General features: G+C 40.6%; 93 protein-coding genes (2 of these 93 running past the window's edge). 46 read left to right on the forward strand and 47 right to left on the reverse strand.

Going from position 1 to position 115,343, the window contains the following annotated elements:
* Both NSMS1_RS10585 and NSMS1_RS10590 read right to left on the reverse strand, forming a co-directional pair.
* Nucleotides 1–72 carry the 5' portion of an LPS biosynthesis glycosyltransferase gene (locus NSMS1_RS10585; RefSeq protein ID WP_224093021.1) on the reverse strand. It extends 777 nt beyond the left edge of the window, so only the first 72 of its 849 coding nucleotides appear in the window; its start codon is at nt 70–72; its stop codon lies off the left edge, out of view.
* 146 nt (nt 73–218) lie between these two features.
* Nucleotides 219–1,724, reverse strand: coding sequence for a hypothetical protein (locus tag NSMS1_RS10590; RefSeq protein ID WP_224093023.1), 1,506 nt, complete (start codon nt 1,722–1,724; stop codon nt 219–221).
* 122 nt (nt 1,725–1,846) lie between these two features.
* Here NSMS1_RS10590 and NSMS1_RS10595 point away from each other — a divergent pair, with 122 nt between their 5' ends.
* Nucleotides 1,847–3,055, forward strand: a complete 1,209-nt coding sequence (locus NSMS1_RS10595) for a histidine kinase (protein WP_224093025.1) — start codon at nt 1,847–1,849, stop codon at nt 3,053–3,055.
* Between the two features lie 103 nt (nt 3,056–3,158).
* Here the strand turns inward: NSMS1_RS10595 and NSMS1_RS10600 are convergent, their stop codons facing one another.
* Nucleotides 3,159–4,193, reverse strand: coding sequence for a PleD family two-component system response regulator (locus NSMS1_RS10600; protein WP_224093028.1), 1,035 nt, complete (start codon nt 4,191–4,193; stop codon nt 3,159–3,161).
* Nucleotides 4,194–4,248: 55 nt separating this feature from the next.
* Nucleotides 4,249–4,461: a hypothetical protein gene (locus NSMS1_RS10605; protein WP_224093030.1), complete on the reverse strand. Its 213-nt coding sequence runs from the start codon at nt 4,459–4,461 to the stop codon at nt 4,249–4,251.
* A 776-nt stretch (nt 4,462–5,237) separates the two neighbouring features.
* Here NSMS1_RS10605 and NSMS1_RS10610 point away from each other — a divergent pair.
* Nucleotides 5,238–6,239: an isopenicillin N synthase family dioxygenase gene (locus NSMS1_RS10610; RefSeq protein WP_224095193.1), complete on the forward strand. Its 1,002-nt coding sequence runs from the start codon at nt 5,238–5,240 to the stop codon at nt 6,237–6,239.
* Nucleotides 6,240–7,349 (forward strand): NAD(P)/FAD-dependent oxidoreductase, encoded by a 1,110-nt coding sequence (locus NSMS1_RS10615; protein WP_224093033.1) that lies wholly within the window; start codon nt 6,240–6,242, stop codon nt 7,347–7,349. It begins immediately after the preceding gene.
* Nucleotides 7,350–7,407: 58 nt separating this feature from the next.
* On the opposite strand, the gene NSMS1_RS10620 is transcribed toward NSMS1_RS10615, so the two are convergent.
* Both NSMS1_RS10620 and ilvD read right to left on the reverse strand, forming a co-directional pair.
* Nucleotides 7,408–8,100, reverse strand: a complete 693-nt coding sequence (locus tag NSMS1_RS10620) for a hypothetical protein (protein WP_224093035.1) — start codon at nt 8,098–8,100, stop codon at nt 7,408–7,410.
* Nucleotides 8,101–8,269: 169 nt separating this feature from the next.
* Nucleotides 8,270–9,961, reverse strand: coding sequence for a dihydroxy-acid dehydratase (gene ilvD / locus NSMS1_RS10625; protein ID WP_224093037.1), 1,692 nt, complete (start codon nt 9,959–9,961; stop codon nt 8,270–8,272).
* Nucleotides 9,962–10,401: 440 nt separating this feature from the next.
* Between ilvD and NSMS1_RS10630 the strand changes: the two genes are divergently transcribed.
* Nucleotides 10,402–11,640 carry a glycosyltransferase gene (locus tag NSMS1_RS10630; protein WP_224093038.1) on the forward strand — a complete coding sequence of 413 codons (1,239 nt, stop codon included), beginning with the start codon at nt 10,402–10,404 and terminating at the stop codon, nt 11,638–11,640.
* On the opposite strand, the gene NSMS1_RS10635 is transcribed toward NSMS1_RS10630, so the two are convergent.
* The 4 genes from NSMS1_RS10635 to dtd form a co-directional block, all read right to left on the reverse strand.
* On the reverse strand, nt 11,628–12,248 hold the full coding sequence (locus NSMS1_RS10635) for a TenA family protein (RefSeq protein ID WP_224093039.1): 621 nt from the start codon (nt 12,246–12,248) through the stop codon (nt 11,628–11,630). The two genes, NSMS1_RS10630 and NSMS1_RS10635, sit on opposite strands and share 13 nt — an antisense overlap.
* Nucleotides 12,249–12,300: 52 nt before the next feature.
* Entirely contained in the window at nt 12,301–13,071 is a 771-nt protein-coding gene (locus NSMS1_RS10640) for a pentapeptide repeat-containing protein (RefSeq protein ID WP_224093040.1), read from the reverse strand.
* A gap of 188 nt (nt 13,072–13,259) precedes the next feature.
* Nucleotides 13,260–13,412: a hypothetical protein gene (locus tag NSMS1_RS10645; protein ID WP_224093041.1), complete on the reverse strand. Its 153-nt coding sequence runs from the start codon at nt 13,410–13,412 to the stop codon at nt 13,260–13,262.
* Nucleotides 13,413–13,839: 427 nt separating this feature from the next.
* Nucleotides 13,840–14,292: a D-aminoacyl-tRNA deacylase gene (gene dtd, locus NSMS1_RS10650; RefSeq protein WP_224093042.1), complete on the reverse strand. Its 453-nt coding sequence runs from the start codon at nt 14,290–14,292 to the stop codon at nt 13,840–13,842.
* Nucleotides 14,293–14,538: 246 nt separating this feature from the next.
* On the opposite strand from dtd, the gene NSMS1_RS10655 reads away from it, so the two are divergent.
* The 3 genes from NSMS1_RS10655 (at nt 14,539) to NSMS1_RS10665 (ending at nt 17,160) form a co-directional block, all read left to right on the forward strand.
* The gene (locus NSMS1_RS10655; RefSeq protein WP_224093043.1) at nt 14,539–15,558 is read left to right on the forward strand and encodes an ATP-binding cassette domain-containing protein; all 1,020 of its coding nucleotides are present in this window, start codon (nt 14,539–14,541) and stop codon (nt 15,556–15,558) included.
* A 103-nt stretch (nt 15,559–15,661) separates the two neighbouring features.
* A complete protein-coding gene (locus NSMS1_RS10660; RefSeq protein ID WP_224093044.1) occupies nt 15,662–16,546 on the forward strand; it encodes an ABC transporter permease in 885 nt (294 codons plus the stop codon).
* A 230-nt stretch (nt 16,547–16,776) separates the two neighbouring features.
* The gene (locus tag NSMS1_RS10665; RefSeq protein WP_224093046.1) at nt 16,777–17,160 is read left to right on the forward strand and encodes a hypothetical protein; all 384 of its coding nucleotides are present in this window, start codon (nt 16,777–16,779) and stop codon (nt 17,158–17,160) included.
* Nucleotides 17,161–17,229: 69 nt separating this feature from the next.
* On the opposite strand, the gene NSMS1_RS10670 is transcribed toward NSMS1_RS10665, so the two are convergent.
* Entirely contained in the window at nt 17,230–17,667 is a 438-nt protein-coding gene (locus NSMS1_RS10670) for a peroxiredoxin (RefSeq protein WP_224093047.1), read from the reverse strand.
* Between the two features lie 128 nt (nt 17,668–17,795).
* Between NSMS1_RS10670 and NSMS1_RS10675 the strand changes: the two genes are divergently transcribed.
* From NSMS1_RS10675 to NSMS1_RS10690, 4 genes are all read left to right on the forward strand, one after another.
* On the forward strand, nt 17,796–18,200 hold the full coding sequence (locus tag NSMS1_RS10675) for an Npun_F0494 family protein (RefSeq protein ID WP_224093049.1): 405 nt from the start codon (nt 17,796–17,798) through the stop codon (nt 18,198–18,200).
* Between the two features lie 379 nt (nt 18,201–18,579).
* The gene (cobQ, locus tag NSMS1_RS10680; protein ID WP_224093051.1) at nt 18,580–20,055 is read left to right on the forward strand and encodes a cobyric acid synthase CobQ; all 1,476 of its coding nucleotides are present in this window, start codon (nt 18,580–18,582) and stop codon (nt 20,053–20,055) included.
* Nucleotides 20,056–20,070: 15 nt separating this feature from the next.
* Nucleotides 20,071–20,310, forward strand: coding sequence for a 2Fe-2S iron-sulfur cluster-binding protein (locus NSMS1_RS10685; protein WP_224093053.1), 240 nt, complete (start codon nt 20,071–20,073; stop codon nt 20,308–20,310).
* A 71-nt stretch (nt 20,311–20,381) separates the two neighbouring features.
* Nucleotides 20,382–20,600, forward strand: a complete 219-nt coding sequence (locus NSMS1_RS10690; protein WP_224093055.1) for a type II toxin-antitoxin system HicB family antitoxin — start codon at nt 20,382–20,384, stop codon at nt 20,598–20,600.
* Nucleotides 20,601–20,680: 80 nt separating this feature from the next.
* On the opposite strand, the gene NSMS1_RS10695 is transcribed toward NSMS1_RS10690, so the two are convergent.
* Complete coding sequence (locus NSMS1_RS10695; protein ID WP_224093056.1) at nt 20,681–22,255, reverse strand: hypothetical protein; 1,575 nt, start codon at nt 22,253–22,255, stop codon at nt 20,681–20,683.
* Nucleotides 22,256–22,752: 497 nt separating this feature from the next.
* Entirely contained in the window at nt 22,753–25,056 is a 2,304-nt protein-coding gene (locus tag NSMS1_RS10700; RefSeq protein WP_224093057.1) for a putative PEP-binding protein, read from the reverse strand.
* Between the two features lie 1,054 nt (nt 25,057–26,110).
* On the opposite strand from NSMS1_RS10700, the gene NSMS1_RS10705 reads away from it, so the two are divergent.
* Nucleotides 26,111–26,530, forward strand: a complete 420-nt coding sequence (locus tag NSMS1_RS10705; protein WP_224093058.1) for an MgtC/SapB family protein — start codon at nt 26,111–26,113, stop codon at nt 26,528–26,530.
* A gap of 68 nt (nt 26,531–26,598) precedes the next feature.
* Here the strand turns inward: NSMS1_RS10705 and NSMS1_RS10710 are convergent, their stop codons facing one another.
* The 3 genes from NSMS1_RS10710 to NSMS1_RS10720 all read right to left on the reverse strand — a co-directional run bounded on the left by NSMS1_RS10710 (nt 26,599) and on the right by NSMS1_RS10720 (nt 31,313).
* The gene (locus NSMS1_RS10710) at nt 26,599–27,012 is read right to left on the reverse strand and encodes a hypothetical protein (protein ID WP_224093059.1); all 414 of its coding nucleotides are present in this window, start codon (nt 27,010–27,012) and stop codon (nt 26,599–26,601) included.
* A 145-nt stretch (nt 27,013–27,157) separates the two neighbouring features.
* A complete protein-coding gene (gene recF / locus NSMS1_RS10715) occupies nt 27,158–28,282 on the reverse strand; it encodes a DNA replication/repair protein RecF (protein WP_224093060.1) in 1,125 nt (374 codons plus the stop codon).
* A gap of 169 nt (nt 28,283–28,451) precedes the next feature.
* Nucleotides 28,452–31,313 carry a cation-translocating P-type ATPase gene (locus NSMS1_RS10720; RefSeq protein ID WP_224093061.1) on the reverse strand — a complete coding sequence of 954 codons (2,862 nt, stop codon included), beginning with the start codon at nt 31,311–31,313 and terminating at the stop codon, nt 28,452–28,454.
* A gap of 355 nt (nt 31,314–31,668) precedes the next feature.
* Here NSMS1_RS10720 and NSMS1_RS10725 point away from each other — a divergent pair, with 355 nt between their 5' ends.
* The 3 genes from NSMS1_RS10725 to NSMS1_RS10735 all read left to right on the forward strand — a co-directional run bounded on the left by NSMS1_RS10725 (nt 31,669) and on the right by NSMS1_RS10735 (nt 34,298).
* A complete protein-coding gene (locus NSMS1_RS10725) occupies nt 31,669–33,348 on the forward strand; it encodes a transglutaminase domain-containing protein (protein WP_411908674.1) in 1,680 nt (559 codons plus the stop codon).
* Between the two features lie 102 nt (nt 33,349–33,450).
* Nucleotides 33,451–33,747, forward strand: coding sequence for a transposase (locus NSMS1_RS10730; protein ID WP_224086211.1), 297 nt, complete (start codon nt 33,451–33,453; stop codon nt 33,745–33,747).
* Between the two features lie 2 nt (nt 33,748–33,749).
* Nucleotides 33,750–34,298, forward strand: coding sequence for a transposase (locus NSMS1_RS10735; protein ID WP_224086212.1), 549 nt, complete (start codon nt 33,750–33,752; stop codon nt 34,296–34,298).
* A 341-nt stretch (nt 34,299–34,639) separates the two neighbouring features.
* On the opposite strand, the gene NSMS1_RS10740 is transcribed toward NSMS1_RS10735, so the two are convergent.
* Nucleotides 34,640–35,869, reverse strand: a complete 1,230-nt coding sequence (locus NSMS1_RS10740) for an FAD-dependent oxidoreductase (protein ID WP_224093071.1) — start codon at nt 35,867–35,869, stop codon at nt 34,640–34,642.
* Between the two features lie 234 nt (nt 35,870–36,103).
* On the opposite strand from NSMS1_RS10740, the gene NSMS1_RS10745 reads away from it, so the two are divergent.
* The gene (locus NSMS1_RS10745; RefSeq protein WP_224095194.1) at nt 36,104–37,384 is read left to right on the forward strand and encodes an ABC transporter ATP-binding protein; all 1,281 of its coding nucleotides are present in this window, start codon (nt 36,104–36,106) and stop codon (nt 37,382–37,384) included.
* Nucleotides 37,385–37,521: 137 nt separating this feature from the next.
* Here NSMS1_RS10745 and NSMS1_RS10750 read toward each other — a convergent pair whose 3' ends face one another.
* From NSMS1_RS10750 to NSMS1_RS10760, 3 genes are all read right to left on the reverse strand, one after another.
* Complete coding sequence (locus NSMS1_RS10750; protein WP_224093073.1) at nt 37,522–37,770, reverse strand: hypothetical protein; 249 nt, start codon at nt 37,768–37,770, stop codon at nt 37,522–37,524.
* Between the two features lie 30 nt (nt 37,771–37,800).
* Nucleotides 37,801–38,733, reverse strand: coding sequence for a hypothetical protein (locus NSMS1_RS10755; RefSeq protein ID WP_224093075.1), 933 nt, complete (start codon nt 38,731–38,733; stop codon nt 37,801–37,803).
* Between the two features lie 117 nt (nt 38,734–38,850).
* Entirely contained in the window at nt 38,851–40,491 is a 1,641-nt protein-coding gene (locus NSMS1_RS10760; protein WP_224093077.1) for an adenylate/guanylate cyclase domain-containing protein, read from the reverse strand.
* Nucleotides 40,492–40,941: 450 nt separating this feature from the next.
* Between NSMS1_RS10760 and NSMS1_RS10765 the strand changes: the two genes are divergently transcribed.
* Nucleotides 40,942–42,438, forward strand: coding sequence for a VanZ family protein (locus NSMS1_RS10765; RefSeq protein ID WP_224093079.1), 1,497 nt, complete (start codon nt 40,942–40,944; stop codon nt 42,436–42,438).
* A 151-nt stretch (nt 42,439–42,589) separates the two neighbouring features.
* On the opposite strand, the gene NSMS1_RS10770 is transcribed toward NSMS1_RS10765, so the two are convergent.
* Entirely contained in the window at nt 42,590–45,706 is a 3,117-nt protein-coding gene (locus NSMS1_RS10770; RefSeq protein WP_224093081.1) for an ABC transporter transmembrane domain-containing protein, read from the reverse strand.
* A gap of 446 nt (nt 45,707–46,152) precedes the next feature.
* Between NSMS1_RS10770 and NSMS1_RS10775 the strand changes: the two genes are divergently transcribed.
* Both NSMS1_RS10775 and NSMS1_RS10780 read left to right on the forward strand, forming a co-directional pair.
* On the forward strand, nt 46,153–46,482 hold the full coding sequence (locus NSMS1_RS10775) for a hypothetical protein (protein ID WP_224093084.1): 330 nt from the start codon (nt 46,153–46,155) through the stop codon (nt 46,480–46,482).
* Between the two features lie 492 nt (nt 46,483–46,974).
* Nucleotides 46,975–47,781 (forward strand): hypothetical protein, encoded by an 807-nt coding sequence (locus NSMS1_RS10780; protein ID WP_224093086.1) that lies wholly within the window; start codon nt 46,975–46,977, stop codon nt 47,779–47,781.
* A gap of 71 nt (nt 47,782–47,852) precedes the next feature.
* Here the strand turns inward: NSMS1_RS10780 and NSMS1_RS10785 are convergent, their stop codons facing one another.
* Nucleotides 47,853–48,584 carry a peptidylprolyl isomerase gene (locus NSMS1_RS10785; protein WP_224093088.1) on the reverse strand — a complete coding sequence of 244 codons (732 nt, stop codon included), beginning with the start codon at nt 48,582–48,584 and terminating at the stop codon, nt 47,853–47,855.
* A gap of 144 nt (nt 48,585–48,728) precedes the next feature.
* Nucleotides 48,729–50,294 carry an HlyD family efflux transporter periplasmic adaptor subunit gene (locus NSMS1_RS10790; protein ID WP_224093089.1) on the reverse strand — a complete coding sequence of 522 codons (1,566 nt, stop codon included), beginning with the start codon at nt 50,292–50,294 and terminating at the stop codon, nt 48,729–48,731.
* Between the two features lie 569 nt (nt 50,295–50,863).
* Between NSMS1_RS10790 and tadA the strand changes: the two genes are divergently transcribed.
* Nucleotides 50,864–51,349: a tRNA adenosine(34) deaminase TadA gene (gene tadA, locus NSMS1_RS10795; RefSeq protein ID WP_224093090.1), complete on the forward strand. Its 486-nt coding sequence runs from the start codon at nt 50,864–50,866 to the stop codon at nt 51,347–51,349.
* 113 nt (nt 51,350–51,462) lie between these two features.
* Nucleotides 51,463–52,230, forward strand: a complete 768-nt coding sequence (locus NSMS1_RS10800; protein WP_224093091.1) for a lysophospholipid acyltransferase family protein — start codon at nt 51,463–51,465, stop codon at nt 52,228–52,230.
* Nucleotides 52,231–52,421: 191 nt separating this feature from the next.
* Here NSMS1_RS10800 and NSMS1_RS10805 read toward each other — a convergent pair whose 3' ends face one another.
* On the reverse strand, nt 52,422–54,524 hold the full coding sequence (locus tag NSMS1_RS10805; protein ID WP_224093092.1) for a S8 family serine peptidase: 2,103 nt from the start codon (nt 54,522–54,524) through the stop codon (nt 52,422–52,424).
* Between the two features lie 176 nt (nt 54,525–54,700).
* Between NSMS1_RS10805 and NSMS1_RS10810 the strand changes: the two genes are divergently transcribed.
* Nucleotides 54,701–55,273 carry a hypothetical protein gene (locus NSMS1_RS10810; RefSeq protein ID WP_224093093.1) on the forward strand — a complete coding sequence of 191 codons (573 nt, stop codon included), beginning with the start codon at nt 54,701–54,703 and terminating at the stop codon, nt 55,271–55,273.
* A 594-nt stretch (nt 55,274–55,867) separates the two neighbouring features.
* Here NSMS1_RS10810 and NSMS1_RS10815 read toward each other — a convergent pair.
* The 4 genes from NSMS1_RS10815 to NSMS1_RS10830 all read right to left on the reverse strand — a co-directional run bounded on the left by NSMS1_RS10815 (nt 55,868) and on the right by NSMS1_RS10830 (nt 62,051).
* The gene (locus NSMS1_RS10815; protein WP_224093094.1) at nt 55,868–57,196 is read right to left on the reverse strand and encodes a sensor histidine kinase; all 1,329 of its coding nucleotides are present in this window, start codon (nt 57,194–57,196) and stop codon (nt 55,868–55,870) included.
* A gap of 11 nt (nt 57,197–57,207) precedes the next feature.
* Nucleotides 57,208–59,439, reverse strand: coding sequence for an ATP-binding protein (locus NSMS1_RS10820; RefSeq protein ID WP_224093097.1), 2,232 nt, complete (start codon nt 59,437–59,439; stop codon nt 57,208–57,210).
* Nucleotides 59,436–60,395 carry a phosphate/phosphite/phosphonate ABC transporter substrate-binding protein gene (gene phnD, locus NSMS1_RS10825; RefSeq protein WP_224093100.1) on the reverse strand — a complete coding sequence of 320 codons (960 nt, stop codon included), beginning with the start codon at nt 60,393–60,395 and terminating at the stop codon, nt 59,436–59,438. The genes NSMS1_RS10820 and phnD overlap by 4 nt, the downstream gene beginning before the upstream one ends.
* Nucleotides 60,396–60,752: 357 nt before the next feature.
* On the reverse strand, nt 60,753–62,051 hold the full coding sequence (locus NSMS1_RS10830) for an ABC transporter substrate-binding protein (protein WP_224095195.1): 1,299 nt from the start codon (nt 62,049–62,051) through the stop codon (nt 60,753–60,755).
* Nucleotides 62,052–62,280: 229 nt separating this feature from the next.
* Between NSMS1_RS10830 and pilM the strand changes: the two genes are divergently transcribed.
* The 4 genes from pilM to NSMS1_RS10850 all read left to right on the forward strand — a co-directional run bounded on the left by pilM (nt 62,281) and on the right by NSMS1_RS10850 (nt 67,633).
* Entirely contained in the window at nt 62,281–63,387 is a 1,107-nt protein-coding gene (gene pilM, locus NSMS1_RS10835; protein ID WP_224093101.1) for a type IV pilus assembly protein PilM, read from the forward strand.
* A 109-nt stretch (nt 63,388–63,496) separates the two neighbouring features.
* A complete protein-coding gene (locus NSMS1_RS10840) occupies nt 63,497–64,264 on the forward strand; it encodes a PilN domain-containing protein (RefSeq protein WP_224093102.1) in 768 nt (255 codons plus the stop codon).
* Nucleotides 64,261–65,025 carry a pilus assembly protein PilO gene (locus tag NSMS1_RS10845; protein ID WP_224093103.1) on the forward strand — a complete coding sequence of 255 codons (765 nt, stop codon included), beginning with the start codon at nt 64,261–64,263 and terminating at the stop codon, nt 65,023–65,025. The genes NSMS1_RS10840 and NSMS1_RS10845 overlap by 4 nt, the downstream gene beginning before the upstream one ends.
* 223 nt (nt 65,026–65,248) lie before the next feature.
* Nucleotides 65,249–67,633 carry a type IV pilus secretin family protein gene (locus tag NSMS1_RS10850; protein ID WP_224093104.1) on the forward strand — a complete coding sequence of 795 codons (2,385 nt, stop codon included), beginning with the start codon at nt 65,249–65,251 and terminating at the stop codon, nt 67,631–67,633.
* A 143-nt stretch (nt 67,634–67,776) separates the two neighbouring features.
* Here NSMS1_RS10850 and NSMS1_RS10855 read toward each other — a convergent pair whose 3' ends face one another.
* Nucleotides 67,777–68,220: a cyclic nucleotide-binding domain-containing protein gene (locus NSMS1_RS10855; RefSeq protein ID WP_224093107.1), complete on the reverse strand. Its 444-nt coding sequence runs from the start codon at nt 68,218–68,220 to the stop codon at nt 67,777–67,779.
* Nucleotides 68,221–68,392: 172 nt separating this feature from the next.
* Between NSMS1_RS10855 and NSMS1_RS10860 the strand changes: the two genes are divergently transcribed.
* From NSMS1_RS10860 to NSMS1_RS10880, 5 genes are all read left to right on the forward strand, one after another.
* Nucleotides 68,393–71,416, forward strand: coding sequence for a UPF0182 family protein (locus NSMS1_RS10860; RefSeq protein ID WP_224093109.1), 3,024 nt, complete (start codon nt 68,393–68,395; stop codon nt 71,414–71,416).
* 188 nt (nt 71,417–71,604) lie between these two features.
* Entirely contained in the window at nt 71,605–71,847 is a 243-nt protein-coding gene (locus tag NSMS1_RS10865; protein WP_224093111.1) for a hypothetical protein, read from the forward strand.
* Nucleotides 71,848–72,048: 201 nt separating this feature from the next.
* Nucleotides 72,049–74,844: a CHAT domain-containing tetratricopeptide repeat protein gene (locus NSMS1_RS10870; protein ID WP_224093114.1), complete on the forward strand. Its 2,796-nt coding sequence runs from the start codon at nt 72,049–72,051 to the stop codon at nt 74,842–74,844.
* A 110-nt stretch (nt 74,845–74,954) separates the two neighbouring features.
* The gene (locus NSMS1_RS10875; protein ID WP_224093115.1) at nt 74,955–75,281 is read left to right on the forward strand and encodes a hypothetical protein; all 327 of its coding nucleotides are present in this window, start codon (nt 74,955–74,957) and stop codon (nt 75,279–75,281) included.
* A 165-nt stretch (nt 75,282–75,446) separates the two neighbouring features.
* Nucleotides 75,447–79,262 carry a tetratricopeptide repeat protein gene (locus NSMS1_RS10880; protein ID WP_224093116.1) on the forward strand — a complete coding sequence of 1,272 codons (3,816 nt, stop codon included), beginning with the start codon at nt 75,447–75,449 and terminating at the stop codon, nt 79,260–79,262.
* Between the two features lie 652 nt (nt 79,263–79,914).
* Here NSMS1_RS10880 and NSMS1_RS10885 read toward each other — a convergent pair.
* The gene (locus NSMS1_RS10885) at nt 79,915–80,214 is read right to left on the reverse strand and encodes a DUF3288 family protein (RefSeq protein WP_224093117.1); all 300 of its coding nucleotides are present in this window, start codon (nt 80,212–80,214) and stop codon (nt 79,915–79,917) included.
* A 234-nt stretch (nt 80,215–80,448) separates the two neighbouring features.
* On the opposite strand from NSMS1_RS10885, the gene NSMS1_RS10890 reads away from it, so the two are divergent.
* Nucleotides 80,449–82,899, forward strand: coding sequence for an ATP-dependent Clp protease ATP-binding subunit (locus NSMS1_RS10890; protein ID WP_224095196.1), 2,451 nt, complete (start codon nt 80,449–80,451; stop codon nt 82,897–82,899).
* A gap of 143 nt (nt 82,900–83,042) precedes the next feature.
* Here NSMS1_RS10890 and NSMS1_RS10895 read toward each other — a convergent pair whose 3' ends face one another.
* Nucleotides 83,043–83,666, reverse strand: a complete 624-nt coding sequence (locus NSMS1_RS10895; protein WP_224093118.1) for a Uma2 family endonuclease — start codon at nt 83,664–83,666, stop codon at nt 83,043–83,045.
* A 246-nt stretch (nt 83,667–83,912) separates the two neighbouring features.
* Here NSMS1_RS10895 and NSMS1_RS10900 point away from each other — a divergent pair, with 246 nt between their 5' ends.
* From NSMS1_RS10900 to NSMS1_RS10910, 3 genes are all read left to right on the forward strand, one after another.
* Nucleotides 83,913–85,697, forward strand: a complete 1,785-nt coding sequence (locus NSMS1_RS10900; protein WP_224093119.1) for a peptidoglycan-binding protein — start codon at nt 83,913–83,915, stop codon at nt 85,695–85,697.
* A 369-nt stretch (nt 85,698–86,066) separates the two neighbouring features.
* A complete protein-coding gene (egtC, locus tag NSMS1_RS10905) occupies nt 86,067–86,864 on the forward strand; it encodes an ergothioneine biosynthesis protein EgtC (RefSeq protein ID WP_224093120.1) in 798 nt (265 codons plus the stop codon).
* A 299-nt stretch (nt 86,865–87,163) separates the two neighbouring features.
* Nucleotides 87,164–87,715 carry an alternative oxidase gene (locus NSMS1_RS10910; RefSeq protein WP_224093122.1) on the forward strand — a complete coding sequence of 184 codons (552 nt, stop codon included), beginning with the start codon at nt 87,164–87,166 and terminating at the stop codon, nt 87,713–87,715.
* 82 nt (nt 87,716–87,797) lie between these two features.
* On the opposite strand, the gene NSMS1_RS10915 is transcribed toward NSMS1_RS10910, so the two are convergent.
* From NSMS1_RS10915 to NSMS1_RS10925, 3 genes are all read right to left on the reverse strand, one after another.
* Nucleotides 87,798–90,011 carry a dynamin family protein gene (locus NSMS1_RS10915; protein WP_224093123.1) on the reverse strand — a complete coding sequence of 738 codons (2,214 nt, stop codon included), beginning with the start codon at nt 90,009–90,011 and terminating at the stop codon, nt 87,798–87,800.
* A gap of 113 nt (nt 90,012–90,124) precedes the next feature.
* Complete coding sequence (locus NSMS1_RS10920; RefSeq protein WP_224093124.1) at nt 90,125–92,206, reverse strand: dynamin family protein; 2,082 nt, start codon at nt 92,204–92,206, stop codon at nt 90,125–90,127.
* Nucleotides 92,207–92,223: 17 nt separating this feature from the next.
* Nucleotides 92,224–92,541 (reverse strand): DUF3040 domain-containing protein, encoded by a 318-nt coding sequence (locus NSMS1_RS10925; protein ID WP_224093125.1) that lies wholly within the window; start codon nt 92,539–92,541, stop codon nt 92,224–92,226.
* A gap of 524 nt (nt 92,542–93,065) precedes the next feature.
* Between NSMS1_RS10925 and NSMS1_RS10930 the strand changes: the two genes are divergently transcribed.
* Nucleotides 93,066–94,040, forward strand: coding sequence for a cysteine synthase A (locus tag NSMS1_RS10930; protein WP_224093128.1), 975 nt, complete (start codon nt 93,066–93,068; stop codon nt 94,038–94,040).
* 39 nt (nt 94,041–94,079) lie between these two features.
* Here the strand turns inward: NSMS1_RS10930 and NSMS1_RS10935 are convergent, their stop codons facing one another.
* Complete coding sequence (locus NSMS1_RS10935) at nt 94,080–95,912, reverse strand: hypothetical protein (RefSeq protein WP_224093130.1); 1,833 nt, start codon at nt 95,910–95,912, stop codon at nt 94,080–94,082.
* An 861-nt stretch (nt 95,913–96,773) separates the two neighbouring features.
* Between NSMS1_RS10935 and NSMS1_RS10940 the strand changes: the two genes are divergently transcribed.
* From NSMS1_RS10940 to NSMS1_RS10970, 7 genes are all read left to right on the forward strand, one after another.
* Complete coding sequence (locus NSMS1_RS10940; RefSeq protein WP_224093131.1) at nt 96,774–97,103, forward strand: (2Fe-2S) ferredoxin domain-containing protein; 330 nt, start codon at nt 96,774–96,776, stop codon at nt 97,101–97,103.
* A gap of 133 nt (nt 97,104–97,236) precedes the next feature.
* Nucleotides 97,237–98,058: a DUF5331 domain-containing protein gene (locus NSMS1_RS10945; protein ID WP_224093132.1), complete on the forward strand. Its 822-nt coding sequence runs from the start codon at nt 97,237–97,239 to the stop codon at nt 98,056–98,058.
* A gap of 155 nt (nt 98,059–98,213) precedes the next feature.
* On the forward strand, nt 98,214–98,555 hold the full coding sequence (locus NSMS1_RS10950; protein WP_224093133.1) for a hypothetical protein: 342 nt from the start codon (nt 98,214–98,216) through the stop codon (nt 98,553–98,555).
* A 122-nt stretch (nt 98,556–98,677) separates the two neighbouring features.
* Complete coding sequence (locus NSMS1_RS10955) at nt 98,678–99,028, forward strand: YtxH domain-containing protein (protein ID WP_224093134.1); 351 nt, start codon at nt 98,678–98,680, stop codon at nt 99,026–99,028.
* Between the two features lie 105 nt (nt 99,029–99,133).
* Entirely contained in the window at nt 99,134–99,664 is a 531-nt protein-coding gene (locus NSMS1_RS10960) for a DUF948 domain-containing protein (RefSeq protein WP_224093135.1), read from the forward strand.
* Between the two features lie 203 nt (nt 99,665–99,867).
* A complete protein-coding gene (locus NSMS1_RS10965; protein ID WP_224093136.1) occupies nt 99,868–100,677 on the forward strand; it encodes a TPM domain-containing protein in 810 nt (269 codons plus the stop codon).
* A 167-nt stretch (nt 100,678–100,844) separates the two neighbouring features.
* Nucleotides 100,845–101,462 (forward strand): precorrin-8X methylmutase, encoded by a 618-nt coding sequence (locus NSMS1_RS10970; protein WP_224093137.1) that lies wholly within the window; start codon nt 100,845–100,847, stop codon nt 101,460–101,462.
* Between the two features lie 84 nt (nt 101,463–101,546).
* On the opposite strand, the gene NSMS1_RS10975 is transcribed toward NSMS1_RS10970, so the two are convergent.
* Both NSMS1_RS10975 and dapB read right to left on the reverse strand, forming a co-directional pair.
* Entirely contained in the window at nt 101,547–102,233 is a 687-nt protein-coding gene (locus NSMS1_RS10975) for a phosphate ABC transporter permease (RefSeq protein ID WP_224093139.1), read from the reverse strand.
* A gap of 18 nt (nt 102,234–102,251) precedes the next feature.
* Nucleotides 102,252–103,088, reverse strand: coding sequence for a 4-hydroxy-tetrahydrodipicolinate reductase (dapB, locus tag NSMS1_RS10980; protein WP_224093140.1), 837 nt, complete (start codon nt 103,086–103,088; stop codon nt 102,252–102,254).
* Nucleotides 103,089–103,238: 150 nt separating this feature from the next.
* Here dapB and NSMS1_RS10985 point away from each other — a divergent pair, with 150 nt between their 5' ends.
* On the forward strand, nt 103,239–103,481 hold the full coding sequence (locus NSMS1_RS10985) for a prevent-host-death protein (protein WP_224093141.1): 243 nt from the start codon (nt 103,239–103,241) through the stop codon (nt 103,479–103,481).
* Between the two features lie 119 nt (nt 103,482–103,600).
* Here the strand turns inward: NSMS1_RS10985 and NSMS1_RS10990 are convergent, their stop codons facing one another.
* A complete protein-coding gene (locus NSMS1_RS10990) occupies nt 103,601–105,199 on the reverse strand; it encodes an Hsp70 family protein (protein WP_224093142.1) in 1,599 nt (532 codons plus the stop codon).
* Nucleotides 105,200–105,249: 50 nt separating this feature from the next.
* Nucleotides 105,250–106,197, reverse strand: coding sequence for a UV DNA damage repair endonuclease UvsE (uvsE, locus tag NSMS1_RS10995; RefSeq protein WP_224093143.1), 948 nt, complete (start codon nt 106,195–106,197; stop codon nt 105,250–105,252).
* 424 nt (nt 106,198–106,621) lie between these two features.
* Here uvsE and NSMS1_RS11000 point away from each other — a divergent pair, with 424 nt between their 5' ends.
* The gene (locus NSMS1_RS11000; RefSeq protein ID WP_224093144.1) at nt 106,622–106,840 is read left to right on the forward strand and encodes a hypothetical protein; all 219 of its coding nucleotides are present in this window, start codon (nt 106,622–106,624) and stop codon (nt 106,838–106,840) included.
* 337 nt (nt 106,841–107,177) lie between these two features.
* Here the strand turns inward: NSMS1_RS11000 and NSMS1_RS11005 are convergent, their stop codons facing one another.
* From NSMS1_RS11005 to NSMS1_RS11030, 6 genes are all read right to left on the reverse strand, one after another.
* Complete coding sequence (locus tag NSMS1_RS11005; protein ID WP_224093145.1) at nt 107,178–107,474, reverse strand: hypothetical protein; 297 nt, start codon at nt 107,472–107,474, stop codon at nt 107,178–107,180.
* Nucleotides 107,475–107,573: 99 nt separating this feature from the next.
* Nucleotides 107,574–107,972: a DUF2358 domain-containing protein gene (locus NSMS1_RS11010; RefSeq protein WP_224093146.1), complete on the reverse strand. Its 399-nt coding sequence runs from the start codon at nt 107,970–107,972 to the stop codon at nt 107,574–107,576.
* 55 nt (nt 107,973–108,027) lie between these two features.
* Complete coding sequence (locus NSMS1_RS11015) at nt 108,028–108,597, reverse strand: YbjN domain-containing protein (protein ID WP_224095197.1); 570 nt, start codon at nt 108,595–108,597, stop codon at nt 108,028–108,030.
* A 59-nt stretch (nt 108,598–108,656) separates the two neighbouring features.
* Entirely contained in the window at nt 108,657–109,493 is an 837-nt protein-coding gene (locus NSMS1_RS11020; protein WP_224093147.1) for an Rpn family recombination-promoting nuclease/putative transposase, read from the reverse strand.
* Nucleotides 109,494–109,509: 16 nt separating this feature from the next.
* Complete coding sequence (locus NSMS1_RS11025; RefSeq protein ID WP_224093149.1) at nt 109,510–110,439, reverse strand: phosphodiester glycosidase family protein; 930 nt, start codon at nt 110,437–110,439, stop codon at nt 109,510–109,512.
* Between the two features lie 63 nt (nt 110,440–110,502).
* The gene (locus tag NSMS1_RS11030; RefSeq protein ID WP_224093151.1) at nt 110,503–111,753 is read right to left on the reverse strand and encodes a DUF4912 domain-containing protein; all 1,251 of its coding nucleotides are present in this window, start codon (nt 111,751–111,753) and stop codon (nt 110,503–110,505) included.
* A gap of 52 nt (nt 111,754–111,805) precedes the next feature.
* On the opposite strand from NSMS1_RS11030, the gene NSMS1_RS11035 reads away from it, so the two are divergent.
* Nucleotides 111,806–112,081, forward strand: a complete 276-nt coding sequence (locus tag NSMS1_RS11035; protein WP_224093153.1) for a hypothetical protein — start codon at nt 111,806–111,808, stop codon at nt 112,079–112,081.
* A gap of 156 nt (nt 112,082–112,237) precedes the next feature.
* Here NSMS1_RS11035 and NSMS1_RS11040 read toward each other — a convergent pair whose 3' ends face one another.
* Nucleotides 112,238–113,227 carry an AEC family transporter gene (locus tag NSMS1_RS11040; protein WP_224093155.1) on the reverse strand — a complete coding sequence of 330 codons (990 nt, stop codon included), beginning with the start codon at nt 113,225–113,227 and terminating at the stop codon, nt 112,238–112,240.
* Between the two features lie 443 nt (nt 113,228–113,670).
* Nucleotides 113,671–115,343, reverse strand: the 3' portion of a protein-coding gene (uvrB, locus tag NSMS1_RS11045; protein ID WP_224093156.1) for an excinuclease ABC subunit UvrB. Its footprint extends 325 nt past the window's final position; the window shows 1,673 of its 1,998 coding nt (coding positions 326–1,998); its start codon lies off the right edge, out of view; its stop codon occupies nt 113,671–113,673.

The following is a 115,343-nucleotide window of genomic DNA, read 5'->3' on the forward strand; positions in this document are numbered from 1 at the left end:
TTTATGAGCAATAATTAGTACTTTATCAATATAGTTAATTAAATAATTATTCACCGTTTCTTGCTTGCTCATACCTTTTATTAAAATTATTTGTTGGCATTTACTAGTAGTTTTTCCAGGCTGATGTTGTGTATGAATACTGTGGTATGGGATCTTGCCTATGTTAAAAAGGTAGACATTCAACCTACCAGCAGAATTTTAACTTGATAATTAATTTTTCACTCTTTGATTTGTGGTGCTGGTAGCTCCTTGAGGATTCGCCAAATTACGGTGTAACTACCATCAGACCTTTTGCGGACTGGTCGAAAAGCAATAATCATATCGCTACTACGCACTTGTTTTAATTGGTCTAGGTAGCTGCTCTTTTCTATATTGGCGATCTGACCATTGAGAATAATCTCTGGTAGTTGGAATTGCAGCGATCGCACTAAATAAGTATGATTCAATTGGGCGGTGGTACTAGCCCAAATTACCTGATTTTGCTGCCAATTCTGGTCTTTACCTGTAATAAAGCGTCTTCTATCTACTTGTAAAGCTGCCAACTGTTGAGGGGGTTGGTAGTTCAGGAAGAACTCTCTGGTTGATGAGGGTACAGCTTTCAACCTATCATCTAATTTCTCTAATGGCACATCCCCCAGGTTTACCATAAAGCTATAATCTACCCCCTGATGTCGTAGCTGGAATTTCTCATCTACTATCTCAAGTGTTAAACTAGGATTAAGTCCTGCTTGGGTATTACCCAACCTCGGAAAAGCATAGCGTTCACTTACACTAGCCTGTAATCGGTTACTTACAGTATTGAGCAGACGCTGGTAAGCTGATGCAGGCAAAGCCCGAAAAATACCAGTACGTGGTAATCGCAAAAACTTAGCGTAAGTTTCCGCCTCTTGCGGGTCAAGTCCATAAGTAAAGCGGTCAAGAGCTATATTAGTTTTTTGTGCATCTCGAAATTTTGTTTCTGGGGGAAATGCTATCTGCGCTGCTGTCAATGACTGCTTGGCATTGGCTAATATATTTAGTGTTGCATCTGGTGGAGCGATCGCAGGTTGCATCGGTGGCTGATAATTAGCTATCGCTGTTTTACCAATTACACCGATAATTGGTAATGCAGATGGGGAAGTGACTGTGGTAGACTGTGGCAGTGATAAATTTGGTTCTCTAGTTGATAGAGGCGTTGCTGGCTTTCCCAAGTTGGGCAGTTGTGTTGGTGCAATAGTCAGTATTGGGTCTGACTTACGTTCCCCACTTACCAAGGGTAACGGTCTAACTAAACCGACTTCACCCCGGCGAGACAAGAGTTGATCTAGTACGGGCGAAAGTTTAAATAACTCCTGGCTAGAAGCAGACAAAGCACAATAAATTTTTGTTTGTGATTGACTCCACTGGCTAGATAAGGGAAAAGTTGCTTGCTGCTGGCACAAATTCTGACTGCTAGGGTAATGGCGCTTGAGAAAAGCTTCTACTGTTTTATTTTGGATAATTAACTGTCCACGCACAGCACGCATCTGATTTGCATCTGGAGAAACTAGAGCTTGTTCGATGCGTACAATCAAATCTAGCTGTTGCTGAATTAAATAACTGGCATCAGTATAAAAATTTTCATTAGTTGACGCAACAGCCAGAGTATGATTATGAGGTGAAGACTGATATTGTAGAGCAAGGGCGTTTCCTGCCAAGCTAGTGACCCAAAAAGGCAATAAAAGGCTAAAAACTATGGTTCTCATCTCCAAAACCTTGTGTGAATAGGTGTAGTAAAAATCTAAAATAGAGATTAAATTGAGAAAAAACGACCACGACAATTGTCAGTTTATTCTAATTTTTGCAAAGCGTCGCCGGGTTGTTACCAGTGCTGAAACACGATTCCATGCAAGTTTCCCAGGATCAGCCTATTTATTCTGAGGCTTCACTCCAGCTGTTGTTGTTCGTTGATGGACGACCTCAGTCCAAACAGCAGGTGCAGCGTATCCGTGCTTACTTAAAAGAATTACAGGCTGAGTATAACTTTGAACTTCAAATTATTGATGTCGGACAACAACCATACTTAGCAGAACATTTTAAGTTAGTCGCTACACCAGCGTTAATTAAGATTCATCCCGAACCCAGGCAGACTTTAGCCGGCAGCAACATCATCACCCAACTCAAGAACTGGTGGCCGCGATGGCAAGCCTCCGCAGAGGCTTATGTAAAATTGCAGGAAGAGTTACAACAAGAGCGTATAGATGACAATGGTCTAGTGGTGCAACCTCAATCAACTATTAGTTCTATTGCCGTTTCTTCTGAATTGTTGCGCCTTTCAGATGAAATTTTTAATCTCAAACAAGAAAAAGAGAAATTAATAGAGCAGTTACAGTTTAAAGACCGAGTGATTGCCATGTTAGTTCATGACCTACGTAACCCACTAACAGCAGCTGCGATCGCCATCGAAACCCTACAGTCTAACTACAACCCAGACATCGGTACATTTCAACGCCTAAAACCTGCTTTAGTCGTCAATCTCCTCAGACAAGCCCGTACTCAAACCAAATCAATAGATAAAATGATTGCGGAGCTATTACAAGTTGGTAGAGGTTCTGATACAGAGTTCATAATTATACCACAAAAAACTGAAATTGGCTCACTGTGTTTAGAAATACTAGCGCAATTGCGCGATCGCTACACAACCAAAGCGCAGAAAGTTGAAACAGACATTCCCCAAGACTTACCCTGTGTTTACGCCGACCCCGAACGCATTCGCCAAGTACTGATAAACTTGCTAGACAACGCCATTAAATACACACCAGAAGGTGGCACAATTAGCATTGCTGGATTACATCGTACTACACAAAAAATACAATTTAGTATTGGTGACACAGGCCCTGGTATTCCCATAGAGAATCGAGAGCGCATATTTGAAAATCACTATCGTCTAGAGCGAGATGAAGCTAAAGATGGTTACGGCATCGGCTTATCTTTATGTCAAAGAATCATCCGCGCCCACTACGGACAAATCTGGGTAGACTCTAACCCCCACGGCGGAGCGTGGTTTCACTTTACACTTCCCGTATATCCTGCGTAGGGAGCGGGGGAGTAATCAATTCAAAATTCAAAATTCAAAATTCAAACAGTTCTACCTCCTGCCTTTTGACTATGGACTATGGACTATGGACTAATGACAACTGTCAACTGTTAACTGTCAACTGACAAATCCGATTACGTCCTGCTTCTTTTGCCTGATAAAGAGCTTTATCCGCAGTTGCAATTAACTCGGATGGCGAAGACTCCCAAGTAGGAATGACAGTTGCTACACCCATACTCAGGGTAATATGGTCACTGATAATTGATTTGCGGTGGGGAATTTGCAAATTTCTAACGCTGTACTGGATGTTTTTGGCGACATAAGTTGCTCCGTCTGCATGAGTATACGGCATGATTACGGCAAATTCTTCACCGCCATAACGAGCTACTAAATCTCGATGTTTCTGTACCTTGTAGCTTAAAACAGCACCTACTCTTTGTAAACAGATGTCTCCGGCTGGGTGTCCATATTGGTCATTATAAAATTTAAAAAAGTCAATATCACATAAAATCAGTGACAGAGGAGCGCCCTCTTGTACCAAGTTAATCCATTGTGTATTCAAGTAATTATCAAAGCGACGGCGATTTGCTAATCCAGTTAAGCCGTCTACATTGGCTAAATGCTGTAAAGCCAAGTTAGCCGCCTCTAGCTGTTTATAAACTTGTGCTTGCTGTAGCAATCTTCTCAGACGTTGACGCAATACAGGCCAGTGGATGGGCTTAGTAATATAATCAGTCGCTCCCGCCTCAAAAGCACGATCTACGGATTCTGCATCGTTTAAACTTGTAATCATGATGATAGGAGTACGTTCCCATAATCTGGAAATCATTGTGCTACCTAATTCAGCATCATTATCTAAATTTGCTAAAGCGGAAATTAAGTTATTTCTGGCAATTTGCAATAATTCCTTACAGCAAATAAAACCATCCATTACAGGCATCATTGCATCCAGTAAAACTATATCTGGTTTTACTGTCTCATAAGCATCCAGACACTGTTTACCATCTGTTACCTCTACCACTCGATAGCCTTCTCTTTCCATAGCTTCACGCAATAGCATACGGATGATTTTGTCATCATCTGCGACTAAAATAAGGGGTGGTTTTTTAGAAAGAGAATATGGGCTTATGCCTGACATGAGTTGCATTCCATAGAAAATCAGAGTTCTGAGGACTGAAAAACTACTTAAAGCTTCACCTTGGGGCTAAATTACCAATTAGCGATGGCGTTCCGCCCAGCGTAGCTGATCGCTTTTTTAGACTATTGATAATTTCAGCCATTTCTCGACGAGTTTGTAGGTAAACGCCTACATAACAATCATCAATGCTGAAATGTAGTTGTCCTATCCATCCCTCTTTTCTCCTTGACTTGTTCGATGACTTGCGGCTCAGAATATTTACTGACATTGGTTTGGTTACACATGGCATAGAAATAACAAAAGTAATAAACAATTACCTTACTCCCTATAGTGACAATAAGAAATATTACTTTTATGATTCCCCTTTAATAAAACGTAATCACGCTCTTAAAATAAAATTCACATCGCAAATCTTATTTTTCGCTCTAAAGTAGCTTTTTTATCTAAACTTTAAAATTTAACAGAATGAGAAAATCACTTAATTACATTGAGAAAATATCATAAACTGAACACTACATTACCTATAGATCGGGAATCAACGAAATTTTCATAGAGTTAAGAATGAGTATCTGATAGGTGAACTAAAGTTTTTACGTCTGTTATCAAGCTAGTAACACTATTTGTTTTATATGCTATTTCTGTTTTACTTAATTCAGTAAAATTGCTGATAACAATCAAATAACATCTTATTTATTTATTCATCTAATTTTTTAGCTGCATCCTAGAGAATAAAATTTTAGACTACTTGATAATTTGTGTTGAATCTGAATCGCTAAAATGGCGTTTTTATTGAAGATACACAACTAAGAATAAAGATTATAATATTATTTCACGCAATGTCTTATACAAATATATGGGTAGGGCGTATGTGTTGCCAAGATTTTTGATAAAAGTAGAACATTGCGAGTAAATACTCTCAAAGTGTGAAGAAAAATGTTTATTTTTTCATTGTTGAAAATAAGTATCTTGTTAAAAGAAATAGAGATACTTAATAAATGTATAAAATAAGTGTGACTTACTTTTCAAACATTCTCTAAGGTCGAGATAACGATGATTCCATTAATCAACTTAGCTGGGTTTAAAAATGGTGACATCCAAACTCACCAGAATGTAGTAAAACAAATATATCAAGCTTGCCATGAAGTTGGCTTTATGTATTTACAAACAGGAATATCGCCAGAAATACTTGAGCAAGTATTTAGTTTCAGTAAAAAATTCTTCGATTTACCTATAGAGGTGAAACAGCAACTAGCTTGGAGTGATGAATTTAGTAATTTAGGCTATGTGGCAATAGAGAGAGAAAGCCTTAACCCTAAACAACCAGGTGATTTAAAAGAGGCTTTTAATATTAACATACAGGTTGATAGTGAAAATAGTAACCCCTCTCCTCACTCCTTAACGCTACTTGCTACAACGAGGGGAACCGACGCAACGCACCGGCTACTTCCTACACCTCTTTCTCCAGACAAAGAACCACTAATTATTGCTTTTTATCAAGCTTGTACAGAACTGGCTAATACTGTACTAGAAGCTTTGGCTTTAGCTCTAGAATTACCAGTTGACTTTTTGACAATTAGACATAATCAACATCATCATACTTTACGCCTGCTACACTATCCTCCCGTGCAGACATTACCCAAGCAGGGACAAGTACGTGCAGGGGAACATTGCGACTATGGCAGTATTACATTACTGTTTCAAGATGAGGTAGGTGGGTTAGAAGTTCAGACAAAAAATGGCCAGTGGATTGCCGCACCAAAAATTCCTGATACAGTCATAGTTAATACTGGTGATTTAATGCAACGGTGGACAAATGATGTATTTTGCTCAACTAAACATCGCGTGATCATTCCCAATGATCATAGAGTAGAGCGATCGCCTATGGCGGGTGGATCATTGTCGCGCTATTCTATTGCTTTTTTCTGCCATCCCAACAATGATACAGAAATTGCTTGCCTGAAAAGTTGTCAACAAGGAAAAGCACCTATCTATCCGCCCGTGCTTGCGGGAGAATATCTTATAAGTCGTCTACAAGCAACCTATTAGATGAAAACTTACGACTGGACTGTGGTGGGTGGGGGAATTACGGGTGCTGCACTCGCCTACGAATTAGTGAAAGTGGGTTTTAGTGTACTTCTACTAGAAAAAGACGCTGTAGTGCAAAATGCTACCCGTTATAGTTATGGTGGTTTAGCTTATTGGTCTGGTAGTACAGAACTTACTCGGCAATTATGCCAGGAAGCGATCGCCCGATACAATATCTTATCTCAAGAGTTAGATACTGATATTGAGTTACGGGAATTAGATTTATTACTGACAATACCTGCCGATAGTGATCCAGAAGCTACTGCTAGGTTATACGCTCAGTGTGTAGTACCGCCACGCTTACTCAGTGTATCAGAAGCTTGTGAATTAGAACCACTCATAAATAAAGGAGCGATCGCAGGTGCTTTAACTGTCAAACATGGTCATATCCATCCCCAGAAAACAGCGCAAGCATACATTCAAGCTTTTTTACGTGCTGGTGGTGAGTTACAAATTAGTGAGTGGGATGGAACAACTACTCACAGTGATAACGTAGTCATTTGTGCAGGTGGACTCAGCCGACAGTTATTAAAATCGCTAGGTATTTTTCTCAAAGTCTATTTTACCCATGCAGAAATTATCGAAATTTCTCCTGTTGATTGGCGACTAAATACTTTAGTTATGCCAGCTAATTTGCAACGATTTCAACTAGAAACTGCCTCTACTAAAGTTGATGAATTATGGGATGAACCGGGTAATCAACCTGTACTACCAATATTAGATGCGGGTGCAGTTCAGTTTTTAGATGGCAGTTTGCGCGTAGGACAAATTAGCCGCGTGATAACAGATCCTTATGCTGTAATTAATCCTGAAGAAAGTGAAAATTGGTTACGACAAAGCATCAGTCAAGTTTTACCTACATTGGGTAATTTGCCAGGAAGTTGGCATCATTGTTTAGTTGCATTTAGTAGCAATAGCTTACCTATAATTGGTGCTATTCCCGAATTAGCAGGCGTGTATATTTTCTCTGGTTTTAGTAATCCTCTAGTTTTTGTACCACCTTTAGCAAAACGATTTGCTCAATTCTTAGCAGGTAAAGAAGATGAAATCATTCCTCAATTATCACCATAAATTGCCCTTGTGCCTATGTGGTAATAACTGTGAACCATAGAGACACAGAGTTTTTATTTCAAGTATTCATAATATTAGTGTCTTCTGCCATCAGAATTGACGCTTCTTGCAATAACTCTTGTTGTTCTTGTTGAATTGCTTGCAGACGCGCAGCTATTTCTGTTAATCTATGTTTCTTATCTAGATAAATAACAGAAGCTTCTATTTTTTTATCTAAAATCTGATTTTTATTTAACCTTTGTACTGCTAAGTTACCCACTTGATTAAAAGAGAAAACACTAAATTTGATTAAACCTTGAAGTAGTTTTAATGGTACTTGTAGAATTGACAAACTGGCTGTTTCAATCAAGCGGATGATAGCTTTGATAATGCTCCAAATAAGAGCGATCGCAAATAGTAAAATAATTAAACTGATAATTGGGTGATTGCTTGCCCAACTGAGTATTTGTACTAACCGTAAAAATATGGGGTGCTGTACTAACCAATCATTTACAGAAGAATTTATCGCTGTTTGTACAGCCCCAGATGTTGTATTTTTGATCTGTTCTGCCGTTTGCCAACTTTGTCCTATTGTCGTTGTGACGGCATCAACAGCTTTGTCTGTGGCTGTAGTAGTTGTTTGCTGTAAAGATTGCTCAAGTTGCTGTGCTGAGTTAGTCAAGGAGTTAACACCTTGATTTACATAATCCTTGGCTACTTGCCAGCGTTGTAAAAATCCTTCACTTAAGCTTACATTTACTGGGTATACCATAAAACATTTTACTGTCCATCCTACTAAATTTAAGTAGCTTGGAGTGATGAAGATAAGTTTGTAGTCAAGGTTTTGAGTCTTTTGCAGGACTAAAGTCCTTACCCTCCGGGTTAGTTAGTCGCTCATGAGGGTTTCCCCATGAACGCGCTAACTCACTACAAACTTTCAATTATTGATTAAACAAATCTAAATCAGTAACAGCACCAACACTACTAGAAGCAACCAACTTGGCATATTTAGCCAGAATGCCTTTAGTATAACGAGGTGGACGGGGTTGCCATTTAGCACGGCGGCTTGCTAGTTCTTCTTCAGTGATATTTAACTGTAGCAAACGAGAATTAGCATCGATGGTGATACTATCATCTTCTTCGACCAGAGCAATGTTACCCCCAACCGCCGCCTCCGGCGCAACGTGTCCGACTACCATCCCGTAAGTACCACCAGAAAAACGGCCATCAGTAATTAACCCGACTGCATCCCCTAAACCTGCACCAATAATTGCTGAAGTCGGTGCAAGCATTTCTCGCATACCGGGGCCACCTTTAGGGCCTTCGTAACGGATAACAATCACATCACCAGCCTTGATTTTACCTGCCAGAATCGCATCTAAGCAGGATTCTTCCGATTCAAACACTCGCGCCGGGCCAGTAATTACAGGCTTTTTCACCCCAGTAATTTTGGCAACAGCACCCTCAGTAGCTAAATTACCCTTGAGTATCGCCAAGTGACCTTGAGCATACATCGGGTGATTCCAAGGACGAATGACATCTTGGCTAGGTGATGGTTCATCGGGGACATCTGCTAAAACTTCAGCAATGGTTTTACCTGTGATGGTGATACAGTCGCCGTGGAGTAAACCATGTACCAATAACATCTTCATCACTTGGGGGATACCGCCTGCTTGATGCAGGTCTGTGGCGACGTATCTACCACTGGGTTTGAGATCACATAAAACGGGTACACGACCACGGATAGTTTCAAAGTCATCTAAATTTAGTTCTACACCAGCCGCACGAGCGATCGCCAGAAAATGTAACACGGCGTTAGTTGAACCACCCACCGCCATAATCACAGAGATGGCATTTTCTATGGATTTACGGGTGATAATCTGTTTGGGTAATAGTTGATGGCGTATTGCTTCTACTAATACTTTGGCTGATTCTTCTGTACTGTCTGCTTTTTCATCATCTTCGGCTGACATTGTGGAGGAATAAGGTAAGCTCATACCCATCGCTTCAAAGGCGCTTGACATAGTATTTGCTGTATACATTCCACCACAGGAACCTGCACCTGGACAAGCACGGCGTTCGACTGCTAATAGTTCATCGTCGTTAATTTTGCCAGCGCTGTATTCACCCACAGCTTCAAAAGAGCTAACGACGGTTAAATCTCTACCGTTGTAGTGTCCTGGCTTAATAGTACCACCGTAAACAAAGATAGCCGGGATATTCAGCCGGGCGATCGCAATCATTGCTCCTGGCATATTTTTATCACAACCACCGATAGCAATTACCCCATCCATCGTTTGACCGTTACAAACGGTTTCAATGGAGTCGGCAATTACCTCTCTGGAAACTAGGGAATATTTCATCCCTTCCGTTCCCATAGAAATGCCATCACTAATGGTAATTGTACCGAATATTTGCGGCATTGCTCCAGCTAGTTTTACACCTGCTTCGGCTCTTTCGGCTAGTCTATTAATCCCCATGTTACAAGGGGTAATTGTACTGTAGCCATTGGCAACACCTACAATAGCTTTGGTAAAATCTGCATCCTGAAAACCAACCGCCCGGAGCATAGCTCTATTAGGCGATCGCTGCACCCCTTGTGTGACAACCTTGCTTCTAAAATTCTCCGACATCTTTTTTCCTTCCGTGCCTTCATCGCTTGTGTTGCGATCGTGTTATCTGTATTTTTTCAGGCAGATGATGCCTTGATTTGTATCCATCTTTCGGAAGTTTATCTATATTTGATCATCAGCAGTTCAGATGCGAAAATTTTACATATAAAGGTTTGTTCTTCTTCACATTTATACAAATTTGTCAATGAGTTGAGTCATAAATTGTATAAGAATTTAAAGAGTAACATTACACTTACTGTTCTTTAGCTTTATGGATGAGCTTAATTTTCATCAATATCTGAGCGATTAATATTCAAATATTGCCCAATAAAAAATGCCCTATCTAGTATTTAATAGCACTCAAAAAGTATGAAGATTTCATAAAGAAGGCTCATTTATTTAGGTATACTCAGTCAGATACAGTTAACCTCATAGAAGAATCTTCTACCACCTGGACTCTAATGAGTATCAATAAAACTCAGTCATTATTGCCCGTACCCGTAGGTAATTTACAAGTTCCTGAGTTTCCACCTAGTTATTCAGGTGCGACTGATCAGCCTATCCAGTTTTCACTCATCATTCCTACCTACAAAGAGAGTGGAAATATTAGAAATGTTGTTGAGAAGTTAACTCAAATACTTGATGAGTTTATCCCAGGCGATTATGAACTAATCGTGGTAGATGATGATAGCCCGGATGGCACATGGGAAGTGGCGTTGTCTTTGACATCAGAGTATCCACAATTACAAGTAATGCGACGGCAGCAAGAAAGAGGACTGTCAACAGCTGTAATTCGTGGTTGGCAAGCAGCAAGAGGTAATATCTTAGGTGTAATTGATGGAGACTTGCAACATCCGCCTCATGTATTGCAAGAACTCTTGACTAAAATCCATAGAGGAGCAGATTTAGCAGTAGCCAGCCGTCACGTAGATGGGGGTGGCGTAAGTAGCTGGAGTTTTATTAGACGCTTTTTATCTCGCGGGGCGCAATTGTTAGGACTGATGATTCTACCTAGAGTTTTGGGTAGAGTTTCCGACCCCATGAGTGGTTATTTTATGGTGCGTCGTGAATGTATTACCAATGCCACTTTTAACCCGGTAGGGTACAAGATTTTATTAGAGGTAATTGGGCGTGGTCAAGTAGATGAAATTGCGGAAGCAGGCTATGTATTTCGTGAACGCCAAGAAGGCGAGAGCAAAGTTACATGGAAGCAGTATGTAGACTACATCCGCCATTTAATTCGTTTACGAATTTCTACAGGTAGACTACAAAGAATTAATGAAAGCTTCCCCTTGGGTAGATTTGTCCGTTTTGGCTTGGTAGGGTTAAGTGGAGTATTTATAGATATGGCACTGCTGTACCTACTCAGTGACCCATCAACACTAGGCTGGCCTTTAACCCGCAGTAAAATTATCGCCTCGGAAATAGCAATTTTTAATAACTTCCTGTGGAATGATGCCTGGACATTTGCCGATGTGTCTATGCAGCAACAAGGTTGGTCGCAACGGATCAAGCGGTTTGTAAAATTTAATATTGTCTGCCTTGCCGGCTTAGTGCTGAATGTCTTGATATTAAATATTGTGTTTAACTATCTCATTCCCAACCGCTATATTGCTAACCTCATTGCGATCGCCATAGCTACCGTTTGGAACTTCTGGGTTAACTTGCGTCTGAGTTGGCGTGTCACTCAAGTCAAATAAGCAGCTTGAAAAAACTCCTGTTCACAAAACATAGCGTAGCGATAAGTTGAATGGGTTATGGCATTAGCACTAGCGTAATTTTCTACCAAACTTTCTAATTGTTGCGCCAAGGGTAAAAAATCCGCGCTACTGTAAGTACGAATCCAGTCAGCATACCGATGATGAGGAATACCATTCTTAGCTAACTCCTCACCCAAAAAAGCATACAACCGCATACAGGGAGACATAGCCGCAGCCGTTAAACCTACATCCCCACTCCAAGCAGTAGCTAACAAAAAATCAGTATAGCGACGAGTGGCTCCTCCAGGTTGGACAGAACGCAAATCTACACCCCATTTTGCTGCATAGCCTTCGTGTAGCCGCAGTTCCTCAAGTACACCACCAGCTAATGAGTGAAACGTGGTAAAACCAACCCAGTCTGGTGACTTAGCGGCCGCAATACTATAAGCACGGGCAAAAGCCTCTAAGAAAAAAGCATCCTGCCCCACATAGTAAGCAAATTTCCGCTCCTCAAGACTACCATCACCAATACCTTGAACAAAAGGATGTTCTAAGCAAGCTTGGGCTAAATCTTGGTTTGCTGTCCAAAGTTCGTTTGAGAGAGTCATTAGTCATTAGTCCATAGTCATTAGTCCATAGTCAACAGTCAACACTCAACACTCAAAATGGGAAAAACTGTAGCAAGACTGAACCTAAACTACCTACAAAGTCGAAGAAACTGGGTTTACCAGTGCTGAGTTTTTCTGTATATGGTGTTTGTAGTTCTTTGATGAAAGCTTGAGAGGTTTGTATTCCTCTGGCGTTATTTTGTGTTGTAAATAGTTTTTCGGCGATTTGTGCGTCTTGCGCTGCGCCTTGACGGTCAAAAATTTGGTATTTAGAAATACCCCGCGCTAAGTATGCTCCTGCATATTCTGGTTGCGCAGCGATCGCTTGATTAAAATAATAGATGGCTTGTTGTTGATTGCCTTTTTGCGCTTCAGCTACACCTAAAGCATAAAATTCATCTGGTGTTGCAACTTGTAATGGTATACCTACTGCACCCTGAAAGTTGGTTCCTTGCAAATATGCACCTGTAAATTGGGCATTACTTAAGAACGCGCCTCTTAAATCTGCACCAGCTAAATTTGCGCCACTGAGTTTGGCTTCACTTAAATTCACCCCGGCTAAACCTGCACCACTTAAGTTTGCACCCCGTAAATCAGCACCACTTAAGTTTGCCCGGCTTAAATTTGCACCTGCTAAGTTAGCACCACTTAAATTCGCTCCAGACAAGTCAGCCATAACTAAGCCAGCACCACTTAAGTTACAGTTTTGACATTGTTTTGTTGCCAATAGCTGTCTAACATGTTCTTGATTTGCCGCTTGGGCAATATTGATAAAACTAATAGATGTTATAACGGTAGTTGCGATAAAAATTAGATTTTTCATAGTCAATTTTGGAGTGTTTCTGCCTAGTACCCAAATCAGCGTGATGGTGTATCAGTTGTAATTTTTTCTTTATACCTTTATGAGTAGCTAGAAAATATTTACAAGCACTGATTACTGACAAAATTCCATCTGCAAGCTTATGATATGAGCCACTTGAGCAATTTGCCCTCCGTATAGACCGACCTAAATCACTGCTCAACAATACTTATAGGTTGAGTAAAACTGGTAACTTCTGGAGTTTTAAATTCAAAGCCCATTTTTTGAGGAACAGGCGCACTCAATCGCGTAAATATACTGAGTGTAAAGGTTATGATAGCAGCTAATAAGAGTTTTTCTAGCATAATTTTGACTCTGCCGATACCGCAATATAACTTCAAGTTATAGAGGTGCTAAGTAAAATTTATTTTGATTTAACCTAGATGATTAATAGCGGTTAGTCAGTGATTTATATCTTTTATAAACGTGATTTGTATCACTAATACCTCTGTGTCTCCCTCCGGCTACTCCCAATACGGTTCGGATAAGCATTTTGAACTAATAATTGGTTTAGGGAAAAGGTTAAAGGGCAAGGGTTAAAGGTTTTTTCTTCCCTTTTCCCCTTCGCCTTTCCCCTTTAACCGAACCGTATTGCGGCTACTCCCACAAAGAAGCAAGCTAAAAGCCGCCTACGGTTTGCGGAGCGTCTTGGAGAGAGGGAAGCCCTCCTACAGCGCTGGTTCACTGCATCTCTGTAGTAAAAATTTTTCAAACCACAAACGCACCGAGAACTTATTCTGCTTCTCGCTCTAATATCAAAGTTACAGGGCCATCATTCTCAATCATCACCTGCATCATAGCGCCAAATTTGCCTGTTTCTACTTGTAAATTACTACTGCGTAACTTCAAAACAAAGCGGTTGTATAATTCCTCTGCTAGTGAGGGAGTAGCTGAACGGTCAAAAGAAGGACGGCGACCTTTGCGACAATCTCCATACAAAGTAAACTGACTCACTACTAACAACCCACCACCAATTTCCTGCACAGATTTCTGCCATCTGTCTCCACCTGCTTCATCAGGAAACAGACGCAACTCCAAACATTTGCGCACCATCCAATCAAGTTCGTTATCTGTATCTGTATCAGCAATACCTACAAGTAAGTTTAATCCTCGACCAATTTTGCCAACAATTTCACCATTGACAGTAACTTGAGACGATTTAACTCGCTGGACAATAACGCGCATTGTAATTTTGGCTTAATTCTCATCCCTAAATTTTAGAGCGATCGCAAGATATCGGGAATAGGAGATGAGGGGGATGAGGGAGATGAGGCAGAGGGGGAAGACAGAGAATGATTATGGACTGTGGACTAATGACTAATGACTAATGACTAATAACCAGATATGTATCTACGCGATCGCTCGACCTATCACCGCTCAACTACAATATATGTATATTGTTGCGAATTGTATATTTAGGGTTTAGCTGTCATGGCTCCCGCCGTTTTAATTCAAAATCTCCAAAAGCGTTACGGTACTGTTGAAGCCGTCAAAGATGTTTCCTTTCAGGTAGAACCAGGAGAAATCTTTGGCTTACTCGGCCCCAATGGTGCAGGTAAAACTACTACTCTGAGAGCTTTGTGTACCCTCACTACACCAGATGCTGGCAAAATCGAGGTATCTGGAGTTTCTGTGTTGGATAACCCCAGAGTAGCTAGACAACGGCTAGGCTATGTTGCTCAAGAAGTTGCCTTAGATAAGGTACTGACAGGACAAGAACTACTGCAACTACAAGCAGCACTGTATCACCTGCCTGGCGCAGTAGCCAAACAGCGAATTGAGACAGTTTTAGATTTACTTGGTTTACAAGAGTACGCCAATAAAAAAACAGGAACCTATTCTGGCGGTTTACGCAAACGCTTAGACTTGGCCGCCGGGTTGCTTCATGCGCCGGATGTGTTGGTGTTGGATGAACCAACCGTAGGGCTTGACATAGAAAGCCGTTTTGTGGTGTGGGAATTTTTGCGTAAGTTACGCGCATCGGGGACAACGGTTGTTATTACCAGCCACTACTTAGAAGAAATTGACGCACTAGCCGATCGCGTGGCAATCATTGACCGTGGCGTAGTCATTGCCGTTGGTACACCCTCAGAATTAAAAGATAGAGTAGGGGGCGATCGCATCACCCTACGCATCCGTGAGTTTTCCCCTACAGAAGAAGCAGAAAAAGCTAAAAACCTACTGCAAGAATTACCTTTCGTCAAAGAAGTCATCATTAATAATGCTCAAGGTAATTCCCTCAACTTAGTAGTAACACCTCAAAATGATGCCCTCAGCACAATTCAGCAAGCATTAAATAACGCCAGCTTGCCAATTTTCGGCATCGCCCAATCCCGCCCCAGCCTTGATGATGTCTACCTCGCCGCCACCGGACGCACCCTATTGGATGCGGAATTAGCAGCAGTAGCCAATCGCGATCCCAAGGCGGAGAAGAAGCAGAATATGAGATGAGGGAGAGGGGGGAGATGAGGGGGAAATTAATTATTAACTCCTGCCTTTTGACTAATAACTAATGACTAATAACTAATGACTAATAACTAATGACTAATGACTAATGACTAACATCAAAACTGACATTAATTGGCAACCAGCGACATCACCACAAGCCTACGCCGATGCTGCACCTAATTTTTTTGGTGAACTAGCACAAGAGACGCTGGCTTTAACTCGTCGCTTATTTATTCAATTACAACGTCGTCCCTCTACCTTGTTAGCAGGTATTGTTCAGCCTGTAATGTGGTTGGTATTATTCGGCGCTTTATTTCAAAATGCCCCTAAAGGTTTATTTGGAAGTACAACAAATTACGGGCAATTTCTCGCTGCGGGTGTGATTGTATTTACCGCTTTTGCGGGAGCCTTAAATGCTGGTTTACCAGTCATGTTTGACCGTGAGTTTGGCTTTTTGAATCGTTTATTAGTCGCCCCTTTGGCATCACGGTTTTCTATTGTCTTCGCTTCCGCAATCTTTATTGTCAGCCAAAGCTTACTGCAAGCAGCCGTAATTGTTGGCGCGGCGGCGTTTCTAGGTGCTGGATTACCAGATGCGGCTGGATTAGGTGCGATCGCTCTCATTGTCTTTCTACTGGCTTTAGGTGTTACAGCCATTTCTTTAGGATTGGCTTTTGCCCTGCCTGGACACATTGAGTTAATTGCTGTAATCTTTGTTACTAACTTACCATTACTCTTTGCTAGTACCGCTCTTGCTCCCTTATCCTTCATGCCCAAGTGGTTACAGGTTGTAGCTACTCTTAATCCTCTTAGCTACGCTATCGAACCCATTCGTTATCTCTATCTTCATAATCACTGGGGTTTAGGCGATGTAGTCATGCAAGCACCTTGGGGTGATGTCACTTTTGGTGGAGCATTGTTAATATTGTTTAGCTTCGCTTTGATCGCTTTGTTGAGTATTCAGCCGCAACTAAGACGGACTCTCGCTTAAAACAGTGAACAGTCAACGGTAAACAGTTATCAGGTGTATGGTGGGGGATTTAAAAGAGTCACCAGCACCTATTAATAATTAGTGGGTAATTTAAACCCTCTTATTTAACTGATAACTGTGAAAAAACGACTGAGGGCTAAATTTTTACTTAGTACGGGCTGAACGCCCTGTTACTGCTAACAGCAGTTTTAACTCAAAATAGTGTTAGAGAAATTTTAGAGTCAAAAACCATGAAAAAACTATTTTTACCAGTTACCAGACTTTTATTAGGTTTTGTCGGAATGAGCGCCGCTTCCTTGCTGACAGTACAGCCAAGCTTGGCTCAACTGGGAACGGTGGATGCAGGCGGTAATAATGATACCCAAAATAATAATATTGATTTCAATTCTGGCAATTTCAATATGTTTGACCTCATTCATCGGGCAAACTTTGGTAATGCGACATTTGACGTGAATCAGCAGAACGAAGCATTAGATGATGCGGCTAAAGCATTTAGAGAAAGACAAAATCGCGCAACTGGTAATCAACAACAAAGACAAATACTGCTTGTGCCTCAAACTACAACTCAACCAGCCACTAATCCATCAACATCGACTGTTCCGGGAAATAATTGAGACAAGAGAGATAAGGGAGATGAGGGAGAACTTGTTACTCAGCACTCCCTACCCCCTACCTTGATTACCCTACAGCCCTAAAGCTGATAAAACATCGCCAGCATGGGTTGCAGTGTTGACAGTAGAATCAACATGAATGATTTTACCTTCCGGGTTAATTACGTAGGTAACACGCTTGGCATAACCGCCGCCATCAACGTCATAAGCTTTGATTAAGCTGTGGTCGGTGTCAGCTAGTAGAGGAAAATTCAAATTATATTTTTGAGTGAAGGCTTGATGAGAAGATTCATCATCAGCACTCACACCTAAAACGACTACATCCTTGTTTTTGTAATCAGATTGAGCATCACGGAAGCTACAAGCTTGTTTAGTGCAGCCTGGTGTGTCATCTTTGGGGTAAAAATACAAAACTACAGTCTTCCCAGCAAAATCAGATAACGAAACGGTGTTACCGTTGGTATCTTTGACGGTAAATGCAGGTGCATCCGTACCAACTGCTAGAGGCATAATGAACCTTTCCTGTTTCAGATTTTTGATGACTCTGAAATTTTACAATAATTTACAATAATTTCATGACAAATTTAGAAACGGTTGACTGTTGACTGTTGATTAATGACTAATGTGAATTACAAATTATGCCTACAAAGGATTCTCCAACACCCAAAGCCTTTTCTTACCCACAAACTACTGTAGAACGAGCCAAGCGATCGCTTATCTGTTCTCCTTTCAATTTGGGACTATTTGAAACCATGCGTAGTCAGAGTGTTTCCGTGAATGCGATCGCTAATGAAACTGGTATTAAGCATGGTTATACTAAAAAGTCCTTGTCTGAGTTGACTTGTGATGATGAGTTAGGATGGCTGATTCAGGTTGGAGTATTGCGGCGTGAAGTAGACGGACAAGGTATTACAGATAGTTTTCGCCTCACTCCCTTGGGACATCAGCTTATAGAACAATACCAAGGAAAAACCTTGCCTTTACCATCGTGGCGCAATCGCCTATACGACGCTGTAATTCGTTGGTTTAGACTTCCCTTTTAGAATCAAGAACCAAAAAGTTAGGATTTGGGATTTCTAGGGAACAATATATACGGAGAAACATCAACCCATTTATAAAGTCTTCACCATTTTCCCTAACTGAATTGGTGAGATTGTGAATTTGGGTTGAAGCATATACAGTGGCGCTGGCATATCCTTCAACTCAAGGATAAATACCTGCGCTCAATTTCTATTAGTAGCTGCCCAATTTTCTGACATTTGAGCAGCAAATTGCTATATTAGCCCTCAAATAACTCACACCATCCATAAGCAAGCTATAAATGTACAACTATTAAAAATTACGAATTACGTAGGCGCAAGCCTTTGCTACGCAACGCTACCGCGAACCCGTAGGGTATTACAAATTAATCAAGAAGTGGCTATGAAATCAATAATGGTAGTGGGAACAACATCCCATGCAGGTAAATCACTGATAAGTACGGCTATTTGTCGCATTTTGTCACGGCGTGGGTGGCGAGTAGCTCCCTTTAAGGGTCAAAATATGGCATTAAATGCTTATGTCACCTCAAATGGTGGGGAAATTGGCTACGCGCAAGCAGTACAAGCTTGGGCAGCAGGGGTGATACCTTGGGTAGAAATGAACCCGATTTTACTCAAGCCTCAAGGCGATATGACATCTCAGGTAATTATCCGAGGCAGACCTGTAGGTAAAGTCAGCGCCGCCGACTATTATGAGCAGTATTTTGACATTGGTTGGCGAGCCATTGAAGAATCTCTACAGCATTTGGGAACTGAATTTGATTTAATCGTTTGTGAAGGTGCGGGTAGTCCAGCAGAAATTAACCTCAAGCACCGCGACTTAACCAATATGCGGGTAGCCAAATACTTAAACGCTCCCACTTTATTAGTAGTTGATATTGACCGTGGGGGTGCTTTTGCTCACGTAGTCGGCACATTAGAGTTATTAGAACCAGAAGAGCGCCAACTAATTAAAGGCGTAGTAATTAACAAATTCCGAGGACAGCGATCGCTCCTAGACTCAGGAATCAAATGGTTAGAAGAACGGACGGGTATTCCTGTAGTTGGTGTCATTCCTTACATTCATGAAATTTTCCCTGCCGAAGATTCCCTGGACTTACTAGAACGCAAAACATACAAAGCCCACGCAGACCTAAATATTACAGTTGTTCGTCTACCCCGAATCGCTAACTTTACCGACTTTGACCCCTTAGAATCAGAACCCACAGTTGCAGTCAAATACATCAGTCCAAAACAAGATTTAGGACACCCTGATGCAGTAATTCTCCCAGGTACGAAAACCACAATTGCCGACTTGATACTTCTGCAAAAAACAGGCATGGCAGAAGCCATCCAAAACTATGCCGCATCTGGTGGTACAGTGTTGGGGATTTGCGGTGGCTACCAAATGTTAGGACAAATTATCGCCGATCCAGAGGGGCTAGAAGGACAAGCTGGCAGATATCAAGGCTTAAATCTCCTGCCAATTAGAACCGTCATTACAGGACAAAAAATTGCCCGTCAGCGCCAAGTTAGCTCAAACTTCCCCCAGATGGGCTTACCAGTCAACGGCTTCGAGATTCATCAAGGGCGATCGCGTGTGGAACCCCAAGGCGATAGTAAAGCCTTCCAACCCTTATTTGATGATGTTAACTTAGGGTTAGTTGATAGTTGCCAATCTGTTTGGGGTAGTTATCTACACGGATTATTTGATAATGGGCCTTGGAGACGCGCTTGGTTAAATCGTCTGCGTCAACAGCGTGGTTTAAAATCTCTACCTACAGGTGTGGCTAACTACAGAGAACAACGAGAGCAGATGTTAGATAATATAGCTACTGAGATAGAAAGCCATTTAGATTTAACACCCTTCCTGCCCTAGCGAGGCTAGTTTTTCATGAGTGTTCGCGTCCGATTTTTGCCAGATGATGTCACTATTAACGCTGAAGTGGGAGAAGCCCTGTTAGATGTAGCAGATCGGGCGGGAGTCTTTATCCCCACTGGTTGTCTTATGGGTTCATGTCATGCTTGCACAGTGGAACTCGAAGATGGCGACATCATCCGTGCTTGTCTTACCGCCATACCATCAGGACGCGAAGAATTAATTATTCATCTATTTAGCGATCCCACTTGGTAGTTTACTTGAGCCTAGCGGCGTGCATCTACGGTTTAATATTGATTTCTCCTAACTTCTGGCAAAAACCTAAAATGAGCAAACTCAAGTACCAAATGGTGATTCAATGGTCTGAGGAAGATAATTGCTTTTTGGTAGGATTACCAGATTTTCCTGGGCAACGCTGGCGCACTCATGGGGATACTTACGAATTAGCAGTTAAAAATGGCATTGAAGCCTTAGAGTCCTTAATTATTGCTTATGAAGCTGCGGGTGATCCGCTTCCAGAACCGACAGTTTGTCAGGCTGCGTAATATAAACTCAATAACAAAGAGTTTTAATGTCTCTCTTGATAATGGTATAAAAGCAGCGTTGCCAAAACCTATTAAAATACTTAACTCTCTGACAGAAGATAAACATCATATAAATGAGTTTCGGCAACTAGTTGAGAAGTATTTTGATATTTTGCCAACTCTTGAGGAAACTTCTCAGTTTTTTTAAGTTTATAGTTTCCTAGTGATTCGTACTTAGGATGGATAATGTAAAAACCAGCCTGACAATTCGGAACAAATTTCAAATCTCTTTTAGTCACGTAACGGTCAATATACTCCTTATTTTTGAGATTAAGGTAATTTCCGTTAGGTTGGCATAAGGTAGACTTTTCAGGTAACTTTCTCAGACTATCTGCTATATCATGTGTACTTAGAACTCTGGAAATACCAGACCTACTATTTATATAGTTGTGATGGAAATTTAGATTAATCACGATGGAAATAGTTATACAGGCTATGATAAAACCTGACAACATCTGATTAACTGTTTTAGGAAAATTGAGATAAGCTAAACTGCAAACAGTAAAAATAATAGGAGCCAAATAAATTAGTAGTTTATAAAATGTGGGATTGTATGTTTTTTCTATGTCTGTAGAAGAATAAGCCAGCAGGAAAATTGACCAAATTATAAAAAACAAATTTAAAAGTATTCTGTTTCCCCGAAATTTAAGAATACCTAAAACTAATACTAAACCAAGAAATATTACAGAAATAACTAAACTTTTCCAAGATTCCCCAGCAAAATATACTTCTTGTCCTAAGCTAAAATAACCGTTGAATATAGCTTTAAATCTTGATAAGATTGAAGCTCCGTACTCTTTTCCACCACTAGATTTTGTCACCACTGCGATAATTCTAGCTGTGTTTATCCAATTTCTGCTAATTTCTCCTATCCAATAGGGTGTCATGGCAAGTAACGCGGTGATAACAGCCACACCAGATAACTGCCATCTTCTCTTTTCTCGGTAGTTTCTAGAAATATAAATAATTAAAGTAATTATAAAAACTACTGGCATTACATAGAGACTAGAAAAGTGTAAATTTGATAATATCGCTAACACTAATCCATAAGCCATCCAAGAAAATACTTCTAAATTTGCAGATAGCTTACCTTCCATTTGATAAGTGTAGAGTAACACAAAACAAAGCAGAAAAAAGGTAATTGAGACAGGATTTCCAGCTATGCTATTACCTGTACTCATCACAATATTTTCAAATAAACAAATATACCAAAATCCTGCTAATGACGATAGAAAGAGTCTTTGATTACGCTCAACATTATCTAAAAGTTTATAGCTAGTTAAAATAAGTAATGGAATTGATAGGAATGTTAGTATTGCATTTGGCATTGCTTGAGCAGACAAATCAGCAGTTAATGCAGTAAACGGCAACACTAAATAGTAATATAAAGGTGGTAAATAAAAATCTCCCACTAACCCTGACCAAGCGGTAGGCCCTGACCCTAATGTAGGCCATTTGCCATTCCATGTTGCCATGATTCTATAAGCATCGTTAATTTGATCGCCACTATAGTCAGCGAAATTTATCACAACAAAGCTAAGAATATATATTCCAAAAGCTAACGATAAAAATATCAGAACATAGCTGACTTTTCTCAAACTTAGCTGTTTTAACATTGCTTTGGCAATTATTTTATTTTCAGTATACTGACCAGTATTATATTAATCTAAAGACTGCTTTCAGGGAATTTGACTAGTGAAAGCTATATCAAGTCTTTACAAAGCCTTAAGCACTTCTAGATAAAAAATATCCAACATTTAGGGTGCGTCAGTACGATAAACTCTAGCCACACAAAAAAATATTCATACTGACGCATTCTACTAACAGTCAATTTGGATAATTTATTTTTTGGTATTCTCTTAATATAAGTACAAAGTTTGTTGTTAATTTATTTTCTTATTTGCGTCAAGTTTGATCCATGATATCGTGGGCATTGCCCACCCAGCCCTTTCAAAGCGAACAGATGAACTAGTTTATTCAAAATAAAATATTGTTCTTTTGCGTCTTTGTGCCTACCCTGCGGGTTCCGCTTAAGCGGTATGCGTGAGCTTAATAAGCCAGGGTATTAAGTGCAGCTTTATGGAGAAATGGTATGAGTAGAAAAATTCAACTTTTAGCCACTTCCCCCAATCTGTCGTCTGGCTGCTGCGAGAATTATACGCTGTTCGGCACGCGCGATCGCCTGATAAGTCCTTTCCACTGCTTCTGGTTCTACAGAAATTGATGTAATTCCCCACTGCACTAATTCATCTATGATTTCTGGATGAATTGCTGGTGCTTGTCCGCAAATAGAACAAGGTATCCCAGCCGTTTTCGACATTTGAATTAGTTGGGAAATTGCCGCCATCACCGCCGGATGGCGTTCGTTTAAAACCTTAGTAATATCCCCTTGTTCTCTGTCTACTCCTAGTAGCAATTGTGTCAGGTCGTTTGTGCCGATAGATATACCTGCTACGCCTGCTTTAACGTATTCTGGTAGTAGAAATAACACGCTGGGAACTTCAGCCATGATCCACAGTTGAAACTGGGGTACTTGAGTGAGTCCGAATTGCTCGGCTTTTTGGCGACAGAAACTAAACTCAGGGACGCTACGGACAAAGGGTAACAATAGGTGTAGGTTATCATAGCCAGCTTTTTGGGCATTAGCGATCGCGCTTAGTTCTAATTCAAATACAGAGGAGTTGCGTACATAACTGAATGTACCGCGATCGCCTAAAGCTGACTGAGGCGCAGATTGAGAACTATTTGCCGATAATTCATGCGATCGCCAATCCAAGGTGCGATAGAAAACTGGGCGGGGCGTAAAGGCACGGGCAAACTGTATAATCAACTGAGTCCATTGTTCTAATAGTTCAGATTGCCTTCCCTCTAGTAACCAAAAGTTTGGATGTTGCCCCTGAAGTAAAGGTAGTAACATCAGTTCTGAACGCAATAAACCTATGCCATCCACAGGCAAGTTCTGCACTTGTTCGATGAGATTAGGTTGACTGAGGTTAACTAGCAATTGGGTAGCAATTATCGGCATTTGCTTGTTAACAATAGGTGGAAATGATGCGGTAATAGCTGGTTGACTTTGACTTTCTGTAGGTAATTCGTCTCTTAATAAATACACTTCACCGCGATCGCCATCTATCAACAATCGCTCACCATGAGGAATTAATAGTGTGGCATCTGCTACATTCACTACAGCAGGAATGCCTAATTCTCTCGCTAAAATGGCAGCGTGGCTGGTTACTCCTCCCTGGACTGTAACAATACCTACGGCTTTTTGTAGTAATGGCAACCAATCTGGAGTGATGGCTGGTACTACTAAAATTAGCCCTTCTGGTAGGTTTTCTGGTTTTTGGGAGTTGTTTACTACATAAGCATTTGCTGTAACACGTCCCCTACCTGCCCCGACACCTTTGATAAACTGTAAATTGGGAATGGCAGATTGGGGAGTACTCACTTGAGTAATGTCGAGATGGGTTGTTTCATTTTCTTGGGCAATTACCCACTCAAGAGTAAAACTTTTACCTAGTTCACTTTCTAATTGATGCCCTAAGTTAATTATCTGTTGGAGTGATTCTTCGGCTAAAGCGTATTGTTGCTGGTGTGCTTCTTCTACTAAGTACGCACCTACACAGGTGTTTTCCAGCAGAGATGCTTCAGAATGTGGCAATACCGAACTATCAAGACGATAAGCCACCATTTTATGTCCTAGATGCCGTTCTAAGACAATACCCGTTTCCTGCTGAATGTGGTAAGTATCAGGTACAACTTCACCTTGAGTTAGTGCTAGTCCTAACCCCCAAGTAGCTTCGATTTTCCAGCCAGAGGAGTTAGCACTGAGTAAACCACTAGCGATCGCATTTTGCACCGGCTGGACTAGAATTGCTAGGTTAACTTCTTGCAAGTTAACTCCCATACGCTGCCAATATAATAAGCTTCTGGCACGAAATAGCTGACCCCAGGTATGCTTGAGAGTATGGGCGATCGCAGTTTCATCACAAGGGCAAAAAGTCGCATCCAACAGTCCGCTAGTGTTCCTGACTCTGTTGGTTGTATTTCCTAGTGCCAAACTAGGACGAAAAATTAAATAATTAGTTTGCCATTCCCTAGCAGCAAGAAGAATTTTCTCCACCCATTGCGGTGGAACAATTGCATGAGTAATTTCCTGGCGTAGACAACCAGCCATTTGCTGGAGTTGTCGCCAATTGGCTACGTCCAAGTGTAAGGAAGAATTAGGTAAGTTGGCAACTAGAGATTCGGAACTGTTGAGAGTCTCTAGGAATAATCGTAAAACTTCTTCTGGAACCACAAAACCAGGAACAACCGGGTAGCCACGCTGCCTAATTCTGCTTAAATAGAACGCTTTTTCACCAACTTTAGGGCGGTCTTGTAGTTTAATTTGGTCAAGCCAGTAGAGTTTGTCCACTCAATTTCTTTGGTTTGTCAGTTGTTAGTTGTCAGTTATTAGCCTCCTAGTAGCGATATGCTACTAGCACATATGAAAGAAACTGGTAGGTTGTTAATTGTCCATAGTCAATAGTCCATAATCAATAGTCATTCTCCCCCGCTCCGTGGTATTTAATTGCTTGCTGCCAATAACTAATAACAAAGCCAAGATAGATTTACTTTGCGATCAAGATGTTTAAACTTAAAGTTATTTCCACTTTTGTATATAGTGAATTTTAAGTATAGGATGTATAGCCTCATTTTGTCTTAAAAGACTGTCCTTCTAGGATTGCCAGTGATAAACAGAAACAGACATTGATTAACTTTACTTCATCAGGCAGTATTTGCTGTATATATCGATATGATGTGCTAACTGTTTGCTTAGGAAGGTTTTTATATAAGACTCATATTTGATTTCTGTATCCCTTACGGGAGCGTAGCTATAAAAACTTAGTACACACTAAATCCCTTCTACCTGTTCCCCGTTGCCTGTTAATAGTTCCCTCTCTACGCAAATATGCTAATTAATCAAATCGGATTCCTATATGCGTAGTTAGTAATTATAGGTGGGATTTTGTAGAACTCAGTTATTTTTCCTTAATTAGTAAGTTAGTAAGTAACTACTCTACCGTAGCAGCAATGATTAATATTTTTATAAATTATTAGTCAGATTATAGCTATAGATAAAAGTAAAATTTAGATATCAATAGTAGCAAAATAAATTTTTAATTATTAATAAAAATGTATTTAGTAGTTAATTAATGTAGAAATATAAAGTTTATCATCAAAACACTACAATAAAATTTTTCTCCACTGCTTCGGATATAAGTTATACATTACCTATAGAACTCTATTTGATTTTTGAAAAACTTAAGCACAGCTCGAAGAGGCGGATTATTTATCTATGATCTATGCTACTGAGTATTGTTATATCAAGCTATGTGAACAAAAATTAAATTGAATGTTATAATTTATAGCTTTTTATCTTAAGAATAAAATTGTTAGACAATCGCTACTTAGAACATAATGACCTTTTGCAGCTGATATTTCGGCTTTTCCTAGCTTTGCTGATTGGGGCTATTATTGGCTTAGAACGTCAACTCAGGCATAAGCCAGCTGGGTTAAGAACTCATATGCTGGTTAGTTTTGGTTCTGCTGTATTTGTTCTCATACCTTTACAATTAGCCACAATACAATCACATCCAGACATGATTAGCCGAGTTATTCAAGGTATTGCAGCTGGAGTGGGATTTCTTGGTGCTGGGGAAATCGTCCGCGAATCTTCCCAAGAATCACAACGTTTAGAAATTCATGGACTCACCTCAGCCGCAGCAATTTGGGTTTCGGCTAGTTTGGGAATTGCTGCTGGTTGTGGTTTGTGGCAGTTGGGTTTAGTGGGAGCTATTATGACTTTTGCAATTTTGAATCTTTTTAAGAGGTTAGAAAGGCATTAGTCAACAGTCAATAGTCAATAGTCAATAGTCAATAGTCAATAGTCAACAGTTAGCAGGACTGTAAACTATTAACCAAATAGTGCTAATGCCTTGGCGAACATTGGTTCTTCTGTTTTAGTCTGAATGATTGATTTAACTAAGTTTATAAAATTATCATCTGCTTGATTGTCAGTTTCAATAGTTTTAGTAGCAGCATAAAAACTAGCATCATTAACGCATAGTTCATTTGTTGTGCCTGTTTGTAGGCCTGGTTGTTTTCTATCCCATGACAATGATTTTCCTCGCCAAGTAAATTGAAACCAGGAAAGTTCATCATAATAAAATTCAAAGAAAACATCAAAATCAGGTTCTTCTCCTTGGAACCAAATTTTAGTTATTCCTTCTTCTTGGCTTGGCTTAAGTATATTTTGCTCAATTTTTCTTAATGATCTACTTAATGATAAAATCTCACCTGCATCCAATTTATAATCCGTATTGTTCATATTATTAATTATCAAGTGATTAATGTGGCCAATTACTTACGATATACTTGGTTTAGTTGGTAATCGGTAATTGTTTTGTTTCATTATCGATTATCCACTACCTATTACCAACCCTCACGATATGATAAGCATTTAAGCGGACAATCTAAAAATCAGAGGTAGAGATTTCTCCTTTATGAACATACAAAATTTGGGAGGAATTTAGCCACTGAGAATCAAAAGAACTGAGGTGAGTAGTAGTAATTAAGGTCTGAAATCGGTCTTGAATAGTGTCTAATAATTGATTTTGACGATACGGATCTAATTCTGCTAAAACATCGTCCAGTAAAAGTAAAGGTGATTCTTTAACAACTTCTTCAATTAACTGTAATTCTGCTAATTTTAGGGCTAATACTAATGTGCGTTGCTGACCTTGAGAACCGTATTGACGAGCGGGTGTTTGATTGATAGTTAATTCTACTTCGTCTCGATGGGGGCCGACAAGGGTAGTACCTCGATACATTTCCGCAACAGTTCTTTGTTGCAATTTGCTTAAAAAAGCTTGTTGGATTTCTTCTTGTTGATTTTGCTGCAATGGTACATTAGGGGTGTAGGTAATTTGTAAAACTTCTGTGCTGCCGCTAATACTGGCGTGCCAAGCAGCAGCTAGGGGTGCAAGTCGAGCTAAAGCGCGATCGCGTCTTCTAATTACCCTAGTCCCAGTTGTAGCTAATTGTGCATCCCAGATAGCCAGTTGTGATTCCTGAGCGTTGGGTGCTGAGTCTTGAATCTTTTTTAAATAGGCGTTGCGTTGACGTAAAACCTGATTATATTGATGCAAAATATGAGCGTAAACAGGTTCCAGCTGAACTAAAAGTGTATCTAACCAGTTACGTCTAATTTCGGGACTACCGCGCACTAATTCTAAATCTAAACTGGAGAACTGCACCGCATTCAACACCCCCAAAAAATCCATTTGTCGCCGCAGCGATTCGCCATTAAAGGCGACGCTACGGCGACCATTACGGCGTAAGGTGACGCTGAGGTCACTAACCCCTGAATCTCTCTCCAGAGAAGCATTAATTTGGGCGGCTGGTTCTTCTTCTTGGATTAAATCACGATCGCGTGCCATCCGGTGCGATCGCAATGTCGCTAATAACTCCACCGCCTCCAACAAATTCGACTTTCCCTGAGCATTATTACCCACCAGAATAGTTTTCGCAGCCGTAAAATCGACCCTTTGGTCGTAGTAGTTGCGGAAGTGTCTTAGGTGTATCGTTTTGAGGTACATAGCGGGGGGAGTGGGAAGTGGGGAGTGGGGAATGGGGAGTGGGAGAGATGAGGAAGTTGGGGAGTGGGGGAAGAAATATATATGAGTTTAGTAACCAATAAATATTATTTTTCCCTCCTCATCTCCCTCATGTCCCTCATCCCCCTCATCCCCCTTATCCCCCTCATCCTCATACAGCTTTCTTACCTGTAAAGCGGAAGAATAGCTTCTCCATTTCAATCCAGACGAACATTAAAGCACTGAAGCCGATGCAAATGGCCAATTCTGAAGGTGGTAGCCAGTGAGTACCGAAGAAATCGCGTAGGGGTGGGACGTAGATAAGCATCAACTGCAAAGCCGTTGTGACAACTACTGCTCCTAATACGAAAGGATTGGAGAGTGGATTCATCTCGATTGTAAGTTGGTTGTTGGAACGAATGGCGATCGCATGACCCATTTGGGCAATACATAGAGTAGTGAACACCATTGTTTTCCATCGGTCATCATCAAGTCCTGGCCCTGTGACTGCATGGGAATGGGTGTATGCCCATTCCATCAGGATGATGGTGATGATGGCAAAAACAATGCCGATGCGGATCATGTATGAACCCAAGCCTCTGGCAAAAATGCTTTCGCGGGGGCTGAAGGGTGGGCGTTGCATTACATCGGGTTCTGGTGGTTCTACGGCTAAAGCTAAGGCTGGTAAACCATCTGTTACCAAGTTCATCCAGAGGATTTGTAGGGGTGTTAAGGGTACACCGCCTAATCCTAGAAGGGGCGCAGCCGCGATGGTTAAGACTTCACCGATGTTACTACCCAAGATGTACTTAATAAAGCGGCGGATATTGGTGTAAACAACTCTACCTTCCTTTGTAGCGGCGACGATAGTAGCGAAGTTATCATCTAATAACACCATATCACTGGCTTCTTTACTTACGTCTGTGCCAGTGATACCCATAGCAATACCAATATCTGCTTGTTTGAGGGCTGGCGCATCATTAACACCATCCCCTGTCATTGCCACAAATCTGCCGCGACGTTGCAATGCTTGGACTATTCGTAGTTTGTGTTCTGGGGCTACCCTTGCATAGATACTTACTAGGTCTACTTGCTGTTCTAATTCCTGGTCGCTCATTCTTTGCAATTCTTGACCAGTCAGAACCCTGTCACCTTCTTGAGCAATACCTAAGTCAACAGCGATCGCTCGTGCTGTTAGTTGATGGTCGCCTGTAATCATGACTGGGCGAATACCAGCTTGTCGGCATTCTTGGACGGCTGAACGCACTTCTGGGCGTGGTGCATCCAACATTCCCACTAAGCCCAGCCATACCAGCCCTTGCTCTGATGTTTCGTCAGACCCTTCTGGCGGTATTTCTGTCAAAGCTTTATAGGAGAAACCCAGTACCCGTAAACCTTTACTTGCCATTTGGTCATTTTCTGCCAAAATTTGCTGGCGTTGTGCTTCATTTAAAGGGGCAGAGTTTGCACCTAAATGAATGGATGTGCAACGGGCTAAAATCAACTCTGGCGAACCTTTAGTAAACATGATGTAAGGTTCGTTGTTGATTAAGCCTGTTAAGGCGGGGTCAATATCTGCGAAGGACTGATCACCAGTATCTATTTTCTCTAGCTGAGAAATTACGCTCATGCGTTTACGTTCTGAGGAGAAGGGGAACTCGCTCACACGGGGTAATTTATAGCTCCACTGGTCTTTTTCAATCCCTGCCTTACCTGCTAATGTTAGCAATGCGCCTTCTGTGGGGTCGCCTAAAATCGCCCATTCACCTTTTTCTTTTTGCAGTACGGAATCATTACATACTGCACAGGCGAGTAATAAGGCGGAGACTTCAGGATACTCTTCAACCTCTACCTTTTCTCCATCGAACTGGAAATCACCCGCAGGCGCATAACCTTCGCCTGTAACCCGAAAAGTTTTCTGGTTGGTGTAAACCGACTGCACAACCATTTTATTTTGGGTGAGTGTGCCGGTTTTATCTGAACAAATGGTAGTTACAGAACCCAAGGTTTCCACGGCTGGGAGTTTGCGAATGAGGGCGTTACGCTTGACCATGCGCTGGGTTCCCAATGCCAAAGTCACAGTAATTACGGCTGGTAAACCTTCGGGAACCACAGCTACCGCCATACTCAAGGAAACTTCTAACAATTCTCTGAGGGGGCTAAAGTTTCCTGCCTGAACTACACCACCAACGACAACGATCGCCACTAAAATCAAAGAACCTGTCACTAGAACATTGCCTAGTTGAGTCATGCGCTGCTGTAATGGTGTGGGTTCACTTTCCACCGACTGCAACATAGCGGCGATTTTACCCAGTTCTGTAGTCATGCCAGTATTAGTTACTAGCACCTTACCGCGTCCTTGAACTACTTCTGTACCTTGAAAAACTAAATTAATGCGATCGCCTAAAGATGTGTCTTCGGGTAGATGTATAGTAGCTTGTTTATTTACTGCTTCTGCTTCGCCTGTAAGTGCTGACTCGCGTATTTGTAAATTAGATTGTTCAATCAACCGCCCATCGGCAGATATCTGTACTCCCGCCTCTAATAGCATGACATCGCCTGGGACTATATCTTTGGCTGCTATGTCTATCAATTTGTTGCCACGAATAACTCGCACCGAGGGGGATGCGAGTTTTTTCAGGGCGGCTAGGGCTTGTTCAGCACGGCTTTCTTGCACATAACCCAAAATACCGTTAAGAATGACAATTGCTAAGATAGCGATCGTATCCTTAAAGGGAATTTCCCCAGGCTTAAGTTCTCCAGCCCGCCAAGAGTAAAAATCGAGAAATCCAGAAATAAACGCCACTGCTATCAGCATCAATAACATAATGTTTTTGAACTGATCCAGCAAAATTTCCCAGGTGCTACGCCCCCCATGTTCTTCTAATTCGTTGGGGCCGTATTTTTGCAACCGTTGTTCAACTTCTTGGGTTGTTAAGCCACCGTCTGCATTACTATTCAGCAGTCCTAGTGCTTGATCAACTTCCAAACTATGCCAAGCAGCGGCCGTTTCAGGTAGAGAATTAGCAGACATCGTGTAAGTTACAGAAAATGGTTACAAAACTTGATCATAATTCAGTGGTGGTCACAAAACCATCCACCAAAGTTACATTACAGTCAGTTGACAATTGACAATTGACGATTGACAGTTGACAGTTGTTATTAGTCCATAGTCAACAGTCCATAGTTATTATCCTACTCCCCTACTTCCTTATCTCCCCCCACTTCCTCAGCACTCATAACTCATAACTCAGCACTTCTCATGTTATTTCCTCGGTAAGAGTTTTTCAGGGGTCGTTGTACTGATAATGTAATTAACATCAAGTCTAAATCTGGATTATTGCAGTTATGCCACAATTTGTTTTAGGCGTGCTAAACCGTTAAATATTATGCTGAATATGAGTTTTGCGCCCACCAATGTGACCGTTAGCCAAATGTTAGCGCCAAGAACAATTAGACCGTTGACGGCTGCTACTTTATGTGGCATGGCTTTTATCCAAGATAGACTGATTGCCATTGACACAATCAAGGGGCATTTACTAGAAATTGACCCAAAAACTGATAACAGTAAAATCGTTAATCCACATCAGGTTCAGGAATTTACAGATGTTACAGGTTTAGCAGTTTGGGAAGATACCCTTTGGGTAACTCGCGGTAACAGTGTCTATCGATGCAAGGTTGATTCTTTAGGTTTGGAACATTTTGTCACCTTACCTTACAGTGCAGATGGTGTTGCTGTTTGGGAATCAACAGTTTACGTTAGTTGCTATCGGTTAGGCTACATTTTAATTTTTGACCGGGACACCCGTAAAGAAATTACCAGATTTTATGCACCAGGTGTTGGGGTAGAGAATTTAGCAGTTTATGGTGATACCCTATGGGTGTGCGATCGCACTGAACAAACGGTCTATTCTCTAGATCGGGCAACGGGTGAAATCAAGTTTAGTGTGTTGACTCCGTTTGAATCACCTACGGGTATCGGTGTACATTTAGATGCCGAGACAGGTAAGCAAAATCTCTACATTGCCTACGCCTCAGAGGAGCCATACATCAGGGATAATCCTAACGCTGATCCTAACCATGAATTAACGTACCGCGATCGCACCTTTATCCATCCCCTCTACTACTATCACGACCCAGAAAAACACTACGCCTTATCTAATGGTTATTTAATCGAAATGTCCTACGCTGAGGAAATTGCTCCTTTAGATGAGGTGTATTTACAAGAAGTAGAATGGCGTATTGCCCTCCCCTCAGAAACAGAACGCCAAAAAATTCAACAAATCGAACCCATCGGTATTCCTTTTACAGAAGAAGTCATTGATGGACAACGTGTAGCTGTATTTAAGTTTGATACCTTAGCCCCCGGTGAACGGCACATATTTGGCTGGAAAGCAGTGCTAGAAGTGCGGAGTATTAAGTATCGCATCACACCCAAAGATGTGGAAAATTTACCCGAAATTCCCCCAGAATTTCAGGAACGGTACTTGGTAGACGATGATGAATTAGCAATGGATACTAGCATCGTCCGCCGTGCTGCCCGTGACGCTGTTGGTTCGGAAACAAATTTGTTGCGGAAAATGTATAACATTCGCAATTACGTTTATGATGAATTATCTTATGGTATTAAACCTTACATAGATACACCAGATATTGTTTTAGAACGGGGCGTTGGTTCCTGTGGTGAGTATGTAGGCGTATTACTGGCGCTGTGCCGTTTGAATGGTATTCCTTGCCGCACCGTTGGTAGATACAAATGCCCCCCACAAAGCGAACATCAAAACGTTCCTTTACAACCAGATTTTAATCATGTGTGGCTAGAATTTTACATGCCTGGATTTGGCTGGTTGCCAATGGAATCTAATCCTGATGATGTGGGCAATGATGGTCGATATCCTACCCGCTTTTTCATGGGTTTGAGTTGGTATCACATCGAAATTGGTAAAGGCATACCTTTTGAAACTCTCAGTAGTCAAGGTGCTAGGTTAACTAAGGAAGATATCCCCATAGGCGATTTAGCGATTAACCACATCCGGTTTACCATTCTCAAAGAGTTGTCTGATTTTTAAGTCCGTGTAATACCAAATTTGTATAGAACCCATTTGATATCTTTTTGGTGATTGAGTAGAATCAACAGAAATTAGGTGCATGGAAGCAGATCAGGATTGAAAATGGGTTATTCAAGCGATTTGACAGACAAAGAGTGGGAAATAATTGAGCCATTATTGCCGACGAAGAAGAAAACCAGACCCCCTGTGTGGACAAAGCGGCAAATCCTTAACGGTATACTTTATCAACTGAAGAATGGTTGTAATTGGGCTGACTTACCTAGAGATATGCCGCCATATTCAACAGTATTCTGGTATTACCAGCAGTGGTGTGAAGGGGACATCCTGACGAAAATCATGACTGAGTTGCATCAGCAGGTGCGGGAACAAGTAAAAAAAAACCGCAGTGGACGACTCTAATCATGATTGACTCACAAGCGGTGAAAAATACTTGTAATGCCAGTGTTGAGTCGAAAGGGTTTTGCTTTTACAAATGCACTAATGGCATCAAAAGACATTTGGCAGTGGATATCTTAGGCTTCCCTTTCTTTACCCACTGCACCAAAGCTAATGTATCTGATGACCAAGGGTTAATTGAAATGCTCTCGAAAAACATTGATTACTTCAAATCTAAACCTGTGGAGCAACCCATGACGACTATTCTGGTAGATAACGGCTATCATCCTGATCAATTGACACAAGCCTTGGAACAGATTTACCCAGAGATTATGACTAAAATTCAATTTGAACTTTCAGCCAAACCATCAAAAGCACAGAAACAGACGAAAGGACTATCTGGATTTGTGCCTGTTGCTGCCAGATGGGTCATTGAAAGATCGAATGCTTGGGTGGAGAGATGTAAAAGTTTAGTCAAAAATTTCGACCGCACACTCGAACGTTCCAATGCCAAGCTCAAGCTATGTTTTATTCGGCTAATGCTCAAACGGCTAGCTGTCGCAGATACCGCCTGAAAAGATATCAAATGGGTTCTATAGGTTGTCTTGATTCAAACTGCTGAAATAATCTGTGAATCAATGTTTTCAATCCAAAATCCAAAATCTAAAATCCAAAATTGGTATAACGGAAGTAAAAATAGGCATTTGCTACATTCAAGTCTGTTAAGGCGGCTTTGTAGCCCAATATTAGGGTGCGTCTATGGAACATTCCTTGAGTCTAACGCACCCTACTGGGTTATAGATTGAAAAAAATTGAACGCAGCGAAAAGTTCTGTAGGAGGGTTTCCCTCCGTAGGAAACTTTTCAAGACAGATAAACGCGGATAAACGCAGATGATTAAGATGTTAGATTATTGACTAATGCACATGGACGGGAAAAACGCCTAAAGCAATCAATCTGGCTGGGAGGTCGCGTAAGATGGGCAGGCGTAATAGTGCTGGGGGTTGAAAGGTACTATCGGCAGCTAAGACAGGGGCCAATACTCGTTTTTGGACGAAGGTTTGAAATCCTTGGATGATGCGTGTAGGTAATTCTCGCCGACGTTGAACCTTGGCTAAGTCGCTAAGTTTTACATGGTGGTTTTGCAGTGGTTTAGTTAAGACGTTAGCGGCTACAACTGCATCTTGAATAGCGTAATTAATTCCTACCCCGCCAACGGGTGACATAATATGGGCTGCATCACCAATTAGTAGCAAACCTGGACGATACCAGCGCTTGACAAGGTTAGATTCGACTGAGAGAAAAGCTACCTGTGACCAGTCTTGTAAATGGTGGATACGATTTTCTAGTTCTGGGACGATTTCCACAATAGATTTTTTCAGGGCTTCTAAACCTGTAGCCCGTAATTTTTGATAGCCTCCCTTGGGAATAACATAAGCCATTTGCCACTCATCACCACGGTCAAGCATGGCGATAAGATGACCAAGGGTAAAACGTCCCATTCCTCCCTCACCGTCTTCTGGTTGACGGGGTAGGCGGAACCATAATACATCCATTGGTGGTGAGGTTTCAGTCGCGGTAAAATTGCCTAGTTGCCTTAACCGGGAATGACGACCATCTGCACCAACTGTTAATATTGCCCTAATTTCGTGCCAACCACCGCCGCCTCGATAGCGGATACCTTTAATTACTCCCTCTTCCTCAATTAATTCTTGGACATTCGCACCCATGACTAGGTGAAAGGTTGGGTATTTTTGCGCCTCTTGAGTAATAAACTCTAGGAATTTCACTTGAGGCAACATTGTAATGTAGGGATAACGGGTTTTTAGGTGACTAAAATCAGCTAAGGTAACTGTATCTTGCGGCGTTTTGATTTGAATTTGCCGCATTTTAGTATGGGGTAATTGTAGCAGGCGATCGCTTAATCCCAATTCTTCCATAATCTCCATCACCGATGGATGAATGGTATCGCCGCGAAAATCCCGGTCAAAATCCTTATGTGCTTCCAGCAAGGTTACAGAAACACCTTGACGCGCCAACAGTAAAGCTAAAACAGTACCAGCCGGGCCACCCCCGACAACGCAACAATCTGTAGTTTTAACATCTACAATCTCATGGGCAGGATTAGTCAGTATATCGGTAGTCATAGCCACACCTCCAGACAGCCCTTAAATCAAGGGTAGTGTGCTTTTGCTGGTGTGAGCAATTTTTTTAATTTTTCGTAGCGATACAGAAGGTATATTATGGACGCTACAATGACCATTTAGTCATTAGTCCATAGTCCAGAGTCAATAGTCCAAAGTTCAGTACTTTTTTGACCAATGACTAATGACCAATGACCAATGACCAATGACTAATGACTAATGACTATTAAAAATACCGTGGCGCAAGTTGTTTTAGAAAACGTTTACAAGAGTTTTCCCTCCCGCAGAGGGGAAAGTGCTAATTCACAAGGTAAGACTGATACAGAACCAGCAGGAACCGTTAATGTTTTACGCCGGATTAACCTGACGATTCCTGATGGGGAATTTATGGTGCTGGTGGGGCCTTCTGGTTGTGGTAAAAGCACCCTGCTGCGGTTAATTGCGGGGTTAGAGGTGATGACTGGTGGTAATATTTGGGTAGGCGATCGCTTGGTGAATGATTTACCACCAAAAGAACGCGATATTGCTATGGTGTTTCAAAATTACGCCCTCTATCCCCACATGACGGTGTATGACAATATCGCCTTCGGTTTACGCCGCCGTTCTCAATCAGAAGAACCAGCAAGCCAAACGCAGAACTCCCAACTCCCTCCTTGGGCGGAAAATATCATAGTGGGTGCGACCAGGAAGTTACCTAAAGGACTGCGTTATGTTTCTGATAAGGAACGGGAAGTTGATCAGCAAGTGCGGTCTGTAGCGCAATTGTTACAAATAGAAACTTTACTGCATCGCTTACCTAAACAATTATCTGGGGGACAAAGACAACGGGTAGCGTTAGGAAGGGCGATCGCGCGTAATCCTCAAGTATTCTTAATGGATGAACCCCTTTCTAACCTAGATGCGAAGTTAAGGGCAGAAACTCGCGCTCAAATTGTCAAATTACAACGCCAACTGGGTACAACTACGATATATGTTACCCACGACCAAACAGAAGCGATGACAATGGGCGATCGTATCGCCATTATGAATCAAGGGCAAATTCAACAAGTAGCTTCTCCCCTAGAATTATACAATCATCCTGCAAATCGCTTTGTCGCTGAGTTCATTGGTACACCCCCAATGAATTTTATTCCCGTAGAGTTTCACGCCCCGTTATTAATTACTCATTCTCAATTTAGACTCACCCTTCCCGATATTTGGGCAAGTGTGCTGCAAAAGTATGATGGGCGAACCTTGATTTTAGGTATTCGTCCAGAACATTTAGTTGTCAGTGTACCCGCAACTAAGAATTTACCAGTACAAGTAGATTTAGTAGAAAACTTAGGTAATGATTCTTTTATTACTGTGGCGCTAAATGAAACTGAATTTCGATCTACTCAACCTGTTAAGCCTCTACAAGTAAGAGTTCCCCCAGACAGACTTGTGAGTGTGGGTGAACAGCTTTGGTTATCATTAACCGCAGATAAACTTCACTTTTTCGACCCAGACACCGATTTAGCAATATTTCCTAAAAATTAAGTATGCGTGAGCATTTATCGTAAGTTTGCTGGGCATTACTCACTAAACTTACGTAGTTGAATCTGGTTTTTATAGGTAAAAATCTCAGGTTATATATTACTAATTACTAACCATAAATAAATTATCAAATGATTTTATTAACGAAATCTTCCTAATAACTCCTGTCTGGATAATTGCAGTAATAAGGGAATATACTCTTGTGGCGTTAATAGTAGTAAAGGCTCAATAATAGCGATTAACTCTGCATCTAAAGTGCCAAATCTTACTTGTAAGATATTTTCTATGACTTGGCGACGTTCGGTTTGTATACCTTCCTGGAATCCTTTACGAAAACCTTCTTGTTTAGCTTCTGATAGTTTTTGCTCGTAAGTAGCTGATAACCGCATAATTAAATTTTTAAATACCAAATAATTTTATTAACGAAATCTTTCTAATAACTCCTCTCTTGATAATTGCAGTAATAAAGGAGTAAATTCTTGTGGTGTTAATAGTAGTAAAGGCTCAATAATAGCGATTAACTCTGCATCTAAAATGCCAAATCTTACTTGTAAGAGGTTTTCTATCACTTGGCGATGTCCTGCTTGTATACCTTCCTGGAGTCCTTCACGTATACCTTCCTGGAGTCCTTCACGAAGACCTTCTTGTTTAGCTTCGGCTAGTTTTTGCTCGTAAATAGCTGATAACCGCATAATTAAATCTCTATCCTCCTGGTCTGTGTTTTGATTTACTTCTAAGGTTGTCTTTAAACTCAATAGTAAATCAATTGCTTTGGCACGTAGTGGATGGTTGTTAGGTAATGCTTCCAATTCATCTATTGCTTGTTTCTGTACTCTACCCTTACCTAAAATTCTCAACCATAATGTTTCTTGTGTACGCGGTAATTGATGAATTGCTACTATTACGGTTCGTAGATAATCTCCTAAAAAATGTACTCCTCCTCCCCAGTTTTCTTCATCTATACTAGCTCTAAAACCATTTAATATAGAATCAGAAGCAGTCGGTGATAAAATCCATAGCATTGGTAATGCTGATTCGTCAAGTGGTTTCTCGTCACCTTTAGTTTGACGCTTAATTTGTGCAAAGACATCAAATAATTTGTTCATACAGCTACGAATTTCTGTAATTGTAGCCGCATTTCTAAATGGTTCAATTAAGGCGGGTTTCGTCGCAATTTTTCCCAGCAGTCCTATTTGTATTGTATCGCTTGTTGATTGGGCTGACGGCGCGAAATAAACATCGATTTCTCTTACTTCTGATGGGACTTTACGACTTGTTTCTACTTGTCCCAACGGTTGTAACAATTCTGTAAGGTAATCTTTGGCGAACTGGTCGTAGGGAAACCTAGTCATGAGCTAATCTAAGGACGATGGAAATATTCTACATGAGTGCGATCGCTCGATTAAATAAGAGTAGATTAGTTAACCACAGAGGCACAGAGAAATATATTGATTAGAGAAACAACGTAATTAGTAACCAATAAGCGTAGTAACTTGTTGTAATTTTGTCTGATAAACCTTAACTAATCTATCAATACCTTTAAAGCGATAATCTCCCATTTCTTGAAAATCATAAGGCTCTGAAAGTAATTGATATGTAGCTTCGCTAATGACGCACTCACTAGGTGGACAAACTCCTTCCATACGTGCAGCTAAATTAATTGTTCCACCTAATGCTGTGTACTCTATCCTTTGGGAACTACCAACATCACCAACAACGGCTTTACCACTGTTAATAGCGATGCGTAATTGTAGCGGTTCATGCCAGAAGCCGTTGGCGTTGAGATGTTCCATGCGGGTAAGCATAGCTTTAGCCGCAGCCGTGGCGCGGTCGGCGTGGTCGGCTTGGGGTTCGGGAGCGCCAAAAAATGCCATGATACAATCACCGATGTATTTATCTAACGTACCGCCACGGGCAAAGACTTCTTGCAACATCTCCTCAAATAGATTATTCAATAATTCGGCGATCGCAGTTGGTGTTAATTTCTCAGAAATAGCTGTAAACCCAACTAAGTCAGCAAACAAAATACTAATTTCGCTTTCTGCTGGTGGTAAACGTCCATCTGGTGAACCACCAACGGAGATTAGCTGCTGCACAACAGCCGGGGAATGATAACGTTCTAAACGATGACGAATTACTTCTTCAGTTTTCAATTTCTCTGCTAATAACCAGCGTTGGACACTAGAAGCTACCAAGTTGGCTAAAGCCGAAAAAAAGCTGAGTTCTTCTTCACCATCTCTTTCCCAATGATAAGAAGATAAATGAGCATCAGCATAAAGCACGCCTACAACTTTGGTTTCGTCCCATAAAGGTACGGCCATAGCGCTACGAATACCTTTAAGTAATATGCTGTGTTCACTAGAAAAACGCTCGTCTTTGTGAGTATCAGCAGTTTGAATAACAATTTTTTCTTCAAATACCTTTTGACAAATACTACGACTAATCCAACTACCATCAGCCAGTAAATATTTTTGTTGAGTTTTGTCTCTTGTACCTGCATTCACTAACTCTAAATGACCAGAACCACTAACATCAATTAATAGCGCCAAGCGGTCAATACTACTGAGGTAGCGGAATATAACTTGTTGCACCTGGGAAAAAATTTCTTCAATAGATGCGGCTGCACTAAGATTTTTGGCAATATCTACTAAATCTTTTAGTCTGGCAATTGTTTTATTTTTATTGCCGATATCACCATCATCACTATTAGATTCTATCCATTGTTGTTGTAGTTGTTTGGCGCTACGGAAAATCGTTCTCTGTTCACCACTTTCTTCAACGTGTATGTGCTTAGTCGCTGCTGGTTTAGATGGAGTTTGAAACAGCACAACTAAATTCACATTCCCCAACCAAATTACATCACCATGCTGTAACGGCTGGGGATGGGAAACAATATTTTGATTAACCTGTGTCCCATTTTTACTACCCAAGTCTTCAATTACCCATTTACCATCAGCTTGCTTTACCAGTTGGGCGTGCTTGCGAGAAATTCCACCATAGGGTAAGTATAAATTACATTCTGGTAATCGCCCAATTGTGAATACATTCTGATTCACGGTAACAGTTGTTTCCGCATCTCCTTGTTGTAGGCGTAAAGTCAGTTCAGTCATGGGTTTGTTATGTCTATCCTGGGTGTTGGGAACACAAAGTTATGTGGGTAAAGAGTATACAGATAGTCTTTACCTTTTCTTTATGGCATTGTAAATGGCGATCGACAACTATATGTAGTAAATATTACGCATTAATTATATGCAAAATTTTTTGAAGCTCTAGGAAAATCAACTCAGAGAAATTACTGAATTTATCAAGAAATTCCTTGCCTGCATATAAGAAATAACACTATTTTGTATCTGCTTACATGAGGTTTATGGCTCACGAAATTAAAACACCTCTTTTAAGTATACATAACTACATTTACAGTTTATTTATAATATCTATATATAAAAAATACATAAGCCTTAGCAGAATATTTTTTATTCAAATAATATTAGAAGGAACCTTGGGAGTATCTGCCAGATTGAGTATTAATTACTAACTATTATCTGTGACTGTAATTCCTTATGGTTAAAAACCAGAAACCTACGTCAAAATATAATCTCTTATCTTTGATATTCACAACGTTAGTTATATTAATAGCTACGCTTTATCCTTTCAATTTTTCTAAAATTCAATTATTTTCATTAGCAGAAATTATTGCTAATTTTAATCATTCCAGCAATTTTCAGGATCAGGTAAACAATATTATATTATTTATACCTTTGGGTTTTAGTTTTACTAGTTTGTTGTTAAAATCAAGCAAGAAAAGTATAGTCAAGCTTGGTTTAGTTATTCTGTTTAGTTTTGGCTTATCGCTAACAGTAGAAATTTTGCAGATATTCTTACCTTCCAGAAGCCCTACTCCTGCTGATTTATTCAATAATACATTGGGGGGATTATTCGGGTTTGTTTGCTTTTATATCTGGAATCCTCAAAGTTTTAGCAGCACAATTAAAAATCTAAAAATAAGTCAAGCTAATCAATCACGTAAACAGATAGTTTGCTGTTTCATCGCATATCTACTTTTGACATTATTTATTTCTATTTTATGGCAAAATGCAAACAATTTAAGTAATTGGCATACCAATTATTACTTAAGTATAGGCAATGAAGTTAGAGGAAATAGACATTGGCAAGGCTATGTTTCCGAAATTTATATTGCTGATCAAGCTATATCTAAAAATGAAGCATCACACGGGTTATCTAACCCAAGTTACTTGAATCAATTGGGTAAATCTTTAGTAGCTCACTATGAACTAAGTGGTAAATGTTGCTATCAAGACAAAACAGGAAATCAGCCCGAACTCTTATGGCAAGGACAGCCTGTTAGTATACCTCAAAGCCAGGGAGTATTTTTAAATGCAAATAGTTGGTTGAAAACATCTGCTCCTGTGTCTACTCTCAGCCACAGAATTAGTCAGACCTCTGAGTTTACTATTAGTGCTGCGATCGCTACTACCAATTTAGACCAAAAAGGGCCGGCGCGGATTATATCTATTTCTGATAGTTCTTTACGCCGCAATTTAACGCTAGGACAACAAGGTAATAGTCTAGATTTGCGTTTACGGACACCACTCACAGGAGAAAATGGAACAGAAATAAAGTTAAATATACCTAATATATTTACAGATACTTATCTTCATCAGATTATTATTACCTATGCTAGAGGTACTGTCCAAGTCTATGTAGACAAATTAAATAACTTTTACTCTTTTAACTTGCTAGATTTAATTCCTAAAGAGCAACGTATTTTTTACTATGCACTTAGCTTCATCCCTTTAGGCATAGGCTTAAGCATTATAACTTTGCTGGCTCAAAAAAGATTAATATTTTATCGAGTTCTTTTTTATAGTGGAATATTCATCCCTTCTTTAATGCTAGAAAGTATTTTAGTAAGTGAGAGCGGTAAGGATTTTAGTATGAAAAATATTTTACTTGGCATCTCATTTACAGCAGTAACTATGGTGTGTTTAAGAATAAGAGCCGCTCAGTTAAAAACTAGTTCAAAGTTTACCAATTGACAAGATAAATATTGTGTGGCTTTTATATTGACTGCCCTTGTATAGCAATCCTAAATCATTTGTGAATAACAAAATCCCCAACTTCTTAAAGAAGTCGGGGGTCTGAAACTCACTAATTTTTACACATCAAGTAGGATTACCATATCATGATTTATATATCAATTTGCTGCTTTGTCAGATGATAGTAAAGTCCTTGAAGTGACATTAGTTCTTCGTGAGTGCCTTGTTCAGCAATCACACCTTTATCTAGTACGATAATATGGTCGGCATTACGTACGGTTGAGAGACGGTGAGCAATAATAAAAGTAGTACGAGCCTCGGTTTCATTGACGCGACTAATGCGGCGGAGATTTTGTTGAAAACGACGTTCTGATTCGGTGTCTAAGGAGCTGGTTGCTTCATCTAATATGAGAATGCGGGGATTACTTAAAATAGCACGCGCGATCGCAATTCTTTGTCTTTGTCCTCCAGAAAGGCTAGAACCACGCTCACCGACTGTGGTGTTGTAGCCTAGAGGTAAAGTTTGAATAAAAGCATGTGCTTCTGCCAGCTTGCTGACTTCAATGACCTGTTCTAAACTATATTCTGGACGATATAGGGTGATATTTTCGAGAATTGTACCAGAAAATAAGAAGCATTCTTGTGGCACAACCCCCAATTGCCGACGCAAAGATTGGGGCGAAACATGACGGATATCATGCCCATCTACTAAAATTTTGCCACTAGTAGGATAGTATAAACCTTGCAATAGATTTACTAAGGTACTTTTACCAGAACCGCTACGTCCAACAATCGCAATAGTTTGGCCTGGTTGTACTACAAAAGAGAGATTTTGTAAGATATTGCGGTCATCATCTGCACTATAACGAAAATTTACATTTTCAAATTTTACTTCGCCTCGAATTGGCGGTAGAACCAACATCGAATTTTCCGCAATTTCTTCTGGTTGAGTGTTGAAAATATCATCTAAACGCTCTACAGAAACTAAAACTTCTTGAAATTCATCCCAAAGACTGACAAGTGATAAAACAGGGCCAATTACATTACCAATCAGCATATTAAAAGCCACTAATTGACCTATGCTGAGTTGGTCTTGAATTACTAATGTTGCTGAATACCACAGCAAAGCTGTACTACCTAATGTATTAATTAATCCGCTAATTACTTGTAGGATAATTGCCAGTTTTTGACCACGAAATTTGGCATTAACTGTACTTGTAAAGTGGTCTTCCCAGCGCCAGCGCAATTCACGTTCGGCGGCTGCGGCTTTAACTGTAGCAACTCCTGTGAGCATTTCTACTAATGACGAGTTTTGCTTGGCAGATTCATTAAAAATTTCCCGCGATACCTGACGTAAAATTGGACTAGCAATTACTGTTAACAAAATAATTGGTGGCAATAGTGCCAACACTAAAAAAGTTAATTGCAAGTTGTAATATGCCATAAGTCCGACATAGACAACTGCTGTCAGTGCATCCAGCCAAGCTGCTACTGCTTGTCGTGTGAGAAACACCTGAATTTTTTGGTTTTCTTGAACACGGGTAATAATATCGCCTACATGGCGGGTAGCAAAAAACTGAAGCGGTAAATTGAGAGTATGAGTAATAAAGCCAGTAATCAAACTCAAGTCCACTCGGTTCGAGAAATAGTCGAGCATATATTGGCGAATGCTTCCCAAACCAATGCGCCAAATACTAAATACCAACGAACCGATGATGAAGATATGTAGAGTGCTGAGACTTTTATGCACTACTACTTGGTCGAGAATGATTTGAGTTAATAGGGGAGTTATCAAACCAAAAATTTGCAGGAGCAAAGAAGCAATGATAATAGGTAGTAGCAATGAACGGTAAGGTAAAAACGCTCCCCAAAATCGTCTTAAAGATGGTTTGGCAGATTGTACAGATTGGAATTGTGACGTAGGCGTTAGTAGCAGTGCATATCCAGTCCAACCTGCTTGAAAATCTTTGAGTTTGAGCTTTTTACGCCCAATAGCCGGGTCAGCAACAATAACGCAATTTTTTCGCACCCCATAAACAACTACATAATGATCGCCTTGCCAGTGGGCAATCCAAGGATGTTTTTGATTGGCTATACGGTTTAAACTAGCTCGTACTGGCCTAGCTTGAAAACCTATACTTTCTGCGGCGGTTGCTAAACTTTTGAGGGAAGCTCCGCTACGACCAACATTGGCGATATTTCGCAGCACATTAATACTAAACTTTTTCCCCCAGTAACGAGAGATCATCGCCAAGCAAGCTGGCCCGCAATCAGACGTACTCTGCTGCTGAATGAATGGATAACGCTGTCCAAACAAGGGACGGCGTTGTGGACTGGGTAGGGGAAAGGTGATGACATTAGACTGGGCTTTTGCAGATGGCGTTTGCAGATTGGTTTTGGGTGTACTTGCTACGGGATGTTTGCGGCGTTGAGCTTTATCTGTAATCATCTGCTCGGAAGATACGCCCAATAGTTGCGGAACAATAGCTTGAGCTTTCTGCCAATGTGCGATCGCTAGTTTATAAATAACTAAATCTGTTTTGGCAATCCAATCAGCTGGTACTTGTTCAGGATATCCCCAACTGTTACCGACATTGGGGAAAGGTGCTGATGAATTTTCTAAACTATGAATTTCTCCACTACGCAACCAGAAACGTCCCGCATCACCGGGAGTTGACTCAGACAAGACTGAACCAGCACTAACTTTTACTTCTACTAGATCAAGTACAAATTCTTTGAGGGTATGGCTGGAAAGTTTGGGACGTGATTGCTTATCTGTTACCTTCTGCACATCAACAGCCGTTTTGAAGAATAGCAGAGTTTGTCGAATCGCAGTCATACGGCTTAAGTAGTCTAGCAGTTGCGGCAACTCATCACACCACTGTTTGAGTTTGGCGGTAGGGATAAAAGCCACCTTACCTGCACTAGCTGCGATCGCACGATAAGCTATAGGTTCATCGGTGAATAGTTCATCTGCACCATAAGTTTCTCCAAATTCTAATAATGAAGCTGCTACTTCTTTTTGTAAGGTTGCATTCCAGCTAATCAGTCGCACCTTACCGTGACAAATAATGTAACAACCTTTTTGTGCTTCATGAAAAAGCTCATCACCAAGGTTAAAGTCTCGGATTTCAAAGGCTGGAGACAAGTTCCGTACTAACTCGCTATTAACTGGCAACCAACTCAAAAGAATATCGGATAATGTTTGGCGATCGTTGTCAGACTGTACTAAAAAGTTATTTTTTTCAGTTCCTAATGTTTGTTTCATAATGTTTTACACCAGAATAATTATGTATTTGTGATTACAACCAACATCAAATGCTTTTAAATTGGCAATCATTTAGATTTACAAATTAGTTTATAAGTTTATTTATTCTACAAAAATATAAAAATTGTCCTGATTTTAAGTTTGATTTGTATCTATTGTTTATTGATTAAAAATATAAATACTCTCAAGCAAAGCATCATAGCAAATTGGCTTATAAGCGTATCGCCAATTTGGCAAAAACTTTCATTTATCCTCTTAAAAAAACATCTTATTTACTGAAATCATTATTTTTTCGTGCCTCCAAATTTGTTCCAGCCAAAATGGCAGTAATTTGGTCTAAACATATTGACTCTAATAAAAAATGCTTTATCTTGATAAATGTAACCAAACAAAAAACGGTTACAGCAAAGTTCCCAATGATCGGCTACTATTCATAGGAGAAAACAATGATTATTTCTGATTTAGAAATTTTAGAAGTTGTTGAAGTTGCTAATGTTCAAGGTGGTTTAGTACCTCCCTATACCTACTACCAAAATGATTTTATTAGTATCGATTTTGATACTACCAATACCTTCACTACTGTTATTAACCCTCCTGATGATCCTACCAACAACTCTGCTGCTGCTGGTGCTAAGGCTCAAACTCGCAATTTCACTTTCTTTCCTACCCGCTCTTACACCAAGGCTGACACCGTAACTGTATCTGATTACTTGGGAGGCTCCTTCGCTAGTAGTACTTCTGCTGCTGTAATTAGTAGAGCTTCTTTGATACCGTAGCTGTAGCTGATTACTTGGGAGGCTCCTTCGCTAGTAGTACTTCTGCTCGTGTAATTAACAGAGCTTTTTAGTTAATTCAAAATAGGTTTTGAAAGCTTCAGCCTTATAGATTGCAATCTATAAATTCCAAAAAAATGCTTATACAGGTATGAGATTTTCTTGTTAAATTATAGTTAAAGCAATCTATACCTATGTTTGAATTGGTTAATAGCCTACTAGAATGTTAAGGGAAAATGCAAGTTGAAAATAGTTTTATAGTAAGTGTTAAAGCGCTATAGACTTTTGTAGCCCAAGGGTAACACTTACTAAAAACTAACTCACAGCATCAGAATTGATGACAGCAGATTAGTAATAAGAAACCACTGCACACTCAATATTTACGAGTTTTCAGTGGTTTCTTATTTCCCAACTACGCTGCTAATAGATTTGGCGCATTTTTTCTAACTGAATATTAGATTTTGTGATCGCTCTACCAGCTTCATTGAGGATTGTATGCAGAGATATTTAGGATTTACACACCACTTCTTATTACTGACTACATCTTGGCTAGCTAGTTCAGTTTTATTAACTTCACCTAGCCAAGCTGCTACTATTGCTTTGTCTCAAGGAAGTTTACTTTTTACTAACTTTAGTCAAAGCCCTTCAAGTACTTTTACTAACGCAGATACTAACGTTACATCGATTTTTAATGGTGGTGATGTAGCTACTAAAGCTGATGCGATCGCTTATCTTGGGGTTACGCCACCAGTAGGATATAGTATCACTTCTACTCAAGTCTTTGGTGAAAACAAAGATTCCATAGGTTTAGGACGTAGTAAAGCTACAATACAAGGTATTTTTGAGGCAGATAAAAATTTTTCTTTTAATTTCTCAGGTGAGCTAAACTTAGCAACCTTAACAAATAATCCACGCCAGGAAGGTGCAAGTGTAAATGGTAATCTTGGTTTTGCTTTAATTAATCTTGCTAATAACAAGATATTGGACTATTTCCAAGTTAACGGTAATTTAACAACAGGAGATAATGATAGTCTTACATATCAAAACAGTAGTAATGTCGAATTTAGCGCATTCAGTAACTATGATTTAAGTGAATCACAAGAATTTTACACATCAAATTTTGAAGGCTCTTTAAACCACTACTTTAATAATAAAACTACTGTAGCTTTAGTAGCATTCAATTCAACTGAAGCTAGAGTTTCCACCCCTACGCCTTCTATGTTGTCAGGAGTGATTTTAAGTTGGAGTGTAATTATGTTGGGAATAAAGAGAAAGCATATAAAAAATAATGAACCTTGCTGATTGAACAAAAAATATTATAATTTGAATATTTTTCCCATAAAGAGAGATGGCGATCGCCATCTCTTTTCCTATTAAGCATATAGCATATAATTTAACTCCGCTAGTAACCATTCCTGAAACATTTTATGTAAAATTTCTTGATATATCTCAGGTGTTAATGTAGCAGAAATAAAATCTTCCACCATGAAAATACAACTGCTATGATTAACTCTCATCGGGACTAGTAATTCTTTTGGTTGAGCATTAAATATAATTGCGGCTACATCTGGCTCGAAACTCCAACGGTACAATTTACCTTCATAACCACAACGATTTCTGCGTGTTTCATCAACATCATAAAGATGAGCCGCTTCATAAAAACTAAGTTCACCTTCTTCTATTTGGTAGTAAATCTCTTGGGCAGAGTTTTGCTCAGGCAGAATTATTTGATAAAGGACAACTTGATCGTAATTAAGTTTATTTTCCCAAAAATATCTTTCTACCTCTTTGCCGAATAAATGTTCTGCTAATCTCTTACTTAAAAGATGATTACGGATTCCTGCTTCCCATTCGTCAGAGGAAATTAAATTATCAGCTAACCATCCTAAAGTGTCACTAGCTTTAAATAAACGTTTTTCATAACGTAGTTTCTCAGCTTCTATTTGAATTTCTTCTGGTGTTATTTGGATATTTCTGTCTGCGGCAGCTTGATTAATAATCTTTTGCTGTAATATCTGACTGCATAATCCTTTGAGTTGCAGATTATTTTTGAGGTATGTAATTACTTCTGGGAATGCAATCAATTTACTTTTAAATTCAATCATATAGATAGAATGATAGGAATATAAGCTTAATACCTAAAATAGTTTGGTAACAGGTAATAGGTAATTGTTTTCTCCCATTACCTATTACCGACCAAAGCAAGCATGTCGTTATCAATTAGCGGGATTTTATCTAAGTACTACATTTTACAAGGTGTTACCATCTGCTTGCAATTCTCTTAATGGTTCGAGCAAAATATCTGCAATGCGGCGGCGACGGATGATAATTTCAGCAGTAGCAGTTTGACCAGCTTGAAATTTAATTGTTTGATTCTTAGCTTTAACATAGTTGCGCTCCATAGCAATTTCTACTCGATATACTGCGCCAGTTTTTTCACTAACTGTGCTATTTGGTGAAATCGAGATTACTTTGCCAGGGATAATACTATAGTCTTGATATGGGTAAGCATCAAATTTAATTTTGACTTGGTTTCCGACTTTGACAAAGCCAGCTTCTTTAGTTGGTAAAGCGGCTTCTAAAATTAGTGGTACATTCTCAGGTGCTAATTCAGCTATTGTTTGTCCTGGTTGAACTACTTCCCCACTGTTGCGAACATTGAGTGATAAAACTGTACCAGCCACAGGAGCGATAAGAGCAAGTTGTTTTAACCTAGTTTTTGCTTCTAAAATCAGTTGTCCAGTTTGTTGGACTTGAGCTTGTAACTGAGTCTTTTGTACTTGTAGTTTTTGAATAGTTTGTTGGGCTTGTAACTGTATTGTTGTACCTTCTGCTTGCTTTTGGGTTAACTCAGCTTGTAATCGCTTTGACTCTGACAAAACTTGTTGCAGCGTCATTTGTTCTCGTTGGGATTGTGTCAGAGTTTGCTGGATATCGCCAGTTTGTTGAATGATTGTACGCTGGCGATCGCTCAAATTCTGTTGAGCCTGAAACAGTTGTTCTTGGGACAGTACCCCTTGTTCTACCAGAGATTTTAATCTTTGTATTCGTTCTTCTTGGGCTTTAGCATCTTTATACAATTGAGTCAGCAGCGCTTGGCTGACTTCTGCTCTTTGTTCATCCTGGGCGATCGCTACTTTTTGGCTTTGAATTTTCGAGATAGTTTGAGCGATCGTTGCCTTTTGTCCTTGAATTTCTGCCTGATGAATCGCCATCTGCATTTTAGCTTCTAAGCGAGTTTTATCAATCAAAGCTTGTGTTTGAATAACTTGAGTTTGATAAGCAGTTAATTCTTGTTTCAACCGTTCTAATTCATTCAAGGCAATTTCTTGATCTAGTTGGGCTAATACTTCTCCAGATTTAACTTTCTGCCCTTCTTGAATATAAACATGAGCAACCTTACCAGAAATTGCCGGATGGACTTTATACACCTCTCCTAAAGGAACTAATCTGCCTCTAGCTTGACCAACTTCGTCCATATGCCCTACATTTGCCCAAGTAACAATAGCTATACAAAATGCCATGCCACCTGCCATCAGTTGATAGGGTAGAGATGAAGGCGGTTGATCAATTAATGTCTGTACAGATGTTGACCATCTATCACTTTGAACATTAGCTGTCGGTAGGATTAATGATGTGTCGGTATTAACTAATTTCTGTTCTGAGAAAGTAGTAGAATCTTGGGCAACAGCTTTTATAGATGTAGTCGTACCACCAGATAATAAAGCTGCTTCATCACTAGCATCTGTAAATCCTTCAGAACTTACAAGTGGAGAATCTATAAACTTTTCCAGAGATTTGTATGATGATTTCATAGAAAATTTTGGTTTGCCAAGATTAATTAATCAGGATTTACTTGTTATTACTTTTTTCTTACAACAGTTAGCGAGTATGTGAGATACAAAAGACTCTACCCGCGCGATCGCGCACCCTAACCTTGGTAAAGCCACGGTGTACACACAAGATTTATCAAATTGTCTAACAGCGTTTCAATCCCCCTTAAAAAGCGGGACTTTGATTCCAGTTCCCCCCTTTTTCAAGGGGGGTTAGGGGGGATCAGATAATTTATGTGTACACGGTAGCCTTGGTAAGAGTAGGGATATACTTCATTTACCTGCACTACGCTGTAAATGCCTAAAGCAATTATTTTGATGCTAATCCTAAAATTTTTGTCGCTAATAATATGCTAATAAATATAATACTCTTGACTTTTATCGCTTCTAGCCAAAATGGCATTTCTTTAAGGGAAGATAGCAATTGTTAGGAACAAGCTACAAAATAATACTTATATTTTTCCAGAAATAAAATTAAATTCCTCTAGTTTGAAAAAATACCCTAGAGATTATATGTACAGTTTTCTTAACTTAGGTTTTGAATTAATACTATGTTCACTGAATATCCTGAATACCTTATGTATCGCCAATGGATGAGCCGTGCTTTGGAGTTAGCAAAAATTGCCGGAGATGCAGGCGAAATTCCCGTTGGGGCAGTCATTACCGATGCAAGTGGTAACTTGATAGCCCAAGGAGAAAATCGTAAAGAACGTGACCAAGACCCGACAGCACACGCAGAAATTGTGGCGTTGAGAGCTGCTGCTCAAACCTTAAACACTTGGCGACTGCATGAATGTACCATGTACGTCACTCTAGAACCTTGCCCAATGTGTGCTGGTGCAATTATTCATGGGCGGTTGAGCAAACTTGTTTATGGAGTGGACGATACTAAAACTGGCGCAATTCGGACTGTTTTAAATATACCTGATAGTGCAGCTTCTAATCACCACTTACGAGTTATTGGAGGCATTCTAGAATCAGCCTGTCGCCAACATTTGCAAGACTGGTTTGCAATTCGGCGGATAAAAAACAAGTAACGGACAGACTTGAAACTGTCCAACTACCATCACACAAATTACGGAAGAAAAACTACGGTGGTACTACGTCAACATGACACCCCGATTTTACCAAGTAATTCGCAGCTACCAAAATGATGGAATTTTTATCTGAGTCTTCTCATACCTGTCAAGTAAAACCACAAAATGAAATCTTTCAGTCTCAGGTAGCTGTAGCTGGGTCGCGGGTTTCGCCTTGGCTGGCTCCTGTTCTGTATTTTGTTGGTAATTATTTTCTTTTGCCATCCTTCTTCGGACATATCTCCGTTACCGGACAAGAACAACTTCCCAAAACTGGCCCTGTGATTCTAGCTCCAACTCATCGTGCAAGGTGGGATTCCTTACTTATACCCTACGTTGCTGGACGTTACGTCACAGGAAGAGACTTAAACTTTATGGTTTCTAATAATGAATGCCAGGGTTTACAAGGTTGGTTTGTCCGTCGCATGGGTGGCTTTCCTGTAGATACTCTGCACCCAGCCGTATCTAGCCTCCGCCATGCAGTTGAGTTACTCAAACAAAAACAAATGTTAGTTATTTATCCCGAAGGCAATATTTTTCGGGACGGCAAACTGCATCCCCTGAAGCCGGGAATAGCCCGTTTAGCCTTGAGTGCAGAACTCAGCCATCCAGGTTTGGGCGTGAAAATAGTGCCAATTAGCATCAATTACAGCCATCCTTATCCTTGCTGGGGTACAGATGTTAGTATTCACATCGGCTCGGCAATTAGTATTCAAGATTACACCAATGGTAAAATCAAGCAAAATGCCAAACGCCTTACAGAAGATTTAAGCAAGGATTTACAACGCTTAAGTAATTCCTTGGTGGTGAGTCATCGTGCTTTTGCGGAGTCTATTAATTAACTGTTGACCGTACTAATTTTAGATTTTAAATTTTGGATTTTGGATGATTTTTGGTTCAAGCCCTGCCCCTAGTGGGCGGAACAAATAGCGCTGCTTCGTCAATCCAAAATCTCCAAGCTGCATCCCCTTGTGGGTGCAGTCAATCCAAAATCGTCAATCCAAAATCTAAAATTGTTTGACTGTTGACTAAACTAAATCCCTAAAGTTAATTCCCAACTATTGAGTCTGCCTACATCTTGGGGTGAATAGTCAACTATCCATAATTGCCAGTTGCCTTTAGCTGGTTGTAAAAGTAATTGTTTAAGAATAGGATGCGATCGCACTCCATAAGTTGTTTGTAAGTCGGTACGATTACCTAAAGTACGATTTTGCAATAAGACTTGTTGATTATTAGGGGCAATTAAATAAATCTCGATATCGCCTAGAAATTCGTGAGTAACATTAACTGCGACTTGAATATCTTTAACAGGGCTGGAATCGGAGATCGTAATCGCACTTTTAATCCCTTGTAAATTATTATCGGGAATCCCTATCTGGTTAGAATTAGCCTGTTTTACTTGTCTACTTACACTTAATAGTGTGCCTTGTTGTTGGAATGCAACTTGCACCGCCCTAGCAGCATTGACCTTACCATAACCAAACCATTGGGAATGACCCTTATCATCGTATTTACCTTCGCTTAAACCTAGTTGAGGGTCGGGATTAGGGTCTACAATTTTATCTGCCGTTGTTTCTAGGATTTGTTTGACTTGTTGGGCTGTCAAATCGGGATTGACTGATAAAACCAAGGCTGCTACTCCAGCCACAACAGGCGTAGCGCTGGAAGTACCGCCAAAGTTGTTAGTGAAATCACCAGGATCGTAACCTGCGGCTCCTACTATATCAGTTGTCAGCATTCCTAACCCAAGCAAGTTAGTCTTGATGTTGGGCTGTGTATATAAAAAACCTTTCTCAGGGAATGACATTCCAGGCGAAGCATTGTTACTAGGCGCACACAGGCAAATATTAGCTCCCCAATTACTGTAGGCAGCTTTTCTACTCATACTGGTGGATGCGGCAATAGCCATCACATCAGGATGTACCCCAAAACCATTTAGCCAATCTGTTACACCTTGTAAAATATTATCCGGCCAATCTTGCTCAAAAATAGCGCCACTAACTGGACGGTTAGCATTACCAGCCGCAAATAACACTACACAACCTTTCCCATTGCGTCCACGGGTAGCAGCCCTGGTAATAGCAGCTTTTTGGCGCAAGGATAGGGGAAAATACACAGCCGAAGCCCCCCAACTGCATGAGATGACGCTGGCTCCTTTTTCTACAGCCCAGTTAAATATCTGCTCAATTGATTCGTCATCGAGAAACCCAGTAGTACGGATGGGCATGAATGCACAACCAGGGGCAACCCCAACAATTCCTGTACCATTTTCCTCCGCCACAGCTATGCCAGCACAAGCCGTACCATGACTGGTTTCTTTCGCACTTGGCAAGGGCAAAAAATCATTGTCCCGTAAATCTCTAGGGGCGACTATCTTACCACTACCTTGAAAATCTGGATGATTCAAATCAAAAGAATCATCCACCACAGCTACCACCACCGAACGGACACCGCGCGTAATGTCCCAAGCCTGTTCTACGGCGATATGCGAGCCAAGAACCAACTCATTTCCGCCATTGTGGTTGAGATACCATTGCTGGGGATAAAGGTTGTCATTGGGCTTGTAGTGGGTTTCTGTTTGAATGATGACATTCGGTTCGGCCGCCAACACTTCGGGAATGGCTTGCAACTGATTAGCAATTTTGATGGGATTTTCGGTAGCTTGCTTACTCACTAAAAATACAAAGGCATTTGTTAAACCTGCAATTGCTTTGTCTTGGACTAAGTTGAAGCCAGAAGTGATGAGGGTAATTTTGTCAGCGTCTAGCTTAGACACAAACTGAATTGTAATTTGGTCGCCCAGATAGACAAAAGTTCCTGGATTATCCTTAACAGTGTAAGCGTGGCTGGCAAAAGCTACATTTTGGTCAGTCCGGGCTTGGGCGATCGCTTCCTCTATCTGGTCTGGTGTAACCTGATATATTTCTAAATGAGCTTGGGCAATACTGCCCTGCCAAATACCCCAACTAACCTGAGATAATTGTTGCACAGGAAAGTCGGTGACAAAACGGACGGTGAAGCGGTGTAGCACTTTTTCGAGTATCAATTCTTCACCGCCCCGTTGCAGAACTAATCCCAAGTTGCTTGCTGATACACCTGTGGTTGAAAAATCAGAGGAATTGTTACGGTCGTTCATAGAAGCGATTGTGGTTAATGCACGGGCTATGGGAACTCTATTAAACCGATTTTCTGTCTAAATCAAAGAAACTCAGTACGTAACTTGATTTGGTTAAAAACACAAACAGAGTTAAGATACCCGAAGTTTCTCTAGATTGTCCTGTTTCTTAAATAGTTGTTGCACAAATTGACCCCATGAACTTTGCGGCCCCTGCTTCTGTAATTCGTTTGACTTCCCTATCGGTGATAGCAGCCCTTGGGATGCTTGCATCTCCCGTGAATGCTCAACAAGCGAAGCCTATTGACCCCAATAGCCCTAATAATCTGCGTCCCACATCTCAAAATAACAGCCTACTGAGTCTTGAAGGTGGTGAACGTTTAATGAAAGAAGCAGAACAAGCCGTTGCTGCTCAAGACTACACCTTGGCTGCCAAAAAACTCCAAGAAGCACGTCAGGTATACAATCAGTTATCGAATTTCTATCAAGATTTAAACTCTAGTTTTTCCGGTATTGATAATAGAGTTTCCGATTCTCAACGTCAAAAAGCTTTCTTAACAGCGCAAAAGCGGGATGAAGCCACCTATCAATTAGCATTGGTACATCGCGCCCAAAATCAACCAGAATTAGCCGTACCTTTGTTAGTCCAGATTATTAAGAGTCAAAACCCCACCAGAGATTTAGGCAAGAAAGCTTATCAGCAGTTGTTTGAGTTAGGTTTTGTTGATTCACCTTATCCCCGACAAGGTGGTTCTTCATCGCAGAAGTAACAAATTCAGGACTTACGCACCAAGATTGTCAGTTAAGACTGGGTGTAGGAGTTGTGAAGGCTCTTTCCCTTTGTCCTTTCCCTTTGTCCAAAGCCTTGAGGTCTCGTTTTCATGCGTAAGTCCTAACAATGCAATTTCTTTAATATGGAACTCATATTTGATTACTGTTCGCGTAGCGTGGCGTAGCCATAAAAAACTCTGTACATTTTTATTCCCGTTTACCTAAGTCGGCGCAATAAAACCAAACTATGTAAAGAAAAGTAAATCAGGCTCAAACTCTTTCTTCCCCTGCTCCCTGCTCCCTGCCTTATTACAACAATAATTATTTACGCCGACCTACTTACCTGTCCTGTATTAAGTGTTCCCTCTCTCTACGAGTAGTTCAGGAATTAAACCGGATTCCTATATTTATCCCTCCTAATGATTGAAAGTAGAAGGGATTTTTTATTAATTTATAGGTCATCATCTCATACCATTTCACAAAAAATATGATACAGATGCAAACGCCCAAATCTTTGCTACGTATCACTTTCTTAATTTTGAATTTTGTAGCTTGCTTCCCGTAGGGTATTTTGAATTGGTATCATTTCTTGCTTAAAGGCATTGTTTTGACAAAGCCGTTACCTCATGGACTTGCTGATAGATAGGAATTTGAATTGCAAATGTCGCTCCCTCTCCAGGTTTTGAGAAACACTCTAACTTGCCGTTATGTTTTTCCGTGATGATTTGATAGGTAATAGACATACCCATACCTGTTCCTTTGCCCACAGGTTTTGTTGTAAAAAAGGGATCGAAGATGCGTTGTTGAATTTCTTCTGGTATGCCAGGGCCGTTGTCAGTAATCCTAATTTCTATCGATTGTGAATCAACTACAGATGTACGAATGACAATGCACCCTGGATTATGCTGAATTTCCTTATAACTGCGATGATCATTCATTTCTTCCAAGGCATCGATCGCATTTGCCAAAATATTCATAAATGCTTGATTGAGTTGTCCGGCATAGCATTTAATTAAAGGCAAATTGCCATATTCTCTAATTACCCTAATCTGTGGATATTCCGGTTTGGCTTTTAAGCGATGTTGCAAAATCATAATGGTACTATCAAGACCCTCATGAATATCAACAGCTTTAAATTCGGCTTCATCCATACGGGAGAAATTACGGAGCGATCGCACAATTTCGCGGATACGTTGAGTCCCTATTTTCATGGAAGCAAGAGTTTTAACTACATCTTCTTGCAAAAATTCTAAATCATGTTCTTCTGCTTGTTCTTGAATTTCATCAACAGGCTCAGGATAATGCTTTTGGTAGAGTTGCAGAAAATTTAGCAGCGTTTGAGTATAACCCTCCATGTGTTCGAGATTACCGTGAATAAAACTCACTGGATTATTAATTTCATGGGCAACTCCTGCTACTAATTGCCCTAAAGTTGCCATTTTTTCTGATTGAATTAACTTAAGTTGTGAGCTTTGCAATTGTCTTAAAGCATCTGTTAATTCTGCGGTACGTTCAGTAATTTGCTGCTCTAATATTTGGTGGAAGTTACGCAATTTCAATTGCGTTTGCACCCGAACAATTAGTTCGGCTTCTTGAAAAGGCTTGGTAATATAATCAGCAGCGCCGAGATTAAACCCACGAACTTTATCATTAGTTTCAGACAAAGCTGTCATGAAGATGATGGGAATATCTTGGGTAATGGTAGAAGCTTTAAGACGACGGCAAGTCTCAAACCCATCAATACCAGGCATCATCACATCAAGCAAAATTAAGCTAGGTAAACTACATTGGGCTTGTTTGATTGCTCGTTCGCCATCAGTGGCGATCGCTACTTCAAAACCTGCATCAGTCAGTGCTTCAGACAGCACTTCCAAATTTGCAGGCGTATCATCTACTACTAAAATCAATTCAGATTCTTTCATGATGTATTCCTTCAAATATGATTTAACTTCTTGATAGATTCCTGAATAAAAGTTTCTACTGTTGCCACTTGAAAACCCTTGGTGAGTTGCACAATATGTCCAACAAATTCAGTGTACTGTGGATTTTTCTGCTCCAAGTTGTGAGCAGCCGCCACTAATTTTTTTAATCGCCCTTGTTGGGCAAGTCCCAGTAACTCTGTTAAATCTTCTATCGTGGGTAAAATTAGCTCTGATGTGACAGTTTTGGTATCACTATGATTTTGTCCAACATATGACTCAGCATTAATAAATGCTAATGATTTATATTTCCAAGTGATCTGTAAATGTTTTTGCAATAGCCTGAATAATTCTTCTGCCTCCACAGGCTTCGCTAAAAAAGCATCCCCACCAGCATCTAAACTCTGTTGTTGATCCATTGTCGAAACAGATGCAGAAGATACAATCACTGGAATTAATTTAAAGATGGCTGATTGCCGGATTTGCTGTAAAAATATGTACCCATCCATGATAGGCATTAACAAATCAGTAATGATCAAATCTGGTTTGACTTGAGTAAGTTTATGCAACCCATCCTCACCGTTTTCTGCTTCTATTACAGTGAAACTAAGTGGTTCTAGTAAGTTGACAATTACTGAGCGGTTTTCCCATTTATCGTCTACGACTAAAATTGTTTTTAGTTCGCCTTCATAGCCGACTAATTCTTGACCAGTGGTAGTCAATGCACGATGCTGCCATTCTACCGCTAAGGGAAACTCGGACTCAAAGGAAAAAGTGCTACCAACTCCTAACTGACTTGTAACCTGAATTTTGCTTCCCATCAAATTAACAATGTTATTACTGATAGCAAGTCCAAGTCCGGTTCCCTCAGAATGACGTTTCTCATCACCAACTTGTTCAAAAGGCAGGAAGATTTTTTCTAAAGATTCTGGACTAATACCAATACCTGTATCACTAACCTGAAAAATAAGTTTAGTAGTAGATAAAGACCGATTGTCTGGCAGAAAATTATCTATCTGCTTGACTATAAATTTTACTTTCCCCTTTTCGGTAAACTTGACAGCATTTCCTAATAAGTTAATTAAAACTTGTCGCAACCTTTTACTATCGGCTTTGATACCCTCTGGTAAGTTTGCATCCGGCAAATAGACAAATTCAATGCCTTTTTGTTCTGCTCGAATACGCACAATTTCCACAATTCCTTGTAATAAAGATGGCAAATGAATATCTTGTGGTTGCAATTCTAGTTTGCGGGCTTCAATTTTTGAAAGGTCGAGGATGTCATTAATCAGCGTCAGCAAATGAGAACCACATTGGTAGATAATGTGAATACCATTACGTTCCTTTTCGCCCCAAGTTTGGGAGCGGTTGAGGATTTGAGCATAACCAAGAATACCGTTAAGAGGAGTACGCAGTTCATGGCTCATATTCGCTAAAAACTCACTCTTGGCTTGGTTAGCTAAATCGGCGGCGGCGCGTTTTTCTTCTAGTGAAGTATAGTAAGAAGCTAACTGGGCTGCCATTTGGTTAAATTCCTCTGCCAGTTGTTCAATTTCATCGCCAGTGCGAATATTTAAACGGTAGTCCATATTGCCACTACCAAGTTTTGTTGCTCCAATTTGCAGGGCTTGAATCGAGCGAATGACTGGTAATAGTGTAAGAGCAAACTGAGCGATAAAAATTAGCAAAACTACGCCAATTAAACCATAGGTGGCAATGGTAGCATTTTGCTGGAATTGCTCGGCAGTTTGATGGGTAACAGTATCTTGTTGCTGAACTTCTTCAACCAGCGCATTAAGAAAGAACTGAATGTCATTTTGAAATGAGTTAATAGCTTTAACATCTTCTTGTATTTGCACTGTTGAAGAACCTGTTTGGTTTTTTAAATCCTCAACTAAGCGCACAAGAAATTGATGGCGACGACGCACCACATTAGGTTGTTTTACATCTGGAAGTAACTGTTCTAATGCTGCCAAATTTGCCAAGAAATTGGACATTTCCTGCTGATAGCTAGCTATATCTGTGGGATTACGATTTAGTAAGAGATAGTTCTTCAAGACCGAAGTTTGTTTTTCTAGGGAAAGCTGCAAATTTTGAGTGAGAAGAACTGCTTGATTAGTGCGATCGCGGCTTTGAGTTACAGATTTTTCTATCTGTTTAATTAAAAGTGTACTTCCCCCTAGCAATACACTTACTAAGCTTACAGAAATCGCTGTCGAAGCAATAAACTTAGTGACTATCTTCATTTTTCAGCTACTTTTACCGATTGCAGACGAGTATAAATTTGCCGTACTTGCTCAAAATCCGCATCTTTGGCTAAAGTATAGCCAGCAGATTGTGTCCCCATTACATCCAAAGTCCCTACTGGTGCATCAATTAAAGCTTGCTGTAGTTGTTTGATGAGTTTTGGTGATAACTTCTTGTCGTTGATGACAATCGGGGGTGATGGTATGGGGTCAGATTCCCAAATAATTTTGTACTTACTAGCAGGGAGTTTTCCTGATTGTTGACTCCGTAAGAAGGCGGCTTTATCGTCAGCGATCGCATCAACTAAATCATTTGTCAATTCCTGCTCAACTTTGTCGTGACTTCCCGCATAGCGAATTTTCGTAAAGTCCCGTTTGGGGTAAATTCCTTGGCTTTGCAAAGCAATCATGGGTAACAAAAATCCAGAAGTGGAAGATGGACTCACAAAGGCAAAGCGTTTACCTTGCAAATCCTTTAATGACTTGATACCCTTAGCCGTATTGGCAACGATCACGCTATTGTACCAAGGTCGTCCAGTGCTTTGATTGATCGGGATAACTAGAGGCTGAATATGAGGATTGAGATTGCGTGCTTTAATGTAGGTTAATGCTCCTAAATAAGCCATATCTGCTTCTTCTTTCGCTAATAGCTCTACCGCAGTATCGTAATCCTTAGTAGTTTGGAAATTTACTGGCATTTTTAGGATTTTTTCTAGATACTCAGCTAAAGGTTGTAGTTTCTTTTCCTGCTCCTCTTGGCTTTGGGCTGGAATCACTACTACCCGCAAACGCTGTGTGATTTCTGCACTAGTCGCAGAGGTTGTCCCAACTTGGCGAGAGTTTTGAGAATCAGCTATTGTGCAACTGGTAGCGATCGCGCTGATACCAAATAGTAAGCTCAATCCTATTGAACATCTGAGAAGGCGATGGGGTCGCCAAACTTGAAGTAGTTTCAAGGAAAAATTACTCATTGATAATTTAATATCTACGATTTGTAAGCTTAAATCCCTTTATAGAGTTCCCTAAAAATTCTCGAAAACAACAAGGCTCAGGAGTATTTCCTCTGCATAAAATACTCCTGAGCAATTAGCCTCTCATTATAGATATTACTGAGTAATTTTCCCGAAAATACAGTCTAACTTAGCTTAAATACAGCCATGCTATAGCCATATAGAATTGACACAGCATAATTGAATTAAAGCCATGAATGTACCAGAGGATGAGCTTCTTAAAAATACGATAAGCTCAAACCCTCTTACCTCATTGCAGTTGCTCCACTAGGGTAAAGGCTAGACCGCACTGCTCTGTATTTCCTAGCGATTATTCCATTCTTGCGCCGCATCCTCTACAGCTTTATCTACTGTTTTTTCTCCTAACATTGCAGCTTGTAAATTCTCATAAATTGCTTTTTGTAGCTTGTTAATATCCTTTAAATTGGGGGTGAGAATTTCTGCTTGTTGTAGTTGTTGGGCGCTGACAATTCGCGCTTTTTCTACAGTTGAAGCATTAGCTGGAACATTTTTAAAATAACTATCAGCTAATGCTTTGGTTGTTGATGGTAAAACATTTGCAGCTTTAGCAAAGGCTAATTGATTTTCATCATTAGTAACGAATAAAGCAAATTTTACTGCTGCATCAGGTTGTTTTGTTTCGCGCGGAATAACGATGTTCATAACAGCCACATTTTTCTTACCAGTATCGCCAGTCAGTTGTGGTGCGATCGCCGAAGCTTGAGCAATTTTTGGAGCGTTAGTAGCAATGTTTTTGAGAAATTCTGGCCCAGAAGATAAAAAGGCTATTTCGCCAGATTGATATAAATCAATTGCATGACGATGACCTTGAGTTAAAACCTCTTTAGGTAATAACCCTTTCTTATAAAGATCCACCCAATACTGAAACGCAGCTTTCCCTTGCGGTGAATTAAAAGCTGCCTTACCTTCAGCATCTATTAAAGTAACTCCCATCTGCACAAAAGATTCTAAAACTTCACCGGAATCCTGCGGTACAAAAGTGACAAAAAAAGCGTATTTCCCTGTCTTATCTTTAATTTGTTGCGCCACTTGTGCTAATTGCACGTAAGTAGCAGGTGGTGTACTGATACCTGACTGTTTTAATAAATCAGTGTTATAAATGGTTAGCCTCGTTGTGAGGTACCAAGGGATGCCAAAACTTTTACCATTCAAAGTGCTGGCTTGCCAAATATTGGGTAAATAGGAGGAACGCGCCGTTTCTGGAACTTTTGTATCCAAATCCAACCAAGCATTTCGTCCTGCTAGTTGAGAAGCAAAACCTGGATTGAGGTTAACTACATCAGGTGGCGTTTTTGCGGAGACAGCTGTTAAAATTTTGTTCTCCATAGCCGCCCAAGGTACATCAACCCAGTTCACCTTTATACCAGGATTTTGAGTTTCAAAATTCTTAATCAAACTTTGGAAGTAGTCAGTAAATTGAGGTTGGAGCTGCATAGTCCAAAACTCAATACTTGCTCCTCCCGAAGCGTTTTGTTGTGTGTTTGTATTCACATTTCCTGTGCCGCAACTAACCATCCAAGTGGATATTAAACCGAGCAGCGCACAAGCAATAAATTTCTTAAATTTTCGCAGTTCAATCATTTTACCAGTATTTTTACGCTTGATTAAGGACAAAACCTTATGCAGAATTGTCGAGATTATAGGCTAAATCAAACAACTTTGCAGAGTCATTAAATTTATAGTCCACAGTCAATAGTTTCTAATTTTTGCTGTATTGCTCTGAATCTTGAACTAATGACTAATGACTATTGACCAATGACCACTTAAGTAAATTTAAAATTTTTAATTTAGCAAGTTGGTAGGGATCAGTGTGGTGAAAAGTTTCAGTAGTCTGTTTGGAAAATCTCATAGAGGGGTGGGTGTAGAAATTGCACCAGAACGGGTGAATGTAGTTCAACTACGCAAGCAGCGCCAAGGCTTGAAACTCGAATCTTTGACATCGGTTCCAGTTCCCGAAGGAATTGTCAGTGATGGTCAAATCACCGATCCTCCAGCAATGGCGCAATTAATTCAGCAGGCGCTGGCTGAAAGCAAAATCAAAGTATCTAGTGTAGCAACTGGTGTCCCTGGAAGGGATGCGATCGTCCGCATCATACCTGTACCAGCAGAGTTGGATGATAAAGAATTACGGGATATGGTGTTAAACCACGAAGCTGGTTTGTATTTGCCTTATCCCCGTGAGGAAGCTGATGTAGATTATCAAAAACTTGGGTACTTTGTAGATGAGGACGGCATTGAGAAGGTACAAGTACTTTTAGTTGCTACTCGCAAGGAGGTAACAGATACATATATTAGAACTTTTGAGCAAGCAGGTTTACAAATTAGCGTACTGGAAATCAATAGTTTTGCTTTAATTCGGACAATTCGTGATCAACTACGACAATTTGGGCCGCAAGAAGCAACAGTACTAGTTGACATCGAGTTCGACAGTACAGAAATCGCCATCATTATTAACGGGGTTCCCCAATTTTCCCGTACTGTCCCCATTGGTACATATCAAATGCAAATGGCTTATGCCAGAGCAATGAGTTTGCCTACATCACGAGACATGGAAATCTTACAGGAAATGGTAATTCCTGTAAATTCTGGTGATGGTGATAGAACTGGGATGACAGAAACCGACCCTGCTATGGCTGGTGTGTTGCGTATCTTGGGAGAACTGACAGATGAGTTACGCCGTTCTATAGATTTTTACTTAAATCAAAGTGAAAACTTAGAAATCGTCCAGATTCTATTAGGTGGGCCTGGTGGTGGTTTACAGCAACTTAATGAGTTTTTTACTCAACGCTTAAGTATTCCCACTAATCAAATAGATCCTATCGGGTCTTTGTCCTTGCAAGTTGATGAAGCAAAGTATCCCTCTACACAACGTTCTGGTTTAGGAATAGTCCTTGGTTTAGGGATGCGGGAGGTGTGATACCAATTCAAAATTCAAAATACCCTACGGGTTCGCGGTAGCGTCTCTAAAAGAGAAGCTAAAGCTACAAAACGCAAATTTCAAAGTTGTAGAGAATTGGTAAAAGAGAATGTATGGATTAGATATTAACTTTCTCAAAGACCGCCCAGCTTACCAGCCTAAAGGTGAACAAAAAAAATCAGGTGTCAAACTGCCGACTGGGAACTTAACACCTATATATTTGGGAGTTGGTTTAGGTCTTTGTCTGCCGATGTTTGTAGGTGGTGGTTTGTGGTTTATACAAACGAAAACCAGTGAATTAGAACAGGCGATCGCATTACTTGAAGATGAAAGCAAGAAACTAGATACAGAAATCGCCAGCATTAACAAAATCAAGGAACAGACTAACGCTGTCCAAGCCGAAACTAAAAGTTTAGTCACGGTATTTGACCAAATTCGCCCTTGGTCGGCAATGTTGGAAGATTTGCGCGATCGCATTCCTGCATCAGTACAAATAGAAAATGTTAAACAAACACCACCTACTCCTCCAGCACAGGGCGAAGCCCCTAGTAATCCGGCAGGCGGGATAGAAATTACAGGATTGGCTCGTTCCTTCAACGATGTCAACGACTTTTTATTAGTTCTACAACAATCCCGCTTCCTCAAATCATCGGAAAGCAAAATTACTACAGCTACCCTAGTAGACGCACCATTACCACCCAGTAGTGGTGCTAACGGGGTACAAATTAAACCACCTCAAGTAGTTAAATATACTATTCAATCTAGCCTCAGTGACGTTCCTGCATCTGAATTAATTCGGGAGCTAGAGCAGAAAGGCACTGTAGGGCTGGTAACTAGGATTCGTGCTATGCAAAAAACAGGAGTCATTACAAGATGACGCTGAGTGATGATTTGAATTTCGCCGAACAGGCTGCTGAATTAGATGCTGGTGCGTCACCATATCCAGTAGTCTTTGGTATAACTTTTACACCTAAAATTATAGGTCTTATCGTAGGTGTACTAGGTCTATTAGGCGCTTTGTATATGCTGCTAAATATGGTAATGCCAGCTTGGGATGCTTATCAGCAAAAGCAAACCCAAAGCAGCGAATTAGAAAGTCAAGTTACTCAAAAAAAAGCCACTGTCAGACAAAAAGGCAAGGTAACAGAGGAACTAGCCCAAGCAAAACAGCAAAAACTACAGGTTTTAGCTTTATTTGCTGATGAAAAAACCTTAGATACCCTGCTTTTAGATTTGAACCGACTAGTAGAAGCTGGTAATGCTCAAGTTCCTCCTAATGCAGTTAGGGCTAAACTACAAAAGTTTGTGCCTGCTATACAAAAACCAGAACCTATCACTGATAGTTCCTTAGGAGTAGCAGTTAACGGCAAACTGAAGCGTACTAGCGTGAATATAGAGATTGTTGGCACTTATGAGCAAACCCAATCAATTCTTCGTAATATAGAGCGTTTGCAGCCTTTATTAATAGTTAGAGACTATCAATCAGCACTAGCATCGATTCAAGCCACTGATAGGTCAGGCAAACCCATACGCAGAATAGGCCCTGCACCAATCACCACATCTTTTCAACTACAAGCTTTAATGCCTCTGAGTTCTGAGGAATTGGCAGCTGCGGCTAAGGCAGCACCGAAGAAGTAGGGATGGGGTTCGACTAGCGGTAATCGAGCGTATTCGAGATTCACCAACCGGGAAATAGGGGAGATGAGGGAGATGAGGAGAAGATAATTACTCAGCACGCGCTAAACGCGCCGCTACCGCTAACATAACTCACTACTCAGCACAGGCTAAACGCCCCGCTACCGCTAACAGCACTTATAACTTTATTTTCGTTTAAAAGACTTTATCAGGTGAGGAATGAACTGTGAAACACGTTCACGGTAATAGCTTAATTTTGGGTACTGCTGCTTGCGTATTTTTGGCAGCACAACCAGCATGGGCGCAAACAACCCAAGTTACAGAAGTAAAGGTAAGTCCTAGTGATGGTGGACTGAGCGTTGTCTTAAAAACTTCTACTGGTTCACGTCCACAGGTTTTTACAACAAAAAGAGGCAAAGCTTTAGTTGCAGATGTTACTAATACGCAACTACGACTGCGACAAGGTAACAACTTCCGTCAAGACAAACCTGCACCGGGAATTGCTTCTGTTGAGGTTGTGCAATTAGATGCTAATAGTATTCGTGTAATTGTTACAGGTGACAACGATGCGCCAATGAGCCAACCTGTCACACGCCAACAAGATAGTATTACTCTGAGCATCACACCATCATCAGGTACTACAGTCTCAGCGCCAGTCATCCCCAGACCGCCAGTTTCGACAACACCACCAGCTACCACACCTGCTCAAACTGGTGCAGTACCTAACGTACTTATACCCAACCCAGAAGTAACAATTGATGGTAGACCAGCTCAACCTGCTGCACCTGGACAGCCATTAAGCCAAGCACCACCATTCTTACCTAGAGCTGTTGCGCCACCAGTTGGAGACATAGCCATTTCTGCCACTGATGCCTCTCCTAGTACGATTGATTTAGGTACTCAAGAACGTGTACCTCGTCTGGTGTTGCGCGATGCACCAATTAGGGAAGTTTTATCATTGCTCGCCCGTGCGGCTAATCTCAACTTAGCTTATATCGGTGGAGATGCTGGTAAAGACGCACAGCCAATTCAGCAAACGATTTCTTTAGATATAGAAAATGAGCCAGTGCAAGATGTGTTTAATTACGTCTTGCGTCTGAGTGGTTTAGAAGCTAACCGCAGTAACAGAACAATTTTTGTAGGGCCGAAACTGCCTAATTCCACCCGCGATGTAGTGATGCGGAATCTGCGACTCAATCAGGTAAATGTGGGAGTGGCTTTGAACTTCCTAGTTGGTTTAGGTGCTGAAACTGCTGTCAGTAGAGAACGACAAGTAACTAACGTAAATGCCGTACCTGTAGGAACTGGGATTGCACCTATTACGCAAACGCAGACAACCACAGAAACTAGAGTTGAAACTCAAAGGATTGATTTTCAAGACTCGAAGCCTTTACTAAGAGGATTACAGGCACTTGGAGATGAGCGGACAAACTCTCTTACACTAATTGGTTCTCCAAAGCTAGTTGAGATGGCAATTACTCAATTAACTCAGTTAGATATTCGTCGCCGTCAAGTAGTGGTTAATGTCAAAATTGTTGATGTTAACCTAACAGGAGATCAACTTTATAACAGTAGCTTCTCTTTTGGTATTGGTAACAATTACTTTTCTGTTGATGGTGGTGCAGCAACCTTTAATTTTGGTGGTTCTAGACCTGCAACTGGTAGTGAAGTAGCCAACAGTGTCACCAGTACACCCACGACTACTAACCCAGTGAGTAGTGCAAATATTTTTCTTAACCAAACAGATCCAAATACAGGGCTACCTAGTGCTGGTGTAAGTTCTAATCCAACACAACCAGGGCTTACCGCATTTACTCAAGGAACCCCAGGAACAAGTACCACTTCAGTTGTACCAACTGCTATTAATCCGGCTACTGGTCAACCTACTAGCTATGGTTTTCAAACAACAACAACTCCTGGTACTCCTAGTACTTATACATATAGCTTACCAACACTCTATCAGTTCCCTAAACGTCTTTTAGCTAGTTTGCAAGCTCAAATTACAAGTGGCAACGCTAAGATATTGACTGACCCAACCTTGATTGTACAAGAAGGTCAAACCGCTAATGTTAAACTCACCCAGGAAGTAGTCGGCAATATCAAGAGTGAAACAACTCGCGGTGATGGTACTTCTACACAAACCGTTACAGCAGAGAAAACAGACGTAGGTTTAACCCTAGCTGTGAAGATTGATCGGATTGATGATAATGGTTTTGTTTCATTATCAGTGGCTCCTGTTGTCAAAGCGCCACAATCTTCAGCTGTACTAAGTGTTTCTGGTAATAGCCAAACAATCTTTTTGGTATCTGAACGATCTTTAAATTCAGGTTTAATTCGTCTACGTGATGGTCAAACTTTGATTCTGTCTGGTATCATTCAAGACCAAGATAGAACAACTGTATCAAAAATTCCTATTCTAGGTGATATCCCATTAATTGGTTCGCTTTTTAGAAAAACAAGCAGGACTAATGAACGTAGGGAAGTGATTGTTCTTCTGACACCTCAAGTTATGGATGATTCTCAAAACTCATCCTATGGCTATAACTATACACCTAGCCCAGAGGTGCGGCAATTGCTTGAGCGCCGTGGTTTGAATACGCCTAAGCGGTAAAAAAGTAACCAATTCGTAATTCGTAATTTCGGAAAGAGTCTATAAATTCGACGAATTGGTGTTAGAAATATAATGTAATCTTTCAGACTAACCACAAAAGCTTAAGCTTTGTGGTGTCTTTTTTTGCTAGTAAAAAAGCTATTTCATCTAGAGCTTGATGTAGACATATTTACGTTATCGTTGAGGTGGCGAATTAGGCGAGATAGTTCCCGAATAATGTTGACGGCGATTTCAGGTGTTTCTTCGATCGCATCATATAGTTGCTCTTGTGTTAGTTCCAAAAATTCACAAGGTTCTACAGTGGTCACAGAAGCGGAACGCGGCTGTGTATCAAATACTGCCATTTCGCCAAAGTATTTACCTTGGTCTACTTCAGCTAGTTGTTTATCGCCAATATGTACTCTGACTCTACCAGAAACAATAATATATAGCGATCGCCCCTCTTCCCCCTGTCTAAAAATCGTATGATTAGCGGGGAATTGCAATTCGTGCATCACCGAGGTCAGCCGCACAATAAAATCATCCCGCAATTCTTTAAAAATTGGGACTCGCCGCACAAATAATAAACGGTCAACGCTACTTAGCATGGTAGATGGTCAGTTGTCAGTGGTCAGTGGTTAGTAGTTATTAATTGCTCACCCCTGCCTTATGTCTAGCAAGTATAAGCTAAAGATTGACTTAATCCAGCAAAATAATTACTAGATAAATTCATAATAGGTAAGGAACTAAGGAAAGAGTAATTAATTTGGCTGCCAAAGAATGTCTTGGAAATGGTGCTTTCGACTGTTAATAGTCTTTGTAGGACTTTGGTTGTTCTTGGATTTAAGTTCGCGCTTGGGTGCGGAAATCCTCTGGTTTCAAGAAGTTGGCTATCTGCAAGTATTTCTCCTGCGGCTGTTTAGTCGTGGATTTTTATGGGTAGTCGCTGCGGGTGTCACTGCTGCTTACCTGTGGGGAAATTTAGCTTTGGCGCAACGGCTGAAGTATCCCCAGTCTTTGAAGATTGCGGAAGTTAGGCAAGAAGAAGCAGCTTTGAGTGAGGGACTAAAAAACTATCTTAGTCCCTCATATTCTAGGATGAATGCGGCTCCGGTAACTGATGGACGAATGCGACCTTTTCGATTACGATCGCTATTACCCCTAACTGTAACTTTAAGTTTGTTAGCAGGGTTAATCCTAGTTCACTACGGCAAAATCGCTCTTTCCTACTGGTATCCAGCATTTAATAAGAATAATTTACCTATAATTACCCCATTCCGCTTAGAAACTATCTGGGAACTTGGCATACAGCTTACTGCTCAAGTTTTATATATAAGTTTAATTGTTAGTGTAGCGATCGCTATTCTAATTTACTCACAATTTGCCTTAAGAGCGATCGCCATTATCCTGAGTGTGGTGTTTGGGACAATTTTGTTTTACAACTGGGCAAAGGTTTTAGCTTATTTTTCCCCTACCCCCTTCAATAATAACGATCCTCTATTTGGAAAAGATATCAGCTTTTATATATTTTCCCTGCCATTTTGGGAATTACTAGAACTTTGGCTGATGGGAATGTTGTTGTATGGGTTTATTGCTGTTACTCTTACATATCTCCTCTCCGCAGATAGTCTCAGCCAAGGCATATTTCCTGGTTTTTCACCCCAACAGCAACGTCATCTCTTAGGTATAAGTGGCTTATTAATGTTGATGGTGGCTTTTAGTTATTGGCTGAGTCGTTATGAATTGGTTTATTCTCCCCGTGGGGTGAGTTATGGCGCTAGTTATACAGATGTGACTGTACAGTTACCAGCCTATAACCTTTTGTGTGGTCTTGGATTGGCGATCGCTTTCTACTTATTGTGGCGGACGATTTTTTGGCGGTCTAAGTCTCAGCATCGTCAATTTGCATTTTACGGATTAAGCATTTATTTGTCGCTGGTCGTTGCTGTTGGCTATGTCTTACCTACAGTAGTCCAGTATTTAATTGTTCAGCCCAACGAATTACAACGAGAACAACCCTATATTCAACATACAATTAACTTAACTAGGCAAGCATTTGATTTAGAAACAATTGATGCTAAAACCTTTAATCCCCAAGGTAATTTAACCACTGCTGATATCCGAGCCAATGATTTAACAATTCGCAACATTAGGTTGTGGGATCAACGACCATTATTAGACACTAATCGCCAGCTACAACAATTTCGCCCTTACTATCGCTTTCCTGACGCAGATATTGACCGCTACACTCTAAACACAGAAACATCAGCAAGTAGACCAGCTTCCCCTCCTCAGCCATTAGCAGGAGACACAGCAAACGAACAAAAAGAACGGCGACAGGTATTAATTGCAGCCAGAGAACTAGATTACAGTGCAGTTCCACAACAGGCGCAAACCTGGATAAACCAACATTTAATTTATACCCACGGCTATGGCTTTACCATGAGTCCAGTGAATACTGTTGGTGCAGGTGGACTACCGGAATATTTTGTCAAAGATATTGCGGGAAATAATCAAGGTGCGCTGACTACTTCCAATGAAGAAGTTCGTAACAGCATTCCCATTGGTCAACCCCGGATTTATTACGGTGAAATTACTAATAGCTATGTCATGACTGGTACAAGTGTGAGAGAATTAGACTACCCAAGCGGCAGTGATAATACTTACAATAGCTATGATGGTTTGGGTGGTGTAACTATTGGTAATGGTTGGCGGCGGGGACTATTTGCCATGTATTTAAAAGATTGGCAGATGTTGTTTACACGGGATTTTTTACCACAGACAAAGGTATTATTTCGCCGTAATATTAAGCATAGGATTAGGGCGATCGCACCTTTTATCAAATTTGATAGTGACCCTTATTTAGTTGCGGCTGAAGCTGGTTCAGCATTTCCTGGCAATAATTATTTGTATTGGATTATTGATGGTTATACCACAAGCGATCGCTATCCTTACTCAGATCCAAATAGTGACGGGATTAATTACATTCGTAACTCTGTCAAAGTAGTTATTGATGCTTATAACGGTAGCGTAAAATTTTACATTGCGGATAGGTCAGATCCTATCATTGCCACTTGGTCGAATATATTTCCTCAGATGTTCCGACTACTGAGTGATATGCCAGTTTCTCTACGCAGTCATATCCGTTATCCTCTAGATTACTTCTCAATTCAATCTGAGCGGTTATCAACTTACCATATGACCGACACCCAAGTATTTTACAACCGAGAAGACCAGTGGCAAATTCCTAACGAAATTTATGGTGATAAACCCCGTCCAGTAGAACCTTATTATTTGATTACCAGCCTACCCACCGTTCCCTTTGTTGGCGAAGCCTCTCGTAGAGAGGAATTTCTCTTATTACTACCCTACACCCCCAAACAACGGACGAACTTAATTGCTTGGTTAGCAGCGCGATCAGATGGGCAGAATTACGGTAAGTTGTTACTGTATAACTTTCCTAAAGAACGCCTTGTATACGGGACAGAGCAAATTGAAGCACGTATTAACCAAGATCCTGTAATTTCTCAACAAATTTCTTTATGGAATCGTCAGGGTTCTAGAGCAATTCAAGGAAATTTGTTAGTAATTCCTATCGAACAATCTCTGTTATACGTTGAGCCAATTTATTTAGAGGCAACGCAAAATAGCTTACCAACATTGGTGCGGGTAGTCGTAGCTTACGAAAACCGCATCGTCATGGCTCAGACTTTGGAACAAGCTTTACAGGGTATCTTTCAACCAGAAGTGACACCAGCACCCCCCATTATTCGTCCTTTCGAGGAAGGTGTATCACCTGGCTGATCAGGGAAAAGAGGAAGCAATGAATTATTATCTCTCTCATATCCCTAATTCTAAAGAAAATATTAAGCATATCTACTCATATATCCTTTGATAGAAGTTAAAAAAACTTAACAATGAGCAAAATAATAATTATAAATTGATTCTCTAACCAAATAGTACAAAATTAGTTCTTTAAAGCCCTACCGCTCATGAAAGGCAACTTTTTCATATCACAGGAAGAAAAGGAGAGATTATTTCACACCCAGTTAGTGAAGTACGGTGTGAAATTTGAAAAAGCTGCAAAAGTGGCAAAAATTTTAGCCTCTGGGGAATCAGAGGAATTTTGGACACAAGAAGAGAGACGACTTGTCACAGAAACTTGTGAAGAGTGGTTAAAAGCACACAAACGTCACAAGCAACTGGTTTCTTTATTTCAATACATCAAAAGATAGATATATTAGGGAACAGGGGATGGGTACAGGTTGAAAAGTTGCTTGTTCTGATATATCTGGTAAGTTTTATGCTTGGTGAAATATGATCTAGGTCAACTAATCCCAATCTCAAAACAGCAGTTTTTGCATTCTAGTGGGAATCCTAAACTTTAGAGATTCTCAAATAGATGTTGCGAACTGCGAGTGGAGAGGAAATAAAATATGCGGCAGATGGCTAACTTGAGACAATGGCTATTTCTTCCATTGGTTGCCAGCATTGTATTATTTTCGGAGTCCAGTGTTGTCCGTGCTGAACAATATACTCAATATACAGGACAAGCGACTGTAGCAAATCCCACTCAAGCTAAAGCAGATCAAATATATCAGCAGGCGAAAGAATTATATGAGGAAGGAACAGCCGCATCTCAACAACAAGCACTGATAAAATTTGAACAAGCTCTTTCTCTTTATCGTAATCTAGGCGATCGCTCATCACAATCCCTTACCCTTGGTCATATTGGTAAAATCTACTCAGACTTAGGGGAACTGCAAAAATCGCTGAGTTATTTAAACCAAACCTTGAACCTCAGACGACAGTTAGGAGATAAAACTGGGGAAACTATTACCTTGAGTAACATTGGTGCTGTCTACTCAGATTTGGGAGAATTGCAAAAAGCTCTAGATTTTTTCCATCAAGCCTTGTCACTTAATCGCCAAATGGGAGATAAGACAAGGGAAGCCCGAAGCCTAAATAATATTGGTTCAGTTTACATAGATTTAGAAGAATCGCAAAAAGCACTAGATTATTTCCATCAGTCCCTCTTACTCAGACGACAGGTAGGAGACAAAGTAGGTGAAGCTCGTACCCTCAATAACATTGGCAAAATCTACTTAGATTTAGGCGCACAGCAAAAAGCGTTGGATTATTTTAACCAGTCCCTACCCTTATATCAACAAAAGGGAGACAAAGCAGGAGAAGCAGTTACATTAAATAACATTGCCTCAGTTTACTTGTATGGGCGAGAACAGCAAAAAGCCCTTAATTATTACCAGAAATCCCTATCTCTCAGAAAACAAATAGGAGACAAATTAGGGGAAGCTAATAGTCTAAATAACATTGGTGCTGTTTACTTAGATTTAGCAGAAAAACAAAAAGCACTGGATTACTTTAACCAGTCTTTACCCTTATTTGAGGCTGTAGGAAATAAATTAGGGTTAGCAGCTACCCTCAACAACATTGGCAGAATTTACATCAGTTTGGGAGAACAGCCAAAAGCGTTAAATAATTTCCAAAAATCTTTACCTTTATATCAACAAGTAGGCAATAGGGGAGGAGAAGCTTTAACTCTTTATCATATTGCTACAGTTCATGCCAATCAAGGAAATCTGGATGCAGCCTTAACTCAGATGAAAACAGTCATCAGCATAGTAGAAAAGCTGCGTACTAAAGTTGACTCTCAAGAACTCCGCACAGCCTATTTTGCCACAGTGCAGGATTATTATCAGTTCTACATCGATTTGCTAATGCAACTGCACAAGCAAAAACCATCCCAAGGCTATGACGCTTTAGCACTGGAAACCAGCGAACGCGCCCGCGCCCGCAGTCTTCTAGACTTGCTGACAGAAGCTAAGGCAGATATTCGCCAAGGCGTAGAACCAAAGTTACTTACTCAAGAACAGGAGTTGCGGCAAAAACTAGATGCAACTGAACAACGACGCATAAAATTATTGGCTAGTAAGTATGACGAAACACAACTTCAGGCTTTAGACAAGGAAATTGCCGAACTTCTCGAACAATACAATCAACTCCAAACCAAAATTCGCACAACTAGCCCACGCTATGCAGCTTTAACTCAACCTCAACCCCTGTCATTGGCACAAATTCAGCAGCAAGTTTTAGACGATAACACTCTACTTTTAGAATACTCGCTCGGAGAAAAGCGGAGTTATCTTTGGGCAGTTACTAATAAAAGTATTATCAGCTACGAATTGCCCAAACGTGCAGAAATAGCAGCCGTTGTACAAAAGTTGCGGCGAGATATTACCACCCCATATCTGACAGAAAGTCCTGCTATAGCAACTTTGTCACAAATCATACTTGCACCTGTAGCCCAGCAATTAGGAAACAAACGCTTGGTATTTGTTAGTGATGGTGCTTTGCAGTATGTGCCATTTGCAGCCTTGAATACGCCAGGAAGTAGCAATTATCAACCATTACTGACGAACCACGAAATCATTCATTTACCTTCAGCATCTACGATCGCACTTCTCAGACAGGATAATAAGCAACGTCAACCCGCATCTCAAGTGTTAGCGGTGTTCGCAGATCCAGTTTTTAGCCGAGATGATGAACGTTTACAAGGGAAAATTAAACCATCAAATCTACCCGCGACAGATACCATCGCTCTAACCAGAGCCGCTACCAACTCAGATATTAATTTTGAGCGCCTACTTTTCACCCGCACAGAAGCAGCGCAAATTCTCTCCCTTGTACCAGCTAACAAAGGTAAGCAAGCCTTCGACTTTAACGCCAGCCGCACTACTGCTACAAGTAAAGAGTTAAGTCAGTACCAAATTATACATTTTGCTACTCATGGCATTCTCAACAGCCAGAATCCAGAACTATCGGGTGTTGTCTTATCCCTATTTGATAATCAAGGAACACCGCAAAATGGTTTCTTGCGCCTGCATGATATTTTCAACCTCAACCTCCAAGCAGAGTTAGTGGTACTCAGCGCCTGTCAAACTGGGCTAGGGGAAGAAATTAGAGGAGAAGGTGTGATTGGATTAACTAGAGGATTTATGTATGCAGGAAGTCCGCGAGTTGTGGTAAGTCTATGGAGTGTAGATGACCAAGCTACCTCAGAATTAATGGCTGGATTTTACAAAAAAATGCTCAAAGAGGGATTAAAACCCGCCGCCGCCTTACGAGCCGCGCAGTTAGAAATCTGGCGTAATCAGAAATATGCTGCACCGTATTATTGGGCGGCTTTTACGATGCAGGGTGAGTGGAGATGAGGGAAAATAATTAATGGATATATGTAGCGATCGCTAGATACACTAAAACACAAGCTAACCTGTCCCGTACTATACAATGTAGCTGCTTAAATATACTTGCGGATAAGTTTATGGCGGATATTCGTTTGGCTATTGAGGGTGAGGATGCGATCGCAGCTACAGAGGCGTTGTTAGCAATACCTGGGATATCGGGTAATTATGAGGTGAGTGCAGAAGCGCCGAAAAAAGAGACTGTAGTGGCGACTGTGGCTACTATTATCGGCATTGTGGGGGGAACAATTGCTATTGCTGAACAAATCCGCAAGTGGTATCAGGAGTATAAAGCGAATCAGTCTGGAAAACGGATTGAAAAGGTATTGATTGTCGGGCGTAATGGTAGACGCATCCTTTTGGAAGATGCAACCATAGAAGAAATTAGCCAAATTTTAGAAGAGTGAATTTTTTTACCCCTCCCTAACCCTCCCCTTGCAAAGGGGAGGGAACTTAATTTCTTGATTTCCCCACTTTCCAAGTGAGGATTAAGGGGGGGTAATAACTTACGTGAGCTTAGTGAGTTGTGAGTGTTATAGTTGATTGGATTACTGAGTTTTAGGACTTAGAACGTGCGCTCGCTTCACATCGACCTCAAGCTAGTTGCTGAGAATTACGTAGAGTTACGCTACTTTATTGATAATCCTAATGAGTATCAGCCCCGAAGGCTCTCGTTGTCAGAAATCGCTGACTTGATTAAGTTAGCCGAGCGAGATTACTATGTTTCGGCTTTTGCAGAGGATTATACAGTAACAGGGCGGCGGTTGTATCAGTGGTTGGATGGGAGCGATCGCAACTTACAACCCCTACTAGACAAATATCGGCGAGAGGGGATTGTATTAGCAATTTCCGCAACTGAAAAACTAGCACATCTACCTTGGGAAGTGCTGCACGATGGCGTAGGTTTTTTGGTGCAGCGTGGGGTGGTTCCTGTGCGGTGGGTGGCGGATAGCAGCGTGAGAAAGTTGACTATTGACGGGGGGGAACCGGAAAACCGCGCTTTGCAAGTCTTGTTTATGGCTACTTCGCCGTTGAATGTGTCACCTGTGCTGGATTTTGAAGGTGAGGAAGCGCAGATTCTTGCAGCGACGGCGCGACAACCTTTAACTTTGACAGTGGAAGAAAGCGGGTGTTTGTCGGAGTTGGGTAATTTAGTTAAGAGTTACGACAAAGATTATTTTGATGTATTACACCTGACTGGTCATGCTACCTTGCAAGATGGACAACCCCGGTTTATTACAGAAACGCCTACAGGTGAAGCTGAGTATGCCAGTGCGGAAGATATCTCCCAAGAGTTACAATTCCGACTACCGAAGCTGATTTTTCTCTCTGGTTGTCACACAGGACAAGCAGGAAAGGCTGGTTCTGTCCCTTCAATGGCGGAAGAATTATTGAAAGCTGGTGCAAAAGCGGTGTTGGGTTGGGGTCAAGCCGTTTTAGAAACGGATGCTACAGAAGCCGCCGCTACATTATACGGGGAATTGTCAGCCGGGAAGCAAATCACCGAGGCGGTTGCTAGTACCTACCAAACATTAATTAAGAATAAAGCGCGGGATTGGCATTTATTGCGGCTGTATGCAGCAGGGGAGTTACCCAGTGCTTTAGTTACACCCTTGCGGACTCGTGGACGGAAACCAGCACCACCGCTTTCTGTTGCTACCGAGTTTTTAGACCCGGCTGGTAAAGTCAAAGTCCCGACGCGGGAGAGTTTTGTTGGTCGTCGCCGTCAGTTGCAAAATTGTTTGCGGGTGCTGACACAAGCAAGTGATGAAGTTGGGTTGTTAATTTATGGGATGGGGGGTTTAGGTAAAAGTAGTTTAGCGGCTAGGCTGTGCGACAGACTGCCGAATTTTGAGCGTGTGGTCTGGGTGGGGAGAATTGATGAAGGTAGTTTAGTGAGTCGTTTGAGTGAAAAGTTGGATGACAACGAACAACGCAAAAGCTTACAAAATTACGATGAAGAATTGAAGTTTCGGCTGCGGCGAGTTTTCCAGCAGTTGCATGAAGAAGCAAAGCCGTTTTTATTAGTGCTGGATGATTTTGAGTGGAATTTAGAACCTCGTAATGATAGCTATGTGCTGCAACCGGAAGCAGTAGAGGTGTTAAAAGCTTTAGTTTGGACAATTAGAGAAAATTACACTTCCCACCGCATCATTATTACTTGCCGTTACGATTTTGCATTTACCCAGTTGCAGTATTTCTACAAGCAACCATTAGATGCACTGCATGGGGCAGATTTGCGAAAAAAGTTTAATCGCCTCAAAGCTTTTAGTGATGAATCACAGGTGGATGAGGCGTTAAAATCCCAGGCGCAAAACTTAGCAGATGGAAATCCCCGCTTGCTGGAATGGTTGGATAAGATTCTGCAAAATACAACAGTTGACCAAGCAGCAATTTTAAATCGGTTAGCAGCAGACCCGGTGGAGTTGCGAGAACAGGTTTTAGCTGAGGCGTTGCTGCAACAGATGGATAAAACCATGCGGGAGATGTTATCGCGGGGTTTGGTGTTTGAGTTGCCAGTACCAAGGGAAGCTTTCGCCGCAGTTTGTAAGAATATTGCCAGTTTGGAAGATTCTATTAATCGGGCAGTGGCGTTGGGGCTGTTGGAAGTAAGTCATGATGAAGCGTTACGAGTACCGCACATTTTGCCTGTGCAGTTACCCGAAGATAGGGAAACTTTGCATAAAGAAGCTGCTGAGGTGTTGTATCGTCTTTGGCGGCAGGAGACGCAAATCACAACTGAAGAACAAGCCTTAGAAATTCATCGGCTAGCGCTAGGAGGAAAGGTAGACAACATCGCTGTAGAAGTTACTACAGCTCTAGCAACTAGATGGTATCAGAATAGCCGATTTTGGGAAGCGGTTGTAGTTTCCCAAGGCACTTTAGAAATTATTGCAAATTATCGTGTTCTCTATGAATTAGCTAAATCTGAACAAGAACTTGGTTTAATTGAACAAGCATTTGAACACTATCAACAAGTTCTGGCCCTTTGCCCTCCAGAAGACAAAATGCAAAAAGCGGTAACTTTGCACTATTTGGGAAGACTCAAAGCCAATACAGGAGAAATAGAAGAAGCGATCGCCTTATATGAACAATCCCTTGCCCTTACAGAACAATTCGGCAATATCCAAGGTAAAGCGGCAACATTAGACCAATTAGGGATACTTAAAGCCAATACAGGAGAAATAGAAGAAGCGATCGCCCTATATCAACAATCCCTTGCCCTTACAGAACAAATTGGCGATGTTCAAGGTCAGGCGGCAACACTGAACAACTTGGGATATCTCAAAGCTAAGAGGGGAGAAATAGAAGAAGCGATCGCTTTATATGAACAATCCTTTTTCTTCTCAAAACAAATTGGCAATATTCAAGGTCAGGCGGTAACTTTGAACCAACTGGGGCTTCTCAAAGTCAATAGCGGAGAAATAAACGCAGCACTTACCCTTTTTGAACAATCCCTTGCTTTAAATGAACAAATCGGGTATGTCCAAGGTCAGGCAACGACGTTGATCAACTTAGGATATCTCAAAGAGGCTTGTGGAGAAATCAACCTAGCGATCGCCCTTCTTGAACAAGCCCTTGCTTTAAATGAACAAATCGGAGATGTTCAAGGCAAAGCGACAACGTTAAACAACTTGGCAATGCTCAAAGCTAATACAGGAAAAATAGAAGAAGCGATTGCCCTTTGTGAACAGTCTCTTGCTCTCTATGAACAAATCGGCAATGTCCAAAGCCAGACGGTGACGTTGCAAAACTTGGGAATGCTCAAAGCTAATACAGGAAAAATAGAAGAAGCAATCGCCTTATATGAACAATCCCTTGCTCTAAGTAAACAAATCGGTGATATCCAAGCCCAGGTGGTAACGTTGAAATATTTGTTAATGCTCAAAGCTAATACAGGAAAAATAGAAGAAGCGATCGCCATTTGTGAACAGTCTCTTGCCCTCAGCGAACAAATCGGCGATGTCCAAAGTCAGGCGGGGATGTTGCAATGTTTGGGAGCATTCAAAGCCAACGTCGGAGAAATAGAAGCAGCGATCGCCCTATATCAACAATCCCTGGCTCTGGATGAACAAATCGGCGATGTCCAAGGCAAGGCAACGACGTTGCACCAATTGGGAATACTCAAAGCCGATAGGGGAGAAATAGAAGAAGCGATCGCCCTTTTTCACCAATCCCTGGCTCTCAAGGAACAAATCGGCAATGTCCAAGGCAAGGCTATGACTTTGTGGTGGTTAGGAGGCATGGCAGAACAGCAGGGAAATTACAATCAAGCACTAGATTATTTACAGCCAGCCTTGGAGATATTACAGCGTATCCAATCACCTGATGCTGAGGCAGTGAGGCAAATAGTAGAGCGAGTCAGAAATTTAATTCGTAATTCGTAATTTGTGATTCTTTGCCCTACTTCCTACTCTAATCCAAGTAACTATCTTTGACGGCAACACAGTATTAATACTGGTGAATGAGTCTTTGATACTCGTGAGCGAGTCTTTGATACTGGCGCGTGAGTGTTTAATACTGGTGAGCGAGTCTTTGATACTCGTGAGCGAGTCTTTGATACTGGCGTGTGAGTGTTTGATACTCGTGAGCGAGTCTTTGATACTGGAGCGTGAGTGTTTGATACTCGTGAATGAGTTTTTGATACTCGTGAGCGAGTCTTTGATACTGGCGCGTGAGTGTTTAATACTCGTGAGCGAGTCTTTGATACTGGCGCGTGAGTGTTTAATACTCGTGAGCGAGTCTTTGATTCTCCTAAAAGGATGCTTAAAAACTCTTATGCTTGGTAGCAAAACGTTTTAGATCCCCCTAAATCCCCCTTAAAAAGGGAGACTTTGATTTAATTTCCCCTCTTTTTAAGCTACCGTGTAGACAAAAGTCGAATTACCCCCCTTAATCCCCCCTTGTAAAGGGGGGAAACTAGAAATTCAATTCCCTCCCCTTTCCAAGGGGAGGGTTAGGGAGGGGTAAAACAAGATTTATCAACTACTTTTAGACTTGTGTGTACACCGTAGCCTTAAAAATTACGAATTACACTAACTAATTCCAATCCTGCTCCTCCCGTTTCCCCCGACTCTTATAAATCCCCCCTACCTGATGTATTTGTCGGGTTTTCTCGAATAATTCCGGTTCGGTTAACCCCCATTGTTGCAAAACTTTATCTAAGTCCTGTTGTATATCTCTCGCGCCTGGGAAGCCTTGATAGCGGATTCTTAACCGAGCTAATTCGGCTAAATCCTGGTCTGAAGGGGCTTGAGTTTGTAGAATATTATTTATGAGGGGGCGATCGCGGTTGTAAAGTGGGTGTTGTTGGTCTTTAGAGCCGTTTTTCTCAGCCATAGTTCATTCCTTTAGATAGAGTGTAAATTCAGTCAGAGTCTAGAGTCCAGGGTCTTGCCAACGCGCCATAATTAATCATGACGGCAACTACACCTGAGCCAATACGGCTCTCACCACTGTCGCTCAATATCAGACAAAGATACATTGTCTTTAAGAAAGTACAAAAAACTTTATTCACAGGGTGGATTTATTAAGTCGCCCAAAGTCCAAGCAGCAAGGGAGCAAGAACCCGCTATGTTTGAACACTTCACTTCCGAAGCCATCAAAGTCATTATGCTCGCTCAGGAGGAAGCACGTCGCCTGGGACACAACTTCGTAGGAACAGAACAGATTCTCCTGGGTTTGATGGGAGAAGGAACTGGGGTTGCTGCCAAAGTGCTGACTGAGTTGGGTGTCACTCTCAAAGACGCTCGACGCGAGGTAGAAAAAATTATTGGTAGAGGTTCTGGCTTCGTACCGCCAGAAATTCCCTTTACCCCAAAGGTTAAAAGCCTCTTCGAGCAGTCGTTTAGAGAAGCTCATAATCTCGGAAATAACTACATCAACACAGAACATTTACTCTTAGGTTTAACAGAAGCTGGCGAAGGTGTCGCCGCTAAAGTTCTGCAAAATCTCGGCGTTGACCTCAAGAGTGTCCGCTCTGCTGTCATTCGTCGCTTAGGTGAAGACCCGACTGTAGTAGTGGGCGCTGGCGGTAGTAGTCCCAGACGGAACCAAGCACCAACGACAGAAGAGTTTGGCAGAAATCTTAGCAAATTAGCTAAAGAAGGTAAACTCGACCCCGTAGTCGGTCGGGAAAAAGAAATTGAACGTGCTGTGCAAATTCTCGGTCGTCGCACCAAGAATAACCCCGTGTTAATTGGTGAACCAGGGGTTGGTAAAACTGCGATCGCCGAAGGTTTAGCCCAACGCATCCTTAACCAAGATGTCCCTGACATTTTGCAAGATAAACAAGTTATCAGCCTCGATATGGGTTCACTGGTTGCGGGAACCCGCTTCCGGGGAGACTTTGAAGAACGCATCAAGAAAATTATTGATGAAGTCCGCAATGCGGGTAACATCATCCTGGTAATCGATGAAATCCACACCTTAGTAGGTGCAGGTGGTACAGAAGGCGGTTTAGATGCAGCCAATATCCTCAAACCAGCTTTAGCCAGAGGTGAGTTACAGTGCATCGGTGCTACCACATTAGATGAATATCGTCAACATATTGAACGGGATGCAGCCTTAGAACGGCGTTTCCAACCAATTATGGTAGGCGAACCATCAGTCACAGAAACCATCGAAATTCTCTATGGTTTGCGGGGAGCCTACGAGCAGCATCATAAAGTAGAAATTTCTGATGCGGCGGTAGTAGCAGCAGCCGAATTAGCTGATAGATATATTAGCGATCGCTTCCTTCCCGATAAGGCGATCGACTTGATTGATGAAGCAGGTTCTCGTGTACGTCTGCGGAACTCGCAAATCTCCACCAACAAGGAACTCAAGCGCCAATTAGCGGAAGTTACCAAATCCAAAAACGAAGCCGTTAGAGTCCAAGACTTTGACAAAGCAGGGAAACTGCGTGACCAGGAAATTGCCCTGGAAGGTGAACTACAAGCAGCCACTACAGGACAAACTCCTAAACCCGTGGTAGACGAAGAAGACATCGCGCAAATCGTCGCCTCTTGGACTGGCGTTCCCGTCAACAAGCTAACAGAATCAGAATCAGAGTTACTTCTCCACCTAGAAGACACTCTCCACGAACGGTTAATTGGTCAAGAGCAAGCAGTTACCTCTGTTTCTCGCGCCATCCGTCGCGCCAGAGTTGGGTTAAAGAGTCCTAACCGTCCTATTGCCAGCTTTATCTTCTCCGGCCCCACTGGCGTAGGTAAAACAGAACTAGCCAAAGCATTGGCGGCTTACTTCTTCGGTGCAGAAGAAGCGATGATTCGGCTAGATATGTCTGAATACATGGAGAGCCACACCGTATCTAAATTGATCGGTTCACCTCCAGGTTACGTAGGCTACGACGAAGGCGGACAACTCACCGAAGCCGTGCGCCGCAAACCATACACAGTGTTGCTGTTCGACGAAATCGAAAAAGCGCACCCCGATGTATTCAATATGCTGCTGCAAATTCTGGATGACGGACACCTCACCGATGCTAAAGGTCGGAAGGTAGACTTCAAGAACACCTTGATTATCCTTACCTCTAACATTGGTTCTAAGGTAATTGAAAAAGGTGGCGGTGGTTTAGGCTTTGAATTTGACAATCAAGCCGAAGCTAGTTACAACCGCATCCGTAACTTAGTTAACGAAGAACTGAAGAATTACTTCCGTCCTGAGTTCCTCAACCGACTCGATGAAGTTATCGTCTTCACTCAACTATCTAAGGATGAAGTCAAGCAAATCGCCGATATCATGTTACGCGATGTCGCCAGCCGCTTGACCGAGAAGGGAATTACCTTAGAAGTTACCGAAGCCTTCAAGGAACTGGTAGTCACAGAAGGTTATAACCCCAGCTACGGCGCTAGACCATTACGTCGTGCAATTATGCGCCTGTTAGAAGATTCCTTAGCAGAAGCGATGCTAGGTGGGCAAATCGGTGAGGGAGATGTAGCCACTGTTGATGTTAACGATGATGGTCAAGTATACATCCGCTCCTCAGAAAGCAAAGAGTTACTCTTGGCAAGCGTTAGCTAAATCAGTTATCAGTTATCAACTTTTTAGCTAAATTAAACCCTGGTAGAAATACCGGGGTATTTTTTTAGTTCGTAGTCAAGACTTTAGGTTTTTTAGTTCGCGGAGCGTCTTGCAGAGAGGACTAAAGTCCTCACTACAAACTTTTAATAAGCAATTGCAGCTTGAAAAATTTGTTCAGCAGTTAGATTTAACTCTGGGAAAGTTGATGATTTGATGCGATCGCCATTTTGGAATTGCTTAACTTGATATTCCCCCTCAACTAAGGAATAAATCGAGATAGTTGGTTGTTTAGGATTACCAATAAATTTTCTCCCACCCAAAGCCGCATAATCGACAATCCAGTATTCTGGGATGCCAATAGCTTCATACTGACCAAGTTTAGTAAAATAATCATCTCGCCAGTTTGTACTGACAACCTCTATTACCAATGGGATTGATGAGGCTTGAGAAACAGTTGATTTATTTCTCCACAATGGTTCGTTAGCTAAATTAGAACGATTCAACAGCATTACATCAGGCAAAAAGGCATATTCACCTTCCGTTGACTGTACAAATCCTGTTTTGGGAATGTCATAAGGCTGTCCCAGTCGGGCGCACTCTAGCAAAATTTGCTTAACTAAAAATGCAATAACTAACTCATGATCACCTGTTGGTGGGGGCATTTTAACAATTACTCCGTTATGTAGTTCATAGCGTTGCTGTGAGTTTTCTGGATACCAGTCCAGAAACTTATCAACAGTAATAGGAGTTAGTAGCGACTGAACCATCAAAACCTCCGGTGTTTTCAGCCAACAGGCTCAGATTTTTATTTAATTGTAAACCTAATACTTTGCTTGGTTTTAACACTGGGTAATTTTGAGCGATCGCGTTCCGCCCAGCATAGCTGATCGCTTTTTATGTCACTCATGCTGAAAAATACATAGATTTAGATTTTGTAAAATTTATCAGTATGTCAAATGGCATAGGTTATAATTTTTACAAAAATAATTAGAGTCTTGGTGATTCCCTAAACTATGGATACACTTGCTTATTTGCATTTAGCTGAGACTTACGGAGCATCTACCAAAGAAGTATCTTTACCGGAAATATCTTGCTCAAAGAATCATGGGGCGTTAATGCTGGCGGTTTCCTTGACTATGGGTTCTTTAAGTGGGTATCTTCCTGCTACGGCTGCTTTAAAAAAAGGTCACAGAAATGCTCAGGTGGTATCACTCCAGCAAAAATTAAAAGCTACAGGATATTTTCAACAAGCTCCTACAGGATACTATGGGCCTTTAACTGAAGCGGCTGTAAAGAGATTTCAACAAGCTCATGGTTTAAAGGCTGATGGTGTTGCTGGCCCAGCAACCTTAGCAGCATTAGAGTCTAATGTGGGTGTATCAGATTCTACTGTTGTACCTCCTCAAGCAGTGGAAACTAAGTCGGCTTTGAAAAAAGGTGATATTAGCGATCGCATCATCTCTTTGCAAGAAAAATTACAAGCCGATGGATACTATAAAGGGGAGATTACAGGCATTTTTGATGATGCAACTCAAGCAGCCGTTATCCGATTTCAGCAAGCTAATAGCTTAGTTACTGATGGTGTTGTTGGTAGACAAACATCATCTGTTTTAGAATCAAGTTCGAGGAAATTAGCTACTTCACTACCCGAAAAAACTACTCTTAAACCTTTTTTAGCTGAGGAACCTCAAAATCCGCAAAATCAGACGGAAATAGCACCTCAAGACTCTTCAAAATTTGAGGAACCGCAAAAGCCCATAAATCAGGAAGACATAACGCCTCAATCATCTACGCCTCCAGACGCTTCACAAAAGATGAGGCTGATCAAAACTATTTCTGGGCAAATTTCACCTAAATCTGTGGTGTATTCGGGTAATGGTTTATTTTTTGCCCAAAATATGATGTATAACCACACAATTACCGTGTATAACCGCGACTATGAATTAGTCAAAGTTATTCCCGATGCAGTGGATTTATCTAAATATGGGCATTCCAAGTATAAAGGTAAGTATAGAGGCTCACCAGTAGAAGCGAGTTTTTCCCATAATGGTAAGTATGCTTGGGTGTCTAATTATCAAATGTATGGGACTGGCTTTAACAACCCTGGTGATGATAAATGTAATCCATCTCAAAATACCGACAAAAGTTTCTTATATCGCATTGATACAGAAAGTTTAGAAATTGACAGAGTTATCCCTGTTGGTTCTGTACCGAAATTTGTGGCTACAACTGGTGATGGAAACCTAGTGTTAGTTAGTAACTGGTGTTCCTGGGATTTAAGTATAGTAGATACTAATGAAAATAGAGAAATCAAACGGATTCCACTAGGTCGATATCCTCGCGGAATTGCTGTTGATGCAGCTTCAGAAAATGCTTATGTTGCTGTCATGGGTTCTTACGATATTGCTAAAGTTAACTTAAAAGATTTTTCAGTACATTGGTTAAAAAATATAGGTCGTTCACCACGACATTTGAATCTTGACCCATCAGGTAAATATCTTTATGCTTCTTTAAATGGTGAAGGTAAAATTGCCAAGATTAGTTTATCTGAAGGGAGAGTAGTAGAGAAAGTAACTTCCGGTGATGCTCCTCGTAGTATGGTTTTATCTGCTGATGGTGAAGTAATTTATGTTGTGAACTATGGCGAAAATACGGTTAGTAAAATTCGTACTAATGACATGAAGATTTTACAAAAAATCAAAGTAGAACCTCATCCTATAGGCATTACTTACGATCCAAAAACTAGAGAAGTTTGGGTGGCTTGTTATTCCGGCAATATTATGGTTTTTCAAGATTAAAAAGTTTGTACTTATTGCTAGAGATCGCCTACTTTTTGTGAAACATTAAATCGAGGCGATCGCTGATGAAGACAAATAAATAAAATAGGGAAAGTTATCGCTTTCCCTTAATTACTAAATTAATGCTAAAGCTCCCATACTTAATAGCTTTTAGCCTATTTAGTTGCTTCCTCATATATTCAAGCGAATTTAGAAACAGATATGTTCAGACTAAAGTCACAAATACATTCATGACTTTAGTCACGTTTAAGCCAAATATATAAATTTAATACTCAAGTAGTAGTAATTAATAGTGGTTAAAATCGGAAAAATTATTAAGATAGAATTTGTGGCTATAATTCAATCACTATTCAATAGTTTCTGTTTTCTATGTGTAGATTAATTGGCTATCTTGGCAGCAGCATTCGATTAGATGAATTGGTATATAAAAAAGACCATTCTCTGTATGAACAAAGTTATAATTCTCTGGAATTAAAATCCGGCGTTGTATGTGCCGATGGCGTTGGTATAGGCTGGTATGATGAAGCGGCAAAATCATTTATTTACCGTAATACTATCCCACTTTGGAACGATACAAATTTGCAAGAGTTAAGCCAATATATACAATCTAATTGCATTGTAGGTTATGCAAGATTAGCAGGAATTGGCGAATCTCTGGACATTAGTAATTGTCAACCTTTCCGTAGCGGTAAACTTTTGTTTGTCCATAATGGAGAAATATCAAGTTTTCCACAGACACTTTATAGACCAATACGTGATAATCTTTCGGATTCAACATACAATTTGATTAAAGGCATGACGGATTCTGAACATATTTTTGCACTCTTAGTAGAAATGTGGCAGTCATCCCCAGACACGACTCTTGTGTCAGCTATACATAGCACGCTGCAAAAATTGACTGAGTTAGCGGAAAAATACGATACCACTTTTAGTAGCAATCTGATTGTTAGTGATGGGCAAGCGATCGCAGCCGTCCGTTATGCTTATGGTATGCAAGCACCTACTCTCTATTGGTCTTATGACAATGAAAGTCATGCAAACGGAGTGATAGTTGCATCAGAACCTTTATCTCAAGACAATTGGACAGCTTTTCCAGAAAAAAGTATTTTACTGGTTGAAGCAGATTCTCTAATGCCAAAAATTATACCTTTGGAGCTACATTCGTAGTTTTGTTTATACTCCGAAAATTGTCTTGTGTTCACTAAATCATCAATTTTTGACAAACCATATTCCTCACAAGTTCCTCAAATTTCCTGTGTATATCTATTTTATTGGTCAAAAAGAACACACAGTTAATTTTTGCTGGAGCATAACTAATGATACGTTTATTAGTTGGGATATTAGTATTTGTTATTAACACAGTTTAGCGCGATCGCCCCTATCCCCGGTTTTATGTATTGGAAACCGTAGCGCGAGTACCTTATTTCTCTTATCTGTCGGTTTTGCATTTATACGAAACCTTGTGATTGTGGCGTAAAGCTGATTGGTTAAAGGTTCACTTTGCTGAATCTTGGAATGAATTACATCACTTGTTGATTATGGAGAGTTTAGGGGGTGCGGATTCTTGGGGCGATCGCTTTTTAGCAAAAACAACTGCTTTAATATATTACTGGACTATTACTCTTCTCTATTTTGTCTCTCCCCGTTCCGCCTATAGATTTATGGAATTGGTAGAACAACACGCTTATGAAAGCTACAACAAATTTCTCACAACTTACGAAGCACAACTAAAAGCACAAGCAGCGCCGGAAGTAGCAAAACAATACTATCGGGACGGAGATTTATATATGTTTGATGAATTTCAAACATCACATTTTCCCACAGAACGCCGTCCCAAAATAGATAATCTCTATGATGTATTTGTAGCCATCCGTGATGATGAGATGGAACACGTAAAAACAATGTTAGCCTGTCAACAAACCAATGCTCAATTCTCCTTCAAGAGTCCTCACAATTTGGAAGGGAGAACAATATTAATCACAAGTGCTGAGGTAAATAGTAGGGAGGTTTTAAATTAAGAGAAATTGATAGATTAAAACTGGTAAATTAATTCTGCTGTTTGTAGTTATGCTGACAGCAGAATTTTTTATATGGATGTTATTAAAGGTTAGACAAAATATTATAAGCCTCATTAACTAAGTGCATCTTCTCTTGCGCCTGCTTTTGTAATTGTGGCTTACCAACAAATAAGTCTGGATGCCATTTTTTTACTAAATTACGATAAGCCTGTTTGACATCAGCCAAAGATGCACCTTGTGGTAATTCCAAAATCTTATAAGCAAGAGCAATTTTATTCGTTTCTGCTTGGTTTTTAGGTGGTTTAGCAGCTTGCTGACGATTCTGAGAACTAGGAGAACCCATTTTTGCTTTCATCTGCGCTATTTCCTCATCCAGTTCCCAATTACGGAACTTTGCTTCTAACTCTGCTGAGTTGGAAGAAGGCGCTTTTGGTGGTGGGGAAGTATATACTTGCTGTCGTGGTGATTCTACTTTCTTCTCAGATGTCTCCCGCGCCTGGGAAGCATTGGCGGAAGAAGGCGCTTTTGGTGGTGGGGGAGTATATACTTGCTGTCGTGGTGGGTAAGCATAAACCCGTTGCTGTTGTCGAGGAGGTGTTTGTTGAGGTTTGGGTATTTCTATATAAGGCTGATATTGAGTATTTATTTTTAGTTTTTCTAACTCATTTATTAATTGATTAAACCCCTGTTGTAATTTCTGTAATTCTTCACGCTTTTTAGTAATTTCCCGTGGTTCTTGACTAACTTTAAAACAAATTACCTTATCGGATTGGCGTTCGTATGTAGCCAAGATTGATAAACCTTGATTACTTAATTGAGAAAAATAATCTTCGGTTGCAGCGATACAAAGTTTAGCTACTTGTTGATGATAAGATTCCTGAGCGGAATCATCATCTTGTTTCTGGACATTTTTGTTTAACAAATAAGAAATACTGCCAACTACAGCCGCACCCACAGGCCCACCTAATAACCATCCGATACCACCACCTACGGCAATTGAACCAGGTTCACTCCAGACATCACTATTATCTGGCTTAGGCGGTAATGTAATACTTGGTTCGCTGGGGAAAGGAATTGATAAATCTTCTGGTCTTTCTTCTTGGAAAAATTCGTATGCTTGATAAAGCCATTTAACTACTGCTAATTGTAAATCTTGTAAGTCTTTCTTTAACTTATTTGTTTGCAAAGATTTAAAATTGTTTTCTGCCAAAGCTACGGCAGCATCAGATTGATATTTAGCAAGTAAGTTAGGTAATAATAACCAATTATATAACTCTTTCACACTAGCAGCAAAGCCACGCTCAATTAAATCTTGAGCTTTTTGTTTAATTTCTAATTTAGCATTGTGCTTATCATTAATAGACTTGATTTCATTAACAAGGGGGTCAATTTTATATTTTAATGATAACTGGATTTGAGATGCGATCGCCTCCACCCTCGGCAACCTCACACCACCCCGATTTTGTTGTAAAATACCCACAACATTTTGCAATGCTGCTTCAAAAGTTGCCAAACCGCTAGAACTCGCCGCCGCTACATCCCCTTTTAATCTGGCGCGTAAAGCTGGTAAAGCATCAACACGATATAAATTACTAAATCCTGGTGGTAACTCAGCACGGAAACTCTCAGCCACAAACCGCAAGCGATTTTGTACCTGTTGTTGTTCTTCGGGTTCTAGTAAATTAATAAAATTAGCAACAAATATAACTGTCTTAATACCCCTATCCAATAACCAATCTCGCAGGTTTTCCCGTTCTCCCAACGTCATCAACTTACGTGCATCAAGTAACTGCACCACCAAATCTGCACTTAAAAGTTGTTCCTTAACTAAATTATCCTGCTCCTCCCGGTCATTTGTTCCTGGTAAATCAACAAACTCCACCCCAGTTTCCAAGAAGGGATGAGGACAAAACACTTCCACCGATGCCACATCTTGACGCATCTGGCGATTACCATCAAGGATAGCAAACTGTTGTAAAACCTCCGTACCACTACGATAGACTTCTGTACCGTCCACCAACATAATACGCGATCGCACACTAGAACCATACTTAACCGTAATCGCCGCACCAGTAGTCGGAATCAAATCAATAGGTAAAGTCCGACTCCCCAACATGGCATTTAACAAAGTAGACTTACCATAATTAAAAGGCCCAAAAACCGCAATGCGAAAATTAGGATTAACCAAATAATCACAAACAGACATCACATCCCGATACAACTTAGATGTCTTCTCCCACCCCAACAACCCAGACGCAGACTTCAAAGCCCCAACTAAACCCTCATACTCCCCCATACTTCCCTCCCTCATCCTCCTACAAAACAGAGAGAGAAGAAACCCTCCCCTCTCTCATTAAACCTCAGCGCCCCTCCGCGCCAACCTCAGCGCCCCTCTGCGTTTAAAAAAAACTACCCATAATAAGCCAACAAACTACTATAAGCAGTCTCAATCTTCTGCAACTGTGCTATCACATCCTCCTGCAAACTCTTAAACCTCCTCAACTCACCTTCCCGATTAATTTCCCTCGTTTCCTTCTGCTTCAGCAAATTATCCAACTCAGATTTACGAGCAGTAATATCATCATTAATGCGCTTACTTACCTCACGTTCATAAGCATCAAAACATTCCTTAACCGCATCATATACAGTTTGAGATTGTTCATGGGCTACCTGCGGGAGATATTTCACCAACTCCTTCTTAGCCGTTTTAACTAACTCCTTCCGCGCCTGATCTGCTTGCAGGAAACCTACACCCAAACCTAGCAATGCAAAGCCAATAGGACCTAAAAATACCCCAGTGACGGCTGTAATTATTCCCCCAACACCTATCACAGTAAAATAGTTTAAAAGAATGTTCTTCCAATCAAAACCTGCACCAGCTAACGCCACCCCAGCGAGATTTCCGCGAGTTAAAGATAACAAACCCATTGCCCATTTTGCCCAAGCGGGAGATTTATCATCTTCTGTGGTTGTGGTAGGGTTAACTATAACCTTCTGCCCAGTAAGTTTTTCAGTTATCCTATCTGTTACTTGATTGTATGATGCACCATACTGAGAAGCACTGTAAGACAATTCTTTAAACGCCGCATTAATATCCTTCTCGGCGGTTAAACTCCATGCAGCGAATTTATCAGTCATGTATTGTTCAAAGGCTTTTTGTAGTGCAGCATTAAAAGCTTCCCTCTTACCATTACTGAGGAAATCCAACAGATTTAACTCTGGTTGATAACGTAAGAAATCACTTTCAAAAGTATTACCCAAATTTAATATATAGCTACGGAAAGATTCAGAAACTTTTCTAGCTTGATTATCTCTGGTACTAAAAATTTCCTTTTGAAATTGGTCGCGGATATTCTGAAGTTTGGTAAACTCAGGCTCAACAGAATCAATACGTTTTTTCAACTCATCAACATCGTGATCTAGTAAGGGTAGCCTTCTCCCAATAGCTTCACGGGTGTGGTTGACGGCTTGTCTGGCTAAAGTTCTTACTTGTCTTAGTTCTGCGATCGCCCTTTCTCTGGTAAGAAATATATTTAGACTAGCCATAAACTCAGAAAAGCCAGTTCCAGATAAGTCAGCTTGGGGATTTTTCAACCGCCGCCGTAATGCTTGAATTGATGACAACTCAAACACCCGCTCATCATAAATATCATGACCATCTACATAACAATATTCTGATAAATTGGCTTTAAATACTTGGCGTAATCTATCTTCCGCCGCTTGTAACTCTTCTACATCATCAGGATCAATTAAGGATTCCTTTACCTGATCCCACGCATTGATTAAGAAGAAAACCGATAAACCTCTACCTTTAATATAATTTTCTAAATAGCGACGCTCACCCAAAGTACAAGGTTGGGAAGCTCTCATGACAAATAGAATAGCATGACAATTATTCACATATCCCAAGGATAATTCATTGCGTGCTTCCGTGTCATTTAACCCAGGACTATCAACAATTTCAATTCCTTTTTCTAGTAAACTTAAAGGATATTCTACCACTGCATAATCAACATCAGGGAAAGCTTGTTTTTTCTCTTGCTCTAACTTTTTCGCTTCGGCAGGGTCAATTGTATATTTATATTTAAAACTTTGAAAATCTAGAACTAGTGGGCTTTTGCCATCATTAAAATGAATTGTAACTTTTTTCTCTGGGCCGTAACGCAATACTGTTAAGACTGCCGTACAGGGGTTAACATCACTAGGTAATAAGTTCTCCCCAATCAAAGCATTAAGGAAGGTACTTTTACCCCGCTTCATGTCGCCTAATACCAGCAGCCGAAAGACACCATTCTTGAGGTTTTTACTAGCGACTGAAATATCTTCTAAATCTCTTTCTAAACTCAGCTTACCTGATGATGTATCTCCAACAAATTCAGCTTGACTAATTGTCTGGCATAATTGTTGTAGAGATACAGCAATTTCCGAACGTACTTGAGCTACACGTTCCAAATCTTGAATAAATTTATCAGTTGCTACTTGATTAACCACAATAGTTACACCTTAAATTAAGATTTTTTTCGAGACACAAAAAATAGTTGATAAGATACCCATCCCAGAACAGCAACAATAATGAACCCAGCTAAAACTGAAGCGACTCTTACCGCAACTAACGCCGCTACACCCAAAGCAAACAACTTTCCACCCAGAACCACTTTTTTCATCCAAGGTTTTTCTTCTGGCTGATGCTTCACAGTCTTATGGAAAGGAACATCACTATTAGTCATTTGCTGTTCCATTTCCCGCAGCCGCAATTCTACTTCTTTCTCACGCAGCCTACGTTCCCGTTGCTCAATTTCTTGATTGCGATCGCTTGGAGATGTCATTGATACCCACCCAGGCTAGGATGTTAATAGTAATATTGGCACTTATGGTATAATGTATATTAACTTACATATATTTTAAGCAGCCACAGTAAAAATACTATTTGTCAGTAGTCAGTAGTCAAAATGTCTATAATATTTGTAAGGTGGGTAATCTCCAGCCTACGTTTAGTTAAATCAAAAACAACTGACAACTGGCTAAGTAACAATAGATTCCACAAACTACGCTCGTTTTTCGGAAATATTGAATAAATAAAATAACAGACGCATCAGCTATTACACTTTTATATTGCATAGTCGCTTATCAAGTTCATTGACTACTGACAGTTAGTTAACTGTCAACAGCTAACCGTCAACAAAGACACGCGATAGCTTAACTATATTGTCGAGATTAATATTAGATTTGCAGATAATTTGGTGATGATGACCTTATAATTGCTGACAAAGTAGCATATGACGACTGACAAACTGTATATCTTGCCACCACTATAAGCCACAATTTTTATATGCACTCAAGACAAAACACAATGGATATCAAAAATGGCTTTGTAGGCACGATTGGCAACACACCACTGATTCGTTTAAATAGTTTTAGCGAAGAAACAGGGTGTGAAATTTTAGCTAAAGCAGAATTTCTCAATCCTGGTGGTTCAGTTAAAGATCGTGCTGCACTTTACATCATCAAAGATGCAGAAGAAAAAGGCTTACTCAAACCCGGCGGAACCGTTGTAGAAGGGACTGCGGGTAATACGGGTATTGGACTTGCGCATATTTGCAATGCCAAAGGCTACAAATGCCTCATCATTATTCCTAACACCCAATCACAAGAAAAAATTGACGCACTCACAGCTTTAGGCGCGGAAGTTCGTCCTGTGCCGGCTGTACCTTATAAAGACCCAAATAACTACGTCAAACTCTCTGGGAGAATTGCTGCTGAGTTAGACAATGCCATTTGGGCAAATCAGTTTGACAATTTAGCAAACCGCCGCGCTCATTACGAAACCACAGGCCCAGAAATCTGGACACAAACCGATGGTAAAGTTGATGGTTGGGTAGCGGCAACTGGTACTGGTGGTACATTTGCAGGTGTAGCCATGTACCTGAAAGAAAAAAATCCTGCCGTTAAATGTGTTGTAGCAGACCCACTGGGTAGCGGACTGTACAGTTACATTAAAACTGGGGAAATCAAGATAGAGGGAAATTCTATCACTGAAGGTATTGGTAACAGCCGCGTCACAGCTAACATGGAAGACGCACCAGCTGACGATGCCATCCAAATAGATGACACGGAAGCTTTGCGAGTAGTTTATCAACTACTACGCAAAGATGGGTTATTAATGGGTGGTTCGACTGGTATTAATGTGGCGGCGGCTGTGGCTTTGGCAAAACAATTAGGCCCTGGCCATACAATTGTTACTATCCTCTGTGATAGTGGTTCCCGCTATCAATCACGCATATTTAACAGCGAATGGCTGGCTTCTAAAGGACTATCTGTAGATTAGTCATTAGATCAAAAATTCGTTAGGTGTTAACTGTTGACTCTATAAACTCGCTGTTAACACATAAGAGCGTGTTCCAGTTAGAGTTTGCCCAGTAAACTCGTCTTTGTAGGTATATGTTCCAGTAGCAACTATCTCACCAAAGTTGTTAATACTAACGGCATTATTGATGGTGACAGTTGCACCGTTGTATGTCAATGGTGTGGTGATTAAGTTATTTAAGTCAGTCATCACACCTTGATTCCAAATATAGGCATGATTTGTACCTGAAGCAATTTGTGAGGCTCCAACAACCTGTTTAAATTCGTTGAGCGCATTAACTGAACCTGTATTACCACCAAGGCTACCCAAAGCTGTAAACTCGTCACCTCTTAACATGAATGGCGTACTCGCTGTACTGGCTCCAGAACCATTGCTAGTTGAGCCAATGATGTCACCTTGATCATTGATTTCGCGCAATGTGGCTTGTTCGGCTCCAAAGGTTCCCAAGTCTTTTAACTGATAAACACCTTTAGCATCTTTCTGCCAAATGACGGCTGTATTGACAAAGTTCCCATCAAGAACACTATCACTATCTACATAACCAACTATCTGTCCTCGATTATTGATAGCCCGTGCAGTACCGCCATCACCGCCCAAGGTTGCCAGTTCTTTGATTACGCCATTTTCTGAGTAGATGGTTTTTTCATAACCTGATGATAGGATATTGCGCCCTACTATCTGGTTGTTGTTATTAATGTCTAGGAAGTAACTTTCAACACCACCCAAATCATTAATAGTTAAGTCGTAACTGCTGCCATTCTTTTGCCAAACTAATGCCCTATCCGTTGCTTTGGGTACAGGTTGACGTACTTCATCAGCCGTTCCTAATACAACCCCAAGATTGCTGATGGTATTAACAGTCGGTGTTAGCAAGGTAACAACTGCACCATTAGGTGCGCCAAAGTTAGACTCTCCGTTCTTTACACCTGTGCTGGTAAGAGGTGTTTGAGTGCCATTTTTCCAGATAAATCCCTGGCGGACGTTATTAGTTTGGTTTGCACCTGTTGTAGCATTCTGATTGGTAAATGCTGCCCCTGTATCATATCGTCCGGCAATTACCCCAAAGTCATTAATTGAAGCAGCTACAACTGAGCCATTGGAATTTGTACTTAAAGAACCCAAATCAGTGACCTGATAGCGATATAGTGGGCCACTGTCTATCAAGGCTTGAGAACCTTTGGTAACACCCTTAAGGGTAGCGAGTAAATCATTACCCGCCTTAACTAAGGTATCTGAACCTTGGGTAATAAATTTCAAGGATTTGCCAAGTAAGCTTTCTCCCAGGCGCAGTTTATCATTCTTGGCATCAAACCCATAGACAGTAACAGAACCATTACCACCTTCAAGAATGATTCTATCTTTGCCACTGCCAAGATATACCTGATCATTACCTATACCTGCATTAATCAGGTTGTTTCCATCCCCAGCAAAGATAATATCATTGCCTGCTCCACTGTAAATGGTATCGTTGCCACTACCAGAGTAGATGGTATCGTTACCACTACCTGTAATGATGTTATTGACACCTTCACCCGCGAAAATAACATTGTTGCCATCTCCAGCAGAAATGAAGTCTCGGCCTGACCCCGCATAGATGAGATCATTGCCTTTCCCAATGTAGATGAGGTTGTTACCCTCACCTGCATAAACTTGTTTTGCGCGATCGCTAATCGCAGTTACCACATCATCACCACTGCCATAGTACAGCAGATGGGAATTGTTGCTCTGGAACGTTAACCCATAAGCACCATAACCTCCGGCTGCGTTGCTTACTGAGTGTAAAGGATTAGCTGCTACATGATCTGATGCACCATGTTTCAAAGAAAAAACCATATCAAAGCCCTTAACAACTGGTTTGTAAATGCTGGTGTGAATACAAACATGTACTGCAAGGAAACAAATACTGGTTGCACACCCCATAGTCTTCCGTCATTCCATGAGAGAAGACTATGGGGAATGAGTAATGATTTCCTAGTCAGGAAAGTGGTATTTTATTGAGAGTAATAACTATTAAGCTAGGTACTTAATACTAAAATATCTTAATTTAACAGAAATTATTCTCATTAATTTAGTAAATATTGCCATCTCAAACTAGCTTCTCAGAAACCTAGAGAAGCCTGAATTTTAACGTGAGTTCGACAGATTAAAAAACTCCTTTCATAACATCAATCCTCCAAAGAGGAGCCTGCATTACGGGAGTCCGCCCACGCGGCTACCTCCTCTAGCAAGTGATGTTAGAAGCTTGAAAAACCTTATTTTTTGAGCCAATATGGAGATTTTTAGCCCATTTCTTTGTAGAGAAAGGGTTGAGGTTAGGTTCGCTCAAACTCACGTTGATTTAAGTTGGCGATGGTTATTTGGCAAATTACAGGAAGTCAAATACCTATGCCACAGCATAGATATCAAGCACTACTGGTTTTATTGATGATTGAAGCTATTCCTCAGATAATAATTATTTTCAATAATGAGCATAGATTCCCAAGGTTATTTTTGTCAATTACTTTCAATAGTTTCTTAACGCAGATTCTCAACACAAGAGAAAAACTGGCAAGCGCGGTGTATGTGAGAAACGAGAATTGACAGAATGGTAAGATAGTGCTTTGGCTACAACGTCGGTAAGATAATTGAGCGATCGCTAAATCTGTTGTTAATCGCCAAATACAGCAGCAATCTCAAAGATTTCAGGGTGGACAAATGACTGATATCACGCAACCATCAAACTCACTCGTTACAAAACCATCCACTCCAAGATGTGTAAGGGTTTGTCAAAATCGCACCTGTAAAAAGCAAGGTGCAAAAGAGGTGTTAGCGGCTTTTGAGGCTTTGCCAGTTGCAGATGTGAGTGTCATGGGTAGCAGTTGCTTAGGGCAGTGTGGTAACGGGCCGATGGTGCTGATTTTACCGGATATGGTTTGGTATAGCGGTGTTCAGCCTGATGAAGTATGTCTGTTGGTAGAACAACACTTACTAGGTGGTCAAAAGGTCAAGCAGATGCTCTATTATCGGTTTCATCCCCAAAAATAGTAGAACTTACTCATAAAGTTTGAAGAAGGGTGTAGGGGTATGGGGGTGTGAGGGTGTAGATATTCAACACCCTTACATACTTACACCCTTACTAAATATATATGTACTATTTTTGACTGAAGCGAGGCATCCGATGGACATTCAGGGGCTGCGTCAATCCTTGAAAATAAAGTGGTTGAGTTATTACGAGCAAAATCGCTCTTGGTTGGACAAAATGAGGGTTTGGGCTACTTATAATGGTCTGCGGCGACCTTCATCTGGATTCATTTTGGCAACACTTTCTGTTTTAGAGCCAGAGTTTGAGCAGGTACTAGCTTTTATTATGGAGCTAAATAATGACCCGGATGAGATTGTTGCTGCTTTAGGTTTGAATTTCAATCCCAATACTGAGTTGCTAGCACAACAAAATTATCATCAACAGCAGCAAACTGAAAGCAAAGCCCCAGCCTCTAATGGATTTGCTGCCGATACTCAATATTTAGAAAGTGCGCCTATGCTTTCATTGGTGCAGAAACCTGAGCGATCGCCAACAAATAATAGGAATGTTAACAGTCAAAAGGCCATCGGCTATACTTCACCCAAGGTCAACACAGTTAATGCAAATGGTAATAATATCTACGCTCACTCAGCATTACAATCTTTGAGCGATCACCGCAAGTCGTCATCAGTTCTAATGACAGATGATCCAGTCAAACCTACGCCACCCTCCCTCAAACTGGCACTAGCAGCAGAAACTTCCCAAAATAGCAAAATAGTCAGAGTTTTAGAAATTACAACTAAACCAGGTCAACAAAAAACTCTACCTTTACTAAAATTGGCTAAAGAAATAACCCAAAATGAACAATATTTAAACACAGCAGCACCTACTTCCAAATTAAACGCATTACCAAAGACAAATGCCACTACTTTGGCCTCTTGGGTAGATGAATTTTGTCAGGGTACTGGTGCTAATTAATCAAATAATTTGTTTTTTGTATGTTTTATTTAAAGAAATTGTCTAATTGGGTAATAGGTAATCGGAAAAAACAATTACCTATTACCCATTACCAGCCCCCACGATATGATAAGTATTTAAGCAAACTTGATATAGGCAGCTTTACTAAGTTAATAATGGTAACAATAGTTGTAGTTATTAATATTTTTATCTCACTCATGCTACTTTACGTGGCTTGGCAAGTCTGGCGGCTGAAAAAGCAGATAGCATTTATTAGCGATCGCTTACTTGATTATGAGCGCTGTAGTCATGAGCTACTATATCAAGCGCCAACAAATATCAACCTTGCACAGCAGAATATTCAGAATTTGCGACAGAGTAAACAAGGTTTACAAATGCAAATTCAACAAGTAAGGCAGATTATCAGTTTGCTATTACTTGGGCAAAGAACCTGGGGGCGTTATATTCGTAGACCAGTTCCCATAACAGGGAAAAAGCTACCAGTGACATTCAATTAGGTCATAAAAGCAACATTTTTGGTTGATATATTGTCACGATAAATTAACTCAAGAAAATGATTAGAGTTTTTCAGTGGACGAAAACCACCTAAAATGGTTGAAAGGAGAGAAACAATATTAAAATGTCTAATAACCGTTCTGGAGTATTTATTGGCGGTTTGATGCTGGGAGCTACTATAGGTGCTTTAGCAGGGTTACTTGCAGCTCCACGCACAGGGCGCGAAACTCGCAAAATTTTAAAAAAATCTGCTGATGCAATTCCCGAATTGGCAGAAGATTTATCAACCAGTGTCCAAATTCAAGCAGATAAGCTTTCTGCTAATGCTTTACGCAACTGGGATGAAACCTTGGATAGATTACGGGATGCGATCGCGGCTGGTATAGATGCTAGTCAGCGTGAAAGCCAAGTAATAAAGCGTCAACAACCAAGCCCAGAATCCGATTCGCTTGCTGAAGAATTAGAACGTCCATAAGTTGCCGACAGGCAACCATATCAAAAGTTATTACAGTAAATGTATATTGGCTGATTTTGTAACTTGCTCATCACAAAGCATTTTGAATCATAAATTTTTATTGCTGTGACTGAACCCCTGTTTTGGTTGGGACTTTCAATTGTCTTAGTTGCTGCCAGTTTAACTGCTGTGTTGGTAGCAGCAATACCCGCTTTGCAGGAATTAGCACGGGCTGCCCGTAGTGCGGAAAAACTATTTGATACACTCTCAAGAGAACTACCACCGACGTTAGAAGCCATCCGCACTACAGGCTTGGAAATTACAGACTTGACAGAAGATGTCAGCGAAGGTGTTAAAAGTGCTGGTCAAGTAGTCAAGCAAGTTGATCAAAGTTTAGATGGTGCAAGAAAACAAGCTCAAAATCTGCAAGTAGGTACACGCAGCGTCTTTGTTGGTGTCAAAGCAGCTTGGAAGACCTTCACCCGGCAAAAACCTACACGACGAACTGAACGTCTATCAATTACAGAACAATCTTCCTTAACTCTAAGAGAAAGAGAGGCACTAAAAGCAGAAAACCGACTCCCCAAAGCAGAAGCATACCGGATAAATGATAGTTATCAAGAACTCTCCAACTGGGACAATGATGTTGATGAGTAATTAGTCATTAGTCATTAGTCATTAGTCCATAGTCCATAGTCAGAAGTTATTCTCCCTCATCTCCTTTATCTCCTTCACAATAATCTTTGCTTTCCCGTCCAAGATTAGAGTAAAGTAAACAAGTGTAACGAATTATCACTTTTCCCGTACTCTTTTAAACCAACTTGTTCACTTCTACTGTTGATATTTGTATAAGAACGTCCATGCAGTCTCGTTTTTGGCGACGGATTTTAGTATCTATTACAGTATTTTTCTTAGCTGGGTCACTATGGGGGCTACACTCTCCCTCGGCGCTGGCTTACGATAATCCTGACTTATTACCTAAGTTTTTTACCCCAGTTGTAGACTTAGCTAAGACATTACCTGACCCACAGGAAGATAAGTTAGTTAAGGAAATAGAACAATTTGAGGCAGATACTGGCTGGAAACTGCGAGTATTAACGCAGTATGACCGTACCCCAGGTAGGGCTGTGATTAATTACTGGGGATTAGATGACAAAAGTATTCTCTTAGTCGCTGACTCCCGTGGTGGAAACATCCTCAGTTTCAGCGTTGGTGATGCAGTTTATGAACTCTTACCCAGGACTTTTTGGATAGAATTACAAACCCGTTTTGGCAATTTGTATTTTGTCCGAGAACAAGGTGAAGACCAAGCAATTTTACAAGCCTTAGATTCAGTTAAAGGCTGTTTACTCAAGGGTGGTTGTAACGTTGTCCCTGGTTTACCCAGAGAACAGTGGATTTTAACCCTAATTACATCAATCATTGGTGGGATTATTTGCGGTTTTGCAGCACAACCTCGCACAGAAGGACAGGTTTTCGCTTGGCAATGGGCTTTAATTTTCTCACCTTTATGGGGAATATTGTTTATTGCCTTCGGTATCGGGCCTGTGGTGACACGTACTAGTGATTGGCTACCTCTAGTCCGTAACATCTCTGGTTTCTTGATTGGTGCGTTGGTGGCTTATTTATCTCCTGTTTTTAGTCGTCCGTCATCTAGTACTAATTCTTAGGGGAGTGGAGAGTGAGGAGTGCTGAGTGCTGAGTGCGAAGAAATTCTTATTTTGAATTTTGAATTTTGAATTTTGAATTGATTTCTCCCTCTACTTCTCCTAACCCTCTTACCTTGCGATCGCCCAAACTGATAAGCTGATGGCTGGTCTCTCAGTAATAAATAGCGATGAAATGGCACGTAACTGATGCTCAAAGTTTAGCAATCATCGATAGCGAAATTGGCGATCATGTATTATCGCCGGCAGAATATGAGATTGTCCGGCGGGTAATTTACGCTACGGCTGACTTTGAGTATAAGTCTTTAATCCGGTTTTCTGAACGTGCTTTGCAAGCCGGGGCAGCAGCATTGGCGGCACGGACTACAATTGTTGTGGATGTGCCGATGATGCAAACAGGTATCGCCTATAATATTCAAAATACGTTTGCTAATCCAGTATATTGCAGCACTGAAGCTTTAACCCGTCCGCAAACAGATAAAACTAGCGCCTCCTGGGGAATTGAAACTTTAGCTAAACGCTACCCAGAAGGCATTTTTATCGTAGGTCAAGCACAAACTGCATTAACTACATTGGTAGATTTAATTGAAGCAGAAGAGATTAACCCGGCTTTGATTATTGCTACCCCTGCAATATTTTTAGATGATGAAGATTATAAAAGACGGTTACAAGATTCCCTTGTACCCAACATCACAGTTGACGATCGCAAAGGGAATGCAGTTGTAGCAGCTGCGATCGCCGATGGATTGATAGACTTAGCGTGGCAAGCTTATGGGAAGAATAGTTAGTTGACAATTAACAATTGACAATTGACAGTTGTCATTGGTCAATAGTCTTAGTTATTATTTTTTCTTTTCTGCTCCTCATCTCCCTCATCTCTCCCCACTCCTTCGCCGGCGGCGGGGTCTGTCTTGTCTGTCTTCACGTAGGCGATCGCTGACTTCGTTAAAGAAATCTCGCCGCAGAACAGGGTAGTCGCTTACCCAGATGTCGCGGCTGGGGATATAAACATCACTAAATTCTTCTATTCTGCTCAAATCAGCGCTATTTGACAGTACAATCATTTCCGCTATTTGACCACGGGCTATAGCTTTATGAAAAGGTTTTAGTGGTGCTTCTAACTCAATACTAAAACCTGTATCATCGCCTACCTCAATGTTGATGCGTTTTTCTCGGTTTTCAACAATTACCAATTCCCCTTTGCTATTAACGGTTTCTTGTTTACCCATCAATTTGTCTGTAATCCACCAATCAATGATGCGACCACGGAAAAAGCCACCGTATTTGTAACGGCGGCTTTTTGCATTGCGGAGACTAGCTTGAAGTACGGGATACCACAACCAAAAAAATGCACCAAATACTCCGAACAAAAAGACGAGAAGTCCAAAATCTAAACCAAAAACCCCTCTAATTAGCAAAACTGCAACTACTGTGACTATAGAAATTAACAGGCGTTGCAAAAAATTAGAAAACTTTCCCCAGTAGTGTTTATACTGAGGGCCAGTAGCAATTAGAGGCATTAGTTGTTCAAGTTTCTGGCGAGTCAGTGGTACTAACATGGGTGGGCAGTTTGAAGTTTATAGGATCTTTTCTAAACCATATACTAACGACTTTAACTGTAAGACTTTGCGGATCGCAAGCAGGACTCCTGGCATATAGCAGGCGCGATCGCTTGTATCGTGGCGTAATGTATAAATTTGTCCTGGCGCACCGAAAATTACTTCTTGATGGGCTATCAGTCCAGGTAGGCGCACGCTATGTATTCTAATACCTTCGCCAGCTAAACTACCTCTTGCTCCAGCTATCTTTTCCGTTTCTTCCACAATAGCAGGGTTAAAAGTTTTACCCAATTCTCCTAATAACTGTGCTGTTTGAATTGCAGTTCCACTAGGTGCATCAGCTTTTTGGTTGTGGTGGAGTTCGATTATTTCTACATGGTCAAAATATTGCGATGCAGTAACGGCAGCTTGTTGGAGTAATACCATGCCAATGGAGAAGTTAGGAATGATGAGACAACCGGTGCTAGCTTTATCGGCAAAATCAGCCAAATCGTGGATTTGTGCTGGACTTAACCCGGTAGTGCCGACAACTGGACGAATACCGTAGGCGATCGCGCTACGGACGTTATCATAAACTGAATCAGGATGGGTAAAGTCTACTATCACCCCTGGCGGCCCTTTTCTTTCACCAGCCACATAACCCAGCATTGGTTCTAGTTGGTCTGTGATGGGAACTTCTAACGGTTCACTTAAACCCGCCAATTCCCCAGCATCTTGACCTTGATGTTCTGGGCTGCGGTCAATTGCACCTAATAAATTTAAGTCTGGCGCTTGGGCTATTGCTTTCACCACTTCACGTCCCATTTTGCCAGCCGCACCATTAACAATCACTGGAATAGGAGCTTGATTAGTCATAATTGAGAATATACTTTTTTACCTAACAAGGGAATTATTGTAGACAGTTTCGTGGTCTACTACTAGCCCCCAGAGCAAAAATGCCTTTCCAGTTTTAGCACTTTGATGGGTCTATAATAAACGTAATTTGAAATCGATAGAGGTAGGAGAATGAATTGGGAAGTTACCAAAGCCAAACAAAAATTCTCCGATTTGATTAATGCTGTAGCCGAAGAAACACAACTGATATATGACCAGAATCAACTGGTAGCTGTTGTAGTTGAGGCTGAAGTTTTTCAAGAATTTTTAGCTTGGCGCAAGCAACAAAAAAAGCCGTCTGTAGCTGATGCTCTTAAAGAATTGCGTCAAATCATGGAGGAGGAAAACTACACTTTAGAAATACCTCCACGCTAAGACTGTTATAACCCTTTTGCCGATTGCATAAATGACAAGTGTAAATAATTTAAGGTTTGTAGTAAGGACTTTAGTCCTAAAAAAGGCTAAAGCACCAATTACGAACTAAACTTCAAATGTTAACTTAACTGTGCTACTAATTGATTTTCTAATAGAGTATCATTAGTTAATAAATCCTCAACAGTGATTCTTAAAAAGCGTTGTTCATCAACTTGAAATAAGATTTTAATGCGATCGCTCCCAGGAAATCCAGGCGGTGTGAGTTGGGCTATGGTTCTTGCGCCTTCTTTGTCGTTGAGGGGTTTGACGCTGGTAACATTATTATCCAGGCGGCGGGTAATTAAGTGATCGCCATCAAAGTAAACTTCTGTACCGCCTGTTTCTGCGCCTAGTTCGCCCAGTATTAACTCGATACTAGGTTGATTTTCTAAGGAAGCGCCTAAGACTAATTCTACAGGCTGGATCATGGGGTAGGCTTGTCCGGCGCGAATAATGGGATGCCAACTGTGGCGTTGGTTACGACGATCCCAATAGCGTACACCGTAGCTGTGATAGAGAAAATCTTTAATTTCTACACCTTGGGATAGTTGCAATGCACCTTGAGCAATCGCTTCAAATGGTTTTTCACAACGGATTGTTTCAGGCTCAAAATATTGCTTTACCCATGTCTGCACGGCGGGTAGCTGTACTGTTCCCCCAACTAATAAAACTGCATTAATATCTGTTTGTTCAATTCCTTGGCGGCGTGCTTGTTGCAATAGATTAGCCATTGCATCATCTAATTGTTCAAAAAAGGCGTGTTCTCTGAGGATATTTTCTAAAGTTTCGCGGTTTAATTCTAATTCGTAAGTTTCAAAATTCTCATCATCAAAATAAACTTCACTAGCTTGGGTTTGCGTTGATAGTTGAATTTTTACCCTTTCTGCTAGTCTTGTTGTAATAGGACTGACTGCTAATCCTTTATTTTTGGCAAAGTAATCTACTAACCAATTGTCAATATCTGTACCGCCTAAATTCTGCCCAGCTTTTGCCAAGACACGGGCAGTTTTAGTTTTTTGTTTGGAATCTTCTGCTAAAGATTTATTACCCCATTTCAACAAGAAACCTACAGGTTTGGTGTTAGCTTGTGTAGGCTTATTTAGTTGAACCAGGGATAAATCTAATGTCCCGCCACCAAAGTCAACTACTAACAATATTTCTTGGTCTGCTAAACCATAACCCAAGGCGGCGGCTGTGGGTTCGTCTAACATTCGCACTTGTTCCACAGGTAGGGCTTGGCAGACTTTACCCAGCCAGTAACGATAAGCTTCAAAACTGTCAACTGGTACAGTTAAGACTAAGGAGTCTAAGCCGCCTTCTTGGGGTGCTAGTTGTTGAATGACTTCAGTGAGGAACCATTGTCCTACTTGTTCAAAGGTGACAATTTGTCCGTCAAGTTCTGGTAAAAAGCCTTGGATATCAGCGCCGATACCCCGTTTGAAGCTACGAAAAAATCGCGCATCACCTTTGAGGTCAAGACCGCGATCGCGTACTTGTTGCCCTGCTAAGATATTACCTTGGTTGGCATCTTCTACATACACCAAGCTGGGAATGAGGGGGGGATTAAGGCTTTGTTGGATGGATAAGCCCGGTAAGGTGAGGGTTTCGCTTTGTTGGGTAACGGGGTTCCAACGGGCAATTACTGTGTTACTTGTACCAAAATCAATTGCGATCGCCATAGTCTATAGTTATCTCACGCAGAGGCGCAAAGAGCTTTCCTATCAAACAACTATTCTCCCATAAGCCACCATGACCGCAAATGGGCGATCGCTGCTTCTTTTTGTTTGGCTTCTACTTCTATCCAAGGTGCTTGGCGGTAAACGCTGGGCATATCGGTGATTAAATTGCTGTGTTTTCTATCTTTGAAGGCTTGTTCGCCGTTGGAAATATGGACTAATTGCCATTCTGGTTTTGCCCACGTTTCTCTGGCGGCGTTAAACATGGCGGTAACGCTGGAATCGTCGTAGCTATCTAAGTTTTCGTGGCATATATGATGATGAGCATCAAATACCATTGGGATTTTTGCTTGTTGGCATACTGTGAAAATTTCTTCGGCACTGTAGGCGTATTCGTCATTTTCTAGTGTGAGGCGATTTTTGATATTTTCTGGTAGGTTAGCGATAACTTTGACTAGTTGTTCGCTACGTTGCGATTTACCACCGTGAATGTTCATCAAGGACCAAGGGGAACGAGGTAAGCCTAGTAAGTCAAAAATATGGGCATGGTCTTCTAGGATTTTAATACTGTTTTTTACGACCTCGGACGAGTCGGAACTGAGAACTACAAATTGGTCTGGATGTAGAACCATTCTAATATTGAGAGATTGGGCGCGTATACCAATTTGACCCAAATCAGCATTAATCTCTGCTAATATCTTTGCCCCAATTTGGTCTTCCATATCGCTGAGGGGAAATACACCTGAAGGAATGCGATATAGACGGATATTATTGTTCTGACAAAATGTTAGGGCATCGTGTAGACGCTGTAAATTATGCAGATATATTTCTCTCAAGCCGCTTTCACGTTCACTGAGGGAGAGTTGTAAATAACGTGTGCGCGTCATTGTCCGAAAGCGCACTTGCTTATCAAATGTAATGCAAACCAGCCCTAACTCTGGTTGAGTGTTTTCTGCTAACTGCACTGTTGAAGGCAGGTTATTTAACTGGGTTGCAGCCATTGAATTATCTGTTATCTATTACCACTGCTTTATTAAAGTTAATTCTCTTGATATGTGAGCAGTATCTAAAGCCTGATTCTTTAGGGTTTTTAACCTTATGGGATAGAAATTTTCTGTAGCTGGAGAGTAAATATCTATCCTGTGACATAAATCACATTTATATAAATAAAGTTACATATAGTTATATGTATTTTTTGTAAAGTAAAAGAATACATTCTTAACCAAAAAGCCTGAAAGCCTCTTGATTAGAGGTCAAAGCATAGCAACAAAACCAATGACGGAATGTCAAGATAATGAGATGTATCTTTTGGTAGTACTGTCAAGATAGTGAAATATTTATTAATATAGGTATAGATGTACTCTCAAAAAGCAAAAGCAATCACGGTTATTTTTCAACAAGTTATTACAAAGAGAACGAGGAAGTATGAAAGACCAGCAACAGACGGAAACTAAGGAGTTTGTAGGTAATCTCAAGAATGGGATATGGTTATTTGGCTTGTCCTCTTGGGTATTTGGTATAACTGACCGCAGCATTGCATCTTTTGCTGATGGTTATTTATCAGCATTAGATTTAACGCAGCTATTCACAGCAGCAACCTTCTTCGTAGCGTGGTTATTTTTGAAGCCAACTTCTAGAGTTTAATCAGCTTGGAGTGCTTCACAGGTAGAACTTTTATGAAAACTGGAAGTGTGTGGAACAATGCGATAAATATAAGTGAAAAGTTGGGGTAATTCGGCTTCCAAAATTACTCCAATTTTTTAACCCAATATTATGTAAAAATTAGATATTTATCAGCGAGAAGTTGTTTGAATGAGAGGCTGTATAGAAGAATATTTCGAGAATAATTGAACGCAGCGAAAAGTTCTGTAGGAGGGTTTCCCTCCGTAGGAAACTTTTCAAGACAGATGCACGCTGATAAACGCTGATAAAGTAATGAATTTTATATTATGTGTAACCTCAAATACAATTGATATTACTGCTATTTATCTTTAGGCGTTAAATATCCGCGTGTTTTATTGAGGTAGTAATCACGCAGTACATTTTCTATATTCTTAATTAAATCTTCTCTTAATTTTTTATATTTTTCGGAATCTATATTATTTTCTCTAAATAAAAGACCAAAACCATTATATAAAGAATCTTTTTGGGCAATTTCTTTAGAGTTTAAAACCATCTCAGCAATATACTCAGCTATTTCATAATCAAAATTCTCAGGTAAGGTAAGAGAATCTTTAGGGATATCAAGTATATTCTCGAACTCTTTGTTAAATTCCATATAATCCTCTAAATTTTTCTTTATCTACTTTATTCATTTGCAAACACTGGAAAGCCAGCCAATCATTTAGTTAAATATTCTGGATTTCTCAATGGTTAATTATTTTTGTGTGAGATTATTATCGAGAGAAAAATGTTGTTTAATTACATCTAAAAGTGAACAGTGCCAATAATCAATGTGAGAGACAATTAAACCTTCAGCATTAAGACCAAGTTCACTCCAACCGGAAATGGAAATACGTGGTTTCCAAGGTATGGGAGTATTCCAACTCAAAGTCCATTCAGTTCTGATTTTATCTTCTAATTGTTGAATATCATGCAAATCCATTTTGATATTTAAAAACCAAGTTTGCATGAAATGAATCATCTGTTTATAGCGTTCAATACCACGGAATTTATTTAATGGGTCTTGAAAATAAACATCCTTGGCATAAATACTATAAGTTTGATTAACAGGAAATCTTTGATAGTCTTCTTTAAGTCTTGAAATAATGTCCATTGAAAAAATTATGAATTACAAATTACGTAGCTTGCTTCCCGTAGGGTATTACGAATTATATTCCCGCTTCATTCCACAAACGTTCTAATTGACGCTTCCAAGCTGCTAAAACTTGTTCCCTCTCATCTACAGTTTGGTTAACTTCTCCTAATAATCCTTCTGAATAAAACCGTTCTAGGTTTTGCATTGTGGCTTCTAGAGATTGTCCTTGCTGTTTGGCTGCTTGCACAATTTGCCGAACACGCTTTTCAATCAGGCGATTGAACACATCATTTAAACCAGCTTCGTATAGTGAAATTAACCTAGCGATCGCACTACTCAAATCCTCTGTGGTCAAAGTGCTGCTATTGTGTTGATATACCGCCCAAACCACATCATCATACAAGGCGTAACGTACTTCTTGGGTATCGTCAAAGTTAGCTTCTAAAAACTGTGCTAAGAATGCTTGCGCTTCACGTAATGGCACTATTGGTAATAAAACTCGCAGCCAACTGTTATCATCCGACAATAATACCAATAGTCTATATGTAGGCGTATCTACTTGCCACGATCCAGGTGCGATCGCTTGTACATCTGCTGTACTAAATAATTCTGCCAGAGTTTGGGCAATTGTTTCAGGTGTCATAGTCATTTTTGCAGCTCCAGCCTCTAGCGTACCGCTTTTGCGTTCACAGGCGCATCAGCTTATTGGCGGGACTGTTGCACTGCTTGTTGGACTATATCTAATGGTAAATCTAATAACTGAGCGATCGCTTCTACACTCAAGCCAAACTGTATCATCCGGGGTATAGCTTCTAACTTCGCTTCCTGCTTCCCTTCTTCTAAACCTTGTTGCTTCCCTTCTTCTAAACCTTGTTGCTTCCCTTCTTCTAAAGCTTCCTGATAAACTCGGCTTTGCTTTAATTCATTTAAACCCAACATGGCTTCTATCTCCTCTCGGCTCTTTTGCGGTAATTTGTAGACGATAATTGTTTCAATTAAGTTGATAAAATCGCGTTTGGTTGCTGCATCAATTAGCTGCTGTTTTGCTTGCGCTATCAAGCGTCTTGCTAAAACTGGTGCAGTTTCTTCCGTTTCAATTACTAGCTTAACAACTCCCACACCCAGAGAAGTTTCTGCTACTTCTCCTAACTCATCTAAGTAAATGCGTTTGACTCTGTTGAGTAGCAAAATTTCATCGAAATGTAAATCCTGTAGTCTTTCAATGCTACGACTAGGATAAATGACTACAACTTGCCAAGGATAAGGAGGTTTGTATTGTCTCAGATAAAGAAATAGTTCCGCAAATAAGCGATAGTATAAATCATCATCTGGCTGAAATTGAACTTCAAGCACATAAACAGGTTTTGAGGAGTCGTTAATTTTGGGGAAAAACAAGCCATCTATCCGAAAAGCTAGTTGTTTAACTTCCAGTGAGGTAAATTCATAAATACTTGCTTCTTGTGGAGACTGGTTGATTAGTTCAAAGAAAATGCTCGGAAAAGCTTGGAATAGACTGTAGAAGATGCTGTCAGTTTTCATGCTTAGAAATGGAATTTTATTTTTTATAAATAAGAAATACTGAACCAATAGGGCCAAAATTTTGTAAATAAATTTTATTGTTGTAATACAAGGCTGGTGACATTCCACCATCAAATAAAATTCCTTCTTGAATCTTTCCTAAACAGTTATTCTGTGCAATACCTTCTAACACATCATCAAACTTGTCTGGTGTTAACTCTTGATTATTTGAACTAACCTCAATAGGTGAATTAGCTTTGACATCATTTACTAATAAAATTACATAACCTTTACTAGTAATAGCTGCCATTGAACGATTTGTGGCTTGCTTACAGGCAAACTCACCTAAATCTTGACAAATATCTTTAAATTTCCCTTGACGATAAAACCTTCCATTACCGCCGACTAAGTTGTAATTAAGTATATTACTTTTTCTTCTCCCGGCTTGGATTGTCGCTTGACGTTCCTGTGGTTTACCGCCAGAAATTCCAAAGGAAGAACGTTTATTTTTAAAATCGCCTGAATACTCTACGCCACGGGAAATATTCAAACCTTGGGGTTTATTATCAGTCCCTATATAGTCGGCGTTAATTGCTGCAATTGGTCGTTTTCCATTTAATGTAGAGTTACCATCAGAAATTAACTCATTAAATTGTTTGGGAATGTAATCTCGGCGGATTTTTCCCGTGGCATCTTTACTATATATCTGATGTGATAATCCAACATTGACTTTAAAATCTAATACTGGCGACTTGGGATTAAAAATAATGACATGATTAATCCCTTTAGCAAATTTTTCACCCCGATTATTAGTTTTAAAAAATTCAATGCTAAAAAATTGAGCATCATTACCAGGACAAGTCTTTGCTGCTTTTGTTGTTGCACTAGCATCAATCCTGTTACAACCAGACAATAAACTGAGAGTGAATATAAATATAGATAAAGCAAATATTTTTTTCAAATACATACAAATAAATAACCCGCTATAGGACGACTATAGCGGGTAATAATTAAAAATTACAATTGCAGTTTATGAAAGCCATTCCACAACAGCTTCTTCTTTGGTGTTGGTGTTACGGGATGGAGTTTCACGGTTAAACTTCATGTGAATTGAGCGGGTTTGCTCACCATCAGCTGCAACAGCCAAGATAGGATAGTCGATTAAGCCGTCTTGGAAGGACATTTGGAAACGGAATGTACCATCTGGATTGAGTTTGATGGGACGGCCGCCAATTGTTACAGTAGCGTCTGGTTCGGTTGCACCGTAAACAATCAACTCAGCATCAGCAATTAGCCAGAATTGGCGAGGACGGATGGGGATGGCGGAACCAGAGAAGCCAACACCAGACATTCCCACACCAGACATATTCAAACCGGAGGTGGTGGGAACTGCCCACATACCTACACCAGAGGGGAAGATGTAAGAACTGATAGCTTCTTCGGGACGCGCGGAACCGGGAAGGTGCTGTTGGGAACCGAACAGAGAACCTGCAACCCGTTGTGCTTCGGCGGACTCTGCCAAGCCAAAGATTTGGTCGTAGATGGGGTTGCTGCTACCATTAACACCAGCTGTAACAGGAATTTTCTTAGCTGGGGGTACGAGTTCGTAAAGTGTCTTACCGCGTAAGTCTTCTTCAAAGTTAACGCTGATGAAGACATCTTCAATCCAGTCGGAAGGATAGACTGGGGGAATGTGGACACGAGCGGAACGTGCCAGAACTAACCAACGGCCATCTACTGCACGATAACCGATATCGAGTACATAATCGCGATCGCTCACGGGAATGGGTACGTACCATTCTCTTGCTAACTCATCCGCAGGATATTCTTGGATGCTGTGGGGGCTTTGATAATCGAGGTTAACGTCGGTGACATCATAAATCCGCAGGGCTAATTGCTGCCCACCTTGGCGACGTAACTCTTCTTTATGATCGTTAGGAACATCCCAATAAGCGTAAGCCCACTGAGGATCGCGTGGTAATAAAACAATCCGGCTGTCACCGTAACCACCTGGTAAGTCTGCTAGTCCTTCATCAACATCGGCTAGAGAGCCACCAGTACGATCTTCTTGTCCTAATTCAAATTTCGCAGCTTCCACGGTTTCCTGTGCCTCCAGTGAACGAGTTGGGTTAAGCAAAGCTTTGTTTCGCTGGACTTCTTGAATTGCTGCCAGCAATTGCGATTTACGCATTCGGCTATAACGAGAGATGCTACATTCGCTAGCAACTCTCCGTAGTTGCCGTAATGTCATCTCTTCTAACGGTGGGCGTTCTTTTGCCATGATTTTTGGCCTCCAGTAGTTTGAAAGGTTAATGCTTTCCCCTGGTTATAGAATGCTTGATATAAAAGCTCATCTTTCCCAGATGAATTTCTTATTCCTGACTCCTGGTTTTGCTAAGTGTGTTTTTAGTCTTTTTTTAAAAGAGGGGACACTCCCTTTCATTTCCTTACTTGTGCCAAAGTTGGCACTTTGGGCGGAGGAGTCAATCAATTTGGGATTTTGCATTGCCCACAAGGGCGGGGCTGTTATTTGTTTTTCTGTAGGAATACTAGAAAAACTTTTGTCTCAAATCGTCACTAATTTATTAACTTTGTTAACTGAATATTAACTACTAACCCTTGCTAGGGATCAAGGGGTGTCAACAGGCTTTTTTGCCTAATTTACGGACTTACTAGCTCTGAGGGGATCATATTGTCATGAAATGTTGACATAAGGCTTAGTGATCCCCGGAGTTATATCAAAGTTTCATAACAATAGGACGGACTCAACTAAAAACTTGAATCCACAAGGGCAGGATCAGCAGTAATAGAAGGGTTGAGAGAATAATGCTGCCGGCAATTAAATCTCGATTGAGGTTGTATTCTTCCGCCAAAATCAGTCCAGCAAAGGCTGAGGGCATCCCCGACATTAATACCATCGCTAAACGGCGATCGCCAGACAAGCCCAAAAGCGCAGTTGTCAGCAAACCCACAAGTAAGGGAGTAATGACAACCCGCAACACTGTCGGGATCAGTGCTAGTTGCAAACTTTGCCATCCTTGGAGTTGTGCCAAACGAATACCAGTCAACAAAAAGGCGCAAGCAATCACAACATCAACAGAACTCTGTAACCCTGATTCCAATACATCTGGTAGTTTTAGTTGTTGGGTGAGAGTACCAATCACAAAAGCCCACAAAGGCGGTACTGTGAGGAGATCCCAAAGCTGCATCCACCAGCGATTATTAGATTTGGTGTGGCTGAAATAGCTGGCAATTAATACCCCTACGCCATAGGGGCCAATAACATTGTGAGTAATACTGAAGAGAACAACCCAATTTAGGGTATCAACATGAATTAGAGAGGGTGCGATCGCCAACCCGACAAAACCAGTATTTCCTAAAACAGCCGCTAACAAAAAGCTGCCTTTCGTGGGAGAGTCGAGTAAAGGCTGAGAAGTAGGTTCACTCAATTCAGTTTTAAACAAATTTGGTGATACTTTTTGCCAACCCCACCACACCAGCAACGCCACTACTAAACCCAAGAACAATGTACCAAAAGTGATAAATGATGCTAGTACAGGTATATCTCCAGCACCATTTAATTGACTCTGATTACCCCTACGAGACAACGCTATCAGTTGCAAGGGTACACCCGCCCAGTAAAGACCACGACCTAATAGATGTGGCAACCACTCAGGTAAAAATCTAAATAGTAATAACCCCAAACCTATCCAGAGAATCAGGGGTGTATAAGCCTGAACTAAAGTTTCTGTCATGAATCATCATAGGGATTAAATTAAGTGATTAATCGCAAGTGTAAAGCTTGCGCTAATTCATCATTATTCAGCTTTAGGTCAAATTATTAACGTTATCTAAAATATCTCATAATTAAAATTATGCTCGAAAATACCTGCCCTGCTCATACTACCAAAAACTGTGGTATCAAGTTCGTTTAATTATTGTCAATAGAGTTTGTTTTCTTGGTAATAGTCATAGCTAATAGGTAATAGTCTTTTAAAATTATCTATTACTAAACCTCAGAAATGTCATCAATGTTCAAACAAACATGATATTAAGAGGACGTTGGAAAAGTATGATCGTGAATATCAATATCTAAAAAGCCCCTCCCCGAAATGGAGAGAGGTGATTAGTTACTTTTCGGCTATTAAAATATCATCTATAGCTTGGATTTTTCTACAGTTAACCCAAGCTATAGCAATTATCTTCCCACTAATTTATCTCGCAATTGCTTGATGCGATCGCGCAATTTTGCCGCCTCCTCAAATTCGAGCTTCTTAGCTGCTTCTTTCATCTGCGCTTCTAATTTCTCAATCAAATTGGGAATCTCTTCTAGTGGTAATTCATCGATATGTTCTTCGACAACTTTTAAATCTGTCGCATTTAATCTGCGAGAAACTTCTAAAAAAGACAAGATGGCATTACTTGATTTTTTCACAATCGGTTGCGGTGTAATTCCATGTAGGCGATTATATGCCGACTGAATATTACGTCTTCTGTCTGTTTCTTCAATGGCTTTAATCATGCTGTCTGTTAAATTATCAGCATATAAAATTGCTTGCCCTCTAATGTGCCGTGCTGCTCTCCCAATGGTTTGAATTAAAGAACGTTCAGCGCGGAGGAAGCCTTCTTTGTCAGCATCCATAATTGCCACTAAGGAAACTTCAGGTAAATCTAACCCTTCCCGTAATAAGTTCACACCAACCAACACATCAAAGCTACCTTGACGTAAATCTTGTAAAATTTCAATGCGTTGAATGGAATTAATTTCTGAGTGTAAATACCGCACTTTCACATTATGTTCTTGCAGATATTCTGTTAAATCCTCTGCCATCCGCTTGGTTAAGGTGGTAATTAATACCCTTTCATGCAGGTCAATTCTATCTCTAATTTCTCCTAATAAATCATCAATTTGTCCATCTGTGGGACGTACAGAAATTTCTGGATCAATTACACCCGTGGGACGAATTACTTGCTCAACTATATGATTTTCAGAAATTTCTAGTTCCCAATCTCCAGGTGTGGCAGAAACAAAAACGCACTGGTTAACTTTCTGCCAAAATTCTTCTGCTTTTAAAGGACGGTTATCGGCTGCACTAGGAAGTCTAAATCCATGCTCAATTAATACTTTCTTTCTTGCTTGGTCGCCGTTATACATCCCGCGAATTTGGGGAACTGTAACGTGAGATTCGTCAATTACTAACAACCAATCTTTAGGGAAATAATCAATTAAACTTTCTGGTGGTTCTCCGGCTTGCCTTCCTGCTAAATGTCGGGAATAGTTTTCTACGCCATTGCAGTAACCAACTTCTCGCAACATTTCTAAGTCGTAGCGTGTGCGTTGGTCGATGCGTTGCGCTTCTAATAATTTGCCAGCTTCTTCTAACTCTGCTTTGCGCTGTTTGAGTTCGGCGGCTATATCTTCACATGCTATTTCTAAACGTTCTTCTGGGGTAACAAAGTGGCGTGCAGGGTAAATATTTACTGCTTCTAAACTGCTGAGAATTTCCCCAGTCACCGGGTCAATATAACGAATTGCGTCAATTTCATCACCAAAAAATTCTACACGAATAATTCTGTCTTCATAAGCAGGGCCAATTTCTAACACATCACCCCGGACACGGAAACGTCCCCTTCCCATTTCTATATCGTTTCGGCTGTACTGTACAGAAGCCAAATCTCGTAAAATCTCACGCTGATTTACTTCCATACCAATTTGTAGAGGGATAGCAGCTTTGAGATATTCTGAGGGGATACCCAAACCGTAGATACAGCTAATAGATGCAACAACAATCACATCACGCCGCTCGAATAGCGATCGCGTTGCTGAATGTCGTAACATATCTATCTCATCATTTATAGATGCCGTTTTCT

Source organism: Nostoc sp. MS1 (assembly GCF_019976755.1).
GTDB lineage: Bacteria > Cyanobacteriota > Cyanobacteriia > Cyanobacteriales > Nostocaceae > Trichormus.

Excerpts from the sequence above, each read along its gene's own strand:
- NSMS1_RS10750 (WP_224093073.1), bottom strand. The coding sequence starts at position 37,770 with ATGCGGTTATCAGCTACTTACGAGCAAAAACTATCAGAAGCTAAACAA.
- NSMS1_RS10620 (WP_224093035.1), bottom strand. The coding sequence starts at position 8,100 with ATGGTATACCCAGTAAATGTAAGCTTAAGTGAAGGATTTTTACAACGC.
- cobQ (WP_224093051.1), top strand. The coding sequence starts at position 18,580 with ATGAAATCAATAATGGTAGTGGGAACAACATCCCATGCAGGTAAATCA.
- NSMS1_RS10915 (WP_224093123.1), bottom strand. The coding sequence starts at position 90,011 with ATGGGGGAGTATGAGGGTTTAGTTGGGGCTTTGAAGTCTGCGTCTGGG.
- NSMS1_RS10635 (WP_224093039.1), bottom strand. The coding sequence starts at position 12,248 with ATGACTCTCTCAAACGAACTTTGGACAGCAAACCAAGATTTAGCCCAA.
- NSMS1_RS10865 (WP_224093111.1), top strand. The coding sequence starts at position 71,605 with ATGAAAGGCAACTTTTTCATATCACAGGAAGAAAAGGAGAGATTATTT.
- NSMS1_RS10790 (WP_224093089.1), bottom strand. The coding sequence starts at position 50,294 with ATGAAATCATCATACAAATCTCTGGAAAAGTTTATAGATTCTCCACTT.
- dapB (WP_224093140.1), bottom strand. The coding sequence starts at position 103,088 with ATGACTAATCAAGCTCCTATTCCAGTGATTGTTAATGGTGCGGCTGGC.
- NSMS1_RS11020 (WP_224093147.1), bottom strand. The coding sequence starts at position 109,493 with ATGAAAACTGACAGCATCTTCTACAGTCTATTCCAAGCTTTTCCGAGC.
- NSMS1_RS11030 (WP_224093151.1), bottom strand. The coding sequence starts at position 111,753 with ATGGCAAAAGAACGCCCACCGTTAGAAGAGATGACATTACGGCAACTA.
- NSMS1_RS11025 (WP_224093149.1), bottom strand. The coding sequence starts at position 110,439 with ATGTATTTGAAAAAAATATTTGCTTTATCTATATTTATATTCACTCTC.
- NSMS1_RS10660 (WP_224093044.1), top strand. The coding sequence starts at position 15,662 with ATGACTAACATCAAAACTGACATTAATTGGCAACCAGCGACATCACCA.
- ilvD (WP_224093037.1), bottom strand. The coding sequence starts at position 9,961 with ATGTCGGAGAATTTTAGAAGCAAGGTTGTCACACAAGGGGTGCAGCGA.
- NSMS1_RS10925 (WP_224093125.1), bottom strand. The coding sequence starts at position 92,541 with ATGACATCTCCAAGCGATCGCAATCAAGAAATTGAGCAACGGGAACGT.
- NSMS1_RS10590 (WP_224093023.1), bottom strand. The coding sequence starts at position 1,724 with ATGAGAACCATAGTTTTTAGCCTTTTATTGCCTTTTTGGGTCACTAGC.
- NSMS1_RS10805 (WP_224093092.1), bottom strand. The coding sequence starts at position 54,524 with ATGAACGACCGTAACAATTCCTCTGATTTTTCAACCACAGGTGTATCA.
- NSMS1_RS10780 (WP_224093086.1), top strand. The coding sequence starts at position 46,975 with ATGCAGAGATATTTAGGATTTACACACCACTTCTTATTACTGACTACA.
- NSMS1_RS10695 (WP_224093056.1), bottom strand. The coding sequence starts at position 22,255 with ATGTTAAAACAGCTAAGTTTGAGAAAAGTCAGCTATGTTCTGATATTT.
- NSMS1_RS10755 (WP_224093075.1), bottom strand. The coding sequence starts at position 38,733 with ATGACTAGGTTTCCCTACGACCAGTTCGCCAAAGATTACCTTACAGAA.
- NSMS1_RS10640 (WP_224093040.1), bottom strand. The coding sequence starts at position 13,071 with ATGAAAAATCTAATTTTTATCGCAACTACCGTTATAACATCTATTAGT.
- NSMS1_RS10690 (WP_224093055.1), top strand. The coding sequence starts at position 20,382 with ATGAGCAAACTCAAGTACCAAATGGTGATTCAATGGTCTGAGGAAGAT.
- NSMS1_RS10985 (WP_224093141.1), top strand. The coding sequence starts at position 103,239 with ATGAATTGGGAAGTTACCAAAGCCAAACAAAAATTCTCCGATTTGATT.
- NSMS1_RS11005 (WP_224093145.1), bottom strand. The coding sequence starts at position 107,474 with ATGGAATTTAACAAAGAGTTCGAGAATATACTTGATATCCCTAAAGAT.
- NSMS1_RS10735 (WP_224086212.1), top strand. The coding sequence starts at position 33,750 with ATGATTGACTCACAAGCGGTGAAAAATACTTGTAATGCCAGTGTTGAG.
- NSMS1_RS11000 (WP_224093144.1), top strand. The coding sequence starts at position 106,622 with ATGAAAGACCAGCAACAGACGGAAACTAAGGAGTTTGTAGGTAATCTC.
- NSMS1_RS11035 (WP_224093153.1), top strand. The coding sequence starts at position 111,806 with ATGCTTGATATAAAAGCTCATCTTTCCCAGATGAATTTCTTATTCCTG.
- NSMS1_RS10945 (WP_224093132.1), top strand. The coding sequence starts at position 97,237 with ATGGACATTCAGGGGCTGCGTCAATCCTTGAAAATAAAGTGGTTGAGT.
- NSMS1_RS10965 (WP_224093136.1), top strand. The coding sequence starts at position 99,868 with ATGCAGTCTCGTTTTTGGCGACGGATTTTAGTATCTATTACAGTATTT.
- NSMS1_RS10810 (WP_224093093.1), top strand. The coding sequence starts at position 54,701 with ATGAACTTTGCGGCCCCTGCTTCTGTAATTCGTTTGACTTCCCTATCG.
- NSMS1_RS10600 (WP_224093028.1), bottom strand. The coding sequence starts at position 4,193 with ATGTCAGGCATAAGCCCATATTCTCTTTCTAAAAAACCACCCCTTATT.
- NSMS1_RS10940 (WP_224093131.1), top strand. The coding sequence starts at position 96,774 with ATGACTGATATCACGCAACCATCAAACTCACTCGTTACAAAACCATCC.
- NSMS1_RS10890 (WP_224095196.1), top strand. The coding sequence starts at position 80,449 with ATGTTTGAACACTTCACTTCCGAAGCCATCAAAGTCATTATGCTCGCT.
- NSMS1_RS10900 (WP_224093119.1), top strand. The coding sequence starts at position 83,913 with ATGGATACACTTGCTTATTTGCATTTAGCTGAGACTTACGGAGCATCT.
- NSMS1_RS10740 (WP_224093071.1), bottom strand. The coding sequence starts at position 35,869 with ATGACTACCGATATACTGACTAATCCTGCCCATGAGATTGTAGATGTT.
- dtd (WP_224093042.1), bottom strand. The coding sequence starts at position 14,292 with ATGCGCGTTATTGTCCAGCGAGTTAAATCGTCTCAAGTTACTGTCAAT.
- NSMS1_RS10800 (WP_224093091.1), top strand. The coding sequence starts at position 51,463 with ATGATGGAATTTTTATCTGAGTCTTCTCATACCTGTCAAGTAAAACCA.
- NSMS1_RS11040 (WP_224093155.1), bottom strand. The coding sequence starts at position 113,227 with ATGACAGAAACTTTAGTTCAGGCTTATACACCCCTGATTCTCTGGATA.
- NSMS1_RS10760 (WP_224093077.1), bottom strand. The coding sequence starts at position 40,491 with ATGACTGAACTGACTTTACGCCTACAACAAGGAGATGCGGAAACAACT.
- NSMS1_RS10895 (WP_224093118.1), bottom strand. The coding sequence starts at position 83,666 with ATGGTTCAGTCGCTACTAACTCCTATTACTGTTGATAAGTTTCTGGAC.
- NSMS1_RS10605 (WP_224093030.1), bottom strand. The coding sequence starts at position 4,461 with ATGTCAGTAAATATTCTGAGCCGCAAGTCATCGAACAAGTCAAGGAGA.
- NSMS1_RS10670 (WP_224093047.1), bottom strand. The coding sequence starts at position 17,667 with ATGCCTCTAGCAGTTGGTACGGATGCACCTGCATTTACCGTCAAAGAT.
- egtC (WP_224093120.1), top strand. The coding sequence starts at position 86,067 with ATGTGTAGATTAATTGGCTATCTTGGCAGCAGCATTCGATTAGATGAA.
- tadA (WP_224093090.1), top strand. The coding sequence starts at position 50,864 with ATGTTCACTGAATATCCTGAATACCTTATGTATCGCCAATGGATGAGC.
- NSMS1_RS10710 (WP_224093059.1), bottom strand. The coding sequence starts at position 27,012 with ATGAACAATACGGATTATAAATTGGATGCAGGTGAGATTTTATCATTA.
- NSMS1_RS10855 (WP_224093107.1), bottom strand. The coding sequence starts at position 68,220 with ATGCTAAGTAGCGTTGACCGTTTATTATTTGTGCGGCGAGTCCCAATT.
- NSMS1_RS10930 (WP_224093128.1), top strand. The coding sequence starts at position 93,066 with ATGGATATCAAAAATGGCTTTGTAGGCACGATTGGCAACACACCACTG.
- NSMS1_RS10770 (WP_224093081.1), bottom strand. The coding sequence starts at position 45,706 with ATGAAACAAACATTAGGAACTGAAAAAAATAACTTTTTAGTACAGTCT.
- NSMS1_RS11010 (WP_224093146.1), bottom strand. The coding sequence starts at position 107,972 with ATGGACATTATTTCAAGACTTAAAGAAGACTATCAAAGATTTCCTGTT.
- NSMS1_RS10975 (WP_224093139.1), bottom strand. The coding sequence starts at position 102,233 with ATGTTAGTACCACTGACTCGCCAGAAACTTGAACAACTAATGCCTCTA.
- NSMS1_RS10955 (WP_224093134.1), top strand. The coding sequence starts at position 98,678 with ATGTCTAATAACCGTTCTGGAGTATTTATTGGCGGTTTGATGCTGGGA.
- NSMS1_RS10730 (WP_224086211.1), top strand. The coding sequence starts at position 33,451 with ATGGGTTATTCAAGCGATTTGACAGACAAAGAGTGGGAAATAATTGAG.
- NSMS1_RS10675 (WP_224093049.1), top strand. The coding sequence starts at position 17,796 with ATGCCTACAAAGGATTCTCCAACACCCAAAGCCTTTTCTTACCCACAA.
- NSMS1_RS10970 (WP_224093137.1), top strand. The coding sequence starts at position 100,845 with ATGAAATGGCACGTAACTGATGCTCAAAGTTTAGCAATCATCGATAGC.
- NSMS1_RS10785 (WP_224093088.1), bottom strand. The coding sequence starts at position 48,584 with ATGATTGAATTTAAAAGTAAATTGATTGCATTCCCAGAAGTAATTACA.
- NSMS1_RS10845 (WP_224093103.1), top strand. The coding sequence starts at position 64,261 with ATGACGCTGAGTGATGATTTGAATTTCGCCGAACAGGCTGCTGAATTA.
- NSMS1_RS10885 (WP_224093117.1), bottom strand. The coding sequence starts at position 80,214 with ATGGCTGAGAAAAACGGCTCTAAAGACCAACAACACCCACTTTACAAC.
- NSMS1_RS10665 (WP_224093046.1), top strand. The coding sequence starts at position 16,777 with ATGAAAAAACTATTTTTACCAGTTACCAGACTTTTATTAGGTTTTGTC.
- NSMS1_RS10870 (WP_224093114.1), top strand. The coding sequence starts at position 72,049 with ATGCGGCAGATGGCTAACTTGAGACAATGGCTATTTCTTCCATTGGTT.
- NSMS1_RS10935 (WP_224093130.1), bottom strand. The coding sequence starts at position 95,912 with ATGGTTTTTTCTTTGAAACATGGTGCATCAGATCATGTAGCAGCTAAT.
- NSMS1_RS10725 (WP_411908674.1), top strand. The coding sequence starts at position 31,669 with ATGCTGAATATGAGTTTTGCGCCCACCAATGTGACCGTTAGCCAAATG.
- NSMS1_RS10775 (WP_224093084.1), top strand. The coding sequence starts at position 46,153 with ATGATTATTTCTGATTTAGAAATTTTAGAAGTTGTTGAAGTTGCTAAT.
- NSMS1_RS10990 (WP_224093142.1), bottom strand. The coding sequence starts at position 105,199 with ATGGCGATCGCAATTGATTTTGGTACAAGTAACACAGTAATTGCCCGT.
- NSMS1_RS10655 (WP_224093043.1), top strand. The coding sequence starts at position 14,539 with ATGGCTCCCGCCGTTTTAATTCAAAATCTCCAAAAGCGTTACGGTACT.
- uvsE (WP_224093143.1), bottom strand. The coding sequence starts at position 106,197 with ATGGCTGCAACCCAGTTAAATAACCTGCCTTCAACAGTGCAGTTAGCA.
- NSMS1_RS10615 (WP_224093033.1), top strand. The coding sequence starts at position 6,240 with ATGAAAACTTACGACTGGACTGTGGTGGGTGGGGGAATTACGGGTGCT.
- NSMS1_RS10860 (WP_224093109.1), top strand. The coding sequence starts at position 68,393 with ATGTCTTGGAAATGGTGCTTTCGACTGTTAATAGTCTTTGTAGGACTT.
- NSMS1_RS10820 (WP_224093097.1), bottom strand. The coding sequence starts at position 59,439 with ATGAAGATAGTCACTAAGTTTATTGCTTCGACAGCGATTTCTGTAAGC.
- NSMS1_RS10840 (WP_224093102.1), top strand. The coding sequence starts at position 63,497 with ATGTATGGATTAGATATTAACTTTCTCAAAGACCGCCCAGCTTACCAG.
- NSMS1_RS11015 (WP_224095197.1), bottom strand. The coding sequence starts at position 108,597 with ATGACACCTGAAACAATTGCCCAAACTCTGGCAGAATTATTTAGTACA.
- NSMS1_RS10830 (WP_224095195.1), bottom strand. The coding sequence starts at position 62,051 with ATGATTGAACTGCGAAAATTTAAGAAATTTATTGCTTGTGCGCTGCTC.
- NSMS1_RS10720 (WP_224093061.1), bottom strand. The coding sequence starts at position 31,313 with ATGTCTGCTAATTCTCTACCTGAAACGGCCGCTGCTTGGCATAGTTTG.
- NSMS1_RS10765 (WP_224093079.1), top strand. The coding sequence starts at position 40,942 with ATGGTTAAAAACCAGAAACCTACGTCAAAATATAATCTCTTATCTTTG.
- NSMS1_RS10815 (WP_224093094.1), bottom strand. The coding sequence starts at position 57,196 with ATGAAAGAATCTGAATTGATTTTAGTAGTAGATGATACGCCTGCAAAT.
- NSMS1_RS10875 (WP_224093115.1), top strand. The coding sequence starts at position 74,955 with ATGGCGGATATTCGTTTGGCTATTGAGGGTGAGGATGCGATCGCAGCT.
- NSMS1_RS10630 (WP_224093038.1), top strand. The coding sequence starts at position 10,402 with ATGAGTATCAATAAAACTCAGTCATTATTGCCCGTACCCGTAGGTAAT.
- NSMS1_RS10645 (WP_224093041.1), bottom strand. The coding sequence starts at position 13,412 with ATGCTAGAAAAACTCTTATTAGCTGCTATCATAACCTTTACACTCAGT.
- NSMS1_RS10950 (WP_224093133.1), top strand. The coding sequence starts at position 98,214 with ATGGTAACAATAGTTGTAGTTATTAATATTTTTATCTCACTCATGCTA.
- recF (WP_224093060.1), bottom strand. The coding sequence starts at position 28,282 with ATGTACCTCAAAACGATACACCTAAGACACTTCCGCAACTACTACGAC.
- NSMS1_RS10685 (WP_224093053.1), top strand. The coding sequence starts at position 20,071 with ATGAGTGTTCGCGTCCGATTTTTGCCAGATGATGTCACTATTAACGCT.